At 61.4% G+C, this 115343-nt stretch carries 81 protein-coding genes (1 of these 81 running past the window's edge); 34 read left to right on the forward strand and 47 right to left on the reverse strand.

What is annotated here, in order from left to right:
* Nucleotides 1-89 precede the first annotated feature (89 nt).
* Nucleotides 90-797 carry a hypothetical protein gene (locus tag ACQ4MY_RS18885; protein WP_440096099.1) on the forward strand — a complete coding sequence of 236 codons (708 nt, stop codon included), beginning with the start codon at nt 90-92 and terminating at the stop codon, nt 795-797.
* 183 nt (nt 798-980) lie between these two features.
* Here ACQ4MY_RS18885 and ACQ4MY_RS18890 read toward each other — a convergent pair whose 3' ends face one another.
* Entirely contained in the window at nt 981-1397 is a 417-nt protein-coding gene (locus ACQ4MY_RS18890; protein WP_440096100.1) for a hypothetical protein, read from the reverse strand.
* Between the two features lie 351 nt (nt 1398-1748).
* Here ACQ4MY_RS18890 and gabP point away from each other — a divergent pair, with 351 nt between their 5' ends.
* On the forward strand, nt 1749-3149 hold the full coding sequence (gabP, locus tag ACQ4MY_RS18895) for a GABA permease (RefSeq protein ID WP_201226808.1): 1401 nt from the start codon (nt 1749-1751) through the stop codon (nt 3147-3149).
* A 199-nt stretch (nt 3150-3348) separates the two neighbouring features.
* Here the strand turns inward: gabP and dapF are convergent, their stop codons facing one another.
* The 5 genes from dapF to ACQ4MY_RS18920 form a co-directional block, all read right to left on the reverse strand.
* The gene (dapF, locus tag ACQ4MY_RS18900) at nt 3349-4146 is read right to left on the reverse strand and encodes a diaminopimelate epimerase (RefSeq protein ID WP_440096101.1); all 798 of its coding nucleotides are present in this window, start codon (nt 4144-4146) and stop codon (nt 3349-3351) included.
* A complete protein-coding gene (locus tag ACQ4MY_RS18905) occupies nt 4127-4630 on the reverse strand; it encodes a GNAT family N-acetyltransferase (protein WP_440096102.1) in 504 nt (167 codons plus the stop codon). The genes dapF and ACQ4MY_RS18905 overlap by 20 nt, the downstream gene beginning before the upstream one ends.
* 13 nt (nt 4631-4643) lie before the next feature.
* Nucleotides 4644-4859 carry a DUF4287 domain-containing protein gene (locus ACQ4MY_RS18910; RefSeq protein WP_440096103.1) on the reverse strand — a complete coding sequence of 72 codons (216 nt, stop codon included), beginning with the start codon at nt 4857-4859 and terminating at the stop codon, nt 4644-4646.
* A gap of 404 nt (nt 4860-5263) precedes the next feature.
* Complete coding sequence (locus ACQ4MY_RS18915; RefSeq protein WP_440096104.1) at nt 5264-5716, reverse strand: GNAT family N-acetyltransferase; 453 nt, start codon at nt 5714-5716, stop codon at nt 5264-5266.
* A gap of 124 nt (nt 5717-5840) precedes the next feature.
* The gene (locus ACQ4MY_RS18920) at nt 5841-7103 is read right to left on the reverse strand and encodes an MFS transporter (protein ID WP_440096105.1); all 1263 of its coding nucleotides are present in this window, start codon (nt 7101-7103) and stop codon (nt 5841-5843) included.
* Nucleotides 7104-7409: 306 nt separating this feature from the next.
* Between ACQ4MY_RS18920 and ACQ4MY_RS18925 the strand changes: the two genes are divergently transcribed.
* The gene (locus ACQ4MY_RS18925) at nt 7410-8522 is read left to right on the forward strand and encodes an aromatic ring-hydroxylating dioxygenase subunit alpha (protein WP_440096106.1); all 1113 of its coding nucleotides are present in this window, start codon (nt 7410-7412) and stop codon (nt 8520-8522) included.
* 20 nt (nt 8523-8542) lie between these two features.
* Here the strand turns inward: ACQ4MY_RS18925 and arsH are convergent, their stop codons facing one another.
* From arsH to ACQ4MY_RS18945, 4 genes are all read right to left on the reverse strand, one after another.
* Complete coding sequence (gene arsH / locus ACQ4MY_RS18930; RefSeq protein WP_440096107.1) at nt 8543-9241, reverse strand: arsenical resistance protein ArsH; 699 nt, start codon at nt 9239-9241, stop codon at nt 8543-8545.
* 9 nt (nt 9242-9250) lie between these two features.
* Nucleotides 9251-9721, reverse strand: coding sequence for an arsenate reductase ArsC (locus ACQ4MY_RS18935; protein ID WP_440096108.1), 471 nt, complete (start codon nt 9719-9721; stop codon nt 9251-9253).
* 19 nt (nt 9722-9740) lie between these two features.
* A complete protein-coding gene (locus tag ACQ4MY_RS18940; protein ID WP_045122919.1) occupies nt 9741-10088 on the reverse strand; it encodes a metalloregulator ArsR/SmtB family transcription factor in 348 nt (115 codons plus the stop codon).
* 173 nt (nt 10089-10261) lie between these two features.
* Nucleotides 10262-11161: a LysR family transcriptional regulator gene (locus ACQ4MY_RS18945; RefSeq protein WP_440096109.1), complete on the reverse strand. Its 900-nt coding sequence runs from the start codon at nt 11159-11161 to the stop codon at nt 10262-10264.
* Nucleotides 11162-11294: 133 nt separating this feature from the next.
* Here ACQ4MY_RS18945 and ACQ4MY_RS18950 point away from each other — a divergent pair, with 133 nt between their 5' ends.
* The 4 genes from ACQ4MY_RS18950 to ACQ4MY_RS18965 all read left to right on the forward strand — a co-directional run bounded on the left by ACQ4MY_RS18950 (nt 11295) and on the right by ACQ4MY_RS18965 (nt 17675).
* Nucleotides 11295-12941 carry a GMC family oxidoreductase gene (locus ACQ4MY_RS18950; RefSeq protein WP_440096110.1) on the forward strand — a complete coding sequence of 549 codons (1647 nt, stop codon included), beginning with the start codon at nt 11295-11297 and terminating at the stop codon, nt 12939-12941.
* A gap of 160 nt (nt 12942-13101) precedes the next feature.
* Nucleotides 13102-14724, forward strand: a complete 1623-nt coding sequence (locus ACQ4MY_RS18955) for an MFS transporter (protein WP_158831821.1) — start codon at nt 13102-13104, stop codon at nt 14722-14724.
* Between the two features lie 289 nt (nt 14725-15013).
* Entirely contained in the window at nt 15014-17239 is a 2226-nt protein-coding gene (locus ACQ4MY_RS18960) for a C1 family peptidase (protein WP_440096111.1), read from the forward strand.
* 16 nt (nt 17240-17255) lie between these two features.
* Nucleotides 17256-17675, forward strand: coding sequence for a hypothetical protein (locus ACQ4MY_RS18965; RefSeq protein ID WP_440096112.1), 420 nt, complete (start codon nt 17256-17258; stop codon nt 17673-17675).
* A gap of 21 nt (nt 17676-17696) precedes the next feature.
* Here ACQ4MY_RS18965 and ACQ4MY_RS18970 read toward each other — a convergent pair whose 3' ends face one another.
* The gene (locus tag ACQ4MY_RS18970) at nt 17697-18065 is read right to left on the reverse strand and encodes a DUF427 domain-containing protein (RefSeq protein ID WP_158831815.1); all 369 of its coding nucleotides are present in this window, start codon (nt 18063-18065) and stop codon (nt 17697-17699) included.
* Nucleotides 18066-18237: 172 nt separating this feature from the next.
* The gene (locus ACQ4MY_RS18975; RefSeq protein WP_158831813.1) at nt 18238-19647 is read right to left on the reverse strand and encodes a serralysin family metalloprotease; all 1410 of its coding nucleotides are present in this window, start codon (nt 19645-19647) and stop codon (nt 18238-18240) included.
* Nucleotides 19648-19926: 279 nt separating this feature from the next.
* On the opposite strand from ACQ4MY_RS18975, the gene ACQ4MY_RS18980 reads away from it, so the two are divergent.
* From ACQ4MY_RS18980 to ACQ4MY_RS18990, 3 genes are all read left to right on the forward strand, one after another.
* Nucleotides 19927-21858, forward strand: a complete 1932-nt coding sequence (locus tag ACQ4MY_RS18980) for a DNA topoisomerase III (RefSeq protein ID WP_440096113.1) — start codon at nt 19927-19929, stop codon at nt 21856-21858.
* Between the two features lie 176 nt (nt 21859-22034).
* On the forward strand, nt 22035-22538 hold the full coding sequence (locus tag ACQ4MY_RS18985) for a GNAT family N-acetyltransferase (protein WP_440096114.1): 504 nt from the start codon (nt 22035-22037) through the stop codon (nt 22536-22538).
* 509 nt (nt 22539-23047) lie between these two features.
* A complete protein-coding gene (locus ACQ4MY_RS18990) occupies nt 23048-23377 on the forward strand; it encodes a hypothetical protein (protein ID WP_008077317.1) in 330 nt (109 codons plus the stop codon).
* Nucleotides 23378-23522: 145 nt separating this feature from the next.
* Here ACQ4MY_RS18990 and cynR read toward each other — a convergent pair whose 3' ends face one another.
* Nucleotides 23523-24404, reverse strand: a complete 882-nt coding sequence (cynR, locus tag ACQ4MY_RS18995; RefSeq protein ID WP_440096115.1) for a transcriptional regulator CynR — start codon at nt 24402-24404, stop codon at nt 23523-23525.
* A 119-nt stretch (nt 24405-24523) separates the two neighbouring features.
* Here cynR and cynS point away from each other — a divergent pair, with 119 nt between their 5' ends.
* Both cynS and ACQ4MY_RS19005 read left to right on the forward strand, forming a co-directional pair.
* Complete coding sequence (gene cynS, locus ACQ4MY_RS19000) at nt 24524-24991, forward strand: cyanase (protein ID WP_008077320.1); 468 nt, start codon at nt 24524-24526, stop codon at nt 24989-24991.
* A gap of 61 nt (nt 24992-25052) precedes the next feature.
* On the forward strand, nt 25053-25712 hold the full coding sequence (locus ACQ4MY_RS19005) for a carbonic anhydrase (RefSeq protein ID WP_158831805.1): 660 nt from the start codon (nt 25053-25055) through the stop codon (nt 25710-25712).
* A gap of 119 nt (nt 25713-25831) precedes the next feature.
* Here ACQ4MY_RS19005 and ACQ4MY_RS19010 read toward each other — a convergent pair whose 3' ends face one another.
* The 3 genes from ACQ4MY_RS19010 to ACQ4MY_RS19020 all read right to left on the reverse strand — a co-directional run bounded on the left by ACQ4MY_RS19010 (nt 25832) and on the right by ACQ4MY_RS19020 (nt 30243).
* A complete protein-coding gene (locus ACQ4MY_RS19010) occupies nt 25832-27334 on the reverse strand; it encodes an aldehyde dehydrogenase family protein (protein WP_440096116.1) in 1503 nt (500 codons plus the stop codon).
* Between the two features lie 200 nt (nt 27335-27534).
* Entirely contained in the window at nt 27535-28443 is a 909-nt protein-coding gene (glsB, locus tag ACQ4MY_RS19015) for a glutaminase B (RefSeq protein ID WP_440096117.1), read from the reverse strand.
* A 183-nt stretch (nt 28444-28626) separates the two neighbouring features.
* A complete protein-coding gene (locus tag ACQ4MY_RS19020) occupies nt 28627-30243 on the reverse strand; it encodes a L,D-transpeptidase family protein (protein ID WP_440096118.1) in 1617 nt (538 codons plus the stop codon).
* A gap of 150 nt (nt 30244-30393) precedes the next feature.
* On the opposite strand from ACQ4MY_RS19020, the gene ACQ4MY_RS19025 reads away from it, so the two are divergent.
* The gene (locus ACQ4MY_RS19025; protein ID WP_008081284.1) at nt 30394-31107 is read left to right on the forward strand and encodes a murein L,D-transpeptidase catalytic domain family protein; all 714 of its coding nucleotides are present in this window, start codon (nt 30394-30396) and stop codon (nt 31105-31107) included.
* Nucleotides 31108-31638: 531 nt separating this feature from the next.
* Here the strand turns inward: ACQ4MY_RS19025 and ACQ4MY_RS19030 are convergent.
* Complete coding sequence (locus tag ACQ4MY_RS19030; protein ID WP_440096119.1) at nt 31639-33030, reverse strand: MFS transporter; 1392 nt, start codon at nt 33028-33030, stop codon at nt 31639-31641.
* A gap of 103 nt (nt 33031-33133) precedes the next feature.
* Here ACQ4MY_RS19030 and ACQ4MY_RS19035 point away from each other — a divergent pair, with 103 nt between their 5' ends.
* Nucleotides 33134-34021, forward strand: a complete 888-nt coding sequence (locus ACQ4MY_RS19035; protein WP_440096120.1) for a LysR family transcriptional regulator — start codon at nt 33134-33136, stop codon at nt 34019-34021.
* Here the strand turns inward: ACQ4MY_RS19035 and ACQ4MY_RS19040 are convergent.
* On the reverse strand, nt 34018-34638 hold the full coding sequence (locus ACQ4MY_RS19040; RefSeq protein ID WP_008081296.1) for a cell wall hydrolase: 621 nt from the start codon (nt 34636-34638) through the stop codon (nt 34018-34020). The two genes, ACQ4MY_RS19035 and ACQ4MY_RS19040, sit on opposite strands and share 4 nt — an antisense overlap.
* 199 nt (nt 34639-34837) lie before the next feature.
* Here ACQ4MY_RS19040 and ACQ4MY_RS19045 point away from each other — a divergent pair, with 199 nt between their 5' ends.
* Nucleotides 34838-35689 (forward strand): CAP domain-containing protein, encoded by an 852-nt coding sequence (locus ACQ4MY_RS19045; protein WP_440096121.1) that lies wholly within the window; start codon nt 34838-34840, stop codon nt 35687-35689.
* 37 nt (nt 35690-35726) lie between these two features.
* On the opposite strand, the gene ACQ4MY_RS19050 is transcribed toward ACQ4MY_RS19045, so the two are convergent.
* From ACQ4MY_RS19050 to ACQ4MY_RS19135, 18 genes are all read right to left on the reverse strand, one after another.
* Nucleotides 35727-36782: a substrate-binding domain-containing protein gene (locus ACQ4MY_RS19050; protein ID WP_440096122.1), complete on the reverse strand. Its 1056-nt coding sequence runs from the start codon at nt 36780-36782 to the stop codon at nt 35727-35729.
* Between the two features lie 24 nt (nt 36783-36806).
* Entirely contained in the window at nt 36807-37832 is a 1026-nt protein-coding gene (locus ACQ4MY_RS19055; protein WP_008081303.1) for an ABC transporter permease, read from the reverse strand.
* Nucleotides 37825-39381, reverse strand: coding sequence for a sugar ABC transporter ATP-binding protein (locus ACQ4MY_RS19060; protein WP_440096123.1), 1557 nt, complete (start codon nt 39379-39381; stop codon nt 37825-37827). The genes ACQ4MY_RS19055 and ACQ4MY_RS19060 overlap by 8 nt, the downstream gene beginning before the upstream one ends.
* 8 nt (nt 39382-39389) lie before the next feature.
* A complete protein-coding gene (locus tag ACQ4MY_RS19065) occupies nt 39390-40061 on the reverse strand; it encodes a methionine ABC transporter permease (protein ID WP_008081307.1) in 672 nt (223 codons plus the stop codon).
* Nucleotides 40058-40858 carry a methionine ABC transporter ATP-binding protein gene (locus ACQ4MY_RS19070; protein WP_008081308.1) on the reverse strand — a complete coding sequence of 267 codons (801 nt, stop codon included), beginning with the start codon at nt 40856-40858 and terminating at the stop codon, nt 40058-40060. The genes ACQ4MY_RS19065 and ACQ4MY_RS19070 overlap by 4 nt, the downstream gene beginning before the upstream one ends.
* Nucleotides 40855-41664 carry a MetQ/NlpA family ABC transporter substrate-binding protein gene (locus tag ACQ4MY_RS19075; RefSeq protein ID WP_008081310.1) on the reverse strand — a complete coding sequence of 270 codons (810 nt, stop codon included), beginning with the start codon at nt 41662-41664 and terminating at the stop codon, nt 40855-40857. The genes ACQ4MY_RS19070 and ACQ4MY_RS19075 overlap by 4 nt, the downstream gene beginning before the upstream one ends.
* A gap of 27 nt (nt 41665-41691) precedes the next feature.
* Nucleotides 41692-42738 (reverse strand): isopenicillin N synthase family dioxygenase, encoded by a 1047-nt coding sequence (locus ACQ4MY_RS19080; RefSeq protein ID WP_440096124.1) that lies wholly within the window; start codon nt 42736-42738, stop codon nt 41692-41694.
* A 266-nt stretch (nt 42739-43004) separates the two neighbouring features.
* The gene (gene catA, locus ACQ4MY_RS19085) at nt 43005-43910 is read right to left on the reverse strand and encodes a catechol 1,2-dioxygenase (protein WP_008081315.1); all 906 of its coding nucleotides are present in this window, start codon (nt 43908-43910) and stop codon (nt 43005-43007) included.
* A gap of 178 nt (nt 43911-44088) precedes the next feature.
* Nucleotides 44089-44379: a muconolactone Delta-isomerase gene (gene catC, locus ACQ4MY_RS19090; protein WP_158830252.1), complete on the reverse strand. Its 291-nt coding sequence runs from the start codon at nt 44377-44379 to the stop codon at nt 44089-44091.
* Nucleotides 44380-44406: 27 nt separating this feature from the next.
* Nucleotides 44407-45528 (reverse strand): muconate cycloisomerase family protein, encoded by a 1122-nt coding sequence (locus ACQ4MY_RS19095; protein WP_008081319.1) that lies wholly within the window; start codon nt 45526-45528, stop codon nt 44407-44409.
* A gap of 22 nt (nt 45529-45550) precedes the next feature.
* Entirely contained in the window at nt 45551-46312 is a 762-nt protein-coding gene (locus ACQ4MY_RS19100) for a 1,6-dihydroxycyclohexa-2,4-diene-1-carboxylate dehydrogenase (protein ID WP_440096125.1), read from the reverse strand.
* A 196-nt stretch (nt 46313-46508) separates the two neighbouring features.
* Complete coding sequence (gene benC / locus ACQ4MY_RS19105) at nt 46509-47516, reverse strand: benzoate 1,2-dioxygenase electron transfer component BenC (RefSeq protein ID WP_440096126.1); 1008 nt, start codon at nt 47514-47516, stop codon at nt 46509-46511.
* A gap of 20 nt (nt 47517-47536) precedes the next feature.
* Nucleotides 47537-48025, reverse strand: a complete 489-nt coding sequence (gene benB, locus ACQ4MY_RS19110) for a benzoate 1,2-dioxygenase small subunit (protein ID WP_008081326.1) — start codon at nt 48023-48025, stop codon at nt 47537-47539.
* Complete coding sequence (gene benA, locus ACQ4MY_RS19115) at nt 48025-49380, reverse strand: benzoate 1,2-dioxygenase large subunit (protein ID WP_440096127.1); 1356 nt, start codon at nt 49378-49380, stop codon at nt 48025-48027. The genes benB and benA overlap by 1 nt, the downstream gene beginning before the upstream one ends.
* 139 nt (nt 49381-49519) lie before the next feature.
* Nucleotides 49520-50476, reverse strand: a complete 957-nt coding sequence (locus tag ACQ4MY_RS19120) for an AraC family transcriptional regulator (RefSeq protein WP_440096128.1) — start codon at nt 50474-50476, stop codon at nt 49520-49522.
* A gap of 265 nt (nt 50477-50741) precedes the next feature.
* Nucleotides 50742-52145, reverse strand: coding sequence for an XAC2610-related protein (locus ACQ4MY_RS19125; protein WP_440096129.1), 1404 nt, complete (start codon nt 52143-52145; stop codon nt 50742-50744).
* Nucleotides 52146-52265: 120 nt separating this feature from the next.
* Nucleotides 52266-53306, reverse strand: coding sequence for a DUF3885 domain-containing protein (locus tag ACQ4MY_RS19130; protein WP_440096130.1), 1041 nt, complete (start codon nt 53304-53306; stop codon nt 52266-52268).
* A gap of 18 nt (nt 53307-53324) precedes the next feature.
* Entirely contained in the window at nt 53325-53612 is a 288-nt protein-coding gene (locus ACQ4MY_RS19135; protein ID WP_008081335.1) for a hypothetical protein, read from the reverse strand.
* Nucleotides 53613-53757: 145 nt separating this feature from the next.
* Between ACQ4MY_RS19135 and ACQ4MY_RS19140 the strand changes: the two genes are divergently transcribed.
* Nucleotides 53758-54594, forward strand: coding sequence for an AraC family transcriptional regulator (locus ACQ4MY_RS19140; RefSeq protein ID WP_440096131.1), 837 nt, complete (start codon nt 53758-53760; stop codon nt 54592-54594).
* 54 nt (nt 54595-54648) lie between these two features.
* A complete protein-coding gene (locus ACQ4MY_RS19145; protein ID WP_440096132.1) occupies nt 54649-55245 on the forward strand; it encodes a LysE family translocator in 597 nt (198 codons plus the stop codon).
* Nucleotides 55246-55366: 121 nt separating this feature from the next.
* On the opposite strand, the gene ACQ4MY_RS19150 is transcribed toward ACQ4MY_RS19145, so the two are convergent.
* Nucleotides 55367-56137, reverse strand: a complete 771-nt coding sequence (locus ACQ4MY_RS19150) for a helix-turn-helix domain-containing protein (RefSeq protein ID WP_440096133.1) — start codon at nt 56135-56137, stop codon at nt 55367-55369.
* Between the two features lie 219 nt (nt 56138-56356).
* Between ACQ4MY_RS19150 and ACQ4MY_RS19155 the strand changes: the two genes are divergently transcribed.
* From ACQ4MY_RS19155 to ACQ4MY_RS19175, 5 genes are all read left to right on the forward strand, one after another.
* Entirely contained in the window at nt 56357-57982 is a 1626-nt protein-coding gene (locus ACQ4MY_RS19155) for an APC family permease (RefSeq protein WP_440096134.1), read from the forward strand.
* Nucleotides 57983-58004: 22 nt separating this feature from the next.
* Nucleotides 58005-58931 (forward strand): 4-hydroxyproline epimerase, encoded by a 927-nt coding sequence (locus ACQ4MY_RS19160; protein WP_440096135.1) that lies wholly within the window; start codon nt 58005-58007, stop codon nt 58929-58931.
* Between the two features lie 55 nt (nt 58932-58986).
* Nucleotides 58987-59934 (forward strand): dihydrodipicolinate synthase family protein, encoded by a 948-nt coding sequence (locus ACQ4MY_RS19165; RefSeq protein WP_440096136.1) that lies wholly within the window; start codon nt 58987-58989, stop codon nt 59932-59934.
* 69 nt (nt 59935-60003) lie between these two features.
* Nucleotides 60004-61596: an aldehyde dehydrogenase (NADP(+)) gene (locus ACQ4MY_RS19170; protein WP_440096137.1), complete on the forward strand. Its 1593-nt coding sequence runs from the start codon at nt 60004-60006 to the stop codon at nt 61594-61596.
* Nucleotides 61586-62830, forward strand: coding sequence for an NAD(P)/FAD-dependent oxidoreductase (locus tag ACQ4MY_RS19175; protein WP_440096138.1), 1245 nt, complete (start codon nt 61586-61588; stop codon nt 62828-62830). The genes ACQ4MY_RS19170 and ACQ4MY_RS19175 overlap by 11 nt, the downstream gene beginning before the upstream one ends.
* A gap of 99 nt (nt 62831-62929) precedes the next feature.
* On the opposite strand, the gene ACQ4MY_RS19180 is transcribed toward ACQ4MY_RS19175, so the two are convergent.
* Nucleotides 62930-63859: a Gfo/Idh/MocA family protein gene (locus ACQ4MY_RS19180; RefSeq protein WP_440096139.1), complete on the reverse strand. Its 930-nt coding sequence runs from the start codon at nt 63857-63859 to the stop codon at nt 62930-62932.
* A 187-nt stretch (nt 63860-64046) separates the two neighbouring features.
* On the opposite strand from ACQ4MY_RS19180, the gene ACQ4MY_RS19185 reads away from it, so the two are divergent.
* On the forward strand, nt 64047-65096 hold the full coding sequence (locus ACQ4MY_RS19185) for an NAD(P)-dependent alcohol dehydrogenase (RefSeq protein WP_440096140.1): 1050 nt from the start codon (nt 64047-64049) through the stop codon (nt 65094-65096).
* 146 nt (nt 65097-65242) lie between these two features.
* Nucleotides 65243-65941: a tRNA (adenine(22)-N(1))-methyltransferase gene (locus ACQ4MY_RS19190; RefSeq protein WP_440096244.1), complete on the forward strand. Its 699-nt coding sequence runs from the start codon at nt 65243-65245 to the stop codon at nt 65939-65941.
* A gap of 86 nt (nt 65942-66027) precedes the next feature.
* On the opposite strand, the gene ycaC (ACQ4MY_RS19195) is transcribed toward ACQ4MY_RS19190, so the two are convergent.
* Nucleotides 66028-66660, reverse strand: a complete 633-nt coding sequence (ycaC, locus tag ACQ4MY_RS19195) for an isochorismate family cysteine hydrolase YcaC (RefSeq protein ID WP_008081401.1) — start codon at nt 66658-66660, stop codon at nt 66028-66030.
* Between the two features lie 224 nt (nt 66661-66884).
* Between ycaC (ACQ4MY_RS19195) and ACQ4MY_RS19200 the strand changes: the two genes are divergently transcribed.
* The 3 genes from ACQ4MY_RS19200 to ACQ4MY_RS19210 all read left to right on the forward strand — a co-directional run bounded on the left by ACQ4MY_RS19200 (nt 66885) and on the right by ACQ4MY_RS19210 (nt 70892).
* Nucleotides 66885-67391, forward strand: a complete 507-nt coding sequence (locus ACQ4MY_RS19200) for a sigma-70 family RNA polymerase sigma factor (protein ID WP_008081399.1) — start codon at nt 66885-66887, stop codon at nt 67389-67391.
* A complete protein-coding gene (locus ACQ4MY_RS19205) occupies nt 67388-68356 on the forward strand; it encodes a FecR family protein (RefSeq protein ID WP_008081398.1) in 969 nt (322 codons plus the stop codon). The genes ACQ4MY_RS19200 and ACQ4MY_RS19205 overlap by 4 nt, the downstream gene beginning before the upstream one ends.
* A 100-nt stretch (nt 68357-68456) precedes the next feature.
* A complete protein-coding gene (locus ACQ4MY_RS19210; protein WP_440096141.1) occupies nt 68457-70892 on the forward strand; it encodes a TonB-dependent siderophore receptor in 2436 nt (811 codons plus the stop codon).
* A gap of 79 nt (nt 70893-70971) precedes the next feature.
* Here ACQ4MY_RS19210 and ACQ4MY_RS19215 read toward each other — a convergent pair whose 3' ends face one another.
* Nucleotides 70972-71556 carry a TetR/AcrR family transcriptional regulator gene (locus ACQ4MY_RS19215; protein ID WP_008081396.1) on the reverse strand — a complete coding sequence of 195 codons (585 nt, stop codon included), beginning with the start codon at nt 71554-71556 and terminating at the stop codon, nt 70972-70974.
* 211 nt (nt 71557-71767) lie between these two features.
* Here ACQ4MY_RS19215 and ACQ4MY_RS19220 point away from each other — a divergent pair, with 211 nt between their 5' ends.
* From ACQ4MY_RS19220 to ACQ4MY_RS19235, 4 genes are all read left to right on the forward strand, one after another.
* On the forward strand, nt 71768-72445 hold the full coding sequence (locus ACQ4MY_RS19220) for a type 1 glutamine amidotransferase domain-containing protein (RefSeq protein ID WP_440096142.1): 678 nt from the start codon (nt 71768-71770) through the stop codon (nt 72443-72445).
* Nucleotides 72446-72527: 82 nt separating this feature from the next.
* Nucleotides 72528-73652 carry an alkene reductase gene (locus ACQ4MY_RS19225; RefSeq protein ID WP_440096143.1) on the forward strand — a complete coding sequence of 375 codons (1125 nt, stop codon included), beginning with the start codon at nt 72528-72530 and terminating at the stop codon, nt 73650-73652.
* 210 nt (nt 73653-73862) lie between these two features.
* On the forward strand, nt 73863-75401 hold the full coding sequence (locus ACQ4MY_RS19230; RefSeq protein WP_440096144.1) for a cryptochrome/photolyase family protein: 1539 nt from the start codon (nt 73863-73865) through the stop codon (nt 75399-75401).
* A 51-nt stretch (nt 75402-75452) separates the two neighbouring features.
* Nucleotides 75453-77990, forward strand: coding sequence for a PAS domain-containing protein (locus ACQ4MY_RS19235; RefSeq protein WP_440096145.1), 2538 nt, complete (start codon nt 75453-75455; stop codon nt 77988-77990).
* 118 nt (nt 77991-78108) lie between these two features.
* On the opposite strand, the gene ycaC (ACQ4MY_RS19240) is transcribed toward ACQ4MY_RS19235, so the two are convergent.
* Nucleotides 78109-78741, reverse strand: coding sequence for an isochorismate family cysteine hydrolase YcaC (ycaC, locus tag ACQ4MY_RS19240; protein WP_008081401.1), 633 nt, complete (start codon nt 78739-78741; stop codon nt 78109-78111).
* Between the two features lie 136 nt (nt 78742-78877).
* Nucleotides 78878-79366, reverse strand: a complete 489-nt coding sequence (locus ACQ4MY_RS19245; RefSeq protein WP_158836018.1) for an Lrp/AsnC family transcriptional regulator — start codon at nt 79364-79366, stop codon at nt 78878-78880.
* Between the two features lie 125 nt (nt 79367-79491).
* Between ACQ4MY_RS19245 and ACQ4MY_RS19250 the strand changes: the two genes are divergently transcribed.
* Nucleotides 79492-80952, forward strand: a complete 1461-nt coding sequence (locus ACQ4MY_RS19250; RefSeq protein WP_440096146.1) for a transporter — start codon at nt 79492-79494, stop codon at nt 80950-80952.
* A gap of 15 nt (nt 80953-80967) precedes the next feature.
* Here ACQ4MY_RS19250 and ACQ4MY_RS19255 read toward each other — a convergent pair whose 3' ends face one another.
* Nucleotides 80968-81747 (reverse strand): helix-turn-helix transcriptional regulator, encoded by a 780-nt coding sequence (locus tag ACQ4MY_RS19255; protein WP_008088726.1) that lies wholly within the window; start codon nt 81745-81747, stop codon nt 80968-80970.
* 97 nt (nt 81748-81844) lie between these two features.
* Here ACQ4MY_RS19255 and ACQ4MY_RS19260 point away from each other — a divergent pair, with 97 nt between their 5' ends.
* Together ACQ4MY_RS19260 and ACQ4MY_RS19265 are read left to right on the forward strand one after the other, a co-directional pair.
* The gene (locus ACQ4MY_RS19260; protein WP_440096147.1) at nt 81845-83299 is read left to right on the forward strand and encodes an MFS transporter; all 1455 of its coding nucleotides are present in this window, start codon (nt 81845-81847) and stop codon (nt 83297-83299) included.
* Between the two features lie 165 nt (nt 83300-83464).
* Complete coding sequence (locus ACQ4MY_RS19265; RefSeq protein WP_440096148.1) at nt 83465-84214, forward strand: helix-turn-helix transcriptional regulator; 750 nt, start codon at nt 83465-83467, stop codon at nt 84212-84214.
* A gap of 142 nt (nt 84215-84356) precedes the next feature.
* On the opposite strand, the gene ACQ4MY_RS19270 is transcribed toward ACQ4MY_RS19265, so the two are convergent.
* The 4 genes from ACQ4MY_RS19270 to ACQ4MY_RS19285 form a co-directional block, all read right to left on the reverse strand.
* The gene (locus ACQ4MY_RS19270) at nt 84357-86315 is read right to left on the reverse strand and encodes a MacB family efflux pump subunit (protein WP_158836028.1); all 1959 of its coding nucleotides are present in this window, start codon (nt 86313-86315) and stop codon (nt 84357-84359) included.
* A gap of 2 nt (nt 86316-86317) precedes the next feature.
* Complete coding sequence (gene macA / locus ACQ4MY_RS19275; RefSeq protein ID WP_008079658.1) at nt 86318-87466, reverse strand: macrolide transporter subunit MacA; 1149 nt, start codon at nt 87464-87466, stop codon at nt 86318-86320.
* Between the two features lie 66 nt (nt 87467-87532).
* On the reverse strand, nt 87533-105376 hold the full coding sequence (locus ACQ4MY_RS19280; RefSeq protein WP_440096149.1) for a non-ribosomal peptide synthase/polyketide synthase: 17844 nt from the start codon (nt 105374-105376) through the stop codon (nt 87533-87535).
* Nucleotides 105373-115343, reverse strand: partial view of an amino acid adenylation domain-containing protein gene (locus ACQ4MY_RS19285; protein WP_440096150.1) — the 3' portion only. It continues 3040 nt past the right edge of the window; the window shows 9971 of its 13011 coding nt (coding positions 3041-13011); the start codon falls outside the window, past its right edge; its stop codon occupies nt 105373-105375. The genes ACQ4MY_RS19280 and ACQ4MY_RS19285 overlap by 4 nt, the downstream gene beginning before the upstream one ends.

The raw sequence follows: 115343 nt of genomic DNA on the forward strand, positions 1-115343 counted from the left end.
GGCAATGGCGCAAGGCGTTGTAGGGCTTAGGTGGTTGCTGGAGGCTTCGTTTAAACAAGCGGGTTATTTCCTGTTTATTGGTCAGCGGCATGGATTTGGCTTGGCTCGTTTGGGTTTTAGCTGGATTGGATTTTTTGGTGCTGCTGAAGGCGTTTTCGCGAGCAAGCTTTGCTCCTACGGAAGCAGGGGCGTTGGGGGTTTGGGGAATGGGGGGAGTCGGCTTAAAATGCGGCGCCCTGCACTTCTGCGGGTTTGCTATGAAAGCAGTGTTCGAACCTGCGCCAGGCAATCGGCACCTTTACATTGAACAAGGACAATGGCTCATGGGTTTGAGAACGGCAGCGCTGGTTTTGTTGCTTGCAACGTCAATGACCGCCTGCGGAGGGAGTCAGGACAAGGCCAGGGAATTGGTCGAAGTGAGTCAGCTCAAGGAAGTTTACGACGACCTCGTGCAAACGACGATGCAAAGCTACTCGCCGCGCTTCTTGGAAGTGATGGACGAAGACATCCGCACAGTCTTGGAAGACAAAGCCCCGTTCAAGGAGATGCAGGAGCTGTTTATCGACTCCTATGCGGCCAATTTGCAGGCGGATGAATTGGATGCGGCGATTCGTGCCCACTTCCATCCCGAACAAGCCAAGAGCATTTTTGCTGACACACCCGAAGGTCGCGGCTTCATGAGCAAAATGGGCGACGCTTATTCCAACGCGCAGGACACCTTCGAAAACAGGTTGAAGGAACGAGATCCGGAGATCGTTGAAGTGCTGGATGAGATGAATACGAGATTTAATCGCTAAGCGCTCAGGCCCGATGCAGTGCCTGTGACGACAGGCCCGGGTTGTCCGTTTTGGCGAAGTGCACACTTCGTGAAGGGCGGCCTGGGTTCAGCCGACGCCGCTTGGCTGATGGTTTGAAGCTGTCCGCCAACCTGCTCTAGCAAAATGGATCCGCCCTGCTTCCTTCGCTGTAGAACTTTGCGTTCAGTTGAATTTCCCGAGGTAGGTAAACGTTGCTGTGCTTTCTGGTGAGCGCACTGGCGACTCAAGCTGAGTTGACGCCGAGCGTCTATCCCCCCAGATAGCATTCATCCCCACCAGAATGAGGTGGGTAAATGCTGTCGCTGTAGCTGCCACACTTTCTCTCTCGGACGGGCTCTGGATCTGCGCGATGAGATCTTCCGGATTATTGGCAAGCTCCACGAAATCCGAGTCCATGTGGAACCCTAGCTCCTCTGATAACCGCCACGTCGGATTGCGCTCTTCCCATGCAGAGTACACGCTGTCTGATGCCGTTTCGAGAGGCTGCGGCTCCCACTGTTCGAAAACAAATTGCTGTGCCTCGGCCTCACTGGCGAATGTCGCCCCGAAAAGATGGAAGGGCCAGTAATCCTCTTGCATGGCAAGGTCTCAACGCTTGAAAAGTGGTCGGGATAATAGACGAAAAGTGTTGAGAACGCCGGTTGTAGCGAATACGCAGCTCCCAGTGACTGACGGGTTTCCAACAAGACCGTAAGGTGTCCGCGTGTCGATATCAGACACGATGGTGGCGTGATCAGGCATCTGAATCAGCAGAAAAGCCGGGTAAGGTGACGCGTCTTTTCATAAAAATAGCCGTATCGAGATGATCGGTTTGATAAGAACTGCAGCGTTTGAAGGGGGCTGTTTCCAAGCCATTCAGCAGGCAATCGTAATGCTTGGTTGCCCCTTTCAACCCGCTTAAATGTCGATCAGCAGAGAATAAAAAAACCAATGATTAGCCCGAACTCCAAGGATTCGAGTAGCCAATTGGCGCAGGGCTTCAAGCCTCGTCACGTCACCATGCTGTCAATCGCCGGCATCATCGGTGCCGGTTTGTTCGTAGGCTCAGGACACGCCATCGCAGCGGCCGGCCCCGCCGTGCTGCTGGCGTATCTTTTCTCAGGGTTGCTCGTCGTTCTGGTCATGCGCATGCTCGGCGAAATGGCGGTGGCCAATCCCGACACCGGTTCGTTTTCCACCTATGCCGATCAGGCCATCGGGCGCTGGGCCGGTTTTACCATCGGCTGGCTTTACTGGTGGTTCTGGGTGCTGGTGATTCCGATCGAAGCGCTGGCGGCCGGCCATGTGCTGCATCAATGGTTTCCGCAGATCGATGCCTGGCTGTTCGCCTTGGTGTCGATCATTGCGTTGGTGGTGACCAACCTGTTCAGCGTGTCGAAATATGGTGAATTCGAGTTCTGGTTTGCGATGGCCAAGGTCGTGGCGATCATTGGTTTTATCGGCGTCGGTTTTGCTGTGTTGATGGGCTGGGTGCCCGACCGGGAGGTCAGCGGGTTGAGCGGTTTGATGGCTGAACACGGTGGCTTTGCCCCTAATGGGCTGTCGGCGGTCGTCGGTGCTTTCATCACCATCATGTTCAGTTTCATCGGTACGGAAGCTGTGACCATCGCCGCCGCCGAATCGAATGACCCGGCGCGTAACATTGCCAAGGCAACGCGCTCGGTGATCTGGCGCATCGGCGTGTTTTACCTGCTGTCGATTTTCGTGGTGATTTCCGTGGTGCCGTGGAACGACCCGTTGCTGGCCTCGGTCGGTTCGTATCAGCGGGCGCTGGAAATCATGAACATTCCCCACGCCAAGTTCATGGTCGATGTGGTCGTGCTGATTGCCGTGGCCAGTTGCATGAACTCCTCGATCTACATTGCCTCGCGCATGTTGTACTCGCTGGGCCGTCGTGGCGATGCGCCGAAGGCGCTGAAAGCGACCTCTTCGGAAGGCGTGCCACGCGCAGCCGTTATCGCCAGCACCGTGCTCGGCGCGGCGATTACCGTGTGGAGTTACATCATGCCCGCCGGGCTGTTTGAATTCCTGCTGGCCAGCTCCGGAGCGATTGCGTTGCTGGTGTACCTGGCGATTGCGGTGTCGCAGTTACGCATGCGCAAGCTGTTGCGTCAGCGCAACGTCGAGCTGACCTTTCGCATGTGGCTGTTTCCCTGGCTGACCTGGCTGGTGATTGTGTTCATCTGCGCGGCGCTGGCGGTGATGATGCTCACGCCGCAACACCGCACCGAAGTCACCACAACCATCGGCCTGGCGCTGGTGATTTCCTTCCTCGGGCTGGTGACGTCGCGTGATCCTGCGCAGGCTGCGCGGGTGACGTCTGCGGGGTAAATCGACGCCTGAGCTGTAGGAAATCACATCCAAATCTATCCCCGCTGTTGCTCGGCATAATTCGGCAGCTCGATGGCATCCGCTTTCGGCAAAAGAACGCCCACGTGGGGCTGAGCGCCGTGCTCAGACCGTTGAGCATGGGCCGCCCCTGCAGGGGAGTCAGGTGGTTTTTCTGCAGAGAGCGGGCCGACCGGAATGCTTAAGGGATTGTGCCGGAGAAGATCGGTTCGACCGGGCCGCTCAGGATGACGCTGTCGGTGCCGTTCCAGTGGAAGGTGACGGGGCCGCCGTCGCATTCGACGATGACGGTTTGGTCGAGCAGGCCTCGGCGGATGCCGTTTACTGCGGCGCCGCAAGCACAGGAGCCGGAGCCGAGCGGAATTGCGCCGTTGCGTTCCCAGATGCGCAGGCGGATGTGGCTGCGGTCGAGGATCTGGACGAAGTGCACGTTGGTTTTGTGCGGGAACAGCGGATGCGTTTCGAGGGTTGGGCCGACGGCGGCGAGGTCGAGGATGCTGAGGTCTTCGACGAAATAGGTGCAATGCGGGTTGCCCATGCTGCACGCGGCGGGGTCGCCGGGCAGCGGCAGCACAAGCGTGTCGTGTGCCTCGGTCAGAGGAATGTCCTCCCAGGCGAGCAGCGGTTGGCCCATGTCGACCGAGATCAGTCCGCTGGGCGTGCGTTCACAGTGGAGCACACCGCGCTGGGTGCGCAGGGTGATCGATTTTCGGCTGGCTTCGCGCATCAGTCGGTCGGCGGCGCCACGGGTGGCGCTGCCGCACACATCGAGCGCCGAGCCGTCGGCGTTCCAGAACTGCAACTGTGCATCGGCATCCGCGCAATCGAGCACCACGGCGAGCTGGTTGAAACCGATGCCTCGGTGGCGATCACCCAGCTGTCGGGCCAGTTGACTGGTGATCGGATTGGTGGTGTTTCGCGCATCGACCACGACGAAGTCATCGCCGTTGGCGTGCATTTTATGGAAGCTCAGCGGCATCGATGGCGCCTCGACTGCGGGTCATGTGAATGAGCGCCGAACGCCCGCCGTGCGGTGCCGGTCGCTCTTCAATGGCGAACGGCACGAAGCCGAGTTTAGGGTAGAGCAACAGGCCGGCGGTGTTTTCGTTGAAGCAGGACAACTGCACTTCGCGGGCCTGGTACTTTTCGAAGGCCAGTGCCGTCATCGTTTCGATGATGTATCGGGCCACGCCTTGGCCTCGCGCATAGGGCGCGACGATGACGTTGCCGATGCAACAGATAGCGTTGTGTTCAGCACGGTAGAAGTTGGCGAAACCGACGAACTCGCCGTTGGCCAGGAACACCGTGGAGTCGAAGCGCTGGCCGATCGCGGTGTGCATCTGCTCTGCCGTCAGCGGGTATTGCGCCTTCGGGAACATGAAGTACAACTCTTGAACACCCTGCGGAAAACCGCAGACGGTTTGGACATCGTCGGCCGTCACTGGCCGGTGGCTGAAGTTCATGGCTACCCTGCCCTCACTGTTTGCTGTTGGCCAGATGGTACGCGACCAGCGCGTTGGCGTGGCCATGGCCCATGCCGTGCTCAGTCTTGAGCCAGGCAACCCGTTCCATGTGTTTTTTGTCGTGGAGGCTGGCGAGCAGGTTCAGCCAATGTTCGATGGGTTGGCCGTACTTTTTTTCGATGGCGGGAAAGTAGGATGCCGGGCCTTTGACTTTGCTGTCTTTGCTCATGCTGCAAGCTCCCTGTGGTCGCGACGGAGAGTCGGCTGACGCTCCTTGTCGGCATGCCATAGAGTGGACGCGCGTCGTGGTCCCGGCAAGTGGCTTCAGTGCTTCAGTTCAAACCGACTTTGAGGGATCGCTCGGACGACCATGAATCCTGGCCTGCCGGCAATATCGGGTTCACTCCGGGTGTCGTTGTCGCGCTGGATCAACCCAAGGGCATTCACCCTGAACAGCACAAAGCCCCGGCGCAACGATCTCTACCTTGATCTTGTCCGGATCTTCACAGTAAAGGGCGTAGTGTTGCGGGCCACAGCAACGGTCGCCAGAAGCGCAGCGATGCTTCCAGGGATGAAACATTGATCTCGACGTGATGAAGCATGCCGGTGATTGGCATGCTACTGCGGGTATGGCTATTGCTCATCGGCAGCATTTCCATGAGCTCCGTCGAGCGTTTTCAACAACGTATGCCGACTCCATGGCCCGCAGTACTGCGGCACATGCGCTATCACTTGATATCCACACCGCGAGTACCACTCGGCGACGTCGTCATCGAGGGTTTCGATCAAGGCGTCCACGCATCCCCGTTCAACGGCTAGCGCCTCAAGTCTGTGCAACGCTTCAGCCCCCAGCCCCATGCCGCGCCGTTGCGCATCGACCCACAGGTAATTGACAAACAAGCGTCTGAACTCGGTTCTGCCGGTTGCACCGCCGACGAGTTGCCCATTCTCCATGACCAGACAGGCGATGGGCTGAGCCCGCCCGCCGCGTGCCTCAGATAAAGCGCGGCCATGCTCTATGACGCCGTCACAGATCGCCTGCAAGTTATCCTTGTGGATGTCGCCGCCCGTAACCCATTCCCTCATTGCATCTCTCCATTCTTGAAAGGCCTTGCAGCTGTTTCAAGCAAAAGCAGCGCCAACCCGCGATGCGCAGCCTAGAGGCTCAATCAAGAATGGCCGTTCGTTCGGGATCACGACGGGCTGATGCTCATGGGCAAGATGAACTTCGAAGAGCGCCTTGCGGCGTATCTGCTTGCGCACTTGAACACTGCAACGTCTCGGGAACGGCCACCCAAAGCAGAATCAACGCAGCGGCGGCGACCACGGCCAGTGTCAAAAACGCCGCACTGTAACCAGCGGCCTGCACCACGAATCCCGCAAGGCCGTTACTCAATGCAGCGCCCAGACCGAACGCAGTCGAGAGTGCGCCCAGGCTGACGTTGAAATGCCCGGTGCCCAACGTGAGGTCTTTCACCACCACTGGGAACAGCGCGCCGAAAATCCCCGCGCCCACACCGTCGAGCAACTGCACCGCGACCAGCCAATAAGGGTCGTCGGACCACACATACAGTACGCCACGCAACGGCAAAATCAGGAAGCCTGCGAGCAGCAACGGCTTGCGCCCCCAGACATCGGCCTTGGCCCCGCACAGCAAGGCGACGGGCACCATGACCAATTGCGCCGCGACGATGCAGGCGGACGTCAGCGGCGTGGCCATCTGCAGATTGGCTTGCGCCAGTTTCTGGCTCACCAGCGGCAGCATCGCCGCGTTCGCCAAGTGGAACAACGCGCAGCACACGGCAAACATCAGCAGCGGTTTGTTCTTGAGCAGTACCGACAAACCAGAGGGTTGTGTGCCATGCCCGGCACCGCCGGGGTTCAGGCCTCGGGCCAGATCATGGTCGATGGCCTCTGGCGAAACAAAGGACACGGCGATGACGCTGGCAATCGCCATGGCCGCCATCAGATAAAACACCGCTACCGGGCCGAACAGGTAAGCAAACAGCCCGGCCAACAGCGCCGCACAGGCATTGCCGGCATGGTTGAACGTTTCGTTGCGCCCGGTGCGTCGCGTGAACGCGCGCGGCCCGGTAATGCCTAAGGTGATCGCCGAAATCGCCGGCGCAAAAATCGATGCGGCGACAGCGCTGAGGGCTTGAGTCAGCGCCACCAGAGTGAACGAGGTGACGAAAGGCAACACTAGACAACTGCCCGTCACCAGCAACGCCGCAATGACAATGATCGCTCGTTTGCGACGCGTACTATCGACCAATGCGCCTGCTGGCGTTTGCGTGATGAGCGCGGCGATTCCGGCAATGGTCATGACCAGGCCGATGCTGGCCGGGTCCCATTGATGAACCGCCAGCAGGTAAATCGCCAGATAGGGCCCGAGCCCGTCGCGCACATCGGCGAGGAAGAAATTCAGGCTGTCCAGTGACAGGTTGTTGCGACGATCGAGATGAGTGGCCACGGGCAGCGTCTTCGATATTCGAGGTCGTGCGAATTGAATCGACCTCCGCTGATTGAGTGACCTGTGGCTCGACCAGTTAGTTGCATGGGCCAACTGTTCTCGCCTGCGATTAAAACCAGAGCTGAAACCCCCTCCGTGTAGGCCTTCGCCCGGCACCTCGTCCAGCAGGCCGAAGCGACGTATGGCGATTTTCTGCAAAACCATGATCGAATCTGAGCGCATGCAGTTCATTCGGTGAACTGCCAGCCCGGATCTATGCTCAAAGCGTCCAGAGCCCCGTCCCTACTCTTTCGGTCACCCCAACCCATGCTCAAAAACCTTTGGTACGTCATCCTTCCCTCATCGCAGTTGAGCCAAGAGATCGCGCCGATACGCCTGCTCGGCCAGTCGTTTGTCGCCTTCCGCGACAGCCACGGCAAGGCACGTCTGCTGTCCGATATTTGCGTGCACCGTGGGGGTTCGCTATCGGCCGGGGCCAAGGTCGGCGACAGCGTGCAGTGCCCCTACCACGGCTGGCGCTTCGACGGTGACGGCCGGTGCGTGCAGATTCCCGCTCAGCCCACTCTGCGGATCCCGGAGAAGGCGCGGGTTGATGCGTACCCGACAGAGGAACGCTACGGCTGGATCTGGGCCTTTCTAGGCGATTTGCCAGAGGCTGAACGCCCGCCGCTTCCTGCCCTGGATTGGCTCGATGATGCCAACGTTCGCGTAGTCAGTGGGCACTTTGACTGGGAAGCCAGTTGGGATCGGGTCATCGAGAACGGGCTGGATTTTGCACACGCGCCTTTCGTGCATGGTTCGACCTTCGGCGACCCGGCTCATCCGGAAATCGAAGCGTTCGACGTCGACAGCGATGCGTGGCAGGGTCAGGCCCGAATGTTGATGAAGCGACCCAAGCGCACCGGGCTGTTCAGGCGCAAATCAGCCACCGAGCAGGTCAGCGTGACAACCGTGCCCGGGTTTCATTTGTCAGGCCCGTGTACCACGCTGCAATTGCAATTACCCAATGGCTGGCGGATCTACATTGTTGCGGCCCATGTGCCAGTGGACGCCAACCGCACGCGCACGTGGTGGATGATGGGCCGCACGTATCTACGCTCGCGCTTGCTCGACGGACGCTTCGTCGCCAGCAATCTGAAGATTTTCCGACAGGATCACGCAGTACTGCGCAACGTGCGCCCGGAGCGCGTACCGGACTCCTGGCAGCAAGAAGTTTCGTTGAAGTCCGATGCGCTGCAGATCGCCTTGCGCAAACGCCTTCGCGAACTGGAGCGCCTGGGCTGGCAGATCGATGAAGCACGGCTCGCCCGCGACTTTACCGGGCGCAAGGCCTGCGCCATTCCGTGCCCCGAACGACGCAACAGCCGTGCCTGGGCGATCGAACCGATTCCGCTGATCGACGTAACCGCCAGCAGTTGAATCAGGGCTTTTTCTCGCATTCAGATCGAGCGCTGATTGACCCTTGCCATCAACTGCTCAGCAGTTTCCTTGCGTTCGGAGTAGCGGTCGACCAGATGCGTCTGCTGATCGCGCAGCAACACGGTGAACTTCACCAACTCCTCCATCACGTCGACCACACGGTCGTAGAACGGCGACGGTTTCATCCGCCCTGCCTCGTCGAACTCCATGTAGGCCTTGGGCACCGAGGATTGGTTGGGGATGGTGAACATGCGCATCCAGCGGCCCAACACGCGCAACTGGTTGACCACGTTGAACGACTGCGAGCCGCCGCAGACCTGCATCACCGCCAGGGTTTTGCCCTGGGTCGGACGCACGGCGCCGAGCTCCAGCGGGACCCAGTCGATCTGCGCCTTGAACACAGCAGACATGGCGCCGTGACGTTCGGGTGAACACCACACTTGCCCTTCCGACCACAGCACCAGATCGCGCAGTTCCTGCACTTTGGGATGGTCGACCGGGGCGTCGTCGGGCAGCGGCAAACCGGACGGATTGAAGACGCGCGTTTCGGCGCCGAAGTGTTCCAGCAACCGAGCGGACTCCTCCACCAGTAAACGGCTGAAGGAGCGCTCACGGGTCGAGCCGTACAGCAACAGAATGCGCGGTTTGTGTTCGCCGGGTTTCGCGGGGTTGGCGTTATCGAACAAGCTGGAATCGAGGTTTGGCAGGTGGGCTGACATGAGTGTTCCTTAAAGCGCGCCGATGCGGTCGAGCGCGGTTTTCAATTCATCGCGGCTGAGGGTTTCAAAGGGCAGATCGAGGAAGGCCTGGCAGCGCTGGCCGATCCGCATCAATGTCGCGTGGAAAGCGCCATTCACCGTGGCCTCGTCAGCTGATACTTCGGAGGGGTCTTCCAATCCCCAATGGGCTTTGAGCACCGGGCCGAAATACACCGGGCAGGTCTCGCCGGCGGCTTTGTCGCACACGGTGATGACGATGTCTGGCGGGTTGCCTTCGAAAGCGTCGTTGCCTTTGCTGTGCAAGCCATTGATGGCAATGCCGGCGTGTTGCAGGGTCAACAGACTGCGCGGCAGCACTTGGCCTTTTGGAAAACTGCCGGCACTCACCGCTTCAAATCCGGGCGGCGCCAAGTGATTGAACATGGCTTCCGAGAGGATGCTGCGGCAGCTGTTGGCCGTGCACATGAACAGGATTCGCATGAGGTGCTCCAGTGAAGTGTCAGCAGCAGGCGGCTTCGCGAACCGGGCGGCCATCCATGTTTTGCAGGCGAGACGCGTTGTCCTTGAGCCAGTCAGTGTTGGCCCCGGACGTCACCTGGAGAATTTCGCGAACCCAATCGGGCAGCTGCGGATTAAGGCGGTAGTAGACCCATTGCCCCTGACGGCGATCGAGCAGCAGGCCGTTGCTGCGCAGTTGCGCGAGGTGACGGCTGATCTTTGGCTGACTGTCGTCAAGCGCACACATCAGCTCGCAGACGCAGAGTTCACCTTGATCGGCAATCAGCAGGATGGCGCGCACGCGGGTTTCGTCGGCGAGGCTCTTGAAGACTTCGGTGGGGGTGAGCATGGAACGGCACCAATACATACGGAAACTCGAATATACGGATATCCATATACTAATCAACGTTGAATTTGTTGCCCCCCCTGTAGGAGTGAGCCTGCTCGCGATAGCGGTATGTCTGTGAGTCAGATGTCGACTGGCACACCGCTATCGCGAGCAGGCTCACTCCTACAAAGGATCTACGGTAGGCAGGACTGTCCGCGTAACAACCCCTGCTCCGCCTCACACAACCCCACCACATAATCCCAGACCACCCGCAGCCGCACCGATTTATGCAACTCGCGCCGCGTGCTGATCCAGTAACTGCGCTCGATACTTTCATCCGGCAACAACGGCACCAGATCCGGATCGGACTCGGCCATGTAGCACGGCAACACCGCAATGCCCAAACCCGACCGCGCGGCTTCCTGTTGGGCGATGACGCTGGTGCTGTGAAATACCACCCGCGGGCTGCGGCAGAAGCTGTTGAGGAACATCAGTTCCTGGCTGAACAGTAAATCGTCGACATAGCCGATCCACGCATGCCGGCCCAAATCTTCACGGCTTTGCAGCGGCGGCGCTTTGTCGAGGTAGCGTTGACTGGCATAGAGCGCGAGGCGGTAATCGGTGAGTTTGCGCGTCACCAGCATGTCCGCCGCCGGGCGCTCCAGATGAATGCTGATTTCCGCCTCACGGTTGAGGATGCTGACAAAGCGCGGCACCGCCACCAGTTCCACTTCCAGACCCGGATAACGCTCAAACAGACCAATCATGCGACTGGCCAGAAACTTGATCCCCAGCCCTTCGGTAACCCCCACGCGAATCTTGCCCAGCGGCGCGGTCGATTGGGTGATTTCTTCCTGCGCCAACAACGCCACGTTCTCCATCGCTTCCGCATGTTTGAGCAGCGCCTCCCCCGCCGGAGTCATTTCATAGCCTTGCGCATGCTGGACGAACAGCGCAGTGCCGAGGCTCTTTTCGATGGCCTCGATGTGTCGGGCGACGGTGGCGTGGGTGGTGTTGAGACGGCGGGCAGCGGTGAGCAGGCGCCCACTGCGTTGCAGTTCGAGAAAAAACCGCAGGTCGTTCCAGTCGAACATGCTGTGTCCTTGTCGGCTAAGGTCTATGCAGGCTGTTTAAAAACGCACAGCGGCTGCGCAAAAACTAACATTCTTTTGACGAAAGCTAACAACTAGAGTGTCCGACAATAAAAACAAAAAGCGAGGTCAGGGAATGCAGACTTCCCTCGATGAATACGACTACATCGTGGTCGGCGCCGGCCCTGCCGGGTGCCTGCTGGCCAATCGACTGTCGGCAGATCCGCAGCAGCGCGTGCTGTTGCTCGAAGCCGGCGGGCGCGACAACTATGCGTGGATTCACATTCCTGTCGGTTACCTGTTCTGCATCGGTAACCCGCGCACCGACTGGTGCTTCAAGACCGAAGAACAAGCGGGCCTCAACGGCCGTGCGCTGAGTTATCCGCGCGGCAAAGTGCTCGGCGGGTGTTCTTCCATCAACGGCATGATCTACATGCGCGGCCAGGCCAACGACTATGACGGCTGGGCGGCCGAGGGCAATCCGGGCTGGGCCTGGGAGGACGTGCTGCCGCTGTTCAAACAGAGCGAAAACCACTTTGCCGGCGCGGCTGAATTCCACGGCGCCAAGGGTGAATGGCGCGTCGAACAACAGCGGCTTTCGTGGCCGATTCTGGATGCGTTTCGCAGCGCCGCCGAGCAAAGCGGCATCGCCAGCATCGAAGACTTCAATCAGGGCGACAACGAGGGTTGCGGCTACTTTCAGGTCAATCAGAAGGCCGGCGTGCGCTGGAACGCGGCGAAGGCGTTTCTGAAACCGGTGCGTGATCGGGCGAACCTGACGGTGCTGACCGGGGTTGAAGTGGATCGGGTTGTGCTGGAGGACGGGCGCGCATCGAAAGTCGTTGCCCGTCACGAAGGCCAGCTCAAACAGTTCAAGGCGCGCAAAGAGATCATCTTGTGCGCCGGATCGGTCGGTTCGCCGAGCATTTTACAGCGCTCCGGGATTGGTCCGCGGCCGTTGCTGGAGCGCCTCGGTATCGGCGTGATCCATGAATTGCCGGGCGTCGGCGGCAACCTGCAGGATCACCTGCAACTGCGCCTGATCTACAAACTGGAAAACGCGCGCACGCTGAACCAAATCGCCGGCAGCGTCTGGGGCAAGATGGGCATGGGCCTGCGTTATCTGTATGACCGCAGCGGGCCGCTGTCGATGGCGCCGAGTCAGTTGGGCGCATTTGCCCGTTCGGGGCCGGAGCAGACCTCGGCGAATCTGGAATATCACGTGCAGCCGTTGTCGCTGGAGCGCTTTGGCGAACCGTTGCACAGCTTTCCGGCGTTTACTGCGTCGGTGTGTGATCTGCGTCCGCAGAGCCGTGGCCGCATCGAAATCCGTTCGGCCGACCCACAGCACGCGCCGCTGATTCAACCCAACTATCTCAGCCATCCGGAAGATTTGCGCGTGGCAGCGGATGCGATTCGCATGACCCGGCGCATCGTCAGCGCCCCTGCCCTGCACGCGTTCAAACCGGTCGAGTACCTGCCCGGCGCCAGCCTGCAAAGCGAAGCAGAGTTGCAGCAAGCGGCGGCGACAATCGGCACGACGATTTTCCACCCGGTCGGCACCTGCCGCATGGGCAATGACGGTGACGCGGTGGTGGATGCACAGTTGCGCGTTCACGGCGTCCCCGGTTTGCGCATTGCCGACGCCTCGATCATGCCGCGCATCACCTCGGGCAACACCTGTTCGCCTACGCTGATGATTGCCGAAAAAGCGGCCCAACTGATCCTCAACCCCACCACCAGGAGCAGCACCGCAAAACCGGAACTGGCCCAAACCCTGTAGGAGCTGCCGAAGGCTGCGATCTTTTGACTTTGAATTTTTGAAATCAAAACCAAGATCAAAAGATCGCAGCCTGCGGCAGCTCCTACAGGGGATTGCGTTTGATTCATGGACATCGAGCATCAGTGGAACAACAAAAACAATCACTGTGAGGGATACCGATATGTCAGAACACGCTCAGCCGCTGGACGCTGCGAGCAGCGCCAGTACCAGCAATGCCACGCAGAAAGTCATCTTCGCCTCATCACTGGGGACGGTGTTCGAGTGGTATGACTTTTTCCTCTACGGCGCCCTCGCGGCGGTGATCAGCAAGCAGTTTTTCGCCGGGGTCAACGACACCACGGCGTTCATCTTTGCGCTGATGGCCTTCGCCGCAGGCTTTATCGTGCGGCCGTTCGGGGCGCTGGTGTTTGGTCGGTTGGGGGACATGATCGGGCGCAAATACACCTTCCTCGCGACGATCATTTTGATGGGCATCGCGACGTTCTGCGTCGGCCTGCTGCCGACCTACGCCAGTATCGGCATCGCCGCACCGATCATCCTCGTGGTGCTGCGCATGCTTCAGGGCCTGGCGCTCGGCGGTGAATACGGCGGCGCGGCGACCTACGTGGCGGAGCACGCGCCAATCGGCAAGCGCGGCTTTCACACCAGCTGGATTCAGTCCACCGCGACCCTCGGCCTGCTGCTCTCGCTGCTGGTGGTGCTCGGTTGCCGCTACTTCACCGGTGACCAGTTTGAAGTCTGGGGCTGGCGCATTCCGTTCCTGCTGTCGATCGTGCTGCTGGGCATTTCCACCTGGATTCGCCTGAGCCTGCACGAGTCGCCGGCGTACCTGAAAATGAAGGAAGAAGGCAAAACCTCGAAGGCGCCAATCCGCGAATCCTTCGGCAAATGGGAAAACCTCAAGGTCGTGCTGATCGCCCTGTTCAGCATCAACGCCGGGCAAGCGGTGACTTTCTACGCGGCGCAGTTCTACGTGCTGTTCTTCCTCACCCAGTTCCTGAAAATGGACCCGGCGGTGGCCAACACCTTGCTGATCATCAGCGTGGTGATCGGTGCGCCGTTCTTCATCATTTTCGGCTGGCTGTCGGACAAGGTCGGGCGCAAACCGGTGCTGATGCTCGGCTTGCTGCTGGCGACGGCGCTGTACTTCCCGATTTTCAAATCGCTGGCGCACTACGCCAACCCGGCAATCGATCAGGCCAGCCGTCAGGCGCCGATCACCGTGTTGGCGGATCCGGCCACCTGTACCTTTCAGTTCGACCCGGTGGGCAAGGCCAAATTCGACAGTCCGTGCGACAAGGTCAAGACCTTCCTGGTCAAGCAAGGCCTGCCTTACTCCAGCGCCGCTGCGCCTGCTGGCAGCGCCGTGCAAGTGAGTGTCGGCGACGTCAAACTCGACGGCTACGACGAAGCGGCATTGCGCGGCGCGATCACCCTCGCCGGCTACCCGCAACAGGCGGATATGCAGCAGATCAACAAGCCGATGATTGTGGCGCTGATCGTCGCGCTGATCATCATTTCGGCCATGTGCTACGGGCCTCTGGCAGCGCTGATGGTGGAGCTGTTTCCGACGCGGATTCGCTACACCTCGATGTCGCTGCCGTACCACATCGGCAACGGCTGGTTTGGCGGTTTCCTGCCGACGGTGTCGTTTGCCTTGGTGGTGTACACCGGGGACATCTTCTATGGGCTGTGGTACCCGGTGCTGATTACCGGGGTGAGCCTGGTCGTCGGAATGATCTGCCTGCGCGAAACCAAAAACATCGACCTCGACAAAAACTGAGCCTACCCGAAAAAAACTGCCTGATTACCCCCCCTGTGGCGAGGGGATTTATCCCCGATGGGCTGCGCAGCAGCCCCAAACCTGCAACCTTGACGAGTCAGACACACCAAGGTTGCAGCCATCAGGGCCGCTGCGCAGCCCAACGGGGATAAATCCCCTCGCCACAGATCCCTCATCCCGCCCACCCCGCCAAATCTCGTCTACGATCATTCACACACTTGAAACCCCGCGACGCAGAAAAGCGTTCGTGGCGTGGGGCAACTGAACCTCTCGGACTGAGGATTCTCCCATGCCTGCGTCGCAATTCTCCCTCGCTCAAACCACCATCACCCTGGATGCTCGCCCGGACCGTCTGGACCTGCGCGACCGGGTATTCACCCCCCGCGTGCAGTCGCTTCCAGCGTCGTTCCCCTCCGATCAGGACATCACCGGTAAATGGGCGGATTACCTGGGCCGGGGCATGGTGCAGTTTCAAGGCAGTGAAGGCGCCTGCACCGGTTTCGGGCTCTCGGCGGTGGTGAACTATCTGTTGTGGCGCCGGGATGCCGAATCGGTGCAAACCAGCCCGCGCCAGCTCTACCATCTGGCCAAGCTGTACGACGAATGGCCCGGCGAGGATTACACAGGTTCCAGTTGCCGGGGCGCGTTAAAGGGCTGGCACAAGCACGGCGTCTGCGAGAAAAGCCTGTGGCCCTACACCGTCGCCGCCGACGGCTCGGTGCCGGACTTTGAGGAGCCCGCGGCGCAATGGGCCGAAGACGCTATCACTCGCCCCTTGGGCGTTTACTACCGTGTTGAAAAAGACGACATCACCGCAATGATGGCGGCGCTCTGTGAAACCGGCGCGCTGTACGTTTCAGCCAATGTCCATCAGGGCTGGAATCTAAAGACCAAAGGCAAACCCGGTGCCCGAGCATTCCAGAGCACCGCGCAATTGCCGGTGATCAAGTTGCATCAAAAGGCCGAAGGGGGGCATGCGTTCGCCCTGCTCGGTTATACCCACGAAGGTTTTATCGTGCAGAACTCCTGGTCCACCGACTGGGGCTACTCAGGATTCGCGATCCTGACCTACGAAGACTGGCTGGCCAATGGCACCGACGCCTGGACCGTGGGGCTCGGCGTGCCGATCAAACATGGCACCGTTTCGCGCAATACTCGGCCGTCGAAAGGAGCAGATGGGGCGCAGTCTGCGTTTCGCGATGCGTTGCTGACGTCCAGCGCCAAACGCGAAGGCTTTTCGCTGTTTTCCGCCGACTCGCCCACCCCCGATCGCAAGGGCCCATTGCCACTGAAGCCGGATGACGCCTACGGATTGACCGTGGTTTTTGAAAACGACGGCAGCATCGGTCCTCGTCTCGTCGCGGTAAAAGATGTGCGCGCAAGTGTGGCGCGCATCGTGTTTGAGGCCCCTCAGGCCTGGTACAACAACCTTCCAGCCGGGAAAAAGCCCAAAGTACTGCGGATCGCGGTGTTCTCCCACGGAGGGCTTAATTCCGAAAAAGCGTCGATCAAGCGCATTTGTGCAATGGCGCCGTACTTTCTTGAAAACGGTGTGTATCCGTTATTCATCACTTGGCGCACGGGGGTCGTGGAAACTTTCATCGACATCGTCAAAGATAAATATGCCGTTCAATCACTGGACGCCGGCAGCTTCCTCGACACGTTAAAAGAGCTCAAGGACAAAGCCACCGAGGCGTGGGACCGTGGGGTGGAGGTGATTACCCAGCAGCCCGGTGGCGCGCAGTGGCGACAAATGAAACAGAACGCACTGGCAGCCTCGATTCCGGGGTACACACCGCGCGGTCTGCTGGAGATCACCGACAACCTGGAAAAACTGGTGGGCGCCATGGGCACCGCCAATGTAGAACTGCACCTGATCGGCCACTCGGCAGGTTCGCTGATGAATGGTCACCTGATTCAACTGCTCTGGAATAGAGGCCTGCCGATTGCCACTTCAACACTGCTGGCGCCGGCGTGTACCCTCGATTTCGCCAACCAGACCTACCGCCAGGTCATAGAAAAGGGCGGACTGAAACGCGACGACTTTCATCTGCATATCATGTCCGACAACCGCGAACAGAGTGACAACGTCGCCGGTGTCTACCGAAAATCGTTGCTTTACCTGGTCTCCCGCGCCTACGAAGAGCTGCATAAAATGCCGCTACTGGGCATGGCCAAAAGCCTGGACGGCATTTATCAGGACTTCAGCAACCCCAAGCTCAGCGAATGGAGCGTGGCCGCGCAGAACATGACCGTCGAGTGGAACAACTTCTACTGGGACAAAAAAATCCCCAGCGGTTTCGCCTCGACCGGAAAAAGCCTGACGCACCCGCGCGCAGCCACACTGCACATCTACAACGATGCGCAAATGACCTATGGGCCGGGCGTCAGCCGTGATACTTCACATGGCGGATTCGACAATGACTTGAAAGCGATGACGCTGACTCTCAAGACGATTCTCAGGTTGGGCCCCAACGCCGATCTGGATCAGCGCCTCATCGATTTGAATTACTGAGTCACGGAGATTGCTCATGCCACTTTCAGTCGTCGCTCCGGCGGGCGCGCAAACATTGCTGTGCAGCGTAGAGATCCAGGCCGACGACCCTTGGTGCCCGACTGCAGTCATGCTCACGGCCGGGCAACGCTACTTTTTTCGTGCCAGTGGCCATTGGCGCGACTGGAACGAACTCCATGACATCAATGGCGCAGCGGTACCAAAACTTGCGCCGTTCAAACGCCTCATCCGCTGCAAGGCCGCCGATGCCGAGTGGTTCACACTGATCGGTGCAATCGACAAAGACCGCCAGAGCTACTTCGCCATTGGCGACGGCTCGCGCTGGCCGGCAGGTTGGGTGGCGCCGGCCAGCGGGCAGCTCAGGTGTTTTGCCAATGATGTGCGGCTGCTGTATTGCAACAATCATGGGGCTATCACGCTGCAGGTCTGGAGCTGACTCCGTTTCGCGTGCTATGGCCTATGACTCAGCTTTTATGACCTCGAATTTCACTTGGTCCGGGTAAAACGCCACGTAGTTCTGTATGTCTTTGACCGACACTTTCGGATTTTCGTAAGTCCACACCGCGTTCGCCCCTTCGTGCCCCGGCACTTGCAGGCTGAAGTAGTTGGCGTCGCCCTTGTACGGGCAGTAACTGGTGTGGTCGGTGCGGGCGAAGTACTTCTCGTCGATGTCTTCGCGAGGGACGTAATAGACCGGCGGGTAGTTGGCTTCGTTGAGGATCAGCGCATGGGAGGAGGCAGCGACCTGAATGCCGTGAAACTTCACCAGCAGGCAGCCGGCGAGTTGTTCGAGGTTGATGACTGGGCTGGGGCCGGAGCTTTTCATGGGGTTCTCCTGGAGACGGCGAAGAGACCGGTTCAGGTATAACTCATGGTTGCCAATCGCGCCGGATTCGCAGCCGAACGGCTATCAAGCAATACGCTGCACGACGTTAGCTGTGTGGTGAGGGGATTGATCCCCTCACCACACAGCTACAACCGATGCCCGGTGCGTCAGATCAGGCGACGATATCGCTCGCCAACGCCTGCCCCACGACACCCACGGCAAAATCAATCGCACCCTGCCCCGTAAGGTCAACCAGCAACGTGGTCTGATCGCTTTGTCCGTAGTACGTCAGGATCGCATCGCCGGCATGCCCGGTGAAGTGGCTGACAAAATTCAACGACGCCGCGCCCGACGCGAACCCGGCAATGCCCGACAGGTCGATCTTGTCCAGACCACTTTTGAAATCCATGATCCAGTCAGGCTGGTTATTGGTCGAATCGCTGGCCGCGCCGAACACGAACGTATCGGCACCCTCGCCGCCCCACAATGTGTCACCGCCAGCGCCGCCGTAGAGAATGTCGTTGCCGGCACCGCCGAACAGGACATTGACCGCCGCGTTGCCGATCAGCAAGTCATTGCCCGCGCCGCCAATGGCGTTTTCCACGGTCACGCCATGCGCGATCGAAACGTTGCCGACCATGCCGCCGACATCGGAAAACGAACCTTCGTTGAGGTTGATCTTCTGATTCTGGTTGAAGCCGGAGAAGTTCAGCGTGTCATTGCCACCGCCGTCCCACACCGAAAATACCACTTTCGACGATGCCGAAGTCGCGCTGTAGAAATCACGCTCGGCGTTGGAGCTGAAGCCGTAGGTGGTGTCACCGGCGCGGGTTTCATAATTGGCGCCATACAGCTTTTGCACCGCCACAATGTCGTCCAGCAAAGGCGCCGAAGCATAGGCACCGCTGCCGTCCTTGCTGAAATCCTGGCCGGTGTTGGTTTCACTCCAGTAGCTCATCAGGCTGTAGCCACGGGTGTCTTCGGCGTATTTGGCGTCGCCGTAGGTCGGGTTACCGTTGCCGGCGTTGTAGGCGCCCGGGTGTGACAGGCCGAGGGTGTGCCCGATTTCGTGGGTCAGGGTCTGGCGCCCGTAGTTGTTGGTGTCCGGGGTCTTGTTGACCTGATATTGATTGTTGATCAGGTACCACGACTGGCCGTCGTAACTGCCGCCGCTCGGCAGGTAGGCAAACGCGGCGCCGCCGGTACTGACGTCGTAGTTGCCGAAGGTCATGTGACCGTCACCGCCCTTGCCTTCGCTGAACGTGACGTTGGCAACGTCGGCCCAGGACTGCATGGCCAGCACGGCTTGCGCCTTTTGCTGAGCGCTGAATTCGCTGAAGTTGCCCAGCTTGGCGTTGTAGTTCGCCGGTTTTTCGCTGAGGAAGTTGTAGCTGAGGTCGATTTTGCCGTCGGCGTTTTTATCGCCCCACGACAGGCCCTTGCGCAGGATTTCGTCAGCGGCCTGGTCGGCGGTGAACGACGGTTTGCCGTTGACCAACGCGTCACCACCACGGTCGTAGAGGTGGCTGAAGGTGTCGACGGCGCTGAACGCCGTGCTGGCGCTGGAGGATGCTTGAGGCATGGTGTACGTCCTTGTTTCAAAGTAGTCAGTGTCCGACAGACTACGGCGATCTCCTGGCGAGACCGTCCTGTCGCGCGCGTTGTTGAGACGCTGGGAACCTGACACACGCCCACACCACGGCGCTAATCAATTTCTCGATAGTGCCGTATGCCGTCCCGGGATTGCCCGTCACTTGCGGCAATGCTTTTTATCTGTATATCCATACAGATAAAAGTTGCCCCTGACGCCAAGTCCGGCCATTCTGTGCACCTGTTCCGACCTTGATCGACGATGGTGGTTATGCGGCTGTATCTCTGTGAAAAACCTTCCCAGGCCAAAGACATTGCGGCCGTCCTCGGTGCCAAGCGCCGGGGCGATGGCTGCTGGCTGGGAACGGACGTCACGGTGACCTGGTGCATCGGCCACTTGCTCGAAACCGCGCCGCCGGATGCCTACGATGCCCGCTACAAGCGCTGGGTTTTGGCAGATCTGCCGATCATTCCGGACAAATGGAAAATGACCGTCAAGCCGCGCACGGCCAGCCAGTACAAAGCGGTGAAACGCCTGCTCGGCGAGGCCAGCGAACTGATCATCGCCACCGACGCCGACCGTGAGGGCGAAATGATCGCCCGGGAACTGGTCGAGCACTGCCGTTATCGCGGGCCGATCCGCCGTCTGTGGCTGTCGGCGCTGGACGAAGCCTCAATTCGCAAGGCATTGGCCGCCCTGAAACCGGGGGCAGAGACCTTCAGCCTGTATCACTCGGCACTCGGTCGCTCACGGGCAGACTGGCTGATCGGGATGAACATGAGTCGCCTGTTCACCCTGCTCGGCCGGCAATCCGGCTATCAGGGCGTGCTGCCCGTGGGCCGAGTACAGACGCCGACCCTGCGGCTGGTGGTGGATCGTGATCGCAGCATCGCCGACTTCGTGCCGGTGGCGTATTGGGCAATCGATGTACAACTGCTGCACAGCGGCACAGCGTTCATGGCGCAGTGGCGGGCGCCGTCGGATGCCTGTGACGATCAGGATCGCTGTCTGAATCAGGCGCTGGCGCAACAGGCCGCGGCAGCAATCGGCAGCGCTGCCAGCGCACGGGTCATCAAGCTGAAAACCGAACGCATGCGCGAAGTGGCGCCGCTGCCCTTCGATCTCGGCACGTTGCAGGAAGTCTGTTCGAAGAAGCTCGGCCTCGGTGCGCAGGAAACCCTCGACATCGCCCAGGCGCTGTATGAAACCTACAAAGTCGTCACCTACCCGCGCAGCGATTGCGGTTATCTGCCGCTGAGCCAGCACAGCGAGGCGTCGGCGATTCTCGCGGCGTTGCGCCAGGCCGATCCGAGCCTGGAAGCGTTGAACGGTTTTCTTGAACCGCAACGCAAGTCTCGCGCCTGGAACGATGCCAAGGTCAGCGCCCACCACGGCATCATCCCTACCGCTGCAGCGAAAAACCTTGAGCGCCTGAGCGGCAAGCACCGCGCGGTCTACACGCTGATCCGCGCGCGCTATCTGGCGCAATTCCTGCCCAATCATGAATACGATCGCACCCAGGCCGACTTCGATTGCAATGGTGAAGCGTTGCGCGCTGTCGGCAAACAAATCATCGAGCCCGGCTGGAAACGCGCCCTGCCCGAAGCGCTGGCGCCGGCCAAGGGCCGCGAAGCCCCTGCGCCGCAACCCTTGCCGGCACTCAGCCAGGGCGTCGAATGCGCCATCGCCGACGTAAGACTCAAGGATCTGTGGACGCAACCGCCCAAACCCTACACCGAGGGTGATCTGATCAAGGCGATGAAAAACGTCGCCAAACTGGTGGAAGACCCGCTGCTGAAACAGAAGCTCAAGGACACCACCGGGATCGGCACCGAGGCCACCCGCGCCTCGATCATTCAGGGTTTGCTGGATCGCGGCTATCTGCTGAAAAACGGCAAAGCACTCGCCGCTACACCGGCCGCGTTCAGTCTGATCGACGCCGTGCCCCGCGCGATTGCCGACCCCGGCACCACGGCAATCTGGGAACAGGCGCTGGACATGGTGCAGAGTGGCGAAATGAGCCTGGAAGAATTCGTCACCAAACAGGCAGCGTGGATGAGCAAGCAAGTGACCCGCTGCTCCGCCCTGAGCCTGACCATCAGCGGCCCGCCCCCTGCCGGCAAAGCGGCGGCCCCGTGGAAGAAAAAACGCAAATCAACCCGTAGCCCAACCAAGCGCACGGCCAAAACCAGCACCAAATAACATCCCACTGTGGTGAGGGGATTTATCCCCGATGGACTGCGCAGCAGTCCCCTGCTTTTTTAAAGTCAAAAGAGGGGCTGCTTCGCAACCCATCGGGGATAAATCCCCTCACCACAGGTATTGGGTTCAATCCAGACTACTGTGTCAGTAGTCATATCGCCGGGAGTGAACGCCCCATGCCAACCATTGAACTGCACCCCGCCCAACGTGACGAACTCGATACCCTCGAAAACCTCATGCAGTTCTACATGTACGATTTCAGCGAGTGGCTACCGCTGAAACTCGCCGACCATGGTTTCTTTTCCATCCAGCCGAAGCTCGACTACTGGCGCCACCCAGGCACGCAACCCTTTCTGATCCGCGTCGACGGCGAACTCGCCGGGTTCGTGACCGTCGACACCGAAACGCACATGGCCGGTGCCGAGCACAACATCGGCTACTTCTTCCTCACGCGGCGTTTTCGTGGCCAAGGTGTCGCCCAGTTTGTCGTCTCCACCCTCTTGAGCCGCCTCCCCGGTCAATGGCAAATTTTCCATATCGACGCCAACCTGCCGGCCCGGCGCTTCTGGGCCGGGCTGATCCCGGCATTGAGCGGCGGCGAATTCACCCGGCAGCAGCGTGAAGTGGACGGTTATCCGTGCACTTTCTACGGCGTGCGTACGCCTTTTTCCGTTGCCTGAACGGATCCTTTCTCATTCCAAAACAGCTTTGTCCGACAATATGTAGTGCTCAAAAATAATCACTACAAAACCGTTGACGGCGTCGTTTTGCTTTTGCATGATGAAGACGTTCCCCGATCGGGAACACGGGTAACACGCTTGAGCAAACTCGTCTGACCGCCGAGTTGTTTTTTCCGGATACACGCTGCCCACAAGGCAGATTGAAGAAGCTGACCTGGCCTGAACGTCCAGTACAAGGACGAGAAGCGCTGGCGAAAATTCTCAAGACGCTTGTGGTCGACACGGTAAATGTCGTCAAGAAGCCTCCCGGTTTTCGCTGCTTCTCTTCGTTGTGACGCTATTGCGTAGCAGTTATTCAACACGACTACATGCAACAGAGGCATGACCCCGTACTTCAACGGGCGAGCGCTGACGTCCTGGTTTCGGTGCCAGGGATCAACTAACCGATGGGCTACCTGTATTAGCGAATCAACTTTGAAAGATCACCACACTGGTCAAGGGGCATAATCATGAATCTGAACAATCAACCAACTATCGAAGAACTGGCTCGTATGTTCGCTGCGCAAAAAGACAGCCACGACAGCCACATTCTGTGGATCAGCAAGTCGGGTCAGGTGCATATCGACTGCCTGTCGCCGCATGCTGGTGAAGAAGAGTTCGACCAGAACAACCAGAACCTGGCGGCCCGCCTGAAGATGTATCGTCGCGGCCACGGCTATGTCGGCAAAAAAGCCGCCGCCGACAAGGACTTCATCGGTAATGTTCTGCAAACGCTGAAACAGGCGTGGGACTCGCTGCAGAACAAAAACGAAGTTCGGGTGATTGATCGGTTCTGCTGAGTTACTCCTTCAATAGTCAAAAGGGCCTGTTCCTGCCAAGGAACAGGCCCTTTTTATTGATCACCTGTAGGAGCTGCCGAAGGCTGCGATCCTTTGATCTTGCCCCTAAAAAACCAGATCAAAAGATCGCAGCCTTCGGCAGCTCCTACAGGGGTTGAGGGTTCAGGACCAGTTTGGTGAAGGCCACGGCGGCGGCGCTGTGGTAGTTGTTCTTGCGTCTTAACAATGCCGCCCCGCGTTGCGGTGCGTCGCTGTCGACCTGCAATCGACGCAGCGCCCGCTCTTCAGTGGCAATCGCCTGCGGCAGCATCGTCGCCATCGGCGAATGCCGAACCACCTCCAGCAACGTGCTCACCGAGTTCACCTCGATCCGTACCCTGGGCGTGATCCCGTGCTGACGAAAATACTCATCCACCGATAACCGCGTGATGAAATCCGGCGCCAGCAAAGCGAAATCCAGCTGCGCGATGTCATCCGCCGCCAGCACCGCAGTGCTCTCATACAACGGATGCTCACGCCCGACCATGATCCCCAGTGTTTCGGTAAACGCCGGAATACACTCGATGTCCGGACTGCGCACGGGCGTAAACGCAATCGCAACATCCAGCGAGTCATCCGCCAGCCCCGCCTCGATGTCGTCCATCGACAACTCGAAAATCTGCAAATGGATCCCCGGATACCGCGCCGTAAAGTCGCGCACCAACGGCCCGACCAGGTACGCCATGAACGTTGGCGTCATCGCCAGGCGCAAGCTGCCGCGCGACAGATCCTTCACGTCATGCAACGCCCGCTGGCCCGCCTCCAGCTCCACCAACACCCGCCGCGCGCATTCGATGTAAGCCTGGCCAGCGTCAGTGGGTTTGACCGAGCGCGATGTCCGGTCAAACAGACTTACCCCGAGGGTTTCTTCCAGTTGGCGGATCTGCTGCGACAGGGTCGGCTGCGACACGTGCAGCGCCTCGGCCGCGCGGGTGAAGCCGCCGTAATCGGCAACGGCCAACAGATAACGCAAATGTCGCAATAGCATAGGGCGCTCTATCTATAGGCAGGACTTATGCCGTGCATTGTATATCGGTCTTGGACGCTATGGATCAATCAGCCGAAGATTGCTCCACACAGCAAGCCAACCCCTGAAAGGAGTGACACATGCAACAGTCCCACGCCTACAACGACACCAGCCTGGCCCTGACCACCCGCATTCTCGACGCCAAGGCAGGCAAAGACCTGTCGTGGCAGGACCTCGCCGACGGTACCGGCCTTAGCCTGGCCTACGTTACCGCTGCCCTGCTCGGCCAGCATCCGTTGCCGGAAAACGCCGCCCAGGTCGTCGGCGATAAGCTGGAACTGAGCGCTGAAGACGTCGCCGCGATGCAGATCATTCCCCTGCGTGGCAGCCTCAGCGGTGTGCCGACCGATCCGACCATCTACCGCTTCCACGAGATGATCCAGATCTACGGCACCACCCTCAAAGCGCTGGTTCACGAGCAGTTCGGCGACGGCATCATCAGCGCGATCAACTTCAAGCTCGACATCAAGAAAGTCGAAGACCCGGAAGGTGGTTCCCGCGCCGTGGTCACCCTCGACGGCAAGTTCCTGCCCCTGCGTCCGTTCTGATGAGCCCCGGCCCGCACCTCGCGTGCGGGCCTTCCCGATCTCCCTGCAAGAGGACACGCACATGAAAGCCCTGATCGACGGCTTCCTGAAATTTCAGAACGAAGCCTTCCCGCAACGCACCGAGTTGTTCAAACACCTGGCGACGACGCAACAGCCCGGCACCTTGTTCATCACCTGTTCCGACAGCCGGGTGGTCCCGGAACTGCTGACCCAACAAGAACCCGGCGAGCTGTTCGTGATCCGCAACGCCGGCAATATCGTGCCTTCCTACAGCCCGCATCCGGGCGGAGTTTCAGCGACAGTTGAATACGCAGTGGCGGTACTTGGGGTGAGCGACATTGTGATTTGCGGGCATTCCGATTGCGGCGCAATGACCGCCATCGCCCAGTGCAAATGCATGGACCACCTGCCCGCCGTCAGCGGCTGGCTGCAACACGCCGAGTCGGCGAAAGTGGTGAATGAAGCGCGCGCACACGCCAATGACGCGGCGAAATTGAGTTCGATGGTGCGCGAGAACGTGATCGCGCAACTGGCGAATATCCAGACCCACCCGAGCGTGCGCCTGGCCCAGGAAAAAGGCCTGCTGAACCTGCATGGCTGGGTGTATGACATCGAGACCGGATCGATCGATGCGCTGTCGTCGGATCGGCGCACGTTTGTACCGTTGGCGGAGCAACCGGCGACATGTGCAGTTTACGCAAACAGCGCCGACGCAGCCTGAAACACCCCTGTAGGAGCTGCCGAAGGCTGCGATCTTTTGATCTTGCCCCTAAAAAACAAGATCAAAAGATCGCAGCCTTCGGCAGCTCCTACAGTGAGGGGGTCTGTGTTGCCGGGGTATCAGCGTTTTACGCTGAGGTCGATCTGGCTCATGCGGCTACGCACAGTGAACACGCCGTCACCCGAAAGAATCGCACTGCGCGCAAACAACCGCCCGCTCTCCCAGTTCGAAAGTCCCAGTTCCGGCTTGTTCAGCGCGTACTGCCCATCGACCCAACGCGTGATGCCGTTGCCCACAAACGGCGCGTTGACCGCGTTATAGAAACGCTCCTGAACGGCGGCATGTTCACTGATCAGCGACACGGTGAATTGCGGGCTGTAACGGTTGAACAGCGCAATCGCCTGATCCAGATCGTCGACGATCATCAGGCTGACTTCCGGGGTTTCCTCCCATTCCCACTCGCGACCCAAGGCTGACTCCGCCAACGGTTCGGCCAGCGCTTCGGTCTGATAACCCTCGGCGCGATAAACCTCGACCGTCGCGTTCTGCCACTCGGCCGGCAGGCATTCCTGGCTGCCTTCGACGATGTGCAGTTTGCAACCCTGGCCACGTGCGGTTCCGGCCTGCTTCAGCGCTTCAAGGAACAGCGGCACCAGTTCATCTGCCCGATCACGCTGAATCAGGCAGACGTTCAAGGTATTGCAGACCTTGCGATCCAGCGAGTTGCGCACCACTGCCGCAAAACGCGTAGCGTCGGCCTCGCGATCAGCGATCAACCACGCGCCACCGGTGCCGTGCAAACTGACGGCAGTGCCCGCCTGTTGCGCGATGCTGCCCAACTGGCTGACGGCTCGGCCCGACCCGCGCGCCACCGCCAGGGACAAGCGGCGGTCGGCAAACATCGCCCAACCGGCGGCATGATTGACGCTTTCGACCAGCGACACCGCACCGACCGGCAAACCGGCTTCGGCCAGCGCCGGATTCAGGGCATGGGTGACGATGGCCTGCGCCGTGCCCAAGGCATCGCTGCCAATGCGCAGCACCGCCGTGTTGCCGGTGCGCAATACACCGGCGGCATCGGCAAACACATTCGGCCGCCCCTCAAAGACGAACGCGACGATGCCCAGTGGCGAGACGACCTGCTCAACCTTCCAGCCATCGTGCTCGACGCTGCTGATCACCTTGCCACGGGTTGGCGCCGCATCACGCCAGGCACGCAGGCCGGCAATCATGTCGCCGCGCATGCGTTCATCGGCGAGCAGGCGCGTGGTGGAGCGACCGCGCGCCTTGGCCCGCTCGATGTCGGCGAGGTTGACCGCGGCGATTTGCGCCCAGCACTGCGGGGTTTCCAGGCGCTGTGCGAACAGATCGAAAAACTGGCTGATCGCCTCGTCCGAGACCGCCGACAACGCCGTAAACGCCGCAGCCGCTCGCTCGATCGCGACCGACGCCGCGAGTTGATCCGCCACCGGAATCAGCAACAGTTCCCCACTCACCTGCTCGACCAGCAGGTGGTCACCGGGCTGAAAACGCTCAGCCAGTTCGGGGCTGACCACGGTGACGCGGTTACCGGCGAAAGGGATCGGCGTGCCAGCGACGAGACGTTCGAGTGCAAGAGACATGAAGCGGATTCACCATGCAGGAAGCGGCCGGAAAATGTAGCGGATTACGCGATGAAATACATCTCTTCGAACACTAAAGATCCTTGTGGGAGCTGGCTTGCCAGCGATGGCGGCGGTTCAGGCAATACTCATGCTGGATGTTCCGGCCTCATCGCTGGCAAGCCAGCTCCCACAGGGATTTATGGGGTTTGGGGATTGGTTCAGAACACCGACCAGCCGATCCGCGAGCTGAGCATTTCCAGCGCCGCCATCCCCGCCAGCGAGTTGCCGGCGGCGTTGAGTTCCGGTGACCACACGCACACGCTGAACTGCCCCGGCACCACCGCGACGATTGCGCCGCCAACGCCGCTCTTGCCCGGCAGACCGACGCGATAGGCGAAGTTGCCCGCCTCGTCGTACAGGCCGCTGGTGGCCATGATCGAGTTGACTTGCTGGGTCTGACGCCGCGTGAGGATCTGTTCACCGCTGTGTTTGCAGTAGCCGTCGTTGGCCAGAAAGCAGAACGCCCGGGCCAGATCGATGCAGTTCATGCGCAACGCGCAATGGCTGAAGTAGCTGCGCAGCACCGCTTCGACGTCGTTGTGGAAGTTGCCGAACGACTGCATCAGATACGCCATCGCCGCATTGCGCGCGCGGTGCTGGTATTCGGAGTCGGCGACTTTGCCGTCGATCATGATCTGCGGGTTGCCCGACAGGCGCCGCACGAAGTCGCGCATCGACAGGGTCGGCGCGGCGAAGCGTGACTGGTTGATGTCGCAGATCACCAGCGCACCGGCGTTGATGAACGGATTGCGCGGGCGACCGCGTTCGAATTCCAGTTGCACCAGCGAGTTGAACGGCTGGCCGGACGGCTCATGACCGAGGCGGTCCCAGATCGCTTCACCGGAATGATCAATGGCCTGCACCAGGCTGAACACCTTGGAAATACTCTGCACCGAAAACGGCGTTTCAGCGTCGCCGGCACAGTACATTTCACCGTCGTTGCCATACACAGCGATGCCCAGTTGATTGGCCGGCACAGTGCCGAGGGCAGGAATGTAGTCAGCCACCTTGCCTTGCCCGATCAGGGGCCGGACAGCGTCAAGGATCTCGTTCAACAGCGCTTGCATGCCGGGTTCCGAAGTCTCGCCCCATGGGATCGCGGGGACACTTGGGCTAGACGCTGCGCAGCCTTGACGGATCACACCTCCACCTTCGATTCGCACAATGTAGGAGCTGCCGAAGGCTGCGATCTTTTGATTTTGTTTTTCAAGATCAAAAGATCGCAGCCTTCGGCAGCTCCTACATTGGGATCAATGGGCGCGGTCGAGTCCTGCGAGCAATGCGCTGTCGCGGCTGTAGATGTCCGGCGCGTAACGCACGTGGCCATCGTCGCCAACTTGCGCGGTCCAGTAAGTCATCAGGATCGGCACCGGTGCCGAGAGGCGGAACTCGTGGGTGGTGCCGGTGGCCAGCAAGGTCTCGGTGCGGGCCTTTTCCGCCGGGCTCAGCAGCAGGTCGCGCAGTTGCATCGGGTGTTCGACGCGCACGCAGCCGGAGCTGAACGCTCGTGGGCCTTTGTCGAACAGTGCCTTGCTCGGCGTGTCATGCAAGTACACCGAGAACGGATTGGGGAAGCGTATGACCATTTGCCCCAGCGGGTTGCGCGGCCCGGCATCCTGACGCAACAGGATGTTGCCCGGGTTGTCCCAGTCGATGTCCGCTGCCGCCAGAGGCTGGCCGTTAGCGTCGAGTACTTGCAGGTTCTGGCGGCTGAGAAAGGTCTGATCCTTGCGGATCGCCGGCAACTTGTCTTCCTTCCAGATGGTCGGCGGCACGGTCCAGGTCGGGTTCAGAGTCAAGCGCGTGACGCGGGATTTGAGTAACGGCGTCTGACGTTCGGCCCGGCCGACCTGGGTGCGGGTTTGCCACACGGGCTGGCCGCCCTGATACAGGGTCAATTCGGCGGCGGCGACGTTGACCAGCAAACCGTCGGGTTCCATGTCCTGAGCCATCCAGCGGAACCGCTCAAGGTTGACGCGCAATTGCTCGCGCCGAGTCAGCGGACTGATGTTCAGTTCGGCAATCGTCCCCGGCCCGACCACGCCGTCAGCCTGCAACGAATGATTGGCCTGGAAACTCTTCACCGCCTCCACCAGCACACCCTCGTAGGCATTGCCGGGCGTGCCGACGGCGTGGGTCAGATAGCCTTCGTTGAACAGCCGCTGGGCCAGTTCCGGCACGCGTTTGTCTTCCATCTGCGGACGCAACAACGGGCCGTTGCCGACTGATTGCCATTGCGGCAAGGCGGTGAGCCGTTGCGCGGCATAGAGGTGGCGCAGGTTCTGATATTGCGCAAGGCGCGGGCGAGCAAGATCGAACGCCGCAGGAATGTCCTGCATGCCCGGTACGGCGATGGCCAACAATTCCGCCTGACGGTCGCGCGGGCTGTCATCGGCGTGCCACAGCGGCTCGAAATGCGACTGCAGCAGACGGCCGTAATGCAGATCCTGCAGGGCTTGCAGGTAGTAGTGGCTGATGTCGATATCGGCGCACAATTCGCCATCCTGCGGAGGCACTGCCGCCACCGAATAGCGTTTTGGGTTGAGGCCATCATCGGCCAACAGCTGCAATTGCCCTTGCAAAGCCTGCAATCGTCCGGACTCGCGCGCCCACACCGGCATCCAGTCTTGCTGCTCATAGAACGCCTGCATCTGCACCAGCGCCGGGCCATTGAGATGCGCGGCAACCGCCGGGCACGCCTGCGGCAGACTGAGCAAAACGGCCTGCAGCGGACTCTGCGGCTCGACGGGCATTTGCGCCGCTGGCGTCGGCAGTGTCTGCAGCGGTGGCAGCGACTCCTCGGCACAAGCGACAAACGGCGCTGCGAGCAAACAAATGCTCAAGTAGCATGCGTACTTTTTGAACAACTGCTTTACTCCAATCCATGGCCGTCTTGATGACGGTCAACCTTACATCAGGTGCGCTGAACAGTCAGGCTCGATCTTCGGGCGTGGCAGGGTCGACTGGGAGTCAGGAGCCAAAGTGCCAAATGAGTAGCAAGTGAGGACACTTTATAAATGTTGACGTTTTTGCGCCGACTTCTGCTGACCACCGCGACCCTTGTCGCTGTGACCAGTCCAGCTTTTGCCGCCGGCAAGCCATCGCCGGTTCTCTTCACCAGCCTCGCGCACGCCGCGCCAGAACTCAATCCCCAGGCGCTGAAAGGTGCATTGAACGCCATGCAGTGCGCGGTCAATAACGGCGCGAAACCGTCCCGTCACCTGGCAATCATCGACTATTCGCAGCCGTCCACCGAACGCCGCTTGTGGATCTTTGACTTGAGCAAAAAGAAACTGGTGCTACGCGACCTGGTCGCCCACGGCTCCAATTCCGGGGAAAACTTCGCTACGCAGTTTTCCAATGTCGAAGGCAGTTACCAGTCCAGCCTCGGCCTGTTCCGCACGCAGGAAAGCTACAGCGGCACCCACGGTTATTCGCTGCGCATGGACGGCCTGGAGCCGGGTTTCAATGACATGGCCCGCGACCGCGCCATCGTCATCCATGCCGCCAGTTACGTGAACCCGTTGTGGAGCAAGCGTCAGGGCCGCATCGGTCGCAGCCAGGGTTGCCCGGCGGTGCGTCCGCAAATTGCCAGGCAAGTGATCGACCGACTGAAGAATGGGCAGTTCATGTTTTCCTGGTATCCCGATCAGCGCTGGCTGAAATCCTCGCCGTACCTCAACTGCCAGCCGCAGCAAGTGGCGAGCATCCTCAACACCCACGCAAGCTGACCCAGCACCAATCCCCCTGTAGGAGCTGCGGAACGCTGCGATCTTTTGATCTTGTTTTTACCAACATCAAAAGATCGCAGCCTGCGGCAGCTCCTACAGGGGGATTCATTACAACTTTGTCATTCAGCTGTCGGTTTGCCGTGCGAATCGCCCAGTAGCCTGACGTTGTTCAAAACGGCGAAACCTGCTTCGAACTCTTCTTCCCCGCCCGCCATCAAACACCCCCTCCCTGTAGGAGCTGCGGAACGCTGCGATCTTTTGATCTTCGTGTTTAAGATCAAGATCAAAAGATCGCAGCGTTCCGCAGCTCCTACAGAGGGGGGATTCATTACAACTTTGTCATTCAGCTGTCGGTTTGCCGTGCGAATCGCCCAGTAGCCTGACGTTGTCCAAAACGGCGAAACCTGCTTCGAACTCTTCTTCCCCGCCCGCCATCAAACACCCCCCTTCCTGTAGGAGCTGCGGCACGCTGCGATCTTTTGATCTTCGTTTTTAAGATCAGGATCAGAAGATCGCAGCGCGCCGCAGCTCCTACAGGGATTGGGCTGTGTTGACGCTATCGCGGGTGGTGGCTTGCACTCGGCTGATGATCAGGGTTAGCAGCATCAGCGCTGTGGCAACGCCGAAGGTGGTGTGCAGGCCGCTGGCGATCGCCGTTGCAGGCGCCTGCGTCGGATCCCCCGCCGCCAGCGCAAACACCGCGCCCATCACCGCCGCCCCGGTGATCAAGCCCAGGTTGCGCGCCAGCCCGAGCATCGCCGAGACCACGCCACGCTGATCCTGGCTGACCCCGGCCATCAACCCGGTATTGTTGGCTGCCTGGAACAACGCGTAACCGGCCGCGATCAGCATGATCGGCAGCACATACGCGGGCAGTCCAAGACTCATGGGCAGGAGCGCCAGCAAAGCGCAGCCGCAAGCCATGCCCAACAATGCGCCCGGGACGATTCGTTGTGCGCCAAAACGATCGACCAGACGTCCAGCCGGAACTCCGCTCAGCGCTGACAACAGCGGCCCGACCGACAACGTCACGCCGACCATGGCGCTGCTGAGGCCCAGACCTCGGTGCAGGTAAAACGGCCCGACCACCAGCGTGGTCATCATCACCGTCGTCACCAGCAACGTCAGCGCCAGACTGCTGCTCAGTCGCGCGTCGCTGAACAGTGACAAGCGAATCAGCGGCGATTGGGCCTTCATCTCGACCAGGATAAATACCCCCGCGCCGCACAGGCTGGCCAGCAGCAGCGGCCACATCAAGCCTTCAAGCGTCATTGCCAGCGCATAGGCCGCCAGCGTCAGCATCAACACCGCGCTGCCAGAATAATCGAATGGCACACGCGGCCCCGATGCACGGTCCGCCGGCAGAAAGCGGTACACCAGCCATACATTGAGCAAACCCAGCGGAACGTTGAGGAGAAAAATCGCCTGCCAACCCACAGAGGCCATCAACAATCCGCCCAACGATGGCCCGAGCGTGGTGCCCGTTGCTGACATCGTCGCCAACAAGCCCATGGCACTGCCCGCCCGCGCTTTCGGTACTGCATCGGCCACCAGCGCGACCGTCAGGGCAAACATGATTGCCGCGCCAAGCCCTTGCACTGCGCGCGCGCCGATCAGCCAGCCAAGCCCCGGTGACAGCGCACAGCACAATGAAGCTGCCGTAAAAATGCCAATGCCGATCAACAGCAATCGCCGCCGACCGAAGCTGTCACCCAGACGCCCGACACTGACGATCAACGTGGTGATCGCCAGCAGATACGCCAGAACAATCCACTGCACCTGTTGAAACGTCGCGTCAAACGCCGTCGCCAGTATCGGCAACCCGGCATTGGCGATGCTGGTGTCCAGCGACGGCATCAGCATCGACAGGGCCAGGCTGGTCAACGCCCAACGGGCCGTCGTGCTCAAGGGTTCTCGGGGCATGGGCTGCTCACAGGGCAAAGGACATGCGCCTTAGCCTGAGCCTCGACAATAGCAGGCGCAAGACGCATGCTTTGCACTCAATACCTGCATGGAACGCCATGTCATGTCCACCCCGGATCTGAACCTGCTGATCACCCTCGATGTGCTGCTACGCGAAGGCAGCGTTGCCCGCGCCGCCAAATGCCTGCGGCTGAGCCCGTCGGCCATGAGTCGGGCGCTCGCCCGTTTGCGCGAGACCACCGGGGATCCGCTGTTGGTGCGCGCCGGGCGCGGGCTGGTGCCGACGCCGCGCGCGCTGGAGTTGCGTGAACGGGTCGGGCAACTCGTGCAGGAAGCCGAAGCGGTGTTGCGCCCCGCCGAGATTCTCGACCCTGGCCAGTTACGACGCACCTTCACCTTGCGCAACACCGATGGTTTTGTCGAAACCTTTGCCGCCGCCCTGCTCGCCCGCATTGCCGAAGAAGCGCCCGGCGTACGCCTGCGCTTCGTGCAGAAAGCCGACAAGGACAGCACGCCGTTGCGCGAAGGTCGAGTTGATCTTGAGACCGGCGTGGTCGACGACAGCACCGACCCGACGCTGCACAGCCGCCTGCTCTTTCAGGATCAGTGGATCGGTGTGGTGCGCGAGGGGCACCCCTTGAGCAAGGGCAAAATCAGCGCAAAACGCTTTGCTTCAGGCCAGCACATTCTGATCTCACGCCGTGGACGCAGCAGCGGCCCGGTCGACGAAGCGTTACTCGCCGTGGGGCTGACGCGAGACATCGTCACTTCATTCGGCGGATTTTCGGCGGCGCTGACGTTGGTCCGCGAGTCAGACCTGATCGCCACCGTCCCCAACCGTCACACCGGCAAACTGCGCACGGGCCTGCACAGTTTCACACTGCCCTTCGACATGCCGCCGATCAACGTCTCCATGCTCTGGCATCCGCGCATGGATGCCGATCCGGCGCATCGTTGGTTGCGCGATTGCCTGCGCCAGGTGTGCGCCTAGCGCGCATCGCCGCCCGCCGGTTTATAGAAGAGGAACTTGCCGGTTTCGGCGGTCTTGCGGTATTCCTTGGCCCAACTCGGATGCACGTTGCGGTCATGGAAATACAGCGCGCCACGGGTGCGATCGGGCAACTGACGGTTGAGCGCCTTGCCGGCAATTTCCTTGGCCAGCGCGTACTCGGAATCTTCCTTGACCTGATCCGGCTTGCCATCGCACCACCAGGAAAACTGGCAACTCTTGGTCTCCGAGCCCTGTTTGACCACGGCGCACACTGTGTCAGGAAACCCCTCGTGGCCGAGACGATTCATGACCACATTGGCCACGGCTTCCATTTCCGGTGTGTTCTTGCCCTTCGCCTCCCAGTAGATACTGCGCGCCAGGCACGTGAGCGGGTCATCCAGCGGCGCCGCGCCTGCCGGGTCCACCGCTTGCGCTTCGGTCGGCGTGATTGCTTCGGATTTTGGCGCCGGTGCCGCGCTGACTTTGTCGGCGGCTTTCTCCTCCAGCACCTGGGCTTTTTCTTCCGCTTTCGCCTTGATTGGCGCCTGATCGGTGGCCCATGCCGCACTGGCCAACAAGGTAAATACGAGACAACCCGCCAAGCCTTTCAATCCCATGTCAGTTCTTCCGGCAGCGCCCGTGTCGGGCAAGGTGTTGCGTGGGTGAGACGCCCGGTTTGCGGGCTCTTCGCAGAGTGTAGACGGCAAATTCGGGCGTATTGTTCCAGTGAAAAAAGCGCCGAATGAAGAAAAAGACATTGCGCCCACCGGGGGCGTTTCGCGCATCATGGGCGCATTCAGCCCAAGGGAGATTTCCATGCGCTTCATGCCATCCGTTTTGCGCTTTGTCGCGTTGTCCGCAGGCCTGGCGTCCGCCGCCTCGGCCATGGCGACCGATGAATCGCAACTGGTCGAGTCGATCAACAGCTACCGCAGCCAGCCGCAGCGTTGTGGCTCGCAGGCCTCCAGCGAATTGCCACCGCTGGCCGCCGACCCACGATTGATCCTGCCTGCCAGCGGCGCCGTCGACCTGCAACAAGCCATGGCCCGCGCCAGTTACCCGATGGTCAACGTGCAAGCGATCACGCTCAACGGTCCGCGCGATGCGGCGTCGGCAATGCAGGCGATTCAGGAGAGTTTCTGTCAGGTGGTGCTTGATCCGCAGTTTGTCGACGTCGGCGTCAGCCGCGCCGACCGCGACTGGCGCATCGTCCTGGCGCGGCCGCTGCTGTCGGCCAGGCTCGGCGATGCGCAGGCCGAAGGGCAAAAACTGCTCGAACAACTCAACGCGGCGCGCAGCCAGCCACGGCAATGCGGGGGGCAGGCGTTCGCTGCGGCGGCACCGCTGGCCTGGAACGCAACGCTGGGCAGCGTCGCCCAGGATCACAGCCGTGACATGGCCAATAAAAACTATCTCGACCACAAGGACCGCGACGGCCGCACCCCGGGCGATCGCGCCGAACTCGCCGGTTACAGCGGGCAATTGGTTGGCGAGAACATCGCCGCCGGCCAGGACACCGTGCGCAAGGTGGTCGATGGCTGGATCGCCAGTCCCGGCCATTGCGTCAACCTGATGAACCCGCAATACAAGGAGCTCGGCGCGGCCTATGCGACCGACCCGAAAAGCGATGCGGGCATTTACTGGACGGCGATGTTCGGCGCGCAATAAACACCATCAACGCCTGCGCGTTGATGGCCGCTGACGGTCAGTTGGCGACCGGTATCCACGCCGCCCGCGCAACGTTGGCGGTGTCGCCAAACGCCGGCAGTTTCTGCGCCAGGTCACGGACGTTCTTCACGTCCAGGTCGAGCAACTGCTGGCGGGTGATCAGCGTCGGTGGCACCAGCACCTGGTGCCCCGGATTTTCCCCGGCAATCAACATCGCCAGGCTGCGCACGCTGATCGCCCCGGCCACTTGCGGGTTGACCGCCGCCGTCGCCGCCCAGGCGCTGTCCGGCTCTTTCATGATCTGGATGTCGGCGGTGGAAATGTCGGCGCTGTAGATTTTCACCTTGCTGGCCAATCCGGCTTCGTCGACAGCGATCTTCGCGCCTTTGGCAAATTCGTCGAACGGCGCAAAGATCACGCTGATCCCCGGATTGGCGCGCAACACAGCGCTGGCCTGATCCGCCACCGAGTTGGCAATCGGTGGATTGAGCGTGCCGAAACGCGCTTTCTCGATGATCCCCGGATTGGCTTTTTTCACCTGACTCCAGATTTCATCACGTCGCTCCATCGGGGTGAAACCGCTGATGTACACGTAGCCGGCGTCGAAGCGCGTGCCGTTGTCTTTCACCGCTTGGTCGAGCGCCAGACGCGCCAGCGCGTGGTGATCCTGTTCGACCTGAGTGACTTGCGGCGTGTTCAGGTCGACATCGAAGGCGACGACTTTGATGCCCTTGGCGAGCGCCCGGTCAATCGGCCCTTTCAGGGTTTCCGCCAGCCCCAGTTGCACGATGATTCCGTCCACGCCCAAGTCAGCCGCCTGATCGATCATCTCGCCCTGACTCGCCGCCTGTTGCCGCGCATCGAACACCCGCAGGTTGGCACCGAGCGCTTCGGTCTGCTTCTCGACGCCGCGCAAATAAGCCTCGGGAAAATCCCCGGAGAACAAATACCCCACCAACGCAATTTGCACCTGCCCCGTATCGAACGGTGCCGGTGCGCCGGGCAATGCCTTGGCCTGCGCGTGTACCGCCAGCGTCGACAGCAACGCGGTGGCGAGGCAATGGCGGGCGAACTGTGTGATTGAACCGTGCATACAACTTCCTTGAATGAAAACGGCTCAACGCGCCCGATGCGCGAGGCCGAAAGTGAACATCAGGGCCAGCACCAGCACCAGTCCCTTGACGAAATCCTGCGCGTAGTACGGCGCGTTGAGCATGGTCAGGCCGTTGAGCAGCGCCGCCACCAGCAGCGCACCGATCAGCGTGCCAAAGGCGTTGGGCTTCTTCGCGCCGAGCACGGCAAAACCGATCAGCGCAGCGCCGAGGGCATCCAGCACCAGACCATTGCCGGAACTGACGTCGCCGCGTCCCAGGCGCGCCGCAAGCAACAATCCACCGAGCGACGCCAGCAGCGACGACAGCACGTACGCCAGCAGTTTGAAGCGCTGCACTGGCGCACCGGCCAACCGCGCCGCCTGCTCGTTGCCGCCGATGGCATAAAACAGCCGCCCAACGCGCGTACGCTCCAGAAACAGCCACACCGCTATCGCGACCACCGCTGCAATCAACACCGGGATCGGCACCACTTCCCACAAGCGTGCGCGCCCCAACGCGAGAAACGCCGCGCTGAACGTGCCTTCGGTTTCTTCGCCATTGGGCAGGGTCATGCCCACGGCAATCGAGCGCCCGCCGGTGGGAATCAACTGCACGCCAATCACCAGGAACATGCTGCCCAGCGTCGCGAGAATGTCCGGCACGCGTAATTTGACGATCAACCAGCCGTTGAGCAGCCCCACCAGCGCACCGCCCGCAAGGCTGATCAACACCGCCGGCACCGCGCCCCAACCGAGCACCACCATCACGTAACTGGCGATCATCAGGCTCATGGCGGCCACCGCGCCGATCGACAGATCAAGGCCGCCGACCGCCATGGTCAGCGTCACACCGAGCGCCAGCAACGCCACAATCGACACCGACTGGAGGATGCTGAACAGGTTGCCGATGCGCAGAAACGCCGGCTCGGCAACGCTGAAAAACATCACGATCAGCGCCAGCAGCCACAACAGGCCATAGCGAATCAGCGCGTGCAGCCAGCGCTCGGCGAAGGCCGGTGGAGTGGACAACAGTGAATTGGAATCAGGCACTCGCTCTGCTCCTTGGCGCGGCATGAAGGGAATGTTGGTTAACCTCGGTGCCGGCCAGTGCGGCCACCAGATCGGCGCGGTTCAACTCGGCGCGCGGGTACTCGGCGGCCACCGCGTGATCGCGCACCAGGAGAATGCGGTCAGCGATCTCCAGGGCCTCGTCGACATCGGCACAAATCACCAGCGTCGCCCGGCCCTGGGCGCTGTCGCGCAGCAGTTGGCCGATTTCGCGGCGGGCGCGCACATCGACGCCCTGGAATGGTTCATCGAGGATCAGCACCCGCCCCTCGCCGAGCAGCCAGCGGCCAAGCACGACTTTCTGCTGATTGCCACCGGACAACGCACTCATCGGTACGTCGATGCCGGCGGTCTTGATCCCCAGCGCGGCAACCTGCGCTTCAACCGCTGCGGCCTCGGCGCGGTTGCGAATGAAACCGCCACGGGTGAAGCGCTCCAGAAACGGCAACGTCAGGGTGCGCCGCAACGAGAAATCCGCCACCAGTGATTGACTGGCGCGGTCTTCGGCGGCGAAGAACACCCCGCTGCGAATCGCCTCGCGGGGCGATCCGGGCTGCCACTCGACACCGCCCAACCGCAGCTGGCCCGCCGCCGCGTTGCGCAGGCCGAACAGCACCTCGGCAATCTCGCTTTTACCGGCGCCGAGCAAACCGGTGAGTACCACCACTTCGTTTTCGTGGAGCGTCAGGTCGAACGCTTGCGCGCGCGGCACAACCTGTATCCCGCGCATCTGCAGCACCGCAGGCCCGGCCACGCGCGGACGGTAAACGTGCTCGCCCAGCGCCTGCCCGAGCATCGCCTCAACCGCCTCCGGCAACTGCCGGGCGCTGAACTCACCGGCCAGTCGACCATCGCGCAGCACGAGCGCGCGATCCGCCACCCGTTGCAGGTCCGACAGCCGATGCGAGATGTACAGAATCGCCACGCCACGGCTGCGCAACGTGTCGATCAAGCCAAACAGGCGCTGCGCTTCGGCATCGGATAACGCCGCCGTCGGTTCATCGAGAATCAGCAAGCGCGGTTGCAGGGCGAACGCCCGAGCGAGCACCACCAGTTGCCGTTCGGCCTGACCGAGATGTTCAATGGGTTGCTCCAACGGCAACGTCAGGCCGAGCCCGGCAGCGATGTGACCGGCACGTTCCAGCAGACGCCGGCGATTGAGCCAGAAGTCAGCTTCCGGCTGGCACAATTCATCGAGCAGCAAATTCTCGGCAACGCTCAATCCCGGAGCGATACCGTCGTTGATCTGCTGGTGCACCGCGACAATCCCGTCCCGCCGTGCAGACAGCGGCGAACTGAATAGTCGCGGCTGCCCCTCAACGAAGATCGCGCCAGTATCAGCACGTTGGCTGCCGGCGAGAATTTTCACCAACGTCGATTTGCCCGCGCCATTGGCGCCCAGCAACGCCACCACTTCAGCCGGATAAATTTCCAGGCTGACCCGCTCCAGTGCCCGGTTCGAACCAAAGGTCTTGCTCAGCTCACGTACCCGAATCAGCGGCTCAGGTGCCACGGCGACAGGTCCACTCATAAAATTCCTTAGCGGCGATGAGCCAGCGAACGCACCAGCCGATCGCCCAGGCTTTGCACGCCTTGAACGAGAATGACCAACACCACGACGGTGGCGACCATCACTTCATTGTTGAAACGCTGATAGCCATAACGGATCGCCAGATCGCCCAGTCCACCGCCGCCGATAACCCCGGCCATCGACGAAAAACCGATCAGCATCACCAGCGTCAGGGTGATCCCCGCGAGCAACGCTGGCAGCGCTTCGGGCAATAGCACTTTGAAAATCACGTGGCGAATGTCACCGCCCATGGCGAGGATCGCTTCGATGCGGCCCTTGTCGACTTCGTCCAGGGCGTTTTCGACGATGCGCGCGAAAAACGGAAACGCACCGATGGTGATCGGCACCACCGCTGCGGTACTGCCCAGCGTGGTACCAACGACCAGACGGGTCAGCGGAATCAACGCAATCAGCATCACCACGAATGGCAGCGAGCGGCCGAGATTGACCAGACTGCTGAGCGCCGCATTGAAACGCGGCATCGGTCGCAATCCATCGCGGCGACTGATAAACAGCAGCACACCCAGCGGTAAGCCGATCAGCAGGGTGAACAGCCCCGCGAGCAGGACCATGTACAGGGTTTCACCGGTGGCGTTGAACACCAGTTGCAGGATTTCATCCCAATTGATCGTGCGGTTCATGACTGCGCCGCCCTTACGCCGTACTGCTTGAGGAAGGTCAGGCCCGGCGCGTCATGGCCCAGCGGCAGTCCGCAGGTCGGCCGTAAGGAACTGCCGAGCGCCGACTGTGGATCGGCCAGCAGCCGTGGCACCGGCCCGGCCTCGACCAATCGGCCGTTGGCCATGAACGCTGCGTGGTCGCAGATCGACTTGACCACGTCGAGCTCGTGGGTGATCAGCACGATGGTCAGGCCCAACTGCCGATTGATGTCGCGCAGCAATTGCAGAATCGACTCGGTGGTTTCCGGGTCGAGGGCGCTGGTGGCTTCGTCCGACAGCAGATACGCCGGCTCCGCTGCCAAAGCGCGGGCGATGCCCACCCGCTGCTTTTGCCCGCCGGACAATTGCGAGGGAAAGGCTTGTGCCTTGTCACTCAGGCCGACCAGTTCCAGCAGCTCGCGAACCCGCACATGGCGCCACGGTTTGCCGACATTGGCGATCTCCAGCGGCACCGCAATGTTGTCGAAGACGTTGCGCGAGTGCAGCAGATTGAAGCCCTGGAAAATCATGCCGATGCGTTGGCGTTGCTCGCGCAATTCGCGCTCGGACAGCGCCAGCAGGTCCACCCCGTCAATCAGGATCTTGCCGCTGTCCGGGCGTTCGAGCAGGTTGAGGCAACGCAGCAGCGTCGACTTGCCCGCCCCGCTACGCCCGAGAATCCCGTAGACCGCACCATCGGGAATGCTTAGCGAGACCTGATCCAGCGCCGGCTGCGTGGCCGACGGGTACGTCTTGCTCACCTGCTCGACGGCGATCATGGCTTGCCGCCCGCCACCGGAATCACCGAGCCGGCAAAGTTATCGGTGATGTATTTGGCGACCTCGGGCGAGGTCAGGTCCTTGGCCAGTTGCGCAATGCGCGGGTCGTGCTCGAGCTTGGGCGTGGTCACCAGAATATTCGCGTAAGGATTGTGCTCGGCTTTCTCCAGACCCAATGCGTCCTTGGCGGGCACCAGGCCGGCGTCCAGCGCGTAGTTGCCGTTGATCACCGCCAGATCGACGTCGTCCAGCGAGCGCGGAATCTGCGGTGATTCGATTTCGAGGATTTTCAGTTGTTTCGGGTTCTCGGCGATGTCCTTGGGCGTTGCCTGATCGGCGGCCGGGTCGTTGAAACCGGGTTTGAGTTTGATCAGTCCGTTGTCCTGCAACAGGTACAAGGCGCGGCTCAGATTAGTGACGTTATTGGGCACGGCGACGGTGCCTTTGACCGGCACGTCGGCGAAGCTTTTGTGCCGGCGGGAATAGATACCCAGCGGTTCGATATGCACCGTGGCCGCCACCGCGAGTTTTTCGCCGAGGGCTTGTTCCTGAGACTTCAGGTACGGCAGGTGCTGAAAGTAATTGGCGTCGACATCGCCGTGTACCAGCAGCTCGTTGGAGTTCACGCCGTTGGGGATTTCGATGACTTTGAGGTTGAGTTGCGGATCGATTTTCTGGATGTACGCGAGGATCTGCGCGTGGGGCACCGGGTCGGCCGCCACGCGCAGCGGTTCCAGCGCCTGCGCCCCGAACGACGTCACCAGCGCGCCGAGGACGGCCAGGGTCAAACCTGCTTTTTTAATCATGTGCAAAGTCCTTGAGCGATGGATGAATCAGGCGGTTTTACGAACAGCTAATGGCGGCAGCAGCGCATCGGCGTAAAAGCGTTGCGCGACATCCGGGTGCGAGCGCAGGCGCCCCTTGAGGTAGTTCCAGCCAACATCGCGGAACAGCGGATTGAGCGGGTCACTGGCCGGCCCGCGTGCCTCGCGCAGCAGCAACGTCGGCAACGGATACAGCGGCACCACAGCATCGAGTTGCGCCCCGAGAAAGAACGCAATCGACAGGCGCTCACTGCCTTCCGGCGGCGACACCACGCGATGCACGGTGGCGCGCAGATAACCGTTGGAGGCCAGTTCGAGCAGTTCGCCGATGTTCACCACCAGGGTGTTTTCACGCGGCAGCGCGTCGATCCAGCGGCCCTCTTCGACCTCGACTTGCAGCCCGGCCTGCTGGTCTTGCAGCAAGAAGCTGAGGAACCCCGAATCCTTGTGCGCGCCGACGCCCTGCTGGCTCGCAGCATTTGCCTGGCCGGGATAGCGCATCAGCTTGATGTGCTCGTTGGGTTGGTCGCCGTAGAGCTGGTCGAAGGCATCGGCGCGCAACGACAGCGCCTGAGCGAAAGCACGCAGCAAGCGCAATGACATGCGCGTCATTGCTTGCTGCCATTCAAGCAGCAAGGGTTTCAGTTCGGGGAGTGCCGCCGGCCATTGGTTGGGGCCTTGCAACCGCGCCCACAGCGGGCTGTCCGCGTTTAGCGGCAGCGCCTCGCGTTCGGCCCCCAGATCAAACTGTTCGCGCTGATCGGGTTGACCGCGAGTGATCTCGGAGGCGGCTCGGTTGTAGCCGCGAAAGTGCGGCGAATTGATCATGCCGACGGCGATTTTCTCGCTGTCGGGCAAGGCAAAGAATTGCCGCGCATGCGCCTGCACTTGCTGGAGCAATGCGCTGTCGATGCCGTGGCCGGTGAGATAGAAGAAGCCGACGTCACGGGCGGCGTGGCGCAGGTTTTCAAGAAATTGGTAACGCTGTTGCGCGGTCCCTTCGAACAGGGACAGGTCCAGCGTTGGCAGAGCGGTGATATCCAAGGTATGCGGCATGATTCACTCCCGTGTGAATCAAACCTGAAGAACCTTTGATCGATTCAGCGTGTGCCGTCATGGCAATCGGGGGTCTATCGGTTTGATGCGTTGATTCGTCGTTGCAGACAAAACTAAACGATCTTAAAAACACCGATCCAATACCTTTTTCGCATTACCTTAGGCCAATCCCGGTAGGAGCTGCCGCAGGCTGCGATCTTTTGATGTTGGTTTTTTAGAAACAGGATCAAAAGATCGCAGCCTGCGGCAGCTCCTACAGTGGGGGGTCAGGCGCGCGGGCGTTGGCTGCGCTGTTCGGCGCTGGCGTCCGGCGCAGCTTGCAGCTGGAAGTCGAACGTGAGTTCGGCGTGACGTCCCGAGGTTTCGCTTTCATGGAAGACGACTTCGCCGACCAGGCCTTCACGGGTGGCGTAGGCAAAGTCATCCCACAAATATTGATCGCCCGACAGGTTGATCTGCGTGGTGAGGTGCCGATGCCCCGGCGCGCTGATGAAAAAGTGCACGTGCGCCGGGCGCTGGCCGTGACGGCCGAGCAGGTTCAGGCATTCCTGCGTCGGGCCCTGCGGGTCGCAGCCGTAACCGGACGGCACGATGCTGCGCACCCGATAGCGGCCCTCGGCGTCGGTGATGATCCGCCGGCGCAGGTTGTACGCGGACTGACTCGGGTCGAAGAACGAATAGGTGCCTCGCGTGTTGGCGTGCCACAGGTCAACGGTGGCGCCGGCCAGCGGTTGGCCGTGAGGATCGAACACCTGGCCTTCAAGCAGCATCTGCGTGGCGACGCCCTCCTCGCTGCCGTCATCCATCCGGCACTCGCCCTCGAACAGTGGCGCGCCGGCCACGTACAGCGGGCCTTCGATGGTACGGGGGGTGCCGCCGGTCAAGCCGATCTGCGCGTCTTTGGCGTCCTGCAGCAGATCAAGGAAATGCTCGATGCCGAGCCCGGCGACCAGCAACCCGGCTTCCGAGCGGCCACCCAGACGATTGAGGTAGTCGACGGCTTTCCAGAATTCGTTCTCGCTGATGTCCAGGTCTTCGATGATTTTCGCGCTGTCCTGCAGCACGCGCAGGACGATGTTTTTCAAGCGCGAGCTGCCGTCGTCGTTGGTGAAACCGGCGGCTTCGGCGAAGAATTTTTGCAACTCGGGGGTGTGGGCAATTTTCACGGTCATGGTGGCTTACCTCATCTTGTTGTTGTGTGAACGCAGTTCTTCAAACCAGGTAAGATCCCTGTGGGAGCTGGCTTGCCAGCGATTGCGGTGGGTCATTCAGCATCGATGGCAACTGATCAATTGCTATCGCTGGCAAGCCAGCTCCCACAGGGTTCAGGAGTGAATCTGGTGTCTGACTTCAGCGGTCGTCGGTGTGGATCGACGACGGATGGCGGCAGAGGCCGTCGATTTCGATGTCCATGTACGGGAACAACGGCAATTGCATCAGCGTGTCGTGCAGCGCTTCGACGCTGGGCACATCGAACACGCTGTAATTGGCGTAGTGCCCGGCGATGCGCCACAGGTGGCGCCATTGGCCTTCGCGTTGCAGCCGCTGCGCCAATTCTTTCTCGTCCGCCTTCAGTCGAGTGGCGACGGCAGGGTCCATGTCGATGGGCAATTTCACGGTCATTTTTACGTGGAACAGCATGGTGGCTCTCCTCTAGTGGTCAACGGCTCAATGGCGGCGAAAACGCGCCAGACGTTGTTCGTCCAGGGTCAGGCCGAGGCCCGGTGTGTGCGGGATGTGCAGATGAAAATCGCGGTACTCGGGCCTTTCGGTGACGATGTCTTCGGTCAGCAGCAGCGGCCCGAACAGCTCGGTGTCCCAAGTCAATTGCTTGAGCGTGAGGAAGGCGTGGGCCGAGGCCAGCGTGCCGACGGAGCCTTCGAGCATGGTGCCGCCATACAACGCGATGCCGGCGGCCTCGGCGATTTGCGCGGTTCTGAGCACGGCGCGGGGGCCACCGTTCTTGGCGATTTTCAGGGCGAACACGCTGGCGGCGCCGTCAGCGGCGAGGCTGAACGCGTCTTCGACACTCTCGATCGATTCGTCGGCCATGATCGGTGCCGGGCTGCGCTGGTTGAGGCGAACCTGCCCTGAGCGGTTGACCCGCGAAATCGGCTGCTCGATCAGGTCGATGCCGTTGTCACCGAGCACCTGGCAACCACGAATCGCCTGGGATTCGTCCCAATACTGGTTGACGTCGACCCGCACACTGGCGCGCTCGCCCAAAGCTTTTTTGATCGCCACGACGTGCTTGAGATCCTGCTCCAGCGGGTTGGCGCCGATCTTCAATTTGAAAATGCGATGACGCCGTGCTTCGAGCATCTGTTCGGCCTCGGCAATGTCGCGGGCGGTGTCGCCGCTGGCCAGGGTCCAGGCCACTTCCAGGCTGTCGCGCACGCGGCCGCCGAGCAGTTCGCTGACGGGCAAACCGAGGCGTTTGCCCTGGGCGTCGAGCAGCGCGCTTTCGATGCCGGATTTGGCGAAGGTGTTGCCCTTGGCGAGCTTGTCGAGCCGCTGCATCGCCGCGTTGATGTTGTTGGCGTCCATGCCGACCAACGCTGGCGCGAGGTGCGCATCAATGTTGGCCTTGATGCTCTCCGGGCTTTCGTAACCGTAGGCAAGGCCGCCGATGGTGGTGGCTTCACCGATGCCTTCAACCCCATCGCTGCAGCGCAGGCGCAGGATCACCAGCGTCTGCTTTTGCATCGTGTGCATCGCCAGTTTGTGCGGGCGAATGGTCGGCAGGTCGACGATGATCGCCGTCAGGGTTTCAATCAGGATTCGCTGCATATCGATGCTCCGTGAGAAGTGCTCAACCAAGGTCGCCGCCACCGACCGGCAAGGTCACGCCGGTGATGTAGGAGGCGTCGTCGGAGGCGAGAAAGAGGATCGCGCCGACCTGTTCATCGAGGCTGCCGTAGCGTTTCATCAGGCTGCTGTCGAGGGTTTGCGCGACAATTTGCTGGTACCAGGCCTGCTCTTGCGGCGACTGTTCGCTGGCGTTGCGCGGGATGCGTCGAGGCGGCGCTTCAGTGCCGCCGGGCGCGGTGGCGTTGACGCGAATACCACGCTCGGCGTTTTCAAAGGCCAGGCACGCGGTGAGTGCGTTGATGCCGCCCTTGGCCGCGCCGTACGGCACACGATTGACGCTGCGGGTGGCGATTGAGGAAACGTTGACGATGGCGCCGCTACCTTGTTTGAGCATGTACGGCAGCGCGGCGTGGCAGCACCACAAGGTCGGGAACAACGAGCGACGCACTTCCGCTTCGATCTGGTCGACCTGGTAGTGCTCGAACGGCTTGGCCCAGATCGTGCCGCCAACGTTGTTGATCAGGATGTCGAGTCGACCGAAAGTGTTGATGGCTTCGGCCATGACCCGGGCGCAATCGGCGTATTGTTCAAGGTCGGCGGTCAGTGCCAGAACGCTCTCGCCTTGCAGTTCGTGAACCAGTTCGGAGCGGTCGACGGCGACCACTTGCGCGCCTTCGCTGAGCAGGCGCTTGCAGACACGGCGGCCGATGCCTTGCGCCGCGCCGGTGACCAGCGCGACTTTGTTGGAGAATCTGTCGTTCATGACAACCTCGACTGAAACAGTTGCTTAAGCACACACAGCCCTTTGTGGCGAGGGAGCTTGCTCCCGCTGGACTGCGCAGCAGGCCCATCTTTTTATGAGGCAAAAGCGAGGGCCGCTGCGCGCCCCGTCGGGGATAAATCCCCTCACCACAGGTGCGGACACACCCACAGGTGATTGCGGGCTCGGTTTATGGAGGTCAGGCCGCTGCGAATTTTTCGTAGTAGAAATTCGTCGGAGTGATGCCCTGCTCGCGGATGTATTGACTGACCGCCTCGACCATCGGCGGTGGCCCGCACAGGTAGACGTCGACGTCGCCGTCGTTGAGGTGGCGCGGTTCGATGTGCTGGGTGACGTAGCCCTTGAGCGGGTGCACGCTCTGCGGGTTGGCCACACAGGCGCCGAAGCTGAAATTGGCGATGCGTGCGGCAAAGGCTTCGAGGCGATCCAGTTCAACCAGATCAAAATCGTTGGTCACGCCATAGATCAAATGCACCGGGTGCGCGCTGCCCTGCTCGGCGATCTTTTCCAGCATCGCGGTGAACGGCGCCAGACCGGTACCACCGGCGAGCAACAGCAGCGGCCGCTTGATTTCGCGCAGGTAGAAACTGCCCAGCGGCCCGGCCAGATTCATGCTGTCGCCGGCCTTGGCCAGGCAGGTGAGGAAGCTGCTCATCAAGCCGCCGGGCACGTTGCGAATCAGAAAGCTGACCTCGCCATCCTTCTGCAACGAGCTGAAGGAATATGCACGACTGTGTTCGCTGCCCGGCACTTGCAGGTTGACGTATTGCCCCGGCAGAAACGCCAGTTTGCTCAGCGCCTCGCCCTTGATCGACAGCGCGATGGTGCTCTCGGACAACTGCCGGACATCGCTGATCGACGCCTGAAAATTGGCCTGTTCGGTTTTGCAGACCTGCGAGCCAACCGGCACTCGCACCACGCAATCGCTTTCGGCGCGCATCTGGCAGGTCAGCACATAACCTTGTGCGAGTTCGTCGGCACTCATGGCGTCTTCGATGAAGTTGTCGCCCATCTCGTAACACCCGGCCTCGGCGAAACATTTGCAGGTGCCGCAGGCGCCGTCACGGCAGTCCAGCGGGATGTTGATGCCTTGGCGATACGCCGCGTCGGCAACAGTTTCATGGCTGCCGGCCTCGATGAAACGGGTGACGCCGTCTTCAAAATTCAGTGCGATCTGGAAATTCATGGTGCACCTCGCCGTGTCGACTAGATGTGGTAGATGTCGATGAGCTGACGGACGTAATCGTTTTTCAGCACGACTTTCTTGGCCTTGATCAGCGGCTGTTCGCCACGCAGATCGAGGGTGTAGAAACTGCTGCCGAAGTAGCTGTCGGTGACCTGATAGCGAAAGCTCAGGGTGTGCCAGTTGAAGCGCACCTGGCACTGGTCGGCGCTGTGCTCGACGATCTCGATGTTGCTCAGGTTGTGCGAGGTGCGGGTGTCGGGAATCGTCGCGCTGGAGCGCTCGGTCTTGATCCGGAAGATGCGGTCTTCGAGGCCACCCCGATTGCCGTACCAGATCAGCGAGATTTCGCTTTGCGGGTCTTCGGTGAGCGTGTCGTTGTCGTCCCAGGCCGGCATCCAGAAAGTCGCGTCGGCGGCGTACAGCTCCAGCCATTGATCCCACTGGCCGTCATCGAGATAACGCGCTTCGCGGTAGAGAAAATCACGCACATTGTCGTAGAGATTGCTCATCACACAGCCTCCACGGGGATCAGTTGTGGCTCGGCGGCAGCGGCTTTGAGCATGGTCTCCTGCCAGTACTTGTGTTGCAGCACGAACAGGCCTTCGTCCTCGGTGCGCATACCGGAGAGCAGCGGTTTCAGGTCGATTTCTTCGGCCGCTGCGTCGGCGCCTTCGACCCAATGGGTCGCGCCTCGGGACATGTCGTTCCAGCCGCGCCCGGCGCCGTAACCGGTCTGGCACGAGCGGAACTCTTCCAGATCATCCGGCGTGGCCATGCCGCTGACATTGAAGAAGTCTTCGTACTGGCGAATACGTTTGGCGCGCGCCTCGGCGCTCTCGCCTTTGGGGGCGATGCAGTAAATGGTGATTTCAGTCTTGTCGACCGAGATTGGCCGGGCGATGCGAATCTGCGAACTGAACTGATCCATCAGATACACGTTGGGGTACAGGCACAGGTTGCGCGAGTTTTCGATCATCCAGTCAGCGCGGGCCTGACCGAAATCCCGAGCGAGTTCGTCGCGGCGCTCGTAGGCCGGACGGTCTTCGGGATTGGCCCAGCGCGTCCAGAGCAGCAGATGGCCGTGATCGAAGGAATAGAAACCGCCGCCCTTCTTCGCCCAACTGCCAGCGCTCATGGTCTTGATCGCCTCGCCCGCTTCGCGTTGCTGGCGCTGGTTCTGGGTGGCGGCGTAGTTCCAGTGCACGGAGCTGACGTGATAACCGTCGGCACCATTTTCGGCAGTGAGTTTCCAGTTGCCTTCGTAGATATAGGAACTGGAACCGCGCAGCACTTCCAGACCGTCCGGCGATTGATCGACGATCATGTCGATGATCTTCGCTGACTCGCCCAAGTGCTCGGTAAGGGATTTCACATCGGCATTCAGGCTGCCGAACAGAAAGCCGCGATAGGACTCGAAACGCGCAACCTTGGTCAGGTCATGCGAGCCTTCGCAGTTGAAGCCTTGCGGGTAACCGGCTTCACTCGGGTCTTTGACCTTGAGCAGTTTGCCGCTGTTGTTGAACGTCCAGCCGTGGAACGGGCAGGTGTAGCTGGAACGGTTGCCGGATTTGTGCCGGCAAAGCATGGCGCCGCGATGGCTGCAGGCGTTGAGAAAAGCGTTGAGCACGCCGTCCTTGTTGCGCGCGATGAAGATCGGCTGGCGCCCCATGGTGGTGGTCAGAAAATCGTTGTTGTTGGGCAGTTGGCTTTCGTGGGCGAGGTAAATCCAGTTGCCTTCGAAGATGTGCGCCATCTCCAGTTCGAACAGACGCGGATCGGTGAACATCTCCCGCTTGCAGCGGTAGGCGCCCTTGTCTTTGTCTTCTTCAAGCATGGCATTGAGGTAGTCGATTCCCAGGGACATGGCCAGGGCCTCCATTGTTATTGTTCAGGCCAGGTCAGATTAGGGAGGCGCAGCACGGGGCAATAGCCGATTCCTGCAGATCGCTATCCGTTTTGTGCAGGACGGCGCGGCAGGTGATTCGGATTGTTTCGAAGGGCGATCAGTGGCGACGTTTGAAGGTGTGCGACGGCAGTTCGCCGAACTGCTGGCGATAGCTTTCGGAGAAACGGCCCAGGTGCAGGAAGCCGTAGTCCAGCGCCAGTTCGGTGAGGTTGCGCACCGGGCAGCTCGGGTCGCTGAGGCAGGCGTGAATGCGCGCAAGCTTGCGTTGACGGATGTATTGCATCGGTGTGACGCCGAGTTGGCGCTCGAACAGGGAGTACAGCGAACGCGGGCTCATGCTCGCTTGTGCGGCCAGATGTTCGGCGGGCAGATCGAGTTTCAGGTTGCGTTCGATGTAATCGAGAATGCGCTCGAAACTGACGCTGGGCGCACTCAGATTTTCGCGGCTGACGTTGGTGCTCATCAGCGAGATCAACTTGCTGCCGATGATCTGCGCGTAATGCTCCTGCACCCGCAACAACGGATCGCTGGCCTCGGCTTCCTGGCAGATCATCGCCAGCAGATTCGTGAAGCCTTCCAGCTCATCCAGCCGATAGTGATTGCGCAGAAAACGAATGCCGTTCGAGGGACGTATCCAGCGCTGCTCGTCACACACCGACTCGAGCACGCTGACCGGCACTTTGAGGATGAATTTCTCGCAGTCATCCGAGTAGGTCAGATCAACCGGATCGTCCGGATTGATCAACAGCAACTCCCCCGGCACCAGATGCTGTTCGCGCTGGTGCCCGCGCCACAGGCAATTGCCTTGCAGCAGGACTTGCAGGTGGTACACGGTTTCCAGCGCCAATGATGTCACGCGAACACTGCCGCCATAGCTGATGCGGGCCAGATCGAGGTCGGCGAGTTTGCGATGGTTGAGGCTGGCTTGCGGATGGGTGGTTTTGGACAGACCGATGAAGTGCTGGCCGACGTGCTGATTGACGTAGTCGGAGACGGCATAAGGGTCAGCGTGACGAAACACGCTGCTGCGGTCGCTCAGCAGATGGCTGTCCATGGGGCGGTGCTCGATCTTGTCGTTATTATGGGTTCACGGTTTTACGGCATCACCGGTCACAGTACGCCGCCGCGCTGAGGCGAGCAATTGGAGCAAGGTTTGGCTATCCGGTAATCGAACACTTTCAGACAACATCACCATCCCGGCCCCCTGTAGGAGCTGCCGAAGGCTGCGATCTTTTGATCTAGGTTTTTAAGATCAAGATCAAAAGATCGCAGCCTGCGGCAGCTCCTACAGGGGGCGACAGGCGTCGAGTAGCATTTGGTCAGGGTTGTTTGCGGTAGACGCCTGTGAGCATGTCCTGAGAGTCGGTCGCGTAGTTGTAAGCGATGACCGCGAAGTTTTTCACCAGTTGAATGTGATACGGGCCGTTTTTTTCCGGTGCCTGCGGTGTCTGCACGATGATCAGGTTATCGGCTGCCATCGGCACGATGTGGTGTTCGGTGACGATTTCTGTCGAGGTTGCCGTGTCTCGCAATTTCACCGTGACTTCCGCCAGTTCCCGGCCTTGGGCATCGCGATCAGGCAGGATCTTCAACGCCAGATCGCCGTCGCGCCCGAGAAAATCGTTACGCACCTGGTAATGACCGCTGCGTTGATCACGGGGGACATCGTAGAGTTTGCCCATCTCCGGCGCCCGCTCTTCATCGTGCAACGAAATCGCCAATTCACGAGCGTCACCCTTCGTCCCGCTGATCCATGTTCCGCTATAGACATAAGGCTCGCTGGTGGCCCGGGTCATGCGCCAGATGCCGGTCTTACGCCCGTCGTCAGCGATTTCAAGCAAGACGACGGTATTATCGACTTCGTCAAAACTGTCGCGAAAACCCAGCAACTTGATCGGCTGGCCATTACCGCCCTTGGTGTAGCGCACTTCGCCGATCAGCACGGCGCCCTGATCCTGATACCAAAGCTCTACCGGGATCTTGCCATTGAGCAGACCACGGAGCATTTGTGGGTCTTCAGTGACCGGGCCCTCCAGACGGGTCTGTTCGTGCCACTGCCCATCCTTCAATTCGCCGGTCGTGCGCAGCATGTAGCCGCGAGGCATGCTGGAGGTGTCATTCCACGTGCTCGGCGAGACCTCTTCCTGAGTGTAGGCGTGGAGGCGAATCAATTGGCCATCGCGCAGGGCCCATTGGGTAGACGTTATCTGACAGCACCCACTGTTCGTTTGCGAATGAAGGGTTCCGTCAGTCGGGTTGACCGTAAACAAGCCGCTGCTGCTCTGCGTTGCCAGATCCGTCAATGCCTCATTGAGCACCCATTGGGGTTTCTGTCCATCTTGCAAATAGACATCGAATCGCGACTGATCGCCTGCCTCGGAGCTGCCGTTGCGAATGACCAGGTCAAGTCGTCCATCGTTATTGAAGTCGATGAAGTTCACCAAACCATAGGGCCCAAGCAGCCACATCAGGCTGTTGTCATCGCGCTGAGTCGACAGGTTCCCGGCCGGAGTGCGCAATTGCTGCAGCGTTTCGAGGGTATGGTGGTCGCGCAACGTAATCAGCGCCGGCACCAGTTGGTAAGGCGTTTCGGGTTCCTGCGGGAACAGCACTTCCACCTGGTATTGACCGCTGGGATCATTGACGGCAAATGACAGTGCCTCGGCTACAACCGGCGCGGCCAGAGACGTGCACAAGAGCACGCCAGTTAAAAGAGAGCGCATCCAAAGCTTCCTTGCCTAAATTCGGGGGCGCAGTGTAACGGCAGGGGACGCTTGTCGCGAGTGCGTGTGGGGGTGCTGTCAGGTGTGGCCTCTTCGCGGACAAGCCTTGCTCGTACACGATCACCCGCCTCTCAAAGCACTGGCGACAAATCCGTGCCCACACTGATCGCAGTAGAAGCCGTCAACCAGTTGCTGGAGTGGAGCCTCTTTCAACAACTCGGCTTTGCATTCATCAACAGCGAGCTGATCAAGGCGTTGATAACCCGCCTTCTCTTCTCCGTTGAAGCGCTTTTTGGGGCTTGCCGCACCTATCAGCAGGGCTTTGGGTCGAACATGAGCGACGCTGCTACAGCGAGGGCAAGGCTCCATCAGGTGCGCGGTGAACACCGCGTCCATTGCCGGCCGGTCGTGATCGAGCAGCCACGCATTGTGCCGACGATAAAGTGCTCCAAGCAGAGCCTTGTTGGGCCCGACCACGTCCATTCCCCGGTCGTCATAGGGCAGGACCATGACCCGCGCTTTCAAGTTGAACAGATAGACCGCGCAATGCAGTGCGGGCGTGATCACGCCGAAGTCTTTGGCCAATGCACACCAGAGCAATGTCTCAAGCAGACTCACCGGGGCCTTAAAGGCAATGTGAACCCAATGCTCCGGTGCGCTTTCGCAGAACCAGTCCGCGGGATCAATCTGCTCACTCCAGACTGAACGTTCTGCAGGGATCGCGACGCCCAGCGTTTGAAGTGTCCGAAGTAACGTGCGATGGGCAAATCGGTTGTTGCCGGAATGAATGCGCAAACAAACCGAACACTCGGATTCCCCTGAGAAGACATCACTGCAGATCATGGCCGACTTGCGCAAGGCGAGCAGGAACCGATCTATCACTGCTCCCGACTCCGAGAGTTGAAAACGCAGTCCTTCGGGTACGGCATAGAACAACGGCCGGGCAAATGCCTGACCTGAAAAAACCTTATCGATTTCAAGTTGCAGATTCAATGAATCCTTCCTGATCAGAACAACTTCGCCATAAAGCTCCTTTGCCCAGATATGCCTGGCAAGGGCTTTGTCAAACTGTGTATCGGCCCCTCCTCCAACAACTCGAATCCCGCTTTCTGATAAATCTTGCGCGCCGCGAAGATGCTGATTGTGGGACCGCTTATCCACTCTATCCTCTGTCATAGACTATTTGCACTTGGCCAACACCACCTGACACGTATTGGGCGTGCCCCCGGAGCGGCCGGCGTAGCGGATGCAGTTGTTCATCGATTTCTGCCGCGCCATGTTCAGGCTGGAGCCCCAGGCGAGGCCGCCCTCGCCGACCGTCGGCAATGCCTTGGCGTAGCAACTGTCGCCGACGCCCGAGGGCGGATAGTGTTTGCGGTTTGAGCAGCCGGCAGTCAGCGTGAGGCTGAGGGCAATCAGGCAGAGCGTGAGCCACGGCGCGCATCGGTGTTGCAGTGGGCCGATCATCGCGTTCACCTGCTGCATGTGGGTGTTGACGTGTAGAGTCTAGCCGTTTGCCGTTGCCCATTTGCACAAATGTTCTAAACGCCGGTGGTCGCTGCGCGGTATTTTATGAGGCCGTATTTGTCGAAGCCGAGCTCAGGAGCCTGCCGTGGATAAACGCAGCTGGATTGATCTGTCCCAGGATGTCGATACCGGGATTGAATCGATTCGCGCGCATTTTCAGGGGCACGCCTACGACCCGCACTGGCATGACAGTTTTCTTGTCGGCGTCACCGAGCAAGGCGTGCAGCAGTTCAATTGCCGCCGCGTGCGTCATCGCAGTACGCCGGGTAACGTGTTCTTGCTGGAGCCGGGGGAGATTCACGATGGGCAGGCGCCGACCGAGGAAGGCTTTACCTATTCGATGCTCTACCTCGATCCGCATTGGCTTGAGCGTGAAATGCATGCGCTGTTCGAAGACGCACCGGCCGACAGTCAGCCTGGCTTTGCCGACACGCTGAGCCAGGATTCGCGCCTTTGCGCCGCCATCGTTCAAGCCTTCCATGCCTTGCATGACGGTGACTTGCGCATCGTTCGCCAGACCGCCATCGACGGTCTGCTGGGCTCGCTGACGCGTCATCTGGACTGGCGCAAACGCCAGGAAATCGATCCGCGCCTGCCACGGGTGGCGCAAGTCGCGCGCGATTATCTGCACGCTTACGTCTACGAGGACATCGGTCTCGATGACCTGGCCCGAGTCTGTGCTATCGACCGTTTTCGTCTGACCCGCGCCTTCAAGGCTGCCTTCGGGCTGGCGCCGCACGCGTACCTGATCCAGTTGCGTCTGGCCAAGGCGCGGCAGTTGCTTGCGCGGGGTGCCACGCCGGTACAGGTCGCCAGCGTGCTCGGCTTTGCCGATCAAAGTCATCTCGGCCGCTGGTTCCGCCGCGCCTATCAACTGACCCCTGCCGACTACCGCAAGCGCTGCTCAAATCTTCCAGACTGACGCGCGTCGACTGGTGATCATGGCTTCCTGTGTTTACTTCCAAGGAGCCCGCCCATGGCGTCATTACTGCCCTTCCTGCTGTTTGCTTTCGTCGCGTCGATCACACCGGGGCCGACCAATATTCTGGTGTTGAGCCACAGCTCGCGTCAGGGGCTGTTCGCCACGCTGCCGATCATTTTGTCTGCTTGCGCGGCGGCGGCACTGATTGTGTTGGTGGTAGGGCTCGGTGCCGGCGAAACGTTGTTGCGCTTTCCGCGCGTGCAGCAAGCCATGGCCTGGGGCGGGGTGCTCTGGTTGAGCTGGCTGGCGTGGCAGATCTTTCGCAGTGCGCCGCCTTCGCTGGATTCGACGGATGCGCCAGATCAAAGCATCAGCGCGATGGGCGCGGCATTGTTGCAACTGGTCAATCCCAAGGTGTGGATGATGGCGGTGGCGGTGGTCAGCGTGTTTGTCGGCGGCGGTGACAAGACGCTGTGGCTGCTGGTGTTGTCGCTGGCCTTTCTGCTGGTGTCGTTGCCGTGCATGACGTTCTGGGCATTGCTCGGTGTCGGCAGCGCACGGTTGTTCGGCACACCGCAGGCGTTCAAGCGGATGAATGCGGCACTGGCGCTGTTACTGCTGCTGTCGGCATGGCTCACCGTCCTCGCCTGAAATCCCCTCTGTAGGAGCTGCCGAAGGCGGCGATCTTTTGATCTTGACCGTAAAAAACAAGATTAAGAGATCGCAGCCTGCGGCAGCTCCTACAGGGGTGCGGTGTGTGAGGGTATGGGCATCAGTGGCCTGTTGCCTGGCGGTACTGGCGCGGGGTGAAGCCGGTCGAGGCCTTGAACTGTCGGGTGAAAGCGCTGTGATCGGTGTAGCCGCATTGCAAGGCTACGTCAGTGATCGGCAGGTCGCTGTGCAGCAAGCGATGAGCGTGTTCCAGGCGCACTTTCTGGATCATCTGCCGGGGCGTCAGGTGGAACACGCGTTTGCAGTACCGCTCCAGTTGCGCCACGGAAATGCCGGCAATCCGCGTCAGTTCAACCAAGGTCACACGGCGATTGAAATGGCCACGGATATGCTCGTCGACGGCGGCCAGCCGCTCGAACGCCGGATGGGTTTCGCTGGCCGATTGCAGATCGACCGAAATCCCCGCCAGACCGATGATCTCACCGTCGCGGTTATATAACGGTTGTTTGTGCGTCAGGCACCAACCCGGTTCGCGACTGCCGTAGAGATGCAGTTCGAGCTGATCCTCCAGTACCCACCCCTCCTCCAGCACTTTGCGATCCTGCTCGGTATACCCAGGCCCCAGTTGCGCCGGGAACACCTGCGCACTGGTTTTGCCGAGCAACGGGCGCAGATCCTTCAGGCCGCAACGCTGCACCAACGTGCGGTTGGCAAGCACGTAACGCGCTTGCACATCCTTGATGAAAATCACCGCGTTGGGAATCACGTCGAGCATCGGCAACAGCTGCGCGGCGCCGGCCAGTAATGCTTCAAGGGTGTGCGGGCGATTGCCGTCAACGCCTTGGGACAGCATCGATAACGCGCTATGCATCAAGGTTGCTCCCCTGTCGAAGGTTAAGCCGGGCGGCATTTGCCTGCAGATTGCAGGATCGTCCCGACCGTGTCGAGGGCCGCGTTTGATCGGTGCAATTGTGCTGATTTCGTCATCGAACCGGCGATAAAACATCAATCGCCGCCCGCCTGTTCGGTTCAAAGTCTGGCCCCAGTGACACCCCACTGCCTATCCAATAACTCACAAGAAGGCGATGCCATGTCAGGCCAAGGCAAGTTCAAAAAACAGCTTTCACTGATCGACCTCACATTTATCGGACTCGGAGCGATCTTCGGTTCCGGCTGGTTGTTCGCGGCCAGTCATGTGTCCGCGATTGCCGGGCCGGCAGGGATCTTTTCCTGGCTGCTGGGCGGTTTTGCCGTGTTGTTGCTGGGCATCGTCTACTGCGAACTGGGCGCCGCGCTACCGCGTGCCGGCGGCGTCGTGCGTTACCCGGTTTACTCCCACGGGCCACTGCTCGGCTACCTGATGGGCTTCATCACGCTGATCGCCTTTTCCAGTCTGGTGGCGATCGAAGTGGTTGCTTCGCGCCAATACGCGGCGGCATGGTTTCCCGAGCTGACCCAGGCGGGCAGCGGCAACCCGACGATCCTCGGCTGGATGCTGCAGTTCGGTCTGCTCTGCGTGTTTTTCCTGCTCAACTACCGCAGTGTGAAAACTTTCGCCAAGGCCAACAATCTGGTCAGCGTGTTCAAGTTCATCGTGCCGCTGCTGGTGATCGGCGTGCTCTTCACCTTCTTCAAACCGGCCAACTTCCACGTGCAAGGTTTCGCCCCGTTCGGCTTGTCCGGTATCGAAATGGCAGTGTCGGCGGGTGGCGTGATTTTCGCTTATCTGGGGCTGACACCGATCATCTCGGTGGCCAGTGAAGTGAAGAATCCGCAGCGCACCATTCCTATCGCGCTGATCCTCTCGGTGCTGCTGTCGACGTTGATTTATGTGCTGCTGCAAATGGCCTTTCTCGGCAGCATCCCCACCGAAATGCTCGCCAATGGCTGGGCCGGGATCAGCAAGGAATTTTCCCTGCCGTACCGCGACATCGCCCTGGCACTGGGCGTCGGTTGGCTGGCCTATCTGGTGGTCGCTGACGCGGTGATCTCGCCAAGCGGTTGCGGCAACATCTACATGAACGCCACGCCGCGCGTGATTTACGGCTGGGCGCAGACCGGCACCTTCTTCAAAGTCTTCACCCACATCGACGAAAAGTCCGGCATCCCGCGTCCGGCACTGTGGCTGACCTTCGCCCTGTCGGTGTTCTGGACGCTGCCGTTTCCGTCGTGGGAAGCGCTGATCAACGTGGTCTCCGCCGCGCTGGTGCTGAGCTACGCCGTGGCGCCGGTGTCGGTGGCTGCACTGCGCCGCAATGCGCCGAACATGCCGCGTCCGTTCCGGGTCAAGTGCATGGGCGTGCTCGGGCCGGTGTCATTCATCATCGCCGCGCTGATCGTCTACTGGTCGGGCTGGAACACCGTGTCGTGGCTACTCGGCCTGCAAATTCTGATGTTCGTTGTGTACCTGCTGTGCGGCCGTTTCGTGCCGACCGCTCACCTCAATCTGGCCAGCCAGGTGCGCTCCTCGGCGTGGTTGATCGCCTTCTACGCGGTGACCATCGTGCTGTCGAAACTCGGCACCTTTGGTGGCCTCGGCATCCTCGTTCATCCGTTCGACACCATTGTCGTCGCCGTTTGCGCCACAGGCATTTATTACTGGGGCGCCGCGACCGGCGTGCCGGCGCACCTGCTGCGCCTTGAAGAGGACGACGAAGAAAGCGAAGTCGCCGCTCCCGCTTCGACCGTGACCGCGCGCCCTGCCGGCGCCTACTGAAATCATCCAACGGGATCTCTTCATGAAAAAACTACACGTCATTGATTCCCATACCGGCGGTGAACCCACGCGTCTGGTGATGGCAGGGTTCCCCGATTTGCCCGGCAATAGCATGGTGGAAAAACGCGACGCCCTGCGCAATCAGCATGACGCTTGGCGCCGCGCCTGCCTGCTGGAACCGCGCGGCAACGATGTGCTGGTCGGCGCGTTGTATTGCCAACCGGTGTCGCCGGACGCCACGTGCGGGGTGATTTTCTTCAACAACGCTGGTTACCTCGGCATGTGCGGCCACGGCACCATCGGCCTGATCAATTCATTGCAATACCTGGGAAAAATCCAACCCGGCGTGCACAAGATCGACACGCCCGTCGGCCCGGTCAGCGCCACGTTGCATGACGACGGCTCGGTCACGCTGGGCAACGTCCCCGCTTATCGGCATCGCAAACAAGTGCCGGTGGACGTACCGGGATTCGGCCGCGTCTTCGGCGACATCGCCTATGGCGGCAACTGGTTCTTTCTCGTTTCCGAACACGGCCAGACGCTGACGATGGACAACGTCGAACACCTCACGACTTACACCTGGGCAATGCTCAAGGCCCTCGAAGACCAAGGCATTCATGGCGAAGACGGCGCGGTGATCGACCACATCGAACTGTTCGCCGATGACACCAACGCCGACAGCCGCAACTTCGTCATGTGCCCCGGCAAAGCCTACGACCGCTCCCCGTGCGGCACCGGCACCAGCGCCAAACTCGCCTGCCTCGCTGCCGACGACAAGCTGCAACCCGGTGTGACCTGGGTGCAGGCGAGCATCACCGGCAGCCAGTTCGAAGGCCGCTTCGAATGGGAGGGCGAACGCATTCGCCCATTCATCACTGGCCGCGCCTACATGACCGCCGACAGCACCTTGCTGATCGACGAAGCAGACCCGTTCGCGTGGGGCATCTGAGCCACCGCGCAGACTTTTCACCTCAATTTGAATGATGTGCCAAGGAGTTAAAACAATGAGCGACAACATCTTCACCGGTTGCATGCCGGCCCTGATGACCCCGTGCACCGCCCAGCGCAAACCGGACTTCGACGCGCTGGTGGCCAAGGGTCGCGAGCTGATCGACATCGGCATGAGCGCGGTGGTGTATTGCGGCTCGATGGGCGACTGGCCGCTGCTCACCGAGGCCGAGCGGCAGGAAGGCGTGGCGCGTCTAGTGGCAGCGGGCATTCCAACGATTGTCGGCACCGGCGCGGTGAATTCCCGTGAAGCAGTCGCCCACGCGGCGCATGCGGCAAAAGTCGGCGCGCAAGGTTTGATGGTGATTCCGCGCGTGCTGTCCCGTGGCGCTTCGGCCACTGCGCAAAAGGCCCACTTCGCAGCCATTCTGCAAGCGGCGCCGAACCTGCCGGCGGTGATCTACAACAGCCCTTACTACGGTTTCGCCACCCGCGCCGACCTGTTCTTCGAACTGCGCCGCGAGCACCCGAACCTGATCGGCTTCAAGGAATTTGGCGGTGGCGCCGACCTGCGTTACGCCGCCGAAAACATCACCTCCAAAGATGAAAACGTGACCCTGATGGTCGGCGTCGACACGCAAGTGGTACACGGTTTCGTCAACTGCAACGCCACCGGCGCAATCACCGGCATCGGCAACGCCCTGCCCCGCGAAGTGCTGCAATTGGTGGCGCTGAGCAAGAAGGCCGCTCAAGGAGATGCCAAGGCGCGGCGTCAGGCGCGGGAGCTGGAATCGGCGCTGGCAGTGCTGTCGTCGTTCGATGAAGGCTGCGACCTGGTGCTGTATTACAAGCACTTGATGGTGCTCAACGGCGACAAGGAATACACCCTGCACTTCAACGAAACCGATGCGTTGAGCGACTCGCAGCGACGTTATGCCGAGAAGCAGTACTCGCTGTTCCGTCACTGGTACGAGAACTGGTCGGCAGAACAGAACTTCGCCTGATCTTTTCTTTCGCTTGCCGTGCAGTTTTTGACTCACGGCAGGCATCACTACTTTCATCAGGAAAATACCATGACTCTGACGGGCCACATGCTGATCGGCCAGCACACGGTTGCGGGCAACCGCGAAGCCATTCGAGGCATCAACCCGGCCACGGATACCGCGCTGGAACCGGCCTATGCCGGCGGTTCGGCTGAACACGTCGAGCAGGCTTGCGCATTGGCCTGGGCGGCGTTCGACGCTTATCGCGAGACACCCCTGAATGTCCGCGCTGAATTTCTGGAAAGCATCGCCGAAGAAATCGAAGCCCTCGGCGATGAACTGATTGATCGCGCGATGGCGGAAACCGGACTGCCACGCCCTCGCCTGTTGGGTGAACGCGGGCGCACTTGCCAACAATTAACAATGTTCGCACGCACCGTGCGCGCGGGCGAATGGCTGGATGTGCGCGTCGACAACGCGCAGCCGGATCGCCAACCGATGCCACGTTCGGATCTGCGTCAACGGCAGATTGCGCTGGGGCCGGTGGCGGTGTTCGGCGCGAGTAATTTTCCGTTAGCGTTTTCGGTCGCGGGCGGTGACACCGCGTCGGCGCTGGCGGCCGGTTGCCCGGTGATCGTCAAGGCGCACAGTGCGCATCCCGGCACCAGCGAACTGGTTGGCCGCGCGGTGGCACAAGCAGTTAAAACCTGTGGTTTGCCGGAAGGTGTGTTTTCGCTGTTGTACGGTTCCGGGCGCGAAGTCGGTATCGCGCTGGTCAGCGACCCACACATCAAAGCCGTCGGTTTTACTGGCTCGCGCAGCGGTGGTCTGGCGCTGATGCAAGCGGCGCAGTCGCGGCCCGAGCCGATTCCGGTGTACGCGGAAATGAGTTCGATCAACCCGGTGTTGCTGTTTCCGGCGGCTTTGCAAAACCGCACGCAAGCGTTGGCTGAAGGCTTTGTCGCTTCACTGACGCTGGGTGCCGGGCAGTTTTGTACCAACCCGGGATTGGTCATAGCGCTGAAGAGTGCGGCGCTGGACAGTTTTATCGCCGCCACAGCGCAACGGATTGAACGCAGCCCGGCGCAGACGATGCTCACGCCAGGCATCTTCAAGGCCTATGAATCGGCGGTGAATGCACTGGACGAAAACCCTCGGGCGACGGTTGCGGCCATCGGCCAGGCTGACAGCGCCCCGAATCAAGGTCAGGCGCATGTGTTTGTCAGCGACGCGGTAGATTTCCTCGCGGATCACAACCTGCAAAGCGAAGCGTTCGGCGCTGCGTCGCTGATCGTGCAATGCGCCAGCGTGGAAGAAATGCGTCAGGTCACCGAGCACCTGGAAGGTCAACTGACCGCCACGCTGCATCTGGATGATGAAGACGAGGAGCAAGCCCGCGCGCTGCTGCCGACTCTGGAGCGCAAGGCCGGGCGTTTACTGGTGAATGGTTGGCCGACCGGTGTTGAAGTCTGCGATGCCATGGTGCACGGCGGGCCCTTCCCGGCGACTTCCGACTCGCGAACGACATCCGTGGGTACGGCAGCGATCCTGCGTTTTCTGCGCCCGGTCTGTTACCAGAATTTCCCCGACAGCTTGCTGCCGACCGCACTGAAACAGGCCAATCCATTGCACTTGAGTCGCCTGCTCGATGGGCACAGGGAAGCCCTGAACCATGGCGAATAACGTCTCCCACGACATCGCTGTGGTCGGCGCCGGCATCATCGGCGTCGCTTGCGCTTTGCGCCTGGCGCGCCAGGGTTTGCGCGTGGTGGTCATCGATCAACAGCGACCGGGCCACGGCGCCTCGTTCGGCAACGCCGGGCACTTGGCGACTGAGCAGGTGTTTCCGATTGCCGATGCGTCGATCCTCAAACGCCTGCCGGCCATGCTCCTCGACCCGATGGGCCCGTTGCGTCTCGACTGGAAATACCTGCCCCGTGCCTTGCTTTGGTTCACGCGGCTGCTGCTGAATCTGCGGGCGGAGCCGTTTCAGAACACCGTGGCCGGATTACGCGCGCTCAATGAAAGCAGCCTGGACGCCTGGCAACGCTTGCTCGCGGACATCGCGCGGCCTGACCTGCTCAAGGTCGACGGCTCGTTGCTGGTGTTCGAACGCCCTGAATCGCGTCAGGCCCTCGATGCCTTGCAAGCGCGATTGCGCCAACAGGAAGTGCCCGTCGAATTCTGGCCGGCCAAAGCCATTCAGGACACTGCGCCGCAACTCAGCGAGCAGATTCAGGGCGGTTTGTTCTTTCCGCGCACCGGCCATTTCATTGACCCGTACCGGGTGGTGTGCGAATTGGTTGAAGCGGCAAAAGCGAGCGGCGTGAGTTTTCTGCAGCAACAAGTGCAAGGGGGCTCTGTTGAAGAAAACGGCGTTTCACTGATCACCGGCAACGGCGTTCTGGCCGCCCGCCGAGTGCTGATTGCCTGCGGCGCACACTCGGCAAAACTCACCGCAGCACTCACCGGCAAGAAAGTCCCGCTGGACACCGAACGCGGTTATCACCTGATGCTGCCGCAGGAACACGACCGCCTGCCCTTCCCCGTCACCTCACTGGAACGCAAGTTCATCATGACGCCGATGACTGAGGGATTGCGGCTGGCGGGTACGGTTGAATTTGCCGGGCTGGAAAAGCCACCGAGCATGGAGCGCGCGTGGCAGTTGCATCGGTTGAGCCAGGGATTGTTTCGCAAGGATCTGAGCGCTGAAAGTGCAACGCCGTGGATGGGTTTTCGCCCGTCGTTGCCGGATTCGCTGCCGGTGATTGATCGGGTGTGTGGGGGCAAGGTGTTGCTTGCGTTTGGTCATCAGCATCTGGGGCTGACGCAGGCGGCGGTGACGGCGGAGATGGTTGTCGGGATGGCGTTGAACGAGTTGCCGAGCAGCGAATCTTACAGGCTTGACCGTTTCTAAAATCGCCCTGTAGGAGCTGCGGCACGCTGCGATCTTTTGATCTTGATTTTTGAACATTAAAAGATCGCAGCGTGCCGCAACTCCTACACGGTTATGTATTCAAGCGTCGTAGAAAGGGGCAACCGAGACCCGGCTCCCAACAAAAAAACTATCCGCCACCAACCGCAACGGCTGCAAATCCAGATCACTGCCCTTCTCGCCAATCAACTGCTGAAAATGCCGATACACCGCCGCGTACTCACCCTCTTCCGACACTGCCTGACGCACACCATCAATACTCAACAGCGCCCCGCCATTATCCAGTCGTAACACGCCTTCCTTGCAGCGAACCTCGATACTCCAAAGCTCATCATGCCCGTGATCAAAATCAAACTCCGCCCGCACATCAAGGTGCTGCGCGTCGGACATTTTGATCGAGGCGGCGATCGGCGATTGGCAGTTGTTCGGCACGCGCAGTTCGGCGGATTCGACAAACAGTGGCAGCGTCAGCAGGTGGGTGACGATCGACAGCGCGTTGATGCCCGGATCGAATACGCCGAGGCCGCCGGGTTGCCAGATCCAGGTCTGGCCGGGGTGCCATTTGCGCACGTCTTCTTTCCAGTCGATCTGCACGCTTTGCAAAGTGCGCGTGGCGAGCCAATTTCGGGCGATGGCAATGCCCGGCGCGTAGCGTGAATGCCAGGCGAACAGCGCGCTGACGCCCTGCTCCGAGGCCTGATCAACCAATGCCATGGCCTCACCCAGCGTCGCGCACGGCGGCTTTTCCACCAGCACATGTTTGCCCGCGGCCAATGCTTGCTGCACTAAAGCAAAGCGCCCTTGCGGTGGCGTGCAGAACGCGATCGCATCGACCGGCGGGCCGTTTTCGAGCAACTCGCTCAAGGACTGAAAATTCTCTACGCCGGCGCAGGGCTTGCCTTGCGTGGCAACGGACACCAGCTGAAAACCGGGGTTGGCGTGGATCGCCGGGACGTGTTGATCCTGGGCGATTTTGCCGTAACCCACCAGACCGAGACGGATCGCTTGCATCAATGACTCCTGCTTTGATTTTGTTTTAGTCAGAACCGGCAGATTACCTGCAAACAGCGCGAGCGTCTGTCGGCGCAACGTCACAAGGGCTCGCAGGATCAGACAAGGATCGCACAGGAATGCACTACTGCACGGCGGGGCAAAACCCCAAGAATGTCCCCACGACAAATCGACTGAGGATGTTCCCATGCTTGTACAAGCCTACGGCGCCCACGCTGGCGACAAACCCCTTGAGCCCATGCAGATCGCGCGTCGCGCCCCGGCAGCCCATGACGTGCAGATCGATATCGCCTTCTGCGGCATTTGCCATTCCGACCTGCATCAGGTGCGCGCCGAGTGGGCCGGCACGCAATTCCCTTGCGTGCCGGGGCACGAGATCGTCGGTCGCGTCTCGGCGGTGGGTGCGCATGTTGCGGATTACAAGGTCGGCGATCTGGTCGGCGTCGGCTGCATCGTCGACAGTTGCAAACACTGTGATGACTGCGAAAGCGGTCTGGAAAACTACTGCGACGGCATGATCGGCACTTACAACTTCCCGACCGCGGATGCACCGGGCTGGACGCTGGGCGGCTACGCGCAAAACATCGTCGTACACGAACGCTACGTGCTGCGCATCCGCCACCCGCAAGCACAATTGGCGGCAGTCGCACCGCTGCTGTGCGCGGGCATCACCACCTATTCGCCGTTGCGTCACTGGAACGCCGGGCCGGGCAAGAAAGTCGGCGTGGTCGGCATCGGCGGCCTGGGCCACATGGGCATCAAACTGGCGCATGCCCTGGGCGCGCATGTCGTTGCCTTTACCACCTCCGAATCCAAGCGTGAGGCGGCAAAAGCGTTGGGCGCCGATGAGGTGGTGGTGTCGCGCAATGCCGAGGAAATGGCCGCGCACGCGAAGAGCTTCGACTTGATCCTCAACACCGTCGCAGCCCCACACGATCTCGATGCGTTCCTCGTGCTGCTCAAGCGCGATGGCGCGCTGACGCTGGTGGGCGCTCCGGCCACTTCGCACCCATCGCCGAACGTGTTCAACCTGATCATGAAACGCCGCACGATTGCCGGCTCGATGATCGGTGGCATTGCCGAGACTCAGGAGATGCTCGACTTCTGTGCCGAGCACGGCATCGTCTCCGACATCGAGCTGATCCGCGCCGAGCAGATCAACGATGCCTACGAGCGCATGCTCAAAGGTGACGTGAAATATCGCTTCGTGATCGATAACGCCACGCTCGCCGGCTAGTGCCGTAAGCCCATCGGCAGCGCAGTGATGCCGATGGGCCTGGTCGATTTTGTCGCCGGGATTTGACACGCCCGGTGATGCTCGACAAAGTCGCAGCCCTTTTTCCGCGAAAAATGCCGCCGGTGTGGGGCGAACAGGGGTTGCCGTTGAACCAACAGACATTGTCCATGCGCCTGGAGCGCGTCGCCGCGCATGTGCCGGCCGGCGCACGACTGGCCGATATCGGCTCCGATCACGGCTATCTGCCGGTGGCGCTGATGCGGCGCGGCGTGATTGCAGCGGCGGTGGCTGGCGAAGTCGCGTTGACGCCGTTCCGTTCGGCCGAACGCACCGTTCGCGACAACAACTTGCACGATCGCATCACGGTTCGCCTGGCCAATGGTCTGGCGGCGATCAAATCTGACGATGGCATTACCGTGATCACCGTCTGCGGCATGGGCGGCGAGACCATTCGCGACATCCTCGCCAGCGGCAAAACCCACTTGAGCGGCAGCGAACGCCTGATCCTGCAACCCAATGGCGGCGAGCAACCGCTGCGCCAATGGTTGATGGACAACGGCTACCGCATCCTCTGCGAGGAAATCCTGCGGGAGAACCGCTTCGACTACGAAATCATCGTCGCCGAACGTGACGAACCGGTGAGCTATACCGACCAGGAGTTGTACTTCGGTCCGCTACAGATGCAGGCGCGCAGCCCTGAGTTTTTAAGTAAGTGGCAACGCAAACTGCGCCACAAGCAAAACACCTTGAGCCAACTTGCCCGGGCGCAGAAAGCCCTCCCGGAAGGCACTGTGCAAGACGTCGCTCGCCAAGCACAGTGGATCAGCGAGCTGCTCGCTGGCTGAGCGGTGACTGTGGTTGACCATGCAATCGCCAACGCATGCCAAAAAGCCTGCTTTTCAGGGCAGGCTTTTCGCGTAGCTGTGTCGGCTTATTTTTGCTGCGCCGTCAGCGCCGAGTAGCTGTTCATCAGGTTGCGATAGTTAGGGATGCGCTGCGACAGCAGGTTGCCCAAGCCTTCGATGTCGTTGCGCCAGTCGCGGTGCAACTCACACGCTACCGAAAACCAGTTCATCATCTGCGCGCCGGCCTGAGTCATGCGGCTCCATGCAGCCTGCTGCACGGTGGTGTTGAAGGTGCCGGAAGCATCGGTGACCACAAACACATCAAAACCTTCCGCCAGTGCCGACAGCGTCGGGAACGCGACACAGACATCGGTTACCACACCGGCAATGATGATCTGCTTGCGACCAGTCGCCTTGATCGCTTTGACGAAGTCTTCGTTGTCCCAGGCGTTGATCTGGCCTGGACGAGCGATGTACGGCGCATCCGGGAACATCTCTTTCAATTCCGGTACCAGCGGGCCATTCGGGCCTTGTTCGAAACTGGTGGTGAGGATAGTCGGCAAGTTGAAGAACTTGGCCAGGTCAGCCAAGGCCAGCACGTTGTTCTTGAACTCGTTCGGCGAGAAGTCCTGCACCAGCGAAATCAGCCCGGTCTGGTGATCGACCAGCAGCACGATGGCGTCGTCTTTGTTCAGGCGGTTGTAGGTTGGAGTGGTCATGGTCTGCGTCCCTTTTCGATGTTGGAAGTTGTTGTTGCGTTCAAGTTGGGTACAGATTACTGACGCATCGAAGGGGGATAAATCGGTTGAAAAGCGTTTCACCGTCAACCCATTCAGGACAATCAACTACGCCTCTCTCGGCTAAAACGCAGGGACATTGCACGGTATCCGCTGGCACAGGTAGTATTGAGAGAGATTCTCACTAACATCTGGAAAGACCACCAGTGCACTCTCCTCCGTCCAGCAAGCTGGGATTCTTTTTCAGCGACCATCACCGTTGGCTGCTGCAACACATCAACCGGCAGGTGCGCAATCACGCGGACGCCGAGGACACCGCCGCCGATACGTTTTGCCAGTTGCTGGTGGCACGCGTCGATCCGGACAGCATCGACCAGCCGCGCGCTTACCTGTCGACGATTGCGCGGCGATTGATCTTTGACCGTCATCGCCGACGCAAACTGGAACACGCCTACCTGGAGCGTTTGTCTACGCTGCCGGAGGTCCTGGTGCCCTCCCCCGAAGAACAACTGCAACTGATTGAAGCGCTGGTGGCCATCGACCGGGCGATCGATGGTTTGCCAATGATCGTCAAAGCCACGTTCCTTTACAGCCAACTGGACGGGCTGAGCTACGTGGCGATTGCGCAAAAACTCGGGCTGTCGGAGCGGACGGTCAGTCGCTACATGAAACAGGCTTTGCGCCAGTGCTTTCTATGTGAAATGGCCTCATGAGCAAGGCGCGCCTGGACCCGGTCAGCGAGCAAGCCATCGACTGGATGGTCAAACTTCGCGCTGCCACACCTGACACTGCCACGCAGGCGCGTTTCGACGCCTGGCTGGCGAGCGATCGCGCGCACAGCCAGGCGTGGGACAAACTGCAGGAGCGGCTCGGCGCTTCGTTCAACACCGTTCGCACGCTGGACCGGCGCTTGCCCGGCCAGGCCAGCGAAGCCCGCCAGGTGTTATTGCAGCCGCAGGCTTCGCGCCGCGATGCCCTGCGCGTGATCGCTGGCCTGGGCTTGCTCGGCGGCAGTTTATGGCTGGGCAGCAAAAGTCAGTTCGGCGAATCGTTGCTGGCCGATCTGCACACCGGGCGCGGCCAGCGGCAGAATTTCAATCTGAGCGATGGCAGCCGTCTGAGCCTGAACGCTGACAGCGCGGTGGATTTGCGCTTCGATGGTCAGCAGCGCATGGTCATTCTGCGCCACGGCGAACTGCTGATCGACGTCGCACCCGACTCGCGCCGCCCACTGATCGTGCGCACCGCCGAAGGTGACATGCGTGCTCTGGGCACCCGTTTTCTGGTCGCTCAGGAGCAGGACGCCAGTCGCCTCGTGGTGTTGCAGCATTCGGTCGAAGCGCGGCTGTTCGACGGCACTACACAAATCGTCAGGGAAGGTCAGGCGGCGGTGCTTTCTTCGCGCACTATCACGTTGGCCAGCGGTGATGAGCGTCGGCGTGCCGATTGGTTGAACGGCCGATTGAATGTGCTGGATGAATCCCTGGCGCAAGTGGTCGAGGCCCTGCGCCCCTACTGTCGAGGATTTGTCCGTGTCGCTCCCGACGTTCGAAGCTTGCGCGTACAAGGTGTGTTCCCGCTGGACGATCCCGAGCGGACCTTTAATGCCCTGGCCGAAACGCTGCCCATTCGAGTCGATCGCTACAGCCCCTGGCTGACCTTGATCAGTAAAAAATGAGCCGGAAAAAATATTTTATGAAAATCGTTCTTGTTTGTGTCCGGTTTTCATTTCTCATCGCACCTATCTCCTGACACTTGCACAAAAACAGGAGATTGTTGTGTTCAACACGTGGCCCCGTAACCTTTACGCTGGCGTTGCCTTGGCAACGCTGTCGACCTCAGCGCTGGCGCAAGACCTGACGTTCAACCTGCCGGCCGGCCCTTTGGCCAGCACGCTCAATGCCATCGCCGGTCAGAGCGGGCAGATCATTTCGCTGGAGCCTGCGCTGGTTCAGGGCAAACGTGCTCCGGCGGTGGTCGGGCAGATGCCGGCCGCGCAGGCGATGCAAAAAGCCTTGTCGGGCAGCGGTTTGCAGCTGCGCGTGACGGGGCAAGGCAACTTCAGCGTCGAACCCGCCAGCGACAGCAGCGCCTCCCTGCAACTGGACGCCACCAACATCGTTGAACGCAGCCTCGACGCTACCACCGAAGGCTCGAACTCCTACGCCGCGCGTGCCGTGACCATCGGCAAAGGCACGCACACGCTCAAGGAAATTCCGCAGTCGATCACCGTGATGACGCGCAAGCAGCTGGACGATCAGGATCTGGTTGATCTCAAAGACGCGGTGAACAAAACCACCGGTCTGGTCGGCCTTCAGGGCGTGGGCAAAGGCATGATCATTTCCTCGCGCGGCTTCCAGATCGATGACTGGCAGTACGACGGTGTACCGATCCCGCGCAACACTTACGCCTTGGGCAACTGGGCGACCCAGGATCTGATTTTCTTCGATCGCGTGGAAATCTTGCGCGGCGCCTCCGGCCTGCTGCAAGGCACCGGCAGCCCCGGCGGCGCGATCAATCTGGTGCGCAAGCGCGGCCAAAACGCGCCCACCGTGACCATCACCGGCAAGGCCGGTTCGTGGGATCACTACGGCCTGCAACTGGACGCCGGCGGCCCGTTGAATTCGACGGGCAGCGTGCGCGGTCGCTTCGTTGCCGACGAAGACCAGAGCCAATCGTTCGTCGATTACGAATGGAGCAAAACCCACTCGCTGTACGGCGCGCTGGACTTTGATCTGCGCGACGACACCACCCTCGGTCTGGCCATCAGCAACTCCGATGGCGAGTCGCGCCCGATGATCCGTGGCCTGCCCCGCTACGCCGACGGCAAGCCGCTGAACGTGCCGCGCTCGACCTACGGCGGCGCGCGCTGGAACCATCTGGACATCGACGTCACCACGCTGTACGCCGATCTGGAGCACCGCTTCAATGACGACTGGGCGTTCAAGGTCGGTGCGGTGCGCATGGACGAAACCAACAAGGGCAAAAGCCAGCGTCTGCAAACCAGCGGCGACGGCATCAACCCCGATGGCAGTGGCATTCAGTACGCCGACTTCGTCACCGATTTCGATGCGACCAAGCTCGGTCTGGACATGAACGTCACCGGCAAGTTCGAAGCGCTGTCCATGGCCCACGAAGTAATGCTCGGCGGCAACTACTCGAAATACACCAGCGACGACAAAATCGCCCGAACCTTCAACAACAACACCACTGACACGATTTTTGACATCGATCACGACCGCCCTGAGATCAGCTACGAAGGCATTCTCAACACGCCGGGCGGCCAAGCCACGCCGAGCAAATATGATATTCGGCAGAAAGGTTTGTATGGCAGCTGGCGGATCAAGCCGATCGATCCACTGACCCTCGTACTCGGCTCGCGCGTCAGTTGGTACGACTACAGCTACAAGTACGCGACGCAAAGAGCCTTCAATGCGGCGATCCCACAACCGGAAAGCACTGTGACGGAAACCGGCGTGGTCACGCCGTATGCCGGCATCGTCTACGACTTGAGCCGCGAGTGGGCGGTGTACGCCAGCTACACCGACGTCTTCGAGCCACAGACCAACCGCGATGCCGGTGGCTCAACACTGAAACCGGTGGTGGGCAGCAACTACGAAGTCGGTTTGAAGGGCGAATTGCTGGATGGCCGGGTCAATACTTCGCTGGCCGTATTCCGCTATGACCAGGAGAACCGCGCCATCAACGACCTCGCGTCGGGCATGGTCTGCGACGGTTGGTATTGCTCCAACGCTGCCGGCAAAGTCCGCAGCCAGGGGATCGAAGCCGAGATCAGCGGTGAAGTCCTGAACAACCTGCAACTCTTCGCCGGCTACACCTACAACACCACCAAGTACCTGGATGACCCGGACAACGAAGGCAAAGTCTTCAGCACCTGGACACCGAAACACATGTTGCGCGTGTGGGGCGATTACCAGTTCAGCGGCGATTGGGAACGCGTCAGCACCGGCCTCGGTTTCACCGCGCAAAGCCATACGCTGGGTTACGAACACACCTACGATGTGGCGGGCTCCACCGTATGGAGCGCGCGCCTCGGCTACCAGTTGAGCAAGGAAATCGGTCTGGCGGTCAACGCCAACAACCTGTTCGACAAGCGCTACTACACCTCCGCGTACAACCAGCTCAACGGCAACAACAACTTCGGCGACCCGCGCAATGTGATGTTCAGCGTGAAGTACACGCCGGAGTTTTGATCTCGTCAGGGTGACGCAACATCGACCTGCCGCCGTTGGTTTGCGGCAGGTCGGCGCTGTTGAACCGTTGAATCGATGATCAGACGCGCAGCAGTTGCTGCGTGGTAGCCATCGAGGTGTTCAGCGATTGCCCGGTGCGCTGCAATTTGTTCAGCAGACTCGCGCCCAGCCACAGCTGGTAGAGGGTCTCCGCCAGATGCCGGGCATCGCCCGCCGGCAGACTTTTTTCCGCCTGACCTTGTTCGATGCATTCGGCGATGCGCGCCACCACTTGCTCGGCGCCGTCACGCAAGGTGAGGCGCATCGACTCGGACAAGTCGGCAACTTCGGCGCTCAGTTTGACCACCAGACATTCATCGCCATGCCCTTCCAGCGTGCAGCGATCCTGCCAGCCCTGCCAGTAATCCATCAGCCGCTCATAAGCCGTCAGCCCCGGCAGCGTCAGGCGTCGCTCCATGTCGGCGAGGTAGCCGACGAAGTAATCCGCGAGCAAGGCCTGGCCGTACAGCTCCTTCGACTTGAAGTAGTGATAGAACGAGCCCTTGGGCACGCCGGCGGTTTGCAGGATTTCGTTGAGGCCGACACTGGTGAAGCCCTTCTCGGCCATCATCCGGTGGCCGGTGTCGAGCAAATGTTGGCGGGTGTCGTCGTAAGTCGGTTTCATGGGGCGCAAAGTACCAGACAATAGACCAGTCGTATATTTCAGAAGATGGCGAGTTTGCCACAGCTGCCGAGGAAAAACCTGCACGCGAAAAAATTACTAGACGACTGGTCTAATTGGAATCTATGCTGCGCCCCGTCAACCGCTTTTCCGGGTGTCGACGCCAGGCGAATCCCTCGCACGGCGAGTCCACCTGATCAATCCAGGGTGCTCTATGAAAATCTTGATGGTTTTGACTTCACACGATCAACTCGGCAACACCGGCAAGAAAACCGGTTTCTGGCTGGAAGAATTCGCCGCCCCCTACTTCGCCTTCAAGGACGCCGGTGCCGACATCACGCTGGTGTCGCCGGCCGGCGGTCAACCGCCGCTCGACCCGAAAAGCGACGAGCCCGGTGCGCAGACTGCGGAGACCGATCGCTTCCGTAACGACCCAGCGGCACAACAGGCACTGGCCAATACCGGTCGCTTGGCGGATGTCCGCGCTGACGATTTCGATGCGGTGTTTTACCCAGGTGGCCACGGCCCGCTGTGGGATCTGGCCGAAGACGCGCATTCGATTACCTTGATTCAAGCCTTCGACCGCAGCAACAAACCCCACGGTTTTGTCTGCCACGCGCCAGGTGTATTGCGTCACGTGGTGGCGGCAGACGGCCAACCGCTGATTGCCGGTCGCGCAGTCACTGGTTTCACCAATTCGGAAGAGGCCGCCGTCGGCCTGACCGACGTCGTGCCGTTCCTGATCGAAGACGAGTTCCAGCGTCTCGGTGGGCGTTACTCGAAGGTTGCTGACTGGCAAGTGCACGTAGTCACTGACGGGCAACTGGTCACCGGCCAGAACCCTGCCAGCTCCGCTGCGGTGGCCGAACAACTGTTGAAAATGCTCGGTTGATTCAGCACTGACTATTCAGTACTTATTTTTTTATCTCGCTAATAGTCGACTGGTCTAATAAACCAGTCGACAAGGTATTTGCATGAACCACAGCAGTTATTTCCAACCCGCGACACTGGGCCTGCACACTCTGAAAAACCGTATCGTGCTGCCGCCCCTCACCCGCCAGCGCAGTACGCAACCGGGCAACATTGCCAATGAATTGATGGCTGAGTATTACCAGCAACGCGCCGGCGCAGGTTTGCTGGTGACCGAGGGCACGCAGATCGAGCCGCGTGGCCAGGGTTACGCGTGGACGCCGGGCATCCACACCGCCGAGCAAATCGCCGGCTGGCGCAAAGTCACCGAGGCTGTGCACGCGGTGGACGGGGTGATCTTCGCCCAACTCTGGCATGTTGGCCGGGTGTCGCACACCGCGTTGCAACCCGACGGTGCGGCGCCGGTCTCGGCGTCCGCCGTGACCACCGACCGGGTCAGCGTGTTCATCGAAACCGCGCCGGGCGCCGGCGCACTGGTACCGCCTTCGGCGCCGCGCGCGCTGAGCACCGATGAGGTCGAGGAACTGGTGCAGCTGTATATCCAGGCGGCGCGCAATGCCATGGAAGCAGGGTTCGACGGCATCGAACTGCACTGCGCCAATGGCTATCTGGTCAACCAGTTCATCTCGGCCCACAGCAACCTGCGCACCGATCAGTACGGTGGTTCGCTGGACAATCGCCTGCGCTTTTTGCGTGAAGTGGTGGCCGGTGTCGCCGAATGCATCGGCAAGGAAAAGGTCGGCGTACGTTTTGCGCCGCTGTTCACCACCACCGATGAAGCGCGGACTTACCTCGGCATGGTCGAGGAAGACCCGCACACCACCTACATCGAAGCGATCAAGATTCTGCAAGACGTCGGCATTGCTTACCTGTCCATCGCCGAAGCCGATTGGGACAACGCACCCGCCATGCCGCTCACGTTTCGCCAGGCCGTGCGCGACACCTTCAGTGGCGCGATCATTTACGCCGGCCGCTACAACGCCGAATCCGGTGCGCAGTTGCTCGACTCCGGACTGGCCGACTTCGTCGCGTTCGGCCGGCCGTTCATGGCCAACCCGGATCTGCCCGCACGCATCGCCAATGACTGGCCGCTGAACGCCTTGAACCCGGCCACAGTGTATGGCGGCAATGCCGAAGGCTACGTTGATTACCCTGTTTATAGCGGGTAATCGCTAAGCATCAGAAGACCCAAAGCATGCGCCACCATTATTTGGGAGCGCATGCTTTAGGCGCTATCGCCAGCGCTGAATGATTTGGCATAGCTGACCCTTCGCGAAAAATACCTATACAAATCCATATTTTCGTACAACTATTTGAAAGCAGACCCTTGCCGGTTCACGGCAACCCATTGCGCCTTCGATCGGGCTGAAGCCTTTCAAATGAAAAACGTCAAACGCTTGTGCCTGGTTCTGGGCGACCAACTGTCTTTCGACCTCGCTTCATTACAGGGGATTGATGGCGCTGGTGATGCAGTGCTGCTGGTCGAGGTGATGGAGGAAGCGACGCACGTTGCCCATCATCCGCAGAAGATCGCCCTGATCTTCAGCGCCATGCGCCACTTTGCTCAAGCCCTGCAAAGGCGCGGCATACCTGTGCACTACGTGCGCCTCGACGATCACGAAAACTCGGGTTCAGTGCCCAGCGAATTAAAGCGCTGGCAAACCCTGCTGCAGGCGCAAGAAGTACACGTCACTGAGTGCGGCGACTGGCGTCTGGAGCAATCTCTGCGTGATTGCGCGGTTGCTATCCAATGGCACACCGACACGCGCTTCCTCTGTTCTCGCGACGAATTCGCCGCGTGGGCTGCCGAGAAAAAACAGCTGCGCATGGAGTTCTTCTACCGCGAGATGCGCCGTAAAAGCGGCTTGTTGCTCAATGGCGACGGCACGCCCGTCGGTGGCGCCTGGAATTACGATGCCGAGAACCGCAAGGCTCTGCCGAAAAATGCCAAAGCGCCCTACCCGGCCAGATTTACCGCCGATGCAATAACCGACGAAGTGCTGGCGTTGGTGCGCGAGCGTTTCGCCGGTCACTACGGTGCACTGGATGATTTCAACTATCCGGTGACACACGCCGACGCGCAGACCCTGTGGGAATACTTTCTCGACTATGCACTGGCCGGTTTCGGCGACTATCAGGACGCCATGGCCAGCGACGAACCCTATCTGTTTCATGCGCGCATCAGCGCCGCACTGAACATCGGTTTGCTCGATCTGCGCCAGTTGTGCAGCGATGTCGAGTCCGCTTATTGGTCGGGCCACATCGCACTGAATGCCGCCGAGGGATTTATTCGGCAACTGATCGGCTGGCGTGAATATGTACATGGCGTCTACTGGCTGAAAATGCCCGGGTACGCCGAGGGCAATGTGTTCGGTAACCAGCGGCCCTTGCCGGAGTTCTACTGGACCGGCGAAACGCAGATGAACTGCATGCGCCAGGCGATCGGTCAGAGCCTGAAACACGCCTATGCCCATCACATCCAGCGTTTGATGGTGACCGGCAATTTCGCCCTGCTGGCCGGGATTGCACCGAGCCAGATCTGCGAATGGTACCTGGCCATCTATATGGACGCATTTGATTGGGTCGAACTGCCCAACACGCTGGGCATGGTCATGCACGCCGACGGTGGTTATCTCGGCTCCAAGCCTTACTGTGCCAGCGGCCAGTACATCAATCGAATGTCCGATTACTGTGGCGGTTGCACCTACAAGGTGCGCGAAACCACTACGGACGACGCCTGCCCGTTCAACGCGCTGTACTGGCATTTCCTCATGCGCCATGGCGATTTGCTGCGTGGCAATCAGCGCATGGGCATGATCTACAAAAACCTCGACCGCATGCCCGAAGTGAAACAGCGGGCATTGTGGCAGCGCGGCCAGCGGCTGCTCGACACACTGGATAACGGCGAAGCGCTCTGAACGTTGCGGGTGTCTTGCCGCGGTGCAACTTAAGCGTGACGCCCCCGGTCAATGGGTGAGATGGCGACTGGATGTGCGTTCGACACACTGATTGGACTCAGACCAGAAAATCAACAAGGCACGAGTGGTGGAATTCTGAAAAACCTTACCCGCGAGGAACTCGAGTCCGAAGTCACGCGCCTGCGTCTGGCAGTCAAGATGACCTGCGACGCGGTCTGGGACTGGGATCTGCGGACTGACCAGATCACCTGGAACGATGCACTGCAAGAGGCGTATGGCTATGCTTCGGGCACCATCGAGCCGACCTGTGACTGGCGGTTTGCGCAGATTCATCCGCAGGATCGCGCGCGTGTAAAGGCATCGATCGATACCGCGATCAATGGCTCCGGCACAGCCTGGAACGCGGAATACCGGTTCCGTTGTGAAGACGGCACCTTCGCTGAAGTGCTGGATCGCGGGCACCTGATCCGCAACGCCGATGGCCGGGCCGAGCGCATGATTGGCGCCATGCTCGACCTGACACGCTCACGCAGAGCCGAAACCGCATTGCGCCTGAGCGAAGAGCGCTTCGCCACGATTCTGGAAACCATCGAGGCGGCGTTCGCCATCGTCAAAGTCAAGTTCGACGCCGATGATCACCCCGTGGACTATTGCTTCGTCGAGGCCAACCCCGCGTTCGAACGTCAGGCCGGCGTCAACCTGCGGGGCAAATGGGTCACCGAGTTTGCGCCCAACCTGGAAAGCTTCTGGTTCGAAACCTATGGGCACGTCGCCAAGACCGGTGAACCGGCAAACTTCGAAAACTACGCCAACACCTTCGAGCGCTGGTTCGATGTGCGAGCCGTGCGGGTGGGAGATCCTGCGGATCGGCAGATCGCAATCTTCTTCAGCGACGTCACCGAGCGGCGCGATGCCCAGGAGCGTCTGCGCGTCAGCGAGGCCATCGCCAAGGAAAACGTCGAACGCGTGCAACTTGCCCTCGCCGCAGGGGCGATTATCGGCACTTGGCACTGGGACCTGCTCACCGACCGTTTCACCGTCGACGAAGCCTTCGCCCGGGTGTTCAATCTTGATCCGGCGCTGGGGCGTGACGGCCTGAGCCTGGAACAAGTGGTGACCACCGTGCATCCTGATGACCGGGACGAACTCACGGATGCGATCAACGCAGTGATTGCCCGTGGCGGCGCCTACTCCCATCAATACCGGGTGTGCGGTGCGGATGGAGAATACACCTGGATCGAAGCCAACGGCCGCGTCGAATGCGCCGATGACGGCACGCCGCGACGCTTTCCCGGCGTGCTAATCGATGTTGAAGATCGTCGCAACGTCGAAGCGGAACGCGACCGCGCGACGGCGGCGTTGCGCGCACTCAACGACACGCTGGAACAGCGGGTGTCGGAGCGCACCACGGACCTTATGCAGGCGGAAGAGAAGCTGCGCCAATCGCAGAAAATGGAAGCCGTCGGGCAACTGACGGGCGGTTTGGCGCATGACTTCAACAACCTTCTGGCCGGCATTTCGGCCGCCCTGGAATTGATGCAAAAGCGCATCGCCCAGGACCGTCTGAAGGACGTCGACAAATACATGGTGATCGCCCAGGACGCGGCCAGGCGTGCAGCGGCACTGACCCATCGCCTGCTGGCCTTCTCCAGACGACAGACCCTTGATCCACGGCCGACGGATGTCAACTCGCTGGTGGATGGCATGAGCGAACTGATCCAGCGCACCGTAGGCCCCAGTATTCGCCTGAAAACCCACGCTGCAGCCGAGCTGTGGCCGGCACTCGTCGACGCCAGCCAGCTGGAAAACGCGCTTCTGAACCTGTGCATCAACGCCCGCGATGCGATGCCTGACGGGGGGCGAATAACGGTCGAGACCGCCAATCGATCGATCGACGATGAAGCAGCCCGCGCGCTGGACATCCCCCAAGGGCAATACCTGTGCCTGTGCGTCACCGACACCGGTACGGGCATGAGCGCAGAGGTCATCGCCAAAGCCTTCGACCCCTTCTTCACCACCAAACCCATCGGCCAGGGCACGGGCCTGGGGTTGTCGATGATTTACGGTTTTACCAAACAATCCGGCGGCCAGGTGCGCGTGCATTCGCAAGTGGGCCAAGGCACGACGATGTGCATCTATCTGCCGCGCTATCACGGCGAGACCCGCCACGATCAAGCTGACCTGCGCAGCACGCCGGCAGCGCATGCAAAAACTGGTGAAACGATCCTCATCGTCGACGACGAACCCACCGTTCGAACACTGCTTAAAGACGTATTGGGCGACCTCGGCTACCACCTGCTCGAAGCCGCCGACAGTGTCGAAGGCCTGGAAGCGCTGCGCTCCGGTGCACACATCGATTTGCTGATCACCGATGTCGGCCTCCCAGGCGGCATGAACGGACGCCAGATGGCCGATGCGGGCAGGCAGATCAGGCCCAGGTTGAAGACCCTGTTCATCACCGGTTACGCCGAAAACGCAGTGCTCGGCAGTGGCCAGCTCGGGCCAGGCATGCAGGTATTGACCAAGCCTTTTGCGGTCGACACGTTGGTCTTGCGGGTGAGGAACCTGATGGCTGCCAGGGTTGACTGAGGCGCGCCATCGCACGGTTTGGCCTGCCGTCTTCGCCGGATAGCGCCCAACCATTTTTCAGGCTCGCCAATAAAGAAAGCCTGCTTTATAAGCAGGCTTTTCGATTCACGGCTTCAGCTTATTTCTGCTGCGCCGTCAGCGCCGAGTAGCTGTTCATCAGGTTGCGATAGTTAGGGATGCGCTGCGACAGCAGGTTGCCCAAGCCTTCAATATCGTTGCGCCAGTCGCGGTGCAGCTCACACGCTACCGAAAACCAGTTCATCATCTGCGCACCGGCCTGGGTCATGCGGCTCCATGCGGCCTGCTGCACGGTGGTGTTGAAAGTCCCCGAAGCATCGGTGACCACAAACACATCAAAACCTTCCGCCAGCGCCGACAGCGTCGGGAACGCGACACAGACATCGGTTACCACACCGGCAATGATGATCTGCTTGCGGCCAGTGGCCTTGATCGCCTTGACGAAATCTTCGTTGTCCCAGGCGTTGATCTGGCCTGGACGGGCGATGTACGGCGCATCCGGGAACATCTCTTTCAATTCCGGTACCAGCGGGCCATTCGGGCCTTGTTCGAAACTGGTGGTGAGGATGGTCGGCAAGTTGAAGAACTTGGCCAGGTCAGCCAGGGCCAGCACGTTGTTCTTGAACTCGTTCGGCGAGAAGTCCTGCACCAGCGAAATCAGCCCGGTCTGGTGATCGACCAGCAGCACGATGGCGTCGTCTTTGTTCAGGCGGTTGTAGGTTGGAGTGGTCATGGTCTGCGTCCCTTTTCGATGTTGGAAGTTGTTGTTGCGTTCAAGTTGGGTACAGATTACTGACGCATCGAAGGGGGATAAATCGGCTGAATAGCGTTTCACCGTCAACTTAAAAGCGACAATTAACAGCAGACCACTAGTCAACCATACTCGGCACCTCCAGCCCGACCTTGACCCGGTCCAGCGCCACAATGGTCTTGAACCAGGTCACATTGGCGTTTTCGGCAAACAGCTTGCGTGCCAACAGCTGGTATTCCTGCATGCTGGCCACCGTCAACACGAGGACGAAATCCACTTCGCCAGTGACGTAGTAGCACTGCTGGACTTCGGGGACGGCAAAGTGCGCCTTCATCGCTTCCAGTGCTTCGAGGCTGGTGCGTTCGGCCATGACTTCGACAATGATGGTGATCGGCCGCCCTACCGCCGTCGGGTCGACGATGGCGACGTTGCCGGTGATCACGCCAGCCTCTTCCATCCGTTTGATACGGCGCTGGACAGCGGCGGTGCTGAGGTTGACTTGCTCGGCCATCAGCCGAAGCGGCGTGGTGTTGTCGCGCTGGACAAGGTCGAGGATGGCTCGGTCGAACTTGTCCAGTGAGGCGGCAGCTGCAAGGTTTTTGGCCATGATCGATCCGTGAGAAATTTTCTCGAAAACTAGCAGAAAACCGCGACCCTTTATCTAGCCGTGAGAAATATTATCGAGTTCGCCGCCTGCCTTCGCAGTGCGAACTCACACAGGATTTCATTGGCATGGTCGCTCTGTTTCATCTTTCTCCGGTTTTCCTGGTCACCGCCATGCTCGTCGTGCTGCGTCGCCCGCCCGTGCACGCGGCGATCGCCGGCACCTTGTTGGTGGTGGTGCTGTGGCTCGCCGGCGTCGCTGATGCGTGGCACCTGACGAGCATGATCGCGGCGGCCGAGGACACTGCCGTGCTGTTTGCCAGCACCGCTTTCGTGATCGTGCCGGGGCTGGCGTTCGTGATTGTCATTGAGCGGCTGGGGGTCAATCTGGCGCTGAGCCGCTGGGTCAGTTCGCTGGGGCTGGGACGCGGCGATCAACTGGTGTTCATCGTCCTCGGACTGGCGCCGCTACTGGAAGCCATGACCGGCTTCGGCGTGTCGTTGATCGCCACGGTACCTTTGCTGTTGAGCCTGTTCGAACGCCGGGTGGCGCTGCGCATTGCCCTGACCGGCATGGCCATCATGCCGTGGGGAACGCTGGGCCTGGCCTCGGTGATCGGCGCTTCACTGGCGCACCTCGACGTGCGAGCGCTGGCGGCGGCGTCAGCGCTGACCAGTGCACCGGTGTTTCTCGTCCTGAGTGCGCTGGCGTTGTTCCTGGCCGGCGTGCGTGAGGCGCGGGAATGGCGCGCGCTGGGTCTGTTCTGGTTGTTGTTTGTCGGCGTGCTCTACGCGGCAAGTCGCTGGCTGGGGCCGGAAGTCGCCGGTGTGGCGGCGGGCCTGGTCACCGCCAGCGCCGTTCTGGCCAGTGGCTTGTGGCGTCTGCATCGCCGCCACAACGGCCACGGTTCAGTGCACTGGCCACGTCAGGCCTGGCCGTACCTGGCGCTGATTGTCAGCATTGTTGCTTTGAAAACCTTGTGGGCGCTCACCGCCTGGCAGGATCTGTGGATCGTTCACGGTACTCAAGTCACCTGGAAACCCCTGGCCTCGCCGGGTGTTGCCTTGCTGTTGGTGCTGCTCGGCTTGGTCATTCGTGGGCGAAATATACCGCGCTCAGCGAATCCCGATGTCAGCCTGCCGGCCGCACTGGCGGCGCGGGCCAAGCGGCCGTTGCTGACGATATTTTTCTTTCTGGCGATGTCGCAGATGATGGTCAAGGCCGGATTTCTCGCCGGTCTGATGCAACTGCTCGCCGGCCTCTCACCGACGATGGCGACCTCACTGGTGAGCCTGCTGGGCGCCCTGTCCGGCTACATGACCGGATCAAATGTCGGCGGCAACGCGATCTTCATGCCGGCCATCGCGATGCTGCCCGAGGCCTCGCGCCTGTTGCTGGCGGCGGCGCAAAACAGCGCGGCAGGCCATGCCGCTTTGGGTTCGTTGTCGATCGTCATGCTGATACTGGGACTGGCCAAGACCCAGGCCACGGAAGAAGGCGAACTGGTGAGGTTCGGCTTCGCGCTGGTTTGCCTCAACACCGCGCTGGTGGCGTTGGCCGCAGGCTTTTCAAGTCTCTGGATACGCTAGGCCAGCGCGCGCCCATCACTGTCTGGCGTACACCACCAGACGCAAATGCCGGTCAGCATCGATGGTCAACGTGGTGTGTTCGAACGGCTCGACGATGCCGTCGATCAGCAATTGGCGTACACCGTTGCACGGCGCTTGTACGTCATGCTGACGCCACCAGAGACTGAAATCCGGCGAGGCTTTTTGCAGCTCATCGACCAGTGCCTGAATGTCGGCCTCCTGCGAGGCGCGCGCATAGTCGCGCTGGAAACTGGCGAGCATTTGCGGTGCCTGTTGGTCCCAACGGGCGAAGCGTTCGCGCAGGGTCGGATCGGTAAACAGCATCCACAGCAGATTGCGCCGCGCCGGGGCCTGCCGGTCGAAACCGAACAGATCCTCTGCCGCAGCGTTGAACGCCAGCACATCCCAGCGCAGGTTGAGCACGTATGCGGCGTGCGGCAGGTCGTGCATCAAGCGCACTACCAGCGGTGGCACCACGCACCAGGTCTTGCCCGGTTCAGCCGGCGGGCGGTCGTGCGCCAGCAAAAACAGATGCCGCCGCTCGGGGGCATCCAGTTTCAGCACCCGCGCCAGGTTATCCAGAAAGGCGGCCGACACGCCGATGTCGCGCCCCTGTTCCAGCCAGGTGTACCAGGTCAGTCCGACCCCGGCGAGCGCCGCGACTTCCTCACGGCGCAGCCCGGGTGTGCGCCGCCGCCCTCCACTGGGCAGGCCGACGTCGGCCGGTGACAACCGTTCACGCCGCGCGCGCAAGAAGGCCGCCAGATCGTTGCGAGTTCGTTCCATGGTTCGCATCGTTTACCTCATTACTTTCAGTAACAGCATAAAGGGTTAAATTGTAAGTGCGTAAGAACGCTTTGAGAATGCGCGCTCACTAACTCGGATACTCAAGATGAGCGCACCTTTATCCTCTTCCGCCCTGCCCGCCCGCACGGCTGCCAGCGCTCCATGGCTGGGCCTTTGCGTCCTGTTGCTCGCAGGTTTCGTGACGATCTTCGATCTGTTTGTGGTCAACGTCGCCATCCCCGACATGCAGTCAGGGCTGGGTGCAAGTTTCTCGCAAATCGGCTTTATCGTGGCCGGCTATGAATTGGCCTTTGGTGTGTTGCTGATTACCGGCGGACGCTTGGGTGATCTGTACGGACGACGTCGTCTGTTCGTGATCGGCATGGCCGGTTTCACTTTGGCGTCGGCATTATGCGGGATGGCGCCCGACGCCGGTTTTCTGATTGGCGCGCGGGTGCTGCAAGGCTTGGCGGCGGCGTTGTTGTTTCCGCAAGTCTATGCGTCGATTCGCGTGAGTTTCGAGGGCGACGACAGCCGCCGCGCCTTCGGCCTGCTCGGCATGACACTGGGCCTGGCCGCCATCGCCGGTCAGGTGCTCGGTGGGTGGCTGGTGCAGGCCGATCTGTTCGGGCTGGGCTGGCGCGCGGTGTTTTTGATCAACGTTCCCGTCGGCCTGTGCGCGATCGCAGCGGCGCGGTGGTTCCCGGAAACCCGCGCACCTCAGCGTCCGACGCTGGACTGGACGGGCGTGGCACTGGTCAGCGCCGGGCTGGCCTTGCTGCTGGTGCCCCTGATCGAGGGGCCGGGGCAAGGCTGGCCGGCCTGGAGCACGTTGTCATTGCTGGCGGCGCTGGCCCTGCTGCTGGGCTTCTATCGCCAACAGGAACGACGACGTGTCACGGGTGAGATGCCCCTGGTGGACATGCGTTTGCTTGGCCAACCACGGTTTGCCTTGGGCACGTTATTGGTGCTGCTGGTCTACTCCACGTCCAGTTCGTTCTTCTTGTGTTTTGCCTTGTTGATGCAGACCGGGCTGGGGCTCGAGCCCTTCCTGGCCGGCAGCATTTTCGCACCTTGCAGCGTCGGTTTTGTGCTGGCGTCACTGACCGCGCCTCGGCTGGTGGCTCGCTGGGGAACACGCGCGATCTTCGCCGGGGCGCTGGTGTACAGCGCGTCGATCGGACTGCTGATCACGCAAGTCCAACTGGCCGGCGCAGACTTGCAGCCCACACGCCTGATTCCCGTGCTGATCGTGGTCGGTGCGGGCCAGGGGCTGATCATGACGCCACTGCTCAACCTGGTGCTGGGTTTCATCGATGAGGCCCGGGCGGGCATGGCGTCGGGGATTATTTCCACCGTCCAGCAAGTCGGTGCGGCGCTGGGCGTCGCCGTGGTCGGCATGCTGTTCAGTGCGACGCTTGCCAGCGGCGCTGACATCCCGACGCTAGCCGGCCAATACGCATCGGCCTTCGTCAACGCGATGATTTACAACCTTGGGGCGGCCGTGCTGGTCTGCGTGCTGTTGCTGCTGCTGGCGAAAACGCAACGGCCCTTGAACTGATCAAAAGCGATGCGCGGTTATGAGCTAATAACGCCTTCATTAAACGGTCGTCGAAACGTTGTACTAGGATAGGATCGTCTTCTGGAAACGTTTTTGCCGGCCATGGAGCTTCACGCCGGTATTCCAGGGACGCGAGTACCCCATTGCAACTCATGGACGAACAATATGAACTCACACCTGTTCCCGCATATCGGCAAGGTCATCGCCAGCACTGGCAGCCGGCATTTTCCGCGCATGCTGCATGACCTGATCCTCACCCAACTGGCCGTCGATGCCACCCACATTCGGCAGATGCGTGTCGAGCCGGTGGGCCGTGCCACCCGCCGTAATGAACCCGAACCATTGAAAGACGCCGCGTTGCTCGCCGAAACGCTGTTTTCCGAGCACAACACAGCGACCGCCCCTGACCTGCCGAACCCTGATCCGTCGACGGCCACCGATGCCTCGCAACTGCATCTGACCCGGCGCAAGGACGGCTACCGCTACGTGATTTCGGTGTACCGCAACGGTCAGTCGCAACGCTTTTCTGCACAGGAACGCAGCCGCCTGCAAGATATTTCGCCGCTGCTGCTGCCGATGGTGGAAAAACACATCAGTGCGCTGCAACCGGACGATGCCGACTGCGAACGCCCGGCCGAGGCCACCGAAGGCTCGGGCATCGAGACCCTGCGCCTGCGCTTCAATGAGCGTTTGCAGCAATTGGGGTTGAGCCTGTCGAACCGTGAAAGCGAAGTGTGCATCGGCCTGCTCACCGGGCGCACGGCACCGGAGCTGGCCGAACAGTTGCAGCTCAAGGTCAACACCGTGGAAAGCTACCTCAAGCGCGCCGCGATCAAGCTCGGCATCAGCGGGCGACATTCATTGATGCGCTGGATGTATTCGCCACTGGACACCTCAACCTGCACCGCCGCCTGATCGGTAGGAGCTGCCGCAGGCTGCGATCTTGATCGTTCCCACGCTCTGCGTGGGAATGCCTCTAGGGACGCTCTGCGTCCAGTGACGCGGAGCGTCACGGGCTGCATTCCCACGCCGAGCGTAGGAACGATCAATGGTTTCATCAATCGCGTGCCAGCGCTTCGATCGGGTCGAGGCGTGAGGCATTGCGGGCCGGGACGAAGCCGAAGACGATGCCGATCAGCGTCGAGCAGATCACCGCCGTGAGCACTGAGGTCAGCGAGAAGACCATCTCCCATTCCTTGATAAACAGCGAAAACAGATGCCCGATGGCATACGACAGCGAAATCCCGATCGCCCCGCCCAACAGACAGACCATCACCGCCTCCACCAGAAACTGCTGACGAATGTCCGACTGCCGCGCGCCCACCGCCATGCGAATGCCGATCTCGCGCGTGCGCTCAGTCACCGAGACCAGCATGATGTTCATCACGCCAATCCCCCCCACCACCAGCGAAATCACCGCGATCAACGACAGCAGCAGCGCCAGCGAGCGGCTGGTTTTCTGCACCGTCTGCAACACACTGTCGAGGTTGTTGGTAAAGAAATCCTTGCTGCCATGGCGTTGCAGCAACAGCTGCGTGACGTGCTCTTCCACCACCTTGCTCGGCTGACCTTCCTTCATGCGCACGCTGATACTGTCCAGATAACGCTGGCCCAACACCCGTCCGGCGGCCGTCTCGTAAGGCACCCAGACGTTGAGGGTCTTGCCCGAGGCAAACAGGCTTTTATCCTGTGCGGCGACGCCGATCACCGTGCACGGCAGGTTACCGATCAGGATCACCTGGCCCAACGGATCGACATCCTGGCCGAACAAACGCTGACGGGTGTTGTGATCAATGACCACCACCTGCGCCTGGCGTCGCGCATCGCTTTCGCTGAACGCGATGCCCGCCGCCATCTTGATGCCGCGCACTTTGAAGTACTGATCGCTGACGCCGTTGACCTGCGCATCCAGATCGATATTGCGGTAGCGCAGCAACAGACTGCGGCCGATCATCGGCGTGGCGCTGTCGACGTAATACAGCTGATTCAGCGCCGTGACATCCGCCGGGGTCAGGGTTTCGATGGCCGCCGCACGTTTGTCGCCGTAACTGCTGCCGGGATAGACATCGATGGTGTTGCTGCCGATGGCCGCGATGTCCTTGAGCACGTAGTTCTTGGCGCCCTCGCCGACCGCCGAAATCGACACCACCGAGGTGATGCCGATGACAATGCCGAGCATGGTCAGCAAGGTGCGCATGCGGTGCGAGATCAATGCGACCCAGGCCATGCTGAACGCTTCCTTGAACAGGCCAAGGCTGGCCACCAGACGCCGCGAAGCGGTGGCTCTCGGCGCCACTGGCTCATCGCTGAGCAGGTGCGTGGTGTCACGTTCGTTGGCGCGGTCGCTGAGGATTTCACCGTCGCTGACTTCGATGATGCGTTCGGCGTTGGCCGCGACTTTCGGATCGTGGGTCACCAGAATCACCGTGTGCCCGGCGGCGTGCAGCTCCAGCAGAATGCGCATCACCTCTTTGCCGCTGGCCGTGTCGAGCGCGCCGGTAGGCTCGTCGGCGAGGATCACTTCGCCGCCGTTCATCAACGCCCGGGCGATACTGACCCGCTGCTGTTGGCCGCCAGACAACTGGCTCGGCCGATGCGTCAGGTGACCTTCGAGGCCCAGTCGCGCCAACAGCTCTCTGGCGCGGGCATGGCGTTGCAGCTGCGGGGTACCGGCATAAATCGCCGGCATCTCGACGTTGTGCATCGCACTCAGGTGCGGCAGCAAATGGTAGCGCTGGAAGATGAAGCCGAAATAGTCGCGGCGCAGTTCGGCCAGCGCCTGATTGTCCAGATCACGGGTTTCCTGGCCGTTGATTTTGTAGCTGCCGGCGGTGGCGTAATCGAGGCAACCGAGGATGTTCATCAGCGTTGATTTACCGGAACCCGAGGCGCCGATGATCGCGACCATTTCCCCGGCATGGATCGTCAGGTTGATGTTCTTCAACGCAAGAAATTCGCGGTCGCCAGCGGTGAAACTGCGGGTGATGCCAGTGAGCTGCAACAGTGGCTCAGTCATGCTCAGGCCCCCGCCACGTTGGTCAACGGATCACCGATAACCACGCGATCGCCTTCAGCCAGGCCGCCATTGATCTGCACTTTGACGTTGTTGTTGATCCCGGTCTGCACGTTGCGCGACTGCGCGTGGCCCTTGGCGTCGAGCACGCGCACCGGAAAGCTGCCGTCGGCATTGCGCGGGCCGAGCGCCGCCACCGGTACGGTCAGCACAGCCTTGGCGGTGTCGAGGACAATGCGCACCTGCGCGGTCATCGAAATGCGCAGGCGATGGTCGGGGTTGGGCACTTCAAACAAAGCGTTGTAGAACACCGCGCTGCTTTGCTTCGGCGTGCCGGCGGGCGGCGTTTCGAGAAAGTTCTGCGGCGCCGGATCGGTGCCGCGCAGTTTCGCGTAGTAGCGTTTGTCCTCGCCAAGAATGGTGAAATACACCTCTTGCCCGGGCGCAATGTGAATCACATCGGCCTCGGACACTTGTGCCTTGACCGTCATGGTGTCCAGGTCTGCCAGTTTCAACAGGACCGGCGCGAGTTGGCTGGCGATCACCGTCTGGCCTTCCTGAGTGACCACGCCGACCACGTCGCCATCGATCGGCGCGACAATCCGCGTGTACGCCAGGTTGACCTTGGCAGTGTCGATCTGGATGTGCGCACTTTTGATTTGCGCATCCAGCGACATCAGATTGGCCTGCTGCACCTGATAATTGGATTCCGCAGTTTCGAAATCCTGGCGCGAGATCGACGCATCCTCCTGCAGGTTCTGATAGCGCTCGTAAATCGCCTTGGTCTGTTTCAGTTGGGCCTGCGTGGCGCGCTTTTGCGCTTGCAGGTTTTCCTCATCGACCTGAGCCTGGCGCAAGGTGTTCTGCAGCACCAGCGGATCGATTTCCGCCAGCCACTGGCCTTTTTTCACCTTGTCGCCGACCTTGACCTTCAGCGATTTCAACTGGCCGGAGACCTGCGCACCAACATCAACCTGCTTGATCCCTTCGAGCACGCCGGTGGCCAGCACCGCGTTCTCGATGTCATCGCGTTCGACCGTCGCGGTCAGGTACTGCGGCGCCTCCGCCGGGGCCTGCACCGTGTAAAACACCAACCCCGCCACCACCGCCAAGGCCAAACCCATACCGACTTTGCGCCACTTCGACTTTTCCATAAATGCCCACAAGTCCGTTCAGGATCGAGCCCGGCGCAACGCCGGGCTCTGCTAGATAAACAACAATCAGGACAATATTTCGCCCGCCGGCACTTTCCGGCCGTCATGCCACCACGCCGCGAAACTGAAGACGTTGGGCGCCTTGAGAATCGTGAAATGGTTGCCCGGCCCGTACCACACGGCCAGATCCGCGACCTGCCGCTGCCAGCCTTCGACCATCGCCGCTTGCTCGCGCTGATTGCCCCACGCATCCAGCGTCGGGTCATCGACCAGCGCCAGCCGCACGGGGCCGGTGTAGGCCAGTTGCGGTTGATAGACCGTGCGCAGTGCCGTGGCAAAAGTGCGTACCGGGCCGTGCATTGCCTGCTCCGATGAGCGCGCCGACAACACGCCGGCGCGGACCATGCCTTGGTGCAACAGGCGCATTTGCACAGTCTCGTCAGCCTCGGCAAAGGCTTGCGGATCGATGCCCAAAGACTTGCCGCTGGACAGCTGCAAGGTCTCGATCAACCGCTCCAGCGCGGCGGTCGTCGTATACGGTTTGCCCGCCGTGCCGTTACCACCGGGGGCTTCGCTGTCGATCAGGGTCAAGGACGCCACTTCACGCCCCGCCGCCTGCAACTGCGCGGCCATGGCATGCACGACCCAGCCGCCGAACGAATGGCCGATCAGGTGCACCGGGCCTTGCGGATACAGCTGTTCGACGGCGTGCAGATAACACTTCGCCGCCGCTTCGACCTGACTGTGCGGTACGCCGCTGCCATCGAGCCCGCGCGGTTGCAGACCGAAAATCGGCCATTCCGGGCCCAGTGCTTCGGTCAGGTGAATAAACCCGGTGACACTGTCGCCCGCCCCCGGCACGCAAAAGATCGGCGCATGCCCGACGTGGCCGCTCTGGATGGTCAACAACGGCTGATAGGCCTGTGGCTGCGGTGCCTGCGCCGCAGCCATGGCCTGACTCAAGGCCTGGCCGAGGGCCTGAATATCCGGGGTTTTCATCATGCTGCGGTGGTCACCCGGCACATCGATGCAACGCAGCAATCCAGTGGCGACCTTGGTCTCCCAACCACGGGTCGGACTCGGCTGTGCCTGCCCCGGCATCAGTGCCTGAGCGCGGAACAAATGCACCGGCTGACTGGCCGGGCTGACCCGGTAGTGCGCCAGCGCCAGGCCATGAGCGGCCTCGCGATCAAAGTAACTCCAGGCGTTCGCTGCGCTCAGTGCAGCCAATTCCGGGTCGGGTAATTGCTGTTCGCAGCAGCGCAGGAACAGTTCGTCGAAGCCGATGAGTTCGACTTCAGCCTCAAGCCTTTCGACATCAGCCAACGCCTGCAGCCCTTGTTCACCAAGCATCTGCGAACGCGCCCGACAATGTTCGAGCAATTGACGCTTGTCGCGATGCTCGCCGCTCCAGCGGGTTTTATCCTGACTGGCCGGGTGCGGTGCATAAGTATCGAGCAGGCCGACAAACGCCACGGCCTCATCGAGACCGAGCAGTTGCTGCGCGACTTCATAGGCCAGCAAGCCACCAAACGACCACCCGGCCAGACGGTAAGGGCCGTGCGGCTGCACCGAACGGATGATCCCGACCATCCGCGCAGCCATGCATTCAAGGGTGCGCAGTTGCGGTTGCCCCAGAGGCACACCCGGCAAACCGTAAATCGGAAACTGACCGTCGATGTGCGAGCCCAATGCCGGAAAATACACCTCCCGGCCGCTGAATTCATGGATCAGGAACAGCGCATGACCGCCCTCGCCCGGCCGCACCACGACCAGTCCTTCCGGCTGTTCAGGCACGCCACTGCGCTGACTGATCAGCGCTGCCAGTGATTCGATGCTCGGCCGCTGGAACAGCTCCGCCAGCGTCACCTGTTGCCCCGCCCGCTGCAGCAAATTGACCAGACGAATCGCCAGCAATGAATGCCCGCCCAATTCGAAGAAGTTGTCGTGGCGTCCAACCTGCTCGACCTTCAGCACTTCAGCCCAAATCCGCGCCAGCGCGGTTTCAATCTCGCCTTGAGGCGCTTCGTAGTGCCGGCTGAGCACGGCGTCGAGGCCCGGTGCCGGCAGCGCCTGACGGTCGATCTTGCCGTTGGGACTCAACGGCAAGACGTCGAGCGCAACAAACGCGCCCGGTACCATGTATTCGGGCAACTGCTCGAGGACGAACGCGCGCAGCGTGTCGATCGCCGGCACAGCACTGCGATCAACCGCAGTGAAATAGGCGACCAGACGCTCGTCGCGCATCAGCACCACCACCTCGCGCACATCCGGGTGCTGGATCAATCGCGCTTCGATTTCACCGAGTTCCAGGCGCAAGCCGTGCAGCTTGACCTGGAAGTCGTTACGCCCGAGGAATTCGAGGTTACCGTCCGCGCGGTAACGCACCAGATCGCCGGTGCGGTACAAGCGATCACCGGCCACGAACGGGCTGTCGATAAAGCGCTCGGCCTGCATCTGCGGCAGTCCCCTGTAACCGCGCGCCACACCGACACCACCGATGTGCAACTGGCCAATGACGCCGAGCGGCACAGCCTGGTCGTGCGCATCGAGCACATACAGCCGGGTGTTACAGATAGCCTTGCCGATTGGCAATTCAGATAACGGCACCGGCATGTGCGGTTCCAGCGTCCACGCCGTGCTGTCGACCGTGGCTTCGGTCGGGCCATACACGTTATGCAGACGCACCCACGGCAGGTGCTGGCGCACAGCAGCGGCCAGCGCCGCCGTCAGTTCGCCGCCGCCACAGAACACATCGGTGAGGCTGGTGCACTCACTGACCTCCTGCAACTCAAGAAACTGCTGCAACAACGCCGGCACAAACTTGACCACCGTAATGCGTTGCTGACGAATGACTTGCGCCAGATACGCCGGTTCCCGGTGACCGCCCGGCCGTGCCAATACCAGACGCACACCCGCCGTCAGCGGCCAGAAGAACTCCCACACCGAACCGTCGAAACTGAAGGGCGCTTTCTGCAACAGCGCGCCGTCAGTGGTCGGCGGGCAGATCTGCGAACCCCAATGCACCAGATTGCACAGGCCACGATGCTCCAGCATCACGCCCTTCGGCGTACCGGTCGAACCCGAGGTGTAGATCATGTAGGCCAGATTCGAAGCACTCAGGCCGGGCACCTGCGGGTTGCTGTCTGACTGGTCGTGCCAGCTGCATTGATCAAAGTCGATCAGCAGCGCATCGGTCGCGGCGAACAGCGATCGGGTCGCCGTGTGTACCAACACCGCCGTCGGCGCGCAGTCCCTGAGCATGTAGTCGAGGCGCTCCGCCGGATAAGCCGGATCCAGCGGCACATAAGCGCCACCGGCCTTGAGAATGCCGAGCAGCCCCACCACCAGCTCGAGTCCACGCTCGACGCACAGCGCCACCCGCGCATCCGGCCCCACACCCTGCTCGCGCAGATGCTGCGCAAGACGGTTGGCGCGGGCATTCAGTTCGCGATACGTCAGGCTGTGTTCGCCGATCTGCACGGCAATGGCGTCCGGCTGACGCTGCACCTGCGCTTCGAACAGGCACTGAATCGGCTGCTCGACCGGGCAATCAAGCGCCGTCGCATTGAATTCGCCGAGCAGGCGTTGCTGCTCATCCGCCGCAAGCAGCTCGACTTGCGCCAACACAGCCTGGTCATCGCTGACCAGCGCCGTCAGCAAGCGCTGGAAGTAACCGACAAAACGCCGCACCGTCGACTCATCGAACAACGCCGTGGCGTAGCGCAGCGCGCCGCGAACGCCTTGCGGAGTTTCACCCAGACTCAACGACAGGTCGAACTTCACAAAGTGATTGTCCCCAGCGACACCTTCCAGCGTCAGGCCGCCCAGTGCCAAAGCGGGCGCAACGCTGCTGTCCCAGCTCAGCAGCGTCTGGAACAACGGTGTGTGGGCAAGGCTGCGCAGCGGCCGGGTGATTTCCACCACGTGTTCGAACGGCAGATCCTGATGCGCCTGCGCCGCCAGCGTCTGCGCCTTGACCCGCGCCAGCAGCGCTGCCCCCGTCAGATCGCCTGAGGTATCGATACGCAGCGCCAGGGTGTTGACGAACATGCCGATCAGCCCCTCGATCTCGGCGCGGGTACGGTTGGCCACCGGCGAGCCGACCACCACATCGGACTGTCCGGACAAGCGAGCCAGCAACATCGCCCAGGCACTCATGATGACCATGTACGGCGTCACGGCGTGGCGCTGACACAGCGCCTTGAGACCGACGCTGGTGTGCTCGTCCAGCACGATTTCGACACTGCCGCCGTGGTGATCCTGTTGTGCCGGACGCGGACGGTCAGTCGGCAGGCTCAGCAACGCCGGCGCACCGGCCAGTGTCTGCTGCCAGTAATCGCTTTGACGCTGCAGCACCTCACCGCTCAGCCAGCGTCGTTGCCACACCGCATAGTCGGCGTATTGCAGGGTCAGCGGCGGCAGCGGATCCTCCTCGCCATGGCTGAACGCCTGATACAGCGCCATCAACTCGCGGGTCAGCACGCCCATCGACCAGCCGTCGGAGATGATGTGGTGCATGGTCAGCAACAGCACATGGTGATCATCGGCGAGTCGCACCAGACGTCCACGAATCAATGGGTCGTCCTGCAAATTGAAGGGCCCGCGTGCTTCCGTGTCGAGCAATGTGCGCAAGGCCTCGGCGGTCTGCGGGTGTTGGCGCCAATCTTCCTCGATCAGCGGCAGGCCACTGTCGACCGGAGCGATCAGCACCTGCGCTTCGTCGTTGAACTGCGCGAAACGGCTGCGCAGGGTTTCATGGCGCGCGACGATTCGCGCCAATGCCCGTTGCAGGGCCACGGCGTCGAGTCGACCACGCAGGTGCAAGCCCAAAGGAATGTTGTAGGCGGTGTTGCCACCGTCCATCTGCGCGAGGAACCACAAGCGTTGCTGGGCGAACGACAGCGGCAGCGCCTGATCTCGCGGTGCCGGCAGAATCTCGGGCAAGGTGCTGCGTTCGGCCTGACCCAGGACCTGGGCAACCGCCGCCAGTTCCGGGTTGGCAAACAGATCGGCCAGCGCCAGCTCCACACCCAACTGCTGACGCACCTGGGACAGCATGCGCATCGCCAGCAACGAGTGACCGCCGAGTTCGAAGAAGTTGTCATGACGGCCGACCTTTTCGACCTGCAACACCTCGGCCCAGACCTGTGCGAGGCTGATTTCCAGTGCATTGGCCGGTGCCTCGTAAACCCGACTGAGCAGTGCCTCCTGTGTCGGTGCCGGCAATGCCTTGCGGTCGACCTTGCCGTTATTGTTCAGCGGCAATACCTCGAGTGGCACCCACGCCGTCGGCACCATGTATTCCGGCAGTCGTGCGTGCAATTGCGCGTGCAGTTCGGCGCTGTCCAACACGCCATCGTGCGCCGTGTAGTAAGCCACCAGACGCGTGGCGTCCTGACCGTCGCGGCGCGCCAGCACCACCGCTTCCTTGATTCCCGGGCAGTTCAGCAGGCGGTTTTCGATTTCCCCCAGTTCGATGCGGAAGCCACGGATCTTCACCTGATCGTCGTTGCGGCCAATGCAGTCGAGTTGCCCCGGCGCCAGCCAGCGCGCGAGATCGCCGGTGCGGTAGAGCAGCGCACCCGGTGTTTCGCTGAACGGATCGCAGAGGAATTTCTCGGCGGTCAGATCCGGTCGATTCAGGTAACCCAGCGCCACGCCCCGCCCGCCGATGTACAGCTCACCGGTCACGCCCATCGGCACCGGTTGCTGATACGCGTCGAGCACGTACACCTGCGTGTTGCCGATGGGGCCGCCAATCGGCACGCTCTCGGCATTTTCCGCCACCTCGCGCACCTCAAAGGTTGTCGCGTAAGTGGTGGTTTCGGTCGGGCCGTAGCAATGCACGATGCGCAATGCCGGGGCCTCGGCCAGCAGGCGCCGGAACGCCGCCGGATCGCCACGCTCACCGCCGCACAACAGAATCCGCAGGCCCTTGAGCGCCTGCGGAATCAGTTGCACGTACTGGTTGAACAGCGCGGTGGTGACAAACAGGATCGTCGCGCCGCTGGCACTCAGTTCACGGCCGAAGGCATTCGGATCAAGCAGGGTTTGATGGTCGATGATCACCACGCGACCGCCGTTGAGCAGTGGCCCCCAGATGTCCATGGTGCTCGCATCGAACGCCGGGTTCGAGGCGAACACCACGCGATCCTGCGCATTGAAATCGGCGTAACCGTTGTTGAGTACCAAGCGGCCAATGCCCCGGTGCGGCACCATCACCCCTTTCGGCGTGCCGGTGGAACCGGAGGTGTACATGATGTACGCCAGTGTTTCGGAAGACTGCACCAGGTTGGGGTTATGCGTCGGCTGGCCGTTAAGGGTCAGCGTGTCGAGATCGATGCGCGGCGCGGTGTAGTCGATGACTTCGCTACTCAAGGTCAGCAGCGCCAGCGCCTGACAGTCCTCGACCATGAACGCCTGACGCTCGCTCGGCGCATTGATGTCCAGCGGCACATAGGCCGCCGCGCACTTGGCAATGGCCAGTTGCGCCACCAACAGTTCCAGCGAACGCGGCAGCAGGATCGCCACGTGGTCACCCGGTTGTACGCCGTGTGCGATCAGGTGATGAGCCAGGCGGTTGGCTTGCGCATTCAGCTCAAAGTAGCTCAGCGAATGCGTGCCATGCACCGCCGCTACAGCCTTGGGATGCGCTGCTGCCTGCTGCTGGAAAATTCCGTGGACGGTCAGTGTTTGCGGGTAATCGCGCGCCGTGGCGTTGAAGTCGTACAGCAAGCGCTGACGCTCATCCGCTGCCATCAACGGCACCTGCTCCAACACCGTTTGATCACTGCTGATCATCGCTTCAAGCAAGCGCTGCAAGTACCCGATGTACCGCTCGACCGTCGACGCATCGAACAGCGCCGTGGCGTAGTTCAGCGAGCCGCGAATCACTCCGTTGACCTCGCCCAGTGTCAGCGTCAAATCAAACTTGGCGACATCGCCCGGCCCGGCGACGCCCTCCAGTGTCAGCTCGCCGAGCGCCAGTTGCGGGCCGACGCTGCTGTCCCAGTTCAGCGTGGTCTGGAACAGCGGGCTGTGCGCCAGACTGCGCAGCGGTCGGGCGATTTCCACCACTTGTTCGAACGGCAGATCCTGATGCGCCTGGGCCTCCAGTGTCCGCGCCTTGACCTGCGCCAACAGCGCTTCGACGCTCACCGCGCCCGAGGTGTCGATGCGCAAGGCCAGCGTGTTGACGAACATGCCGATCAAGCCTTCGAGTTCCGCGCGGCTGCGGTTGGCCACCGGCGCACCGATCACCACATCGGTCTGCCCGGACAGGCGACTCATCAGCGATGCCCAGGCGCTCATCACGGTCATGAACAGGGTCACGCCGTGACGTTGGCTCAAGGCCTTGAGCCCTGCACTCAGGCGCGGGTCCAGCAGCACTTCGAGGTTGGCGCCGGTGTAATCCTGTTGCGCCGGTCGCGGGCGATCGGTGGGCAGCGTCAACAAGGCCGGCGCGCCATCGAGGGTCTGCTGCCAGTATTGGCTTTGCTGCTGCAGCACGTCACCGCTGAGCCAACCCCGTTGCCACACGGCGTAGTCGCCGTATTGCAGGGTCAGGGCTGGCAGCGGATCAGGCTGACCCTGGCTGAACGCTTGATACAACGCCATCAACTCAGCGGTCAGTACGCCCATCGACCAGCCGTCGGCGACGATGTGATGCACGGTCAACAGCAGCACATGATGCTCGTCGGCCAGGCGCACCAACCGTCCGCGAATCAACGAATCGTCCTGCAGATCAAAGGCTGTCGAGGCTTCTTGCGCCATCAATGCCTGCAAGGTGAGTTCGGCTTGCAAGTCTTGACGCAGGTCTTCCACGCGCAAGAGCAAACCGCTGTCGACCGGGGCAATCGACACCTGCGCAGTGTCGTCGATGCGGATGAAACGGCTGCGCAGGGTTTCGTGACGAGCCACGATCCGTGCCAGCGCCCTTTGCAGGGCATCGACGTCGAGGTGCCCGCGCAGGCGCAACCCGACCGGAATGTTGTACGCCGAGTTGCCGCCGGCCATCTGCGCCAGGAACCACAGGCGTTGTTGGGCGAAGGACATCGGCAGGGGTTGATCACGCGATACCGGCACCATTTGCGCAAGCGTGCTGCGCCCGGCGCGATTCAATACTGCGGCGACTGCGCTCAATTGCCCGTCGGCAAACAGATCACTCAACGCCAGTTCGACGCCGAGGCGCTGACGGACCCACGAGACCATGCGCATCGCCAGCAGCGAATGGCCGCCGAGTTCGAAGAAGTGATCGTGACGACCAACCCGCTCGACTTGCAGCACTTCGGCCCAGATCTGCGCCAGCGCGGTTTCCAGCTCGCCTTGCGGCGCCACGTATTCGCGGGTCGGCAACGCGGCCAGATCCGGTTTGGGCAACGCCTTGCGGTCGACCTTGCCATTGGCGGTCAACGGCAAAGCCTCAAGCCGGACAAACGCCGCCGGCACCATGTAGTCCGGCAACTGCGCCAGCAGATGCTCGCGCAACTCGCTCGCTGCGAGTGTCCCGGCCCCCGCCTGTTCGGTGAAATACGCCACCAGTCGCGGCTGGCCGGGTTGATCCTCGCGGGCCAGCAGCACCGCTTCGTTGATCCCGGCGAGCTGATTGAGACGGGTCTCGATTTCGCCCAATTCAATGCGCATGCCACGGATTTTCACCTGGTCGTCGTTACGTCCCAAGTAGTCGAGCGAGCCGTCTTCGCGCCAGCGGGCAAGGTCACCGGTGCGGTACATGCGCGCATTCGGCGTGCGGCTGAACGGGTCGTGCAGGAAACGTTCGGCGGTCAGGTCGGCGCGGTTCAGATAACCCCGAGCGACTCCGCCGCCACCGACGTACAACTCGCCCATCACGCCCATTGGCACCGGGCGTTGCTGCTCGTCGAGCAAATAAACCGCCGCGTTCGCCACCGGTTTGCCGATGTGCAACGCCGCGCCCACTTCGACATGCCCGGAGGTGGCGACCACGGTGGCCTCGGTCGGGCCGTAGTTGTTGATCACGGCGAAGCGCTGCTGACGGCTGAACTGACGCAAGCGATCGCCACCGATCAGCAAGGTACGCAAGGTCGGATGATCAAGGTTCTGGCTGAACGCGTATTCGGCGACCGGTGTCGGCAAAAAGCTCACGTCCAGCGGTTGCGCGCGCCACCAGTCGAGCAATCCATCGATGTCTTCAGCGCCGTCATGGGTCGGTGCCAGGTGCAAAGTCGCGCCCGCGCACAGGGCCGGCCAGACTTCCCACGCCATCGCATCGAAACCAAAGCCAGCAAGACTTGAGGTGTGGTTGCCGGCGCGTAAATCGAACGTTTCACAATGCCAGTCGACCAGGTTGGACAGTGTCTGATGCTCGACCATGACCCCTTTGGGCAGGCCGGTGGAACCCGAGGTGTAGATCACATACGCCAGGTGCTTGACCGTCAAATCTGGTACCGAAGGGTTGTGCTGCGCCTGCGCCGGCCATGCGCACAGGTCGACATCAATCACTGGCACGCTCAGCAGCGGCAATTTCTCGTGCAGATCGCTTTGAGTGAGCACTGCGACTGGCGCGCTGTCGCTCAATAAATAGCTGATCCGCTCGGCGGGATGCGCCGGATCGATCGGCACATAGCCGGCGCCGGCCTTGAGAATAGCGACCAGCCCGACCAGTGTGTCCAGACCCCGACAGGCGACGATGGCCACGCGGTCATCGGCTTTCACCCCGTTGGCAATCAAGTGATGCGCCAACGCATTGGCCTGGCGATTGAGCTGCAAGTACGTCAGTGGCTGCCCGGCCAACACCGCGGCCACAGCCTGCGGACGCTCGGCGACCTGCGATTCGAAGCGCTGGGCAATCGTCAGCCCGCGTGGGTAGTCGGCTTCGGTCGCATTGAAATCCATCAGCAACTGTTCACGTTCTGCTGCCGGCAAGATCGACAACCGATCGAAGCCCAGGTGCGGCGTGTGCTCCAGCGCATCAAGCAGTACGCTTAACGCACCCTGCATGTACCCGCAGATGCGCTGCGGATCAATGCCGGCCCCGGCCAATACCTTCAGGCGGAAGTCTTCGCCGAGATCGTCAACGCTGAGGGTCAGGCGATAGTTGCTGTGCTCTTCGGCATCGAGCAATTGCATGCCGTGCCACGCCGCTTGCACCTCGGCAGCTATCGGCCCGACGGGAGCGCTATGACGATAATTGAGCAATGTGCTGAACAGCGGCGTGCCCGCCGGCATGGCGCTGCACTGTTGCACCTGCGCCAGTTGCGCATGTTCATGGGCGAGCAACTGACTCAGGCGTTCGTGGGTCGCCAGTGCGGCGCCTTTGACGCTATGAGTGTTCAGCTCGATGCACAGCGGCAAGGTATTAATGAACACGCCGAGCGCGCGCTCCGAGCCTTCACCGCCCTGCAATCGACCGAGCAACACCGTGCCGAATACCACGGCGTCGCGCCCGGACAATTGCCCCAGCACCTGCGCCCAGGCGAGGTGCATCAGGCTGGCAGCACTGACACCCAATCGCCGTGCCTGCTGCCGCACGCTGTGGCTCAGTGAATGTGGCAACGCCAGCTGCGCCTCTTGCGCTGGCGCGTCGTCGACCCGTTGCTGACCATACGGCAAAGTCGGTTCATCAACAGCGCCGAGCATCTCGCTGAAAAAGCTTTGGTGCTCTTGTTCGCTCAGCCCGGAGCGGGTGTGCGCCACGTAATTGCGGTACGGCACCGGCTCGCTCAATTGCTCGGCATTGCCCAGCAGAAACGCCTGCATCTCGTGCTGCAACACTTCGAGCGCGACGTGATCCATCACCAGGTGATGGAACAGCAGCAATGCCACCACACGTTGATGGGCTGCATCGCGGCTGTAGACCATGCGCATCAGCGGTGCTTCGGTAACCGGCATACGGTAGGTTTCGACGGTGAATCGCGCATGCAACTGACTCAGTGCATCGCCCGCTTCGGCGTCCAGTTGCAGGGTCTCGCAGCTCAACGAAGCCTGACGCCAGACCACTTGCACCGGCTCATCCAGCCCTTCCCAGAACAGCGAAGTACGCAGAATGTCGTGGCGCTCGATCACCCGTTGCAGTGCGTTGGTGAAGGTCTGCAAACGCTGTTCATCGGCGAAGGCAAACTGCGCCTGCAACACGTACGGATCGCCCTGCGCGGCCGACAGATGATGGAACAGGATGCCCGTCTGCAACGGCGCCAGCGGGTAGATGTCCTGCACGTTGCGCGCGCCGCCGGGGACACTCGCGACGATGCGGTCGATTGTCGCTTGATCCAGCGCCACCAGCGGCAGCAGTTCGGGCGTGATGCGCGGGCAATCGGCCGGAATCAGGTTTGCCGGCACCGCCGCTTCAGGCGCCCCACCCACTGCCGCCGCCAGTGCGGCCAGCGTCGGTTGGCCGAACAGCACGCGGATATCCGCCGACAGCCCGGCGCGGCGCATGCGCGCAACCAGATTGACCGCCAGCAACGAATGGCCGCCCAGTTCGAAGAAATGATCGAAGCGCCCTACCCGCTCGACCTTGAGCAACTCGGCCCAGATCCCGGCAATCACGGTCTCGACTTCACCGACCGGGGCTTCGTACGCGCGGGTTTGCAGCGCCGATGGGTCAGGGGCCGGCAAGGCCTGGCGATCGAGTTTGCCGTTGGGGCTCAGTGGCAGGGCCGGCAGATGCACAAACAGCGCAGGCACCATGTAATCCGGCAACTGCTTGAGCAGTTGGCTGCGCAACTGTTCGATGTCCAGCGGCTCACCGCTGTAATACGCGACCAGACGCTGATCGCCCGGCACATCTTCACGGGCCAGCACCGCCGCTTCACGCACGCCGTCGATGTGCGCCAGATGCGCCTGGATCTCGCCCAGTTCGATGCGCAAACCACGGATCTTGACCTGATCGTCATTGCGCCCCAGGTACTCGATGTTGCCATCGGCCCGATACCGTGCGACGTCGCCGGTGCGGTACAAGCGCGCGCCTGGCTGGTCGCTGAACGGATCGTCGAGGAAGCGTTCGGCCGTCAGCTCAGGTCGATTCAGATAGCCCCGCGCCACCTGCACACCGCCCAGATACATCTCGCCGACCACACCGAATGGCACCGGTTGCTGATGAGCGTCGAGGACATACACGCGGGTGTTGCACAGCGGTTTGCCAATCGGCGGCGTGCTTTCCAGAACCGGCGATTCAGGCTCCAGCGTCCACACCGTGCTGTCGACGGTGGCTTCGGTCGGGCCATAAACGTTGTGCAGGCGCACCTGCGGCAGACGTTCACGCACGCTGCGCACCAACGCGGCAGTCAGCTCACCGCCACCACAGAACACATCGCTAAGGCTGCGGCACTCAACGACTTCTTCCACTTCAAGGAATTGCTGCAACAGCGCCGGTACGAACTGGATGACATTGACCTGTTGCTGACGAATCAGCTGCACCAGCGCGGCGGGATCACGATGATCGTCCGGGCCGGCGAGGACCAGACGCATGCCGCAGCTCAACGGCCAGAACAGCTCCCACACCGAGGCATCGAAGCTGAACGGGGTTTTCTGCAACAGCGCGGCGCCGCTCGACAACGGACACAGGCTGGCGCTCCAGTGCAGCAGATTACCCAGATTACGATGCTCGACCATCACGCCTTTCGGCGTGCCGGTGGAGCCGGAGGTATAAATCACATAAGCCAGGTTCGCGGCACTCAGGTCCGGCACCTGCGGATTGCTCGACGGAAGGTCTTGCCAGGTGCAATGGTCGAAATCGACCAGTCCGCCGGCCCACCCGCCGATCAGCGCGCGCGTCGGCGCATGCACCAGCACCGCTACGGGCGCGCTGTCCTCGAGCATATAAGCCAGACGTTCGGCAGGATAACCGGGGTCCAGCGGCACATAAGCACCGCCAGCCTTGAGAATCGCCAGCAGACCGACCAGCAACTGCGGCCCGCGCTCGACGCAGATCGCCACCCGCGCATCGCGATCGACACCGCACCGGCGCAAGTGATGGGCGAGCCGGTTGGCGCGCCGGTTCAACTCGGCGTAACTCAAGCGCAGCTCACCGGCCACCACGGCATCAGCCTCGGGCGTGCGCAACACCTGCGCCTCGAAACGACCGTGAACGGTCTGCTCAAGATCGTGTTTGACGGCGGTGTCGTTAAGATCAACCAGCAGATGCTGACGCTCGTCTTCCGCCAACAACGCGACCTGATCCAGTACCGCCTGATCGTTGCTGACCATCGCCTGCAACAGTCGCTGGAAGTAGCCGACATAACGCTCAATGGTCGATTCGTCGAACAGGGCAATCGCGTACTCCAGCACACCACGAATCCCGCCCGGCGCATCTGCCAGCGTCAGCGACAGATCGAATTTGGCGAAGTGGCTAGGCTCGGCGACGCTTTCCAGGGTCAGATCGCCGAGACTCAGACTGGCGCCATGGCCGCTGTCCCAACTGAACATCACCTGAAACAACGGACTGTGCGCCATGCTGCGCGCAGGCTTGGTGATTTCCACCACTTGTTCGAACGGCAGGTCCTGATGCGCCTGCGCTTGCAGCGTCCGCGCCTTGACCCGCGCCAGCAGCGCTTCGCTGCTCAACTCACCCGACGTATCGATACGCAGGGCCAGGGTGTTGACGAACATGCCGATCAGGCCTTCGATCTCGGCACGAGTGCGGTTGGCCACGGGCGAGCCAATGACCACTTCCGGCTGCCCGGACAAACGACTCAACAGACTCGCCCAGGCACTGAGCATGAGCATGTACATCGTCACGCCGTGACGCTGAGCCAAAGCCTTGAGTCCGGCACTCAGGCGTTCGTCGAGCACCACGTCGACGGTGCTGCCGGCGTAATCCTGCTGCGCCGGGCGCACGCGGTCGGTCGGCAGCGTCAACAGTGCCGGCGCGCCGGCCAGGGTCTGCTGCCAGTATTCACTTTGGCGCTGCAACACCTCGCCGCTGAGCCAGCGCCGCTGCCACACCGCGTAATCGGTGTATTGCAGCGCCAGTGGCGGCAGTGGATCCGGCTGGCCATGGCTGAAGGCCTGATACAACGCCATCAATTCACGGGTCAGAACACCCATCGACCAGCCATCAGAGATGATGTGATGCAGGGTCAGCAACAGCACATGATGATCGTCGGCCAGCCGCACCAACCGACCACGAATCAGCGCGTCGTCCTGCAAATCAAACGGCCCCGAGGCTTCGCCCTGAATCAGCGCCTGCAAGGTTTCGTCGGGTTGCGGATGTTGGCGCAAATCTTCGACGCGCAGCAGCAAGCCACTGTCGAGCGGAGCAATCAGTACTTGCGCCTGATCATTGAACTGGGCGAAACGGCTGCGCAGGGTTTCATGCCGCGCGACGATGCGCGCCAAGGCTTGTTGCAGCGCAGGCTCATCCAGTTGGCCGCGCAGACGCAGGCCGATGGGAATGTTGTACGCGGTGTTGGCGCCTTCCATTTGCGCCAGAAACCACAAGCGTTGCTGGGCGAACGACAGCGGCAAGGCGCCGTCGCGGGCCACCGCGACAATCTCCGGTTGCGTGCTGCGCCCGCCCTGTGCCACGGCCTCGGCGACCGCCGCCAGTTCGGCGTTGGCAAACAAATCACCCAGCGCCAGTTCGACACCAAGGCGCTGACGAACCTGGGACACCATGCGCATGGCCAACAGTGAATGGCCGCCGAGTTCGAAGAAGTGATCCTGACGACCTACTCGCTCGACTTGCAGCACATGCGCCCAGATCTGCGCCAAGGCACTTTCCAGCTCATTAAGTGGCGCCTCGTATTCGCGGGTGAACAGCGCCGCACGCTCGGGTTTCGGCAGGGCCTTGCGGTCGACCTTGCCATTGGCGGTCAATGGCAATGCATCGAGTCGGACGTAAGCCACCGGCACCATGTACTCCGGCAACTGCGTCAACAGGTGCGCGCGCAACTCGGCCACGGCCAGCGGTTCGACCTGGCTCTGCTCGGTGAAATAGGCAACCAGGCGTGGTTGCCCGGGTTGATCTTCTCGGGCCAGCAACACGGCTTCCTGAATGCCGGGCAATTGATTGAGGCGGGTTTCGATTTCGCCGAGTTCGATGCGCACGCCACGGATTTTTACCTGATCGTCGTTACGCCCCAGGTAGTCAATTGTGCCGTCGGCGCGCCAGCGTGCGAGGTCGCCGGTACGGTACATACGCGCATTCGGCGAGGGGCTGAACGGGTCATGCAGGAAGCGTTCGGCGCTCAGCTCGGCGCGATTCAAATAGCCGCGCGCGACCCCGGCGCCGCCAACGTACAACTCGCCCATGACGCCAATCGGCACCGGACGCTGCTGTTCATCGAGCAGGTACACCGTGGCATTGGCCACCGGTTTGCCGATGTGCAAGGCGTCGCCCGCCTCGATTCGACCAGAGGTCGCGACCACGGTGGCTTCGGTCGGGCCGTAGTTGTTGATCACATCAAATTGCTGATTGCGGCTGAACTGGCGCAAGCGGTCGCCACCGATCAGCAGCGTGCGCAACGTCGGGTGTTCGAGGTTCTGGCTGAAGGCATATTCGGCCACTGGCGTCGGCAGAAAGCTCACATCCAGCGGCTGCGCGCGCCACCAGTCGAGCAGCGCATCGATGTCCTCGCTGCCTTCGTGAGTCGGTGCCAAGTGCAGGGTCGCGCCGGCGCACAACGCCGGCCAGACTTCCCAGGCCATGGCGTCGAAACCGAAGCCGGCAAGGCTTGAGGTGTGGCGACCGGCGCACAGATCAAACGCGCTGCAATGCCAATCGACCAGATTCGACAAGGTGCGGTGTTCGACCATCACGCCTTTGGGCAGGCCGGTGGAACCGGAGGTGTAGATCACGTAGGCCAGATTCGCAGTGGTCAGGCCCGGCACGTGCGGATCAGAGGTTTCGCTGAGCGGCCAGGTCAGCGGGTCGAGATCGATCACCGGCACTTCCAGCGCCGGCAAACGCTCGCGCAGAGCGTTCTGGGTGAGCACGGCAACGGGCGCGCTGTCGCTGAGCAAGTAATGCAGACGCTCGGCCGGGTGCGCCGGGTCGACCGGCACATAACCGGCGCCCGCCTTGAGTATCGCCACCAACCCGACCAGCGTATCGAGGCCTCGGCGGGCGACGATGGCGACGCGATCGTCGGGCTTCACCCCCAGTGCAATCAGGTGATGGGCCAAGGCGTTGGCCTGCCGGTTGAGCTCGGCATAGCTCAATTGCTCAGCTAAAAACTGTGCTGCCACAGCTTCCGGCCGCTGCGCCACTTGCGCTTCGAAACGTTGGGCAATGGTCAGCGTTGCCGGGTAGTCGGCGTGAGTGGTATTGAACGCCAACAGCACCTGCTCGCGCTCCGTCGCCGGCAGAATCGGCAATTGGTTGATCGGAGTATGGGGGGCCTGCTCCAGTGCCAAGGCCAGACTTTCCAGGGCGCAGTGCAGGTAATCGCAGATGCGCTGGGGATCGACCTCGGTGGTGGCCAGCAATGTCAGGCTGAACGCGTCGCCGAAATCATCGATGCTCAGGGTCAGCGGATAGTTGGTGCGTTCTTCGGAACTGAGGGTGCTGATGCCTTGCCACGCGGCGAGAGTTTCAGCACTGGCCGTCGCCGCCGTGTGGCTGTGACGGTAATTGAGTAACGCACTGAACAATGGCGTCGGCGCGACCACGCCGCTGCAACGCTGGGCCAGTGCCAGTGGCGCGTGTTCGTGGCGCATCAGCGTGGTCAGGCGTTTGTGGGTCGCCTCCACCGCCGCGCGCACGCCTTGCGTATCGACATCGACCCGCAGCGGCAAGGTATTGATGAAGATCCCCAACGCACGTTCGGTGGCTTCGGCGCCCTGCATGCGCCCCATCAGCACCGTGCCGAAGACCACGCTTTGTTTGCTGGTGAGCGCCGCCAATACCTGCGCCCAGCCCAGATGGAACAGGCTCGCCGCGCTCACGCCGAGCTGCCGCGCCTGCGCGCGCAGACGCTGGCCGAGCAGCGGGTTGATCGGCAGGCTCAGTTCGGCGATGCCGAGGCCGTCACCCTGCACATCCTGCAAACCGTACGGCAGCGTCGGCTCGGCAATGTCAGCAAGCATCTCGCGGAAAAACGCCTCGTGCTCGGCCTCACTGATGCCCAGCCGCGCTTGCGCGACGTAATTGCGAAACGGCACCGGGCGCCCGAGCGATTCACCCTGGCCGGTAAGGCAGGCGAGCAGTTCGTGACGCACCACATCGAGCGCCGAGTGGTCCAGCGCCATGTGATGGAACAGCAACGTCGCGACCACACGCTGGCCGTCCTCATCCCACGCGTAGGCCAGCCGCATCATCGGTGCGCGCCGCACGTCGAGACGAAAATGCCGCGCATCGAAGCGCTCGTGCAATTGCAGCAGCACAGCGCTTTCGCTGGCGTGCACCGCGACTTCTTCCATCGGCAACTGTGCCTGGCGCCAGACCACTTGCAGCGGCACGTCCAGCCCCTCCCAATGCACCGCCGTGCGCAGGATATCGTGGCGATCGATGACCTTTTGCAACGCCTCGGCGAAATCCTGCAAGCGCTCACGGCTGCTGAACGCGAAGTACGATTGCATGACGTACGGATCGCCCTGCTCATTGCTGGCGTGGTGATAGAGAATGCCTTCCTGCAACGGCGCCAGGGGATAGATGTCCTGCACGTTGGCGGCGCCGCCCGGTACCTCGGCAATCAAGCGGTCGAGGGCTGGCTGATCGACTTCAGCCAAGGTCACCATCGCCGGGGTGATGTGCGTAGTGCCGGAAAGAATGCCGTTGGCCGGAACCTCGATCTGGCCAACGCGGGTGGCCGAGTATTGGCCGGCCTTGATCAGTTCGATCAACGCCGGTTTGTGCTCACGCAGCGCGGCCAGCAGCGCCGGATCGCTCAACGCCTGTTTGTTGCCATTGACGCGCAATTGCTCATCGGTCACCGTCAACTGAATGTCTTTTGCCTTCAGGGTTGCCAACAGTTCGAGCACATTCACAGGACGATCTCCATTCTTTCGGTAATTGCGGCGTAGCCGGCCAGGGTCGGTTGTTCAAACAACGCCCTGACATCGGCTTCCATGCCTTCCTGACGCAACCGGCCGATCAGACTGACCGCCAGCAGCGAGTGACCGCCCAGCTCAAAAAAGTGATCGTGACGCCCTACCCGCTCGACGTTGAGCAGTTCGGCCCAGAGCCGTGCGAGGGTGATTTCGACGTCGCCGACCGGGGCTTCGTATTCGCGGGTTTTCAGCGCTTGCCGGTCCGGCGCCGGCAGCGCCTTGCGGTCGAGCTTGCCATTGGGGCTGAGCGGCAAAGCGTCGAGATGCACGAACACGGCAGGCACCATGTAGTCCGGCAAGTGCTCAAGCAAACGACTGCGCAGCACGTCGATTTCCAGGCGTTCACCGGTGTAATAGGCAACCAGACGTTTATCGCCTGGCATGTCTTCTCGGGCGACCACCACGGCTTCCTGCACACCTTCGATCTGGGCAAGACGTGCCTGAATTTCGCCCAGTTCAATGCGCAGACCGCGAATCTTCACCTGATCATCGTTACGGCCCAGGTATTCGATATTGCCGTCAGGCCGATATCGCGCGACGTCGCCGGTGCGATACATCCGCCCGTTCGGATGGAAAGGATCATCGAGGAAACGTTCGGCACTCAACTCAGGCCGGTTCAGATAACCGCGCGCCACCTGCACGCCAGCGATGTACAGCTCGCCGATCACGCCTTGCGGCACCGGTTGCTGTTGCGCATCGAGGATGTACAGGCGGGTGTTGGCGATCGGTTTGCCGATCGGCGTGTTGTCCGGGGTCTGCTCGATAAGCCCGGCGCAGTTCCACGCGGTGACATCGACGGCGGCTTCAGTCGGGCCGTAGAGGTTATGCAACTCGCTGCCCGTTAACTGGAGTTTGAAACGTCGCACCAGACTGCCCGGCAACGCTTCACCGCTGCACATCACCCGACGCACGCCGTCGCAGCGCGCGGTGTCGCTGTTGGCGAGGAACACGTCGAGCATCGACGGCACAAAGTGCAGCGTGGTGATGTTTTCACGTTCGATCACTTCGCTCAGATATTGCGGATCCTTGTGCCCGTCGGGCCGCGCCATGACCAGTCGCGCGCCGGTCATCAGCGGCCAGAAGAACTCCCACACCGATACGTCGAAGCTGAACGGAGTTTTCTGCAACACCGAATCGGCAGCCGTCAGACGATAAGCGTCCTGCATCCACAACAAGCGGTTGACCACACCGGCATGCTCGTTGACCACGCCTTTCGGTTGGCCGGTGGAGCCGGAGGTGTAGATCACATAGGCAGTGTGTTGCGGGGTCAGCGCCGGGATTTGCGGATTGTCGGCGGACAGGGATTGCCAGGTGTTCTGGTCAAGATCGACCGCCTTGATATCCCCCAGCAACTCGCGGGTCGCCGCGTGCACCAACACCACGGCCGGCGCGCTGTCTTCGAGCATGTAGGCGAGGCGCTCCGGCGGATAGGCCGGATCCAGCGGCACATAACCGGCACCGGCCTTGTTGATCGCCAGCAAGCCAACAACCATTTCCAGGCTGCGTTCGACGCAGATCGCCACCCGTGAATCCACTTGTACACCGAGGCTGATCAAGTGCCGGGCCAAGCGGTTGGCGCGCTCGTTCAACTGCGCGTAGCTCAATGTCTGATCGTCGGCGACGACGGCCACAGCCTGTGGCGTGCGCAGCACCTGCGCTTCGAACAAGCCGTGCAGCGTCTGCTGCAAGTCGTAATCGACGGCGGTGTCGTTGCAGCCGAACAGCAACGCCTGCCGCTCCTCGTCCGCCAACACCGTCAGGCGGTTCAACGGTTGCTGCGGTGTGTGCTGCAACGCTTCAACCAGCGCGAACAGCGCGTTCTCCATGTACTGGCCAATACGTGCCGCACCGATGCGCGACGGGGTCATCACTGTCAGTTGGAAGCCGCTGCCCAGATCATCGACGTTGAGGGTCAACGGGTAATTGGTGCGTTCCTCGCCGGCGAGGGATTCGATGCCCTGCCAGGCCTCACGCTGGGTATTTCGCTGAGCTTCGCTGTCGCTATGGCGGTAATTGAGCATCGCGCTGAACAGCGGCGACGGCGCCGCGACACCGCTGCAACGCTGGGCCAACGCCAGCGAGGCATGTTCGTGGGCCAACAGCGCACTGAGCCGCGCATGGGTCGCCTTGACCCCGGCGCGCACGTTGCTTTCGTCAACATCCACGCGCAATGGCAAGGTGTTGATGAACATGCCCAACCCACGATCCGCGCCCGCCCCGCCCTGCATGCGGCCGAGCAACACCGTGCCGAAGACCACGCGCTCCTGAGCGGACGTTGCCGCCAGCACCCGCGCCCAGGCGAGATGGAACAGGCTGGCGACACTGACGCCAAGCAACCGCGCCTGACTGCGCAAACGCTGCGCCAGCACAGCAGGCAGCGGCTGGCAGACTTCCTCGATGTCATTACCGTCGCCGTGCACGTCCTGCAAACCGAACGGCAGCGTCGGTTCGTCGATGTCGCCGAGCATCTCGCGGAAGAACACTTCGTGCTCTTGTTCACTGACACCAAGACGGGTCTGCGCGACATAATTGCGGTATGGCACTGCGGGCGCCGGCAATCGCTCATCGCCGCGCAAAATCGCCTGCATTTCTTCGCTGACCACCGCCAGCGCGGTGTGGTCCATGGCGATGTGATGGAACAACAGCATGGCAACCACGCGCTGATTGTCCGGATCGAGGGCATACACCAGACGCAGCAGCGGTGCCTGATCAAGCTCCAGACGCCAGTGGCGCGCATCGAAGCGCGCACGCAACTGATCGATGGCTTCACCCTGCGCGGGCGCCAGTGCCACGGCTTGTACCGGCAGCTCGGCACGCCGCCAGACCACTTGCACAGGCGCCGCGAGCCCTTGCCAGACAATCGACGTGCGCAGGATGTCGTGGCGCGTCATCACTTGGTGCAGCGCCGCCGCGAACCCTTGGAAACGCTCGAGGCTGTCGAACGCCAGACACGATTGCAGCAGGTACGGATCACCCTGCGCGGCGCTGAGGTGGTGATACAGAATCCCTTCCTGCAACGGCGCCAGCGGATAAATATCCTGCACATTGGCCGCACCACCCGGCACCGTGGCGACAATGCGCTCGATGCTTGCCTGATCCAGTTGCACCAGCGGCAGCATGTCCGCAGGGATGTGCGTGCAATCGGCCGGAATCAGATTGTCCGGCACACTGACTTCGCGACCGCTGCCCACCGCCGCAGCCAGCGCAGCCAACGTCGGCTGGCTGAACAGCACACGCACGTCGGTGCTCAGATCGACCTGGCGCATGCGCTCGATCAGCGTCACCGCCAGCAAGGAATGCCCGCCCAGTTCGAAGAAGTTGTCGTGACGACCGACCTGCTCGACCTTGAGGACGTCCGCCCAGATTTGCGCCAGCGCGATTTCCACCGAACCTTGCGGCGCGGCATATTCGCGGCTCAGCCACGCCGTCTGATCAGGCTCCGGCAAAGCCTTGCGGTCGAGTTTGCCGTTGGCAGTCAGCGGCAGTGCTTGCAGGCGCACGTAAGCGGCAGGCACCAGCGCTTGCGGCAACTGCGCTTGCAGATGATTGCGCAGATCCTCGATGTCGATGCTCAGGCGTTCGGTAAACCACGCCAGCAACTGGCCGTCGCGCACCAGCACCACGCAATCCTGCACGGCTTCATGACCGCTCAGCACCGCTTCGATTTCGCCCAGCTCGATGCGCACGCCGCGCAGTTTGACTTGATCGTCATTGCGCCCCAGGTATTCGATTGTGCCGTCCGCGAGCCAGCGTGCGAGGTCGCCGGTGCGGTACATACGCGCCTGCGGTTCGTCGCTGAACGGGTCGTCGAGGAAGCGTTCGGCCGTCAGCTCGGGGCGATGCAGATAACCGCGCGCCACACCGGCACCGCCAACATACAACTCGCCCGCAACGCCAACCGGTACCGGGCGCTGCTGATCGTCGAGCAGGTAAATTTTCGCGTTGGCCATCGGTCGACCGATGTGCAGCACTTGCCCGGCCTCGATTGCGCCGGAGGTAGCGACCACCGTGGCTTCGGTCGGGCCATAGTTATTGATCACCGCGAAGGTCTGTTCACGCGGGAACTGCCGCAGCTTGTCGCCACCGATCAACAGCGTGCGCAAGGTCGGGTGGCCGAGCTCGCGACTGAACGCATACTCGGCAACCGGCGTCGGCAGGAAACTCACCTGCAAAGGCTGCGTACGCCACCATTGCAGCAACTCGTCGAGGTGCTCGTTGCTCACCGTTTGCGGCGGCAAGTGCAGGGTCGCGCCGACACACAGCGCCGGCCAGACCTCCCACGCCATGGCGTCGAAACCGAAGCCGGCGACACTCGACGTGTGGCTGCCGGCGCGCAGGTCGAAGGCTTCGCAGTGCCAGTGCACGAGGTTTTCCAGCGTCGCGTGTTCGACCATCACGCCCTTCGGCTGGCCGGTGGAGCCGGAGGTGTAGATCACGTAGGCAAGGTGCGCCGGGGTCAGCGTCGGCACTTGCGGATTGCTCTCGGACAAGTGCTGCCAAGTGGGATTGTCCAGATCAATCAGCGGCACTGCGCCGAGCAAATCAGCGGTCGAAGCCTGTGCCAGCACCGCCATCGGCGCGCTGTCCTGCAACAGATAGGCGATGCGTTCTGCCGGGTACGCCGGATCGACCGGCACATAACCGGCGCCGGCCTTGAGGATCGCCAGCAACGCGACGAGCATGTCCGGGCTGCGGCGCAGGCACACGGCGATGCGGTCATCGGGCTGCACGCCGAGGCCGAGCAAGTGATGGGCCAGGCGATTGGCGCGCTGATTGAGCTCAGCGTAGGTCAGTTGCTGACCGCCCTGAACCACTGCCAGTGCATCCGACTGCTGCTCGGCCTGAACCTCGATCAAACGGTGAATCGTCGCGCCACGCGGATAGGCCGCGGAGTGCTGGTTGAAGCCGAGCAGCAAGTGCTCGTATTCCGCCACCGGAAGCACCGGCAAACGGTTGAGCGGACGTTCCGGCGTCTCTTCCAGTGCCGTCACCAGATGCTCGAGCGCGGTGTGCATGTAACTGCAGATCCGTTGCGCGCCGATCTCTGCGACCGCGAGCACATTGAGGGCAAAGGCTTCGCCCAGATCATCGACCGACAGGGTCAGCGGATAATTACTGCGTTCCTCGCCGCCAAGCATGCGCACGCCTTGCCAGATACCTTGGTCATCACGCGGCTGTTGTGCGGCGGCGCTGTGCCGGTAGTTGAGCAAGGCGCTGAACAACGGCGTGGAGCCGACCATGGCCGAGCAACGCTGGGCCAGCGCCAACGAAGCGTGTTCATGACCGAGCAGCGCCGTCAGCCGTGCATGGGTGGTTTTCACCCCGGCGCGCACGCCTTCAGCGAGATCGACGCGCAGCGGCAAGGTGTTGATGAATACCCCGAGCGTGCGGTCGGCGCCCTCGCCGCCCTGCATCCGCCCCATCAACACAGTGCCGAAGACCACGTCGCGGCGGCCGCAGACCACGCCCAGCACCTGCGCCCAGGCCATGTGCATCAGGCTCGCCGGGCTGACGCCCAATTGCCTGGCCTGTTCCCGCAGACGCAGATTGAGCGCGGCATCGACCGGCTGCAGCGCTTCTTCGATGCCACGCCCGTCGCCCTGAACATCCTGCAGGCCAAAGGGCAAGCTCGGCTCATCGATATCGCCGAGCATCTCGCGGAAGAACGCTTCGTGCTCCTGCTCATCGGCGCCAAGGCGTGCCTGCGCCACGTAGTTGCGGTAAGGCATCGGCGGCGTCAGCGTGTCGAGTTGATCGAACATCAACGCGTGCATTTCCCGGCCGATCACCTCCATCGCGGTGTGGTCGAGAATCGAGTGATGGAACAGCACGATGGCGACGACTCGCTGTTGCAACGGATCTTCGGCGTAGACCATGCGGATCAGCGGCGCCAGCGTCAGATCGAGGCGGTAATGCCGCGCGTCGAAACGTGCGTGCAACTGTTCGAGAATTTCGCCGTCCTGCGCATCCAGCCCCACTTGCTGCACAACCATCCGGGCCTCGCGCCAGACCACTTGCTGCGGGCTGGGCAAGCCTTCCCAGACCACGCTGGTGCGTAGAATGTCGTGGCGGACGATGACCTGCTGCAAGTGTTCGGCGAAGGTCTGCAAACGTTCGAGGCTGTCGAAGGCCAGACGTGATTGCAGCAGGTACGGATCGCCCTGCTCGGCACTCAAATGGTGATAAAGAATGCCTTCCTGCAGCGGTGCCAGCGGATAGATGTCCTGCACATTGGCAGCGCCGCCGGGCACCGTCTCGACGATGCGCTCGATGCTGGCCTGATCCAGCGTGGTCAGGGTGAGCATGTCGGGCGTGATGCGGGTGCAAGCGGCCGGAATCAGATTGGCCGGTACTACGATTTCCCGTCCACTGCCCAAGGCCCGTGCCAGCGCGGCCAGGTTCGGCTGATTGAACAGCACGCGCACATCGGCGCTCAAACCGGCCTGACGCATGCGCTCGATCAGGCTAACCGCCAACAGCGAATGGCCGCCCAGTTCGAAGAAATTGTCGTGGCGGCCGATCTGCTCGATGTTCAGTACGTCGGCCCAGATCTGCGCGAGTGCCACTTCGACCGGGCCTTGCGGCGCTGCATATTCACGGCTGAGCCACGCGTCCTGATCCGGCTCGGGCAAGGCCTTGCGGTCGAGTTTGCCGTGGGCGGTCAGCGGCAGGCTGCCCAGTCGCACGTAAGCCGCGGGCACTAAAGTGTCCGGCAGTCGCGCTTGCAGATGCTGGTGCAAGGCGCTGATCTCGACCGACTCGATTTCAGTGAACCAGGCGAGCAATCGCCCGTCGCGCACCAGCACCACGCACTCGCGAACCGCATCGTGGGCACTCAGCACCGCCTCGATTTCACCCAGTTCAATCCGTACACCGCGCAGTTTCACCTGATCGTCGTTGCGTCCCAGGTATTCGATGTTGCCATCGTCCAGCCAGCGCGCGAGGTCGCCAGTGCGGTACATCCGCGCGTGCGGTTCGTCGCTGAACGGATCGTCGAGGAACTGCGCAGCGGTCAGTTCCGGACGATTAAGATAGCCGCGCGCTACCCCGGCGCCACCGACATACAACTCGCCTTGCACACCGGTTGGCACGGGCTGTTGCTGACGGTCCAGCAGATAGACTTTGGCATTGGCAATCGGCCGGCCAATGTGCAAAACCCGCCCGGGCTCGATGCGCCCGGAAGTCGCCACCACCGTGGCTTCGGTCGGGCCGTAGTTGTTGATTACATCGAAGGTCTGATCACGCGGAAACTGGCGCAACTTGTCGCCACCGATCAGCAACGTGCGCAGGGTCGGATGGCCCAGCCCGCGACTGAACGCGTATTCGGCCACCGGGGTCGGCAGAAAGCTCACTTGCAACGGCTGCGCGCGCCACCATTCGAGCAATTCATCGAGGTGTTCGTTGCCGATCGACGCCGTCGGCAGATGCACCGTTGCGCCGACGCACAGCGCCGGCCAGACCTCCCACGCCATGGCATCGAAGCCGCAACCGGCGACGCTGGCAGTGTGGCTGCCGGCATACAGGTCGAAGGCTTCGGCGTGCCAGTGCACGAGGTTTTCCAGGGTACGGTGCTCGACCATCACGCCTTTCGGTTGCCCGGTAGAGCCCGAGGTGTAGATCACGTAGGCCAGATTCGCCGGGGTCAGCCCCGGCTGTTGCGGATTATCGTCAGGCAGGTGGCGCCAGTCGCTGGCGTGCAGATCAATCACCGGGACGGCGCCGAGCAGGTCGCGCGTCGAGGCCTGCGCCAGCACCGCGATCGGGTCGCTGTCCTGCAACAGGTAGGCGATGCGTTCAGCCGGGTAATCGGGGTCAATCGGCACATAACCGGCGCCGGCCTTGAGAATCGCCAGCAGCGCAACGAGCATGTCCGGGCCGCGACGCAGGCACAGCGCAACACGGTCATCGAGCTGCACGCCGAGGCCGATCAGGTGATGGGCGAGGCGATTGGCGCGCTGATTCAGTTCGCGGTAGCTGAACTGTTGCTCGCCCTGCACCACCGCCAGCGCCTCGGGATGTGCCAAGGCTTGCGCTTCAAAAAGGCGCGGCACTGTTTGTGCGGGCGGGTATTCACGACCGCTGATGTTGAAGCCGACCAGCACCCGTTGCCGTTCGCTTGGCGACACGATCGTCAGTTGCTGCAACGGCGCCGTCGGCGTGTACTCAAGTGCCGTGACCAGACTGTGTAACGCGGTTTGCAAGTAATCGCAGACCCGCGCCCCGTCGACCTGCGGCACCGCTTGCACGCTCAAACGGAAACCCTCGCCGAGGTCGTCGACACTGACCACCAGCGGATAATTGCTGCGCTCGCGCGAGCTGAGAATCTGCACGCCTTGCCACGTTACCGCGGCCGATTCCGGCGCACTGTGGCGGTAGTTGAGCAAGGTACTGAACAGCGTCTGCGAACCGCCGACACCGCTGCAACGCTGGGCCAGCGCCAATGACGCCTGCTCATGGCCGAGCAACTGCGCCAGACGCGCATGCGTGGCACGCACGGCGCTTTCTACCGAATCCGCACCGACGCTGACGCGCAACGGCAAGGTGTTGATGAACATACCCAGCGCCCGATCAGCGCCCTCTCCACCCTGCATGCGCCCGAGTAACACGGTGCCGAACACCACGTCTTGTTGGCCAGACACCTGCGCCAACACCTGAGCCCAGGCTTGATGCACCAGGCTGGCCACGCTGATCCCCAATCGCCGCGCCTGCTCGCGCAGACGTTGGCCGAGGCCGGCATCGAGGTCTGATTGGCTGTCGAGGATGTCGCTGCCATCGCCGTGTACATCCTGCAATCCGAACGCCACGGTCGGCTCGTCAATGTCGGCAAGCATTTCGCGGAAGAACGTCTCATGCGCCTGATCATCGGCGCCGAGCCGCGCCTGCGCGACAAACTGGCGGTATTGCACCGGCGGCGGCAAGTCGCTGCTGCGGCCGAGCATGACGTCGTTCATTTCCGCGATCAGCACTTCCAGGGCCGTATGATCGAGGACGATGTGGTGCAGCAGAAGCATGCCGATCCAGCGTTTGTGCGGCTGATCTTCGGTGTAAGCGAAACGCATCAGCGGCGCGCGATTGAGGTCCAGTCGATAGTGCCGTGGATCGAAACGCGCCTGCATCTGCTCCAGCACATCGCCGTCGAGTTCATCGGCGTCGACGCGTTCCAGCGCCAGTGGCGCCTCACGGCAGACCACTTGCACGGCCTCTTCAAGACCCTCCCAGAAGATGCCAGTGCGCAAAATGTCATGGCGTTTGATCACGCCGTTCAAGGCGCGAACGAAGGTTTTGATCTGGGCCAGACCGTCGAAGGCAAATTGCGCCTGCAGCACATACGGATCACCGGCGCTGGTCGCCAGATGGTGATAAAGAATCCCCGCCTGCAACGGCGCCAGAGCATAGATGTCCTGCACATTGGCGACACCGCCCGGCACGCTGGCAACCACGCGGTCGATCGCGACCTGGTCGAGATGGGCCAGCGGCAACATGGCCGGGGTAATGCGCGTGCAACCCGGTTCGATCAGGTTGTCCGGGACAACGATGGCACGTTCGCTGCTCAAGGTCGCCGCCAGCGCCGCCACGCTCGGCTGGCCGAACAGCACGCGCACATCACAGTGCAAATCCTGCTGGCGCATACGCTCGATCAGCTTCACGGCCAGCAATGAATGACCACCGAGTTCGAAGAAGTTGTCATGGCGGCCGACCTCCTCGACACCGAGCAACGTCTGCCAGAGCCCGGCGATCAGGTTTTCCACGGCGCCAACCGGCGCTTCGAAACCACGACGGACGAAGTCATCGCTGTCCGGTTGCGGCAGGGCTTTGCGGTCGAGCTTGCCATTGGCGGTCAGCGGCAAAGCGTCCAGACGCACGAAGGCGCTTGGCACCATGTACTCAGCCAGCGACACCAGCA

Origin of the sequence: Pseudomonas sp. SM4 (assembly GCF_051913165.1) — a bacterium.
Taxonomy (GTDB): domain Bacteria; phylum Pseudomonadota; class Gammaproteobacteria; order Pseudomonadales; family Pseudomonadaceae; genus Aquipseudomonas.

Bases quoted from the DNA above. Each gene is read 5' to 3' on its own strand.
- ACQ4MY_RS19255 (WP_008088726.1), bottom strand. From the start codon at position 81,747: ATGCGAACCATGGAACGAACTCGCAACGATCTGGCGGCCTTCTTGCGC.
- dapF (WP_440096101.1), bottom strand. From the start codon at position 4,146: ATGCCGCTGAGCTTCCATAAAATGCACGCCAACGGCGATGACTTCGTC.
- macA (WP_008079658.1), bottom strand. From the start codon at position 87,466: ATGGAAAAGTCGAAGTGGCGCAAAGTCGGTATGGGTTTGGCCTTGGCG.
- ACQ4MY_RS18940 (WP_045122919.1), bottom strand. From the start codon at position 10,088: ATGCTCACCCCCACCGAAGTCTTCAAGAGCCTCGCCGACGAAACCCGC.
- catC (WP_158830252.1), bottom strand. From the start codon at position 44,379: ATGCTGTTCCACGTAAAAATGACCGTGAAATTGCCCATCGACATGGAC.
- cynR (WP_440096115.1), bottom strand. From the start codon at position 24,404: ATGCTATTGCGACATTTGCGTTATCTGTTGGCCGTTGCCGATTACGGC.
- ACQ4MY_RS18980 (WP_440096113.1), top strand. From the start codon at position 19,927: ATGCGGCTGTATCTCTGTGAAAAACCTTCCCAGGCCAAAGACATTGCG.
- ACQ4MY_RS19135 (WP_008081335.1), bottom strand. From the start codon at position 53,612: ATGATCGGCCCACTGCAACACCGATGCGCGCCGTGGCTCACGCTCTGC.
- ACQ4MY_RS19005 (WP_158831805.1), top strand. From the start codon at position 25,053: ATGAAAGCCCTGATCGACGGCTTCCTGAAATTTCAGAACGAAGCCTTC.
- ACQ4MY_RS18925 (WP_440096106.1), top strand. From the start codon at position 7,410: ATGCTCAAAAACCTTTGGTACGTCATCCTTCCCTCATCGCAGTTGAGC.
- ACQ4MY_RS19045 (WP_440096121.1), top strand. From the start codon at position 34,838: ATGCGCTTCATGCCATCCGTTTTGCGCTTTGTCGCGTTGTCCGCAGGC.
- ACQ4MY_RS19245 (WP_158836018.1), bottom strand. From the start codon at position 79,366: ATGGCCAAAAACCTTGCAGCTGCCGCCTCACTGGACAAGTTCGACCGA.
- ACQ4MY_RS19125 (WP_440096129.1), bottom strand. From the start codon at position 52,145: ATGCGCTCTCTTTTAACTGGCGTGCTCTTGTGCACGTCTCTGGCCGCG.
- ACQ4MY_RS18915 (WP_440096104.1), bottom strand. From the start codon at position 5,716: ATGAGGGAATGGGTTACGGGCGGCGACATCCACAAGGATAACTTGCAG.
- ACQ4MY_RS19060 (WP_440096123.1), bottom strand. From the start codon at position 39,381: ATGAGTGGACCTGTCGCCGTGGCACCTGAGCCGCTGATTCGGGTACGT.
- ACQ4MY_RS19250 (WP_440096146.1), top strand. From the start codon at position 79,492: ATGGTCGCTCTGTTTCATCTTTCTCCGGTTTTCCTGGTCACCGCCATG.
- ACQ4MY_RS19175 (WP_440096138.1), top strand. From the start codon at position 61,586: ATGGCGAATAACGTCTCCCACGACATCGCTGTGGTCGGCGCCGGCATC.
- ACQ4MY_RS19220 (WP_440096142.1), top strand. From the start codon at position 71,768: ATGAAAATCTTGATGGTTTTGACTTCACACGATCAACTCGGCAACACC.
- ACQ4MY_RS19205 (WP_008081398.1), top strand. From the start codon at position 67,388: ATGAGCAAGGCGCGCCTGGACCCGGTCAGCGAGCAAGCCATCGACTGG.
- benB (WP_008081326.1), bottom strand. From the start codon at position 48,025: ATGAGCAATCTCTACGACAATGTGCGTGATTTTCTCTACCGCGAAGCG.
- ACQ4MY_RS18965 (WP_440096112.1), top strand. From the start codon at position 17,256: ATGCCACTTTCAGTCGTCGCTCCGGCGGGCGCGCAAACATTGCTGTGC.
- ACQ4MY_RS19070 (WP_008081308.1), bottom strand. From the start codon at position 40,858: ATGATCGCCGTCGAGCAGGTGAGCAAGACGTACCCGTCGGCCACGCAG.
- ACQ4MY_RS19050 (WP_440096122.1), bottom strand. From the start codon at position 36,782: ATGCACGGTTCAATCACACAGTTCGCCCGCCATTGCCTCGCCACCGCG.
- ACQ4MY_RS18970 (WP_158831815.1), bottom strand. From the start codon at position 18,065: ATGAAAAGCTCCGGCCCCAGCCCAGTCATCAACCTCGAACAACTCGCC.
- ACQ4MY_RS18990 (WP_008077317.1), top strand. From the start codon at position 23,048: ATGAATCTGAACAATCAACCAACTATCGAAGAACTGGCTCGTATGTTC.
- benC (WP_440096126.1), bottom strand. From the start codon at position 47,516: ATGAATTTCCAGATCGCACTGAATTTTGAAGACGGCGTCACCCGTTTC.
- ACQ4MY_RS19185 (WP_440096140.1), top strand. From the start codon at position 64,047: ATGCTTGTACAAGCCTACGGCGCCCACGCTGGCGACAAACCCCTTGAG.
- ACQ4MY_RS19145 (WP_440096132.1), top strand. From the start codon at position 54,649: ATGGCGTCATTACTGCCCTTCCTGCTGTTTGCTTTCGTCGCGTCGATC.
- ACQ4MY_RS18885 (WP_440096099.1), top strand. From the start codon at position 90: ATGGATTTGGCTTGGCTCGTTTGGGTTTTAGCTGGATTGGATTTTTTG.
- ACQ4MY_RS19035 (WP_440096120.1), top strand. From the start codon at position 33,134: ATGTCCACCCCGGATCTGAACCTGCTGATCACCCTCGATGTGCTGCTA.
- ACQ4MY_RS18935 (WP_440096108.1), bottom strand. From the start codon at position 9,721: ATGCGAATCCTGTTCATGTGCACGGCCAACAGCTGCCGCAGCATCCTC.
- ACQ4MY_RS19260 (WP_440096147.1), top strand. From the start codon at position 81,845: ATGAGCGCACCTTTATCCTCTTCCGCCCTGCCCGCCCGCACGGCTGCC.
- ACQ4MY_RS19160 (WP_440096135.1), top strand. From the start codon at position 58,005: ATGAAAAAACTACACGTCATTGATTCCCATACCGGCGGTGAACCCACG.
- ACQ4MY_RS19265 (WP_440096148.1), top strand. From the start codon at position 83,465: ATGAACTCACACCTGTTCCCGCATATCGGCAAGGTCATCGCCAGCACT.
- ACQ4MY_RS18975 (WP_158831813.1), bottom strand. From the start codon at position 19,647: ATGCCTCAAGCATCCTCCAGCGCCAGCACGGCGTTCAGCGCCGTCGAC.
- benA (WP_440096127.1), bottom strand. From the start codon at position 49,380: ATGTCCCTGGGAATCGACTACCTCAATGCCATGCTTGAAGAAGACAAA.
- ACQ4MY_RS18960 (WP_440096111.1), top strand. From the start codon at position 15,014: ATGCCTGCGTCGCAATTCTCCCTCGCTCAAACCACCATCACCCTGGAT.
- ACQ4MY_RS19095 (WP_008081319.1), bottom strand. From the start codon at position 45,528: ATGCAGCGAATCCTGATTGAAACCCTGACGGCGATCATCGTCGACCTG.
- gabP (WP_201226808.1), top strand. From the start codon at position 1,749: ATGATTAGCCCGAACTCCAAGGATTCGAGTAGCCAATTGGCGCAGGGC.
- ycaC (WP_008081401.1), bottom strand. From the start codon at position 66,660: ATGACCACTCCAACCTACAACCGCCTGAACAAAGACGACGCCATCGTG.
- ACQ4MY_RS18905 (WP_440096102.1), bottom strand. From the start codon at position 4,630: ATGAACTTCAGCCACCGGCCAGTGACGGCCGACGATGTCCAAACCGTC.
- ACQ4MY_RS19230 (WP_440096144.1), top strand. From the start codon at position 73,863: ATGAAAAACGTCAAACGCTTGTGCCTGGTTCTGGGCGACCAACTGTCT.
- ACQ4MY_RS18985 (WP_440096114.1), top strand. From the start codon at position 22,035: ATGCCAACCATTGAACTGCACCCCGCCCAACGTGACGAACTCGATACC.
- ACQ4MY_RS19155 (WP_440096134.1), top strand. From the start codon at position 56,357: ATGTCAGGCCAAGGCAAGTTCAAAAAACAGCTTTCACTGATCGACCTC.
- ACQ4MY_RS19215 (WP_008081396.1), bottom strand. From the start codon at position 71,556: ATGAAACCGACTTACGACGACACCCGCCAACATTTGCTCGACACCGGC.
- ACQ4MY_RS18890 (WP_440096100.1), bottom strand. From the start codon at position 1,397: ATGCAAGAGGATTACTGGCCCTTCCATCTTTTCGGGGCGACATTCGCC.
- catA (WP_008081315.1), bottom strand. From the start codon at position 43,910: ATGACCGTGAAAATTGCCCACACCCCCGAGTTGCAAAAATTCTTCGCC.
- ACQ4MY_RS19120 (WP_440096128.1), bottom strand. From the start codon at position 50,476: ATGGACAGCCATCTGCTGAGCGACCGCAGCAGCGTGTTTCGTCACGCT.
- ACQ4MY_RS19030 (WP_440096119.1), bottom strand. From the start codon at position 33,030: ATGCCCCGAGAACCCTTGAGCACGACGGCCCGTTGGGCGTTGACCAGC.
- arsH (WP_440096107.1), bottom strand. From the start codon at position 9,241: ATGTCAGCCCACCTGCCAAACCTCGATTCCAGCTTGTTCGATAACGCC.
- ACQ4MY_RS19170 (WP_440096137.1), top strand. From the start codon at position 60,004: ATGACTCTGACGGGCCACATGCTGATCGGCCAGCACACGGTTGCGGGC.
- cynS (WP_008077320.1), top strand. From the start codon at position 24,524: ATGCAACAGTCCCACGCCTACAACGACACCAGCCTGGCCCTGACCACC.
- ACQ4MY_RS19270 (WP_158836028.1), bottom strand. From the start codon at position 86,315: ATGACTGAGCCACTGTTGCAGCTCACTGGCATCACCCGCAGTTTCACC.
- ACQ4MY_RS19025 (WP_008081284.1), top strand. From the start codon at position 30,394: ATGTTGACGTTTTTGCGCCGACTTCTGCTGACCACCGCGACCCTTGTC.
- ACQ4MY_RS18910 (WP_440096103.1), bottom strand. From the start codon at position 4,859: ATGAGCAAAGACAGCAAAGTCAAAGGCCCGGCATCCTACTTTCCCGCC.
- ACQ4MY_RS19150 (WP_440096133.1), bottom strand. From the start codon at position 56,137: ATGCATAGCGCGTTATCGATGCTGTCCCAAGGCGTTGACGGCAATCGC.
- ACQ4MY_RS19235 (WP_440096145.1), top strand. From the start codon at position 75,453: ATGGGTGAGATGGCGACTGGATGTGCGTTCGACACACTGATTGGACTC.
- ACQ4MY_RS19165 (WP_440096136.1), top strand. From the start codon at position 58,987: ATGAGCGACAACATCTTCACCGGTTGCATGCCGGCCCTGATGACCCCG.
- ACQ4MY_RS19040 (WP_008081296.1), bottom strand. From the start codon at position 34,638: ATGGGATTGAAAGGCTTGGCGGGTTGTCTCGTATTTACCTTGTTGGCC.
- ACQ4MY_RS19225 (WP_440096143.1), top strand. From the start codon at position 72,528: ATGAACCACAGCAGTTATTTCCAACCCGCGACACTGGGCCTGCACACT.
- ACQ4MY_RS19080 (WP_440096124.1), bottom strand. From the start codon at position 42,738: ATGCCGCATACCTTGGATATCACCGCTCTGCCAACGCTGGACCTGTCC.
- ACQ4MY_RS19100 (WP_440096125.1), bottom strand. From the start codon at position 46,312: ATGAACGACAGATTCTCCAACAAAGTCGCGCTGGTCACCGGCGCGGCG.
- ACQ4MY_RS18955 (WP_158831821.1), top strand. From the start codon at position 13,102: ATGTCAGAACACGCTCAGCCGCTGGACGCTGCGAGCAGCGCCAGTACC.
- glsB (WP_440096117.1), bottom strand. From the start codon at position 28,443: ATGCAAGCGCTGTTGAACGAGATCCTTGACGCTGTCCGGCCCCTGATC.
- ACQ4MY_RS19075 (WP_008081310.1), bottom strand. From the start codon at position 41,664: ATGATTAAAAAAGCAGGTTTGACCCTGGCCGTCCTCGGCGCGCTGGTG.
- ACQ4MY_RS19010 (WP_440096116.1), bottom strand. From the start codon at position 27,334: ATGTCTCTTGCACTCGAACGTCTCGTCGCTGGCACGCCGATCCCTTTC.
- ACQ4MY_RS18950 (WP_440096110.1), top strand. From the start codon at position 11,295: ATGCAGACTTCCCTCGATGAATACGACTACATCGTGGTCGGCGCCGGC.
- ACQ4MY_RS19180 (WP_440096139.1), bottom strand. From the start codon at position 63,859: ATGCAAGCGATCCGTCTCGGTCTGGTGGGTTACGGCAAAATCGCCCAG.
- ACQ4MY_RS18945 (WP_440096109.1), bottom strand. From the start codon at position 11,161: ATGTTCGACTGGAACGACCTGCGGTTTTTTCTCGAACTGCAACGCAGT.
- ycaC (WP_008081401.1), bottom strand. From the start codon at position 78,741: ATGACCACTCCAACCTACAACCGCCTGAACAAAGACGACGCCATCGTG.
- ACQ4MY_RS19065 (WP_008081307.1), bottom strand. From the start codon at position 40,061: ATGAACCGCACGATCAATTGGGATGAAATCCTGCAACTGGTGTTCAAC.